Here is a 115,343-nt window from a genome sequence, read left to right on the forward strand (position 1 = left end):
TTAAAGCTCGCCGAAAAAGAATTAGTTTTATCAATAGTAACCAGTAAGAAAATGTTACTGGGTGAAGCTAATTACCTTATTACTATGTGCGCGAAAAATATCGCGCTCATGTAACACGAAAACATTGCTCTTATTATTTTTTAACTCTCTAAATTTATGAGGAAATTTAAATGTCGAACATTAAAGAATCGTTAAATGCATTGATGGAAATTGATGGTGCTTTAGGTACAGCACTTGTAGATTATGAATCAGGAATGGTTTTGGGCACTGAAGGTGGGGGTGTTGACTTAGAGCTGGCTGGCGCCGGAAATACCGAAGTTGTAAAAGCAAAAATGGCAACTATGGATTCTTTAGGCATTGATGGCGGAATTGAAGATATTTTGATTACTTTGGAAAAGCAGTTGCATATCATCAGACCAACTACAAACCCATCCGGATTATTTATTTATCTGGTATTGGATAAAGCAAAAGCTAACCTGGCTCTTGCACGACGTAAAGTACAGGGTATAGAAGCTAGTTTAGAAATTTAAGTTACCGTAATTGTTATAAAAACCGATGGCTAGGATAGCTATCGGTTTTTTTGCTTATGCTATTTGTACCATACTAGTAAAGTTAACTTAGCAGGCGTAACATACTCCAAGCCCGTAGCAAAAGTTTGGGGCAGTTATGGAACGTCTTATAGAGCAAACTCCAAATCAAATCTTCTCGTCTTTACCTGCCGCTTTACAGCGCCGGTTGATGACCAGCATGAAACAGTCCCAGCTCCCGGCTGGGAAAATACTTTTCGAATCTCAGGAAGCCATCAATTATCTTTACTTCCCCATGGGTTGCGTCATTAATTTGATCTTCGAGCTGGATGATGGCGATGAAATACAGGTAGCTTGCCTGGGGGCAGAGGATATTTGTGGTGGTGCGCTTATTTCAGGAAGCAAAAAGTCCCAGCTGAGAGCTGAGGTACTGCATGCAGGCACAGCTCTATTAATGCCGGCCAAAGAAGCCTTGTACTGGTTTCATAACGAGCGAGAGTTTCGGGTGCCCATATTAAAATCATGTTCCAGAATTGAACATCAAATAATGACCAAAGTCGCCTGTAATCGGTTCCATACTATTCAGCAGCAGCTGTGCTTCTGGTTGCTAGAAGTATCAGACAAGATTCAAAACAAAGTCATTGATGTGACCCACGAGCATATTGCTGGGCTTTTAGGCGTCAGGAGGGAGGGAATTTCAGAAGCTGCCCATAAGCTGCAGCTACAGGGATTTATCGATTACAAACGTGGCCACATAAAGATTCTTAATAGAAAACAGCTTGAACAGCTCAGTTGTGAGTGCTATCACAACCTCTATTCCTCAGGTTAACGCTCATAAAATAAAACGCCTCGAACTTTGAATTCGAAGCGTTGAACGTTTGAACTATGCTTTGACGGGATTATTTCTTGCCGCTGCGGCTAGGAGCACCTTTAGCTGCATTTTGTTTTGGTGCAGCTTGTTTTGGGGCGCTTTTGCTAGCTGGAGCTTGCTTCGCTTTATTACTCATAGGATTCTCCTTAAAGGTCATGAGTTACCAGCCCAACACCATGTTGAAACTGATGGGTATAATGTGTTCTCAATTGCATCAATTATCTGTGCGCTAGCGTACACAAGGTGATTAATTTTTAGTGTTAGGGAGTGTACAGAATTCAAGTTCTGGGGAGAGCTGAGCACCGGTCAGTACTCAGCCTTGCTTTCACAATTAGAGGTGGTTAAAAAGCTAGTTTAGTTTAAGGCCATGGGTAGTAGCCGTAGGCTTGTTCAATGTACATGGCTAGTGGTTCAATTGGACCACTTTGGCTATAACCTCCAAAAACATCTTCGTATTTAATGCTAATGGAGTAATCAACAAAACCGTCTGGCATTTGATGAGACTCAAGTTCAATTCCCACCGCGTTAAACATATGGGCATCAGACATTGGGAATGGAGCAGGCAGGTAGATGGTTCTTTGGCCATAGCCGTGCCAGTTGGTAACCAGTTTGAATCCTTCTCCCTCCAACCCTGACTTGGCTCGCTTGAACAGCTGAATCGTCAAATTCTTACCATCGAGAACGATAGTCTCCTGGTCGACTAGAACATCAGGTGTGACATCTTCCAGAAAGCCGTGAGCATCGTAGATTGGTTGCCCATGACTCATATTGACGTCATCCAGCACTCCTTCAAACTCAACAACGTTCAGAGAGACATAAATATCTTCATTAGAAGCTAATGGCTCAGGAGTCATAACTTCAACATACACCTTACGATAAATCCATGCATCTTCAACAATTGCTCTATAGGAGCCGTTGGTATATTTGAAGTTGCTTGCCTTAAAGTTAGTGGCGTTTTCAAAAATAATCTCAAGCTCGTCAATTTTCATCATGGGGTCATAATAAGAATTTGAGGCTTTGATTTTGATTTTCTTGGCGTTGCTTAAATCCAGACCTGGATAGGTTACATTTGAACCCCCTGCAGGATAGGGCGCTTCAAAGTAGTAATCTTCAGCTTGGGTGGTGGTAGAAAATAAAGTTATTACAATAAGAAAAGCAATAATTGCTTTCATGGTTTTCTCCTTCAATTATTTGAATAATTTGTCCTGAATTGTGAAAGCCAGAGAATGCTATCACGATAGGAATAGGAAGAGTAATAAAGAAATGTGTATAAAGTTATCCAAATGAGATAGTCAAAAAATGATAAATAATAGGTAATTTGAATTGAACATGCTTAGAATGCCAGTCCCGTTTATGGGGATTTACATTCAATTGCAGAGTTGCATTGCTTAAATGTCACCCATGTGGTACAAAAAAAGACAGGGATATAAATGGAATGCATATTGGATAACTGCTTTAAGAAAAAGCTTCTAATCTTGTTGGCTTGTTTTCTTCCGACAGCTCAGGGCAGTCAGGGAGCTGAGCTAGTTGACACATCCGTTAACCCTAAACATATAATTTATGTAGGCTCTGAATATTACCCACCACTTGAATCCATATCTGACGGCGAACCACCTAAAGGTTTTATAACTGACTTGCAAAATGCAATGGCTTATTCTGCCGGAGCTACCATTGAAGTCAAACTTATGAATTGGGACAGTGCTTTGCGTTCTGTGCAGGATGGTAGCGCTGATGCTATTGCTCTTATACCCTCAAAAGATCGCAGCCAGTATTTTGATTTTACTGAGCCATTTTATTATGTGGCACATGGACTATTCACTCATAGCGGCAATAATGAGCCGTTAACACTTACCGACATGAGGGGGAAAAAAGTAGCTATCGTTAACGGTGCTTATGCAGAAACAGCATTAGAAAGCTCTGATTATGATCTAGAGCTGGTTGTGACCGATACAGAACTAGAGTGTCTAAAAAGTGTTGCAAATGAGGAGGTTCATGCCTGTATTGAAGTGATAGTCACTTCAAAAAAGCTTGCGGATAATTATGGTCTAGATATTAAGTTGTCCAGCTCACCTTTTTGGCCAAGACCCTACGCGTTTGGGGTTAAGAAGGGTAACACTAAACTTCAGGAAGAGTTGCAGGATCAATTAGCGAAAATAGTTGTTGATGGGACTTACAGCGAGATTTATCAAAAATGGGAGTCTCAACTCGAATGGAAGCCACAAAGCTTTTGGAAAAGTCTTAGCCAACTATCTTGGTTAATGGCAGGCCTTGTCGTAATACTAAGTATAGTTTTCTTTATCAATAACTTGCTGCGAAGAAAAGTTAATCATAAAACTGCACAGTTAGAGAGGGAATTAAAAAGTAGTCGAGAGCTTCATAAAAAGTTTGCTTTTAATGCAACACATGACAGCACCACAAAGCTATTAAACCGTAAGGCACTATTTGACCTTCTAGATGATAAAATAACATACACTTTTATCAATCATACACAGCTTTTTGTTATTGCCATCAGGATTACCAATATCGTTTCAATTATCAGTGTTTTTGGATACCGTAAAGCGATTGATATTGTTGTCAGCGTTGCAAAAAAGCTTGCGAGCTTTGACCAAACTCTTTCTGCACACTTTGGTGATGGCGTTTTTGTTGTATCCACCGATAATCAGCAATGCGTTGATGACATTATTCAAATCTTAAGTGACCATTCTGACCTGGACTCTAATCAAATCTACCCAGTACCAGTAATTGGTGTCTATGATTTTTTAATAAATGCTGATGAAAAGCTTCCCAGATCATCAGAGCTGGTTAGAAAGTCAATTACCGCAATGAATTATGCGGAGCGAAAGAGAATTCAAGTTGCTGATTATAATCCGGATATTGAACCTGATAGTAGAAACTTAAAATTACTCAGTGATTTTTATAAGGTCGGCTGTGACCAGTTTGTTTTGCATTACCAACCACAAATAGATGTAAAGACTGAAACCATTACCCATGTTGAAGCATTAATCAGATGGCAGCATCCAGCACTTGGAATGGTTTCACCCTATCTTTTTATTCCCCTACTTGAAGAGTCAGGCAATATCAAAAAAGTGACAAGATGGGTCATTAAAGAAGTTATCAGCTTCATTAATAGTCACAAGCCACAAACCGATAACGTTAAATTTAGTGTCAATATTACAACTAGAGATTTGGTTGATGATTCATTTGTTGAGTTTGTACGAGACGTTGTCGAAGATTTAGTAACCAATAGCTTAATTTTCGAAGTTACTGAAAGCGAACTATTAGAGGAAAAAGAGAAAGCAAAGTGGGTTATGCTTGAGTTGGAGTCTATGGGGATAAGCTGCGCAGCCGATGACTTTGGTTCTGGCTATTCCTCATTATCTTACTTGAACGACTTATCAGTGGACGAAGTTAAACTGGATAGAAGCTTTATCGCTTCGCTGCATAAAAATGAGCGTACATTTAAGATTGTCAGTTCAACTATTGAATTAGCGCATGCTCTGGGGTTAGTGGTGGTTGCAGAAGGTGTCGAAGACCTTAAAACCTATCAAGTGTTATCAGATTTAAACTGTGATCGTATTCAGGGCTATTTAATTTCAAAACCTGTTTCTGGCAAGGATATTTTGCCTATGTTGCGTTCTACTTCTAATTTTAGAAGCAATGAGCGGAAACTTTCTAACTTATCCTGATACATCATTATTGATGTCACCACTAGACGATGAGATTGAAAATAAAACTTAAATATCTTCAGTATAGGAAATAAATACAAATTAGAGCTTTAAGATTATTATTCTGTAAAAAACCGATGGCTAAACTCTAGGCATCGGTTTTTGTGTTAGCAAGCTACAGTACTATACTGGATTACCGTGAAGCTTTAATTTTGTTTAGCTACATTTCCTCTTGGATTACATCCAACGGTTCTTAGCTCGAGCTCTCGCTCGAAACTAACTTCTGCGATTTCACCATTTAAAATCAACGAGGTGTCTCCACAGCTAGCACCGGTCTCTCGACCAGAAAATTTAACCAACATATCGAAATAGCCGTCTTCATTCACATCGGCTGTGGTAATGACTGAACCTTGCGCATCTCCAAGTTGGAGCGAGTCTATATTAATTGTTGAAACATCGTTTGTTCCCGAACCCAGAAATACTCCAAGCAAAGGTTTGGCGCTTTTCAGGTTAAGTACCCAGGCATTCAGGCTATAAAACTCCAATGGCTCCGCTTCTGGCTCTAATGGAGGAACGACTGAACAGGCCGATAGTTCTGAACTGCCATCAGGTGTGGTGACCGTGCTGGTAATGAAGCGACCTTCGGGAATAATATTTAATCCTGGCGTTGTAAAGAGGTTGCTACCTGAGTTATCACTAATGTCGCTGCCACAAAATAAGTTGAATTCGGCCTGCGAAACGTCTGATGGACAGGCCGTGGATACTGAAAGGCAGTAGGTTAGCTCGGTATTAGCAAATTCTGAATCGTTAAACTCGGCTTTGAACAGTTGAGCTCCATTCAGGTTTTCAACGCTGATGGTCGGAGGGTTGGGTATCCCGTCAGGGCTGACTTGGTTTATGATGCCATCACTCATGACATCAATTGCTAACCCTGCGTTACCGACAAGCATGTTCCTTTCAACGGTACTACCCGGCAATGTTGTAGCAATGCCAGCGTTGCCATTATTCATCAGCTGATTGGAGAGAACCTGTGCGCCCTGGCTGCCTTCAAGGTAGATACCATTTACATTGTGACCATTGCTCGAGTTGCCCGTATACAAGTTGTTTGTGCCGTCTATCGACCAAATGCCGTGGCCTGCAACGCCTGAAATAGAGATGGCACCGTTTCCAGTTGCCCCATCATAGTCACCAATACGGTTGTTAATGATGCTTGAGTCTGAAACTTGTTGAAGATAAAAGCCGGCACGAAAACCATGACTGGTGTTGTCATCAATCAAGACGGTTGCCCTAATTACTGTGATTCCCGTGCTGGAATATCCTGGCGCAGCAGAGCCGGATTTGTCATAACCTATAATATTTTTACGTATAACGGTGCCTGTGTTTTGGATATTGGGATCGAGTGGGGCGTATGGTGCTACACTGATGGCACCGAATGAGTTACTTCGATAGATTCGGTTACCTTCTATAAGGTTTCCATCGCCAACAGATTGGATCCCTGAACCGTCGCGTATCACATTTCCCGTGAAGGACTGATTGTCGGCTTGAAGAATCAGGTTCCTAAACTCTGCAAATTCTATGCCTGAAATCACTGAACCATCGCCATAAAAGCGAAAGTTTTCATTTATTCCGCTGATAATAACATCACCGCCGCCAATGATATGGAGTGGGTGCTGAAAGCTGATGGAGCTGACTTCTATGGTGCCACTAACCCCTGTGAGATCTATGGTGTCGAGAGCGGGAGTTTGCTCTGCTTCCACAACTGCCGCGAGAAAAGTGCATACTCCTGAAAAGGTTAAGCATTCACCATCGCCTATCGTTCCAGAAAATTCACTCTCATTGCTTGTAGAATTGACGACAAAGGTCGCAGCGGTCACCAAGGGCGGGGACAGGAGTATTAGTAGAACCACTATTGAGATAAATACCTTTACAGGTATAAAAAATGACTGATTTAAAAATTGTTTTTGATAACAAAAAGAGTTTGCTATCTGTTGAATACGCTGACTTTCTTGCTTTTGAAACTTCTTAAGCATTACGACCTCCTAAATCCATTTAAGGCAAATCAGTATACATAATGCACAAATGCATCGCAAATTAGCGGTTTGGAGATTCGAGGGTTTGGAGAGTACTAGAAAAAGACGTCAATGAGTCCTAGGAAAAACACTGCTTAGTACCAGGTTCTGTCTGACATGTTTTTATGTAAACATAGTTTGGCATCATATTAGTTCAGAACAAATTTGCTCGATTCCTGATCGTTACTTCAAGGCTCCGTTTATTCAGCATGGTAATAGTGGTTACTTTAAAGTGGAGCTGGAAAATCTTCCAAAGGTGGTTATTTGCAAAACAAGCATTCACTGATTAGTATGACTTGAATAATACGAAGAAATATAGCCTGACAGGCTTTATGGATAATTATTCAGGACACAACATGAAAACTAAATACCTTCTAGCTCTTCTTCTGGCTTTGCCATTCTACGCACACGCGACCTCCGTCATTTATTCTGAGGAATTGCAGTTCGACAGTTGCAGTACACCCAAAGAGGTTCCTATTGTTTACTGTAAAAAAGACGAAGAAACAGCGATCATTCAGATTGATGAAAGAAGTAAACTAATAGGCATTGTCCTTGGTAACATTTCTCCAAAACCATTTTCTGTTAAGCCCTTATCAGAAGATGGCACAACAAAATATTTCAATGTCCTCAGTGAGAAAATCTATGAAGATGTTGACGTTCCTGAATATGAGACGCCCATAACAATATTAAAGAGCCTAGTAGAGCAGACTAATAGTCTCAGCAAGAATATTGTTTCCGCAAAGCAATACCAGCCTGAGATAGTCAGTGAACTGACTGCATTAAAAGAGCTGCTTGTTGATAATGCTCGAAAATTCGGGGGGGAGGTTGCCGGGCCAAGGGAACCTATGTTTTTGCTCTCGAAGGGAAAGGGTTATCAAGAATGCGAAGAACTGACACCCGGCACCTGTCCTTTTATGTCCTGTGGTGACAACCATTATCTTTTATTTGATCGCGATAAAAAGCTCTTCCTGCCTATAAGCTACACTCGAAACAGTAAGGGAGAAGCAAAATTCACTAAAAATGACCCGGAGGCCATGAAGGTTTGGGGTTTGAATACAACTTTTATACGTTATAACGAGGAGTTTAAGCATTCTCGTCTTACTAATGCACGCAAGGTTCCTGAAAATCTACAGAATAATGTCACCGCCTACTTCACTTTTCAGGATCCAGACTTCAGCGAATATCTTAAGGACATCATTCCACAGTGCCCATCAAGCTTCAAAGATGACATCATCTCTCTGGGCGTTCAGACTAATGAAGAGCGCTCAGCAATAGCGTATGTTCACCTGGTTGAGAAAGTAAACGGTAATATCACCAGCCAGTACATAAACAAGGCATTCCTACCGGTCGGCATTCGTCTCAATAGGAATTCATATTTCACCCACGAAGCCTTGAAAGAAATGTCCAAATTTGAACCGGGATCCGTTAAGGCTATATCTGCAAACAAGGCTAAAACGCTTTTCATGAAAGCTAAAGCAATGAAAAATATGGCTTGGTCACAACCTCAAGATGGTGCATTTGCACGTACTGAGCTAATGGTGGATATGTTTGAAAAGGAGGGCGTCATCGCTGATAAGGCTTGGGCTTCCGGTTACCTCAAAAGTAAAATAAATAAAAATCCATGGACTTATCATGTTGCACCTATCGTCTATGTTAAAGGAAACAATGGAAACGTTGATGAAATGATCATTGATCCTCTTATCGCTGATCAGCCAGTAACAATCGCTCAATGGTTGTCATTAATGGGCATTACTAACCCAGATACCGTATATAGTGTCGGATTTCCCGTGTCGTTAGATGCCAAAGATGTAGGAATGATTTCATTTGCTATCACCAATCGTGACGCATTCCACCCGATAGTTGTAAAGAGTATGTCCAAAGAAGAACGAATTAAAGAAGCCCACAGAGTACTGGCTAACCTGGAGAAAGGGTAATCACGCAGTCCATAATAGCTTGCGGGTACCGTCGAACAGTTAAGCGCGTAAGACTAAGGGGTTAGAGTGTCTAATAGCTGGAGTTTATTCATATAGGTTCTCTGGCCCCATAATTCTAAAAGGAGTTTGAAATGCCTTACCAATCGAATGACGAACTACCCGATAGCGTCCGGAATAACCTGCCCAAGCATGCCCAGGAGATTTACCGAAAAGCCTTTAACTCTGCTTGGGAAGAATACAAGAACCCCGAGGATCGCAGGGGGGACGACAGCCGCGAAGAAGTTGCCCACAAAGTCGCCTGGTCAGCCGTGAAGAAAGAGTATCATAAGGAAGATGGGAAATGGGTAAGGGATGAATATTAAAAATTGTATGGTCAGTTATTATTAACGCCGCCAGCAGGGGCAGACAAAACGCTCAGCGGTTTGGCTGTCCCTCTGGCTGGCTTTGTTATGGCTGTTTCTCAAGGATCTGGCAGTATTTAACAGGTTCCTTTAGCTGAATATAGTATGTGTCATCTTCAGATATCGGCTCTACCGTACAAGCTTGAAAGTGTATCCGATATTCCCTTTCTGGCGCATAAAGGCTAGGCTTTTGAGACCACCTCATGCGATCTAATCTGTTTTTATTGGGCTTAGTGGGGTAGTGTTCAAATTTGTCGTAGTTGACCTTTGCTGATTCCAAGCAAGGTGGATTTACCTTTAGCTTCTCGTCGAGTTGTATGGCGATTGCCAAATCCTTTAGTAAAAGGACTGGACAATCTAGCTTTACAATATAGGAGCCAAATTTATACAACTCAGGATCAGGCTTACCATTTTTTGGCAGGGAAAAACAATATATGAAATGGGACTTTTCAAATGTGGCAGCATGAATATTTTCAGTGCCGGGGACTGAAATCAATTGTTTATTTTCTAAATCAACAACTATGGATTCGCCTGGAGCAGCGACCTCACCATACCCTTCTGTTCGATCTATTCTTTCAGAATCTTCAATAGATTTGTAGTACTCAAGAGTCTGGAATCTTATTCTCCCAGAACAGAACTCTTCCGCGTATTCTCTTTTTGAAAATGCTCGATACAAAGGTACAGGGATATTCCCATAGATATAAAGCCGATGCCGATGCTTCCATACATCAAAAAAGCTTTGCCTCATACGTTTTCCCTTCGACCGCTTACTCATTACTAGGTCTTACTCCTCTGGCCATAACGCCCGGCTCACCGGGTAAATTTTTGATGGCGGCCTTAGGCACAAAGGGTGACAGCGGAAATTTATCCGGTGCAGCCGCTTGTTAAGGTTTCTACTGACGGAACAATGGCAGACATAAAATGATCGCGAGCGAACATATTCCAAAAAGGAATGTAAGCGCACCAGCCCATGACAGAGCTTTGGCCTTCCTATACGCATGGCGCTTGCTCAAAAAACTTCCCGCGAATAGCCAAATCCCTGCTCCCATATAGATAGTACTTAGCACTCTTGCCTCTGTGCCATAGAAGGTAACCAATGTTCCAATTGGTGGGTTACCCCTACCAATTAACGTACAACTGGCTTGAATGAGTGCGTACGCTCCATACGCAAACAAAGCGCCCGCCAGAATAAGGCCAAGAAATATCATTTGTACTTTTTCATATCTCGGCCGGAATTCCATATCAATGCTCATTTCTGGGGTCTTCACCTTAACATTATATTACCGGACATCACCGATAACCTATTGATTTAAAATAATTTATTTTTAATGTCCGTTTTTACGGCTAATACCATATAAAACCGGACATTCCTGTTCTGGTATCTCTTTTTATATTAAGTTTACAGACACCATGGTCAACGACCTACAGACCTTATAGTAATTAGCTCTTTTGTAATTGCAATGCTTTTTAGTATGCAGCTAAACCCGACAAACAGGACAAGAAGTTTCTGGTTTAACTTTTTACGGCTTGTTCGAAATTATCTGTGTTCAAATAAGTTCTGCTAACAAACCTAGAAGGGGCGTCTGTATTGTTTAAGTAAAAGGGTTTAGCGGGTACGAAAACAAGTTTTACTGATTCTGGTATTGAGTAAATGTGAGAGAGGGGGTAAAGAATTTTGAGGAAAAATGGTGGGCCTTCCCAGACTTGAACTGGGGACCTACCGATTATGAGTCGGGTGCTCTAACCAACTGAGCTAAAGGCCCATTTTTCCATGTGTAGTGAATCAGGCGGTGCCTAATTGTTCTACAAATTGAGGATGTGTTTCTTGAAAAAGAACGCGCAGGAGTTTACGAGAAATCTCCTGCGCTTGCAATATTTTAGCTCTTATTATTCGTCAAGATAAGTGCGAAGCTTTTCCGAACGGCTTGGGTGGCGTAGTTTACGCAGTGCCTTGGCTTCGATCTGACGAATACGCTCACGGGTTACGTCAAACTGTTTGCCGACTTCTTCCAGAGTGTGGTCTGTGTTCATGTCGATACCGAAACGCATACGCAAGACTTTCGCTTCACGTGCCGTTAGGCCAGCCAGAATCTCATCAGTGACTTCTTTCAAGCTTTCGCCTGTTGCTGCGTCGACTGGTGAGTCAATGGTGGTGTCTTCGATGAAATCACCTAAATGCGAATCTTCGTCATCACCAATTGGTGTTTCCATGGAGATTGGCTCTTTGGCAATCTTCAGCACTTTGCGGATTTTGTCTTCCGGCATTTCCATGCGCTCTGCCAATTCTTCAGGCTGTGGCTCACGGCCCATTTCCTGTAGCATCTGGCGAGAAATACGGTTCAACTTGTTGATGGTTTCAATCATATGAACCGGAATACGGATGGTGCGCGCCTGGTCAGCAATCGAACGTGTGATTGCCTGACGAATCCACCAGGTTGCGTAAGTCGAAAACTTATAACCACGACGGTATTCGAACTTGTCGACCGCTTTCATCAAACCGATGTTACCTTCCTGAATCAGATCCAGGAACTGTAGGCCACGATTGGTGTATTTCTTGGCGATAGAGATAACCAGACGTAAGTTGGCCTCGACCATCTCTTTCTTGGCGCGACGGGCTTTAGCTTCACCAATCGACATTTCGCGGTTGGCTTCTTTAATTTCCATTACGCTCAAGCTACAGCTTTCTTCGATCAATTGAAGTTTACGCTGTGCTTTTAGAATCTCTTCGGCGTGTTCGGCCAAAGGCTCTGAGTATTTGCTTTTCTTTTTAACGTGTTGCTCGATCCAGGTTGGATCGGCTTCTGAACCTGAGAAGGTTGAGATAAAGGTTTTACGCGGCATACGCGCGCCGTTTACAGCAAGCATCATAATGTAACGCTCTTGCTCACGGATACCGTCCATTTTCTCACGCAGGTTGGTTACCAGCAGGTCAAACATTCTTGGCGCCAGACGAAGCTGCATAAACAACTCTTTCATGGCGTCCAGCTGCTTGATCGCTGATTTGTGCGTGCGGCCATATTTCTCAACGGCTTTAACGGTTTTGTCGTATTGCTTTTTCAGTTCTGCAAAACGCGCAGCTGCTTCTTCTGGATCCGGGCCAGTATCGACTTCGGTTTCATCTTCGTCGTCATCATCGTCATCCACGTCATCGTCATTATCCAGCTCTTCGCTGGCGTTGGCGATTTGCGCAGCTTCAGATTCTTCCTGTACGAATTCTGCTTCTTCACCGTCAGTGAAACCCGTTACGATTTCGGTTAGACGAACCTGCTCATCTTCGTACAGAGCGAATTCTTCAAGGAGGATACGGATGGTGTCAGGATAGTTGGCGATTGCGCCTAGAACCTGGCGGATGCCTTCTTCGATGCGTTTTGCGATATCAATCTCGCCTTCGCGAGTCAGTAGCTCGACGCTACCCATTTCGCGCATATACATACGAACCGGGTCGGTAGTACGACCGAATTCGCTGTCTACGCTTGCCAATGCAGCAGCAGCCTCTTCAGCAGCTTCTTCATCGGTTACCGATTCGTCATTCATCAACAGTTCATCAGCATCAGGAGTTGTTTCGTACACCTGAATGCCCATGTCATTGATCATGCGAATAATGTCTTCGATTTGCTCGGGATCAACGATATCCGGTGGTAAGTGGTCATTCACTTCGGCATAAGTGAGGTAACCTTGTTCTTTACCGCGAGCGATAAGTAACTTTAATTGTGACTGTTGCGAATTCTCTGACATCTAGAATAACCTTTGTAGGGCTCGCAAGACATTTTGCGAGTCAAAAACCAAGCGACGGCTTGCGCATAGCGAACCGCTAATTATACAGAATTTGCCCCAGCTACAGCAAGCGCTAGTTATTTGGCGCTATTGCCGTTGGAGCCTTGTTTGGCCAGCAATAGTAATTGCCGGTATTCAGACTTTTCCTGATTGGTTAGACCGTGCTCTGCCGCTTTCTGTTGCAAATAATCGACCCGAATTTTACGGGCATGCAATAACAGGCGATTCACACAGTCCTGTAATTCCTGCTGTTCCTGACCCTGTATGCGCTCTTCGCGCTCGGTCATGGCTAAACTGGCCAGGCGATCATACAACTTTGGATTGTCCCGCCAGTTCTCAAGCAGCAAACTAGTATTGATCTTGGGGGTTTTATGAATAATTTCAAGTAATTGGTGCAAAAGTTTTGAGCCTTTATCCGGCAAAGTCAGCAGCCAGTCGTAATTTTTGAGGCTCAGGGCAAGGCTTGGCTGCTGTAATAGCAGGGTAATCGCCAGTTGCAGGGTTTTATTGGTTTTAGTGCTTTGAGGCTTGCTCTGAGTGGGTTTGCGAGCAGGTTGCGATTGAGTTGGGGCCTCAATAATGGCCGCCAGCTTGCTTTCCGACAGCTTTGCCTTTTCGGCCAGGGCGCTACTGAAAAACTCGTGATAAATAGGATCGGTGATTTTATCGAGATACGGCTTGGCTAGATGAACCAGCTGGCCGCGGCCTGATACTGAGGCTAAATCCACCTGAGATGACAAATGCTCCAGAATAAACTCGAATAACGGCGTTGCTTTACCGATCATTTCCTCAAACTGCTCTTTGCCCACTTTGCGAACCATGGAGTCGGGATCCTCCCCATCAGGCAGGAACATCAGGCGAATCTCACGGCCCTCGCGCATTTGCGGCAAGCCATGCTCGATGGCACGCAGTGCAGCATCGCGCCCGGCGCGGTCGCCATCAAAACACAGTATTAGTTCGCGGGTAGTGCGGAAAAGCTGTTGTAAATGACTGGACGTTGTGGCCGTTCCCAGAGTTGCCACTGCATAATTGATACCGAACTGAGCCAGCGCCACCACATCCATGTAGCCTTCGACAATCAGTAAGCGACTCAGTTTCCGGTTAGCCTGGCGTGCCTGATACAGGCCATAGAGCTCATTACTTTTATGGAAAATTGGCGTTTCCGGAGAGTTCAGGTATTTGGGCTCGCCTTGACCCATAACCCGTCCACCGAATGCGATCACACGTCCGCGCTTATCTTTGATCGGAAACATAATGCGATCACGAAAGCGGTCATACAGCGAACTGTCCTTGCGAATCATGAGTCCGCACTCAACCAGTTGCTGTTGTAATTTTTTATCCTGTTGCAGCTTGGGGAAGATGGCCTCCAGATTGCGCCACTCACCGGGCACATAGCCAATCGCAAACTGTTTGGCGATTTCGCCGCTTAAACCACGGCCTTTAAGATACTCTATGGCGCTTTTATTGGATTTTAGCTGCTGTTGATAGTAGTTAGCGGCTTTTTCCATGATGTCGTATAAAGAGGTGTCCACTTTGGGAGCATTGGATACCGTCTCTTCACGCGGTACTTCCATGCCCATCATGGCAGCCAGTTCTTCAACCGCATCCGGAAACTCCAGGCGGTCGTACTCCATTAAAAAGCCAATCGCATTACCATGAAGGCCACAACCGAAGCAGTGATAAAACTGCTTATCCTGGCTGACTGTAAAAGAAGGCGTTTTCTCACCGTGGAAGGGGCAGCAAGCCTTGTAGTTGGCACCCGCTTTTTTTAATGGCACACGCGAATCAATCAGGTCGACAATATCAACCCGAGCTAATAATTCGTGAATAAAGTGTTGCGGGATAAGGCCCATTGAGTACTTATAATTAGGTAAGGCTTAATTGGGCAATCATAGCAGAGCTACCGGTTTTTACATAGTCTGTGGATTGGATTAGTTCTTTGGTTGAGATGGTGGATTGGCATGGGGTGGTCATTGGCAACACCACCACTTATTGCTGTGGCGAGGTATTATTAATGTTCATGTCCCCTAAAGGGGCTTCCTTCGGTCGTTTGGACGAGCAAAAAACGAACCAAAAAACTCGCCCCAAAAAGTTAGACGCTTCGCGCTCCCCTCACTTCTCAAAATTACTTTACGTGCCGCAAAACGAAACTTCCTTGTTTCGAATTTGCTAAATTGGGCTGTCCTGCCCAATTTACACTATAATTTTGAGCAATGAGGCTAACTTTTAACGGGGTATTGGGTGCCAACTGCAAGTGTTGTCAGTTTAAAGTGGCTTACTTATTTGTCAAAAAGGTACAGGTGCCATGGTATGGCGAAGTTTTATAAGGATTAGCGGGGTTGTAAACTAACCTAGACGGCTTTTAATTTTTCCGCTGACCTGGCCCATATCGGCACGGCCTTGTAATTGAGGCTTTAGAATGCCCATTACTTTGCCCATGTCTTTGATGGATTCTGCGCCAGTGCTGCTGATGGCTTGCTCAATGAGTTCGGCAATTTCGTCATCAGTTAGTGGCTTTGGAAGGAATTCCTGAAGGACTTCGATTTCCGCATATTCAACGTCGGCCAGTTCTTGACGGCCTGCGTCTTCATATTGCTTGATCGATTCGCGACGTTGCTTGACCATTTTATCAAGAATGGCAAGAATCGCGGTATCATCTAACTCGCTTCGAGTATCGACTTCAACTTGTTTGATAGCAGATAGGATTAAACGGATAGTCGACAGGCGGGCCTTATCTTTGGCACGCATGGCATCTTTCATGGCTTCTTTAATTCGATCGTTTAGAGCAGACATGGTCAATCCTTACTAAGCTAATAGAATTTGGGCTCTTCTTTCGATGGTTCTAGAGAAAAGCCCAAACAACTATTAATACAAGCGAGTGCGACGAGCGTTTTCGCGAGCTACTTTTTTCGCTGCACGTTTTACTGCCGCAGCTTTTTCGCGCTTACGAACAGATGTTGGCTTCTCGTAGTATTCACGCTTACGAACTTCAGCCAAAATACCTGCTTTCTCGCACGAACGCTTGAAGCGACGTAATGCAACGTCAAATGGCTCGTTTTCTTTAACTCTTACGCTTGGCATTAAAAATCACCTAACCTTAAAATGTATGTTTATTAAAAAGTAAATAAAATCAGTACGTTACAATTGGTGAAACGAGAGAATCACCAAGAGGGCGCAAATTTTAATCATTTTTTGATCAAAAAGCAAAGATAAACCCATGAAATATTGATTTTAGCCGGTTTTGGCCTGTGATTTGTCGGGAACTCGCTAATTGGCGCAAACTCCATTAAAATTGCCTGCAACTTTTGTCGGCTCATTCTGTTGCTCGATTCTTCGGGCAGCACTATACCAGCCGGACAGCGTAAAAAGGCTTATATTGATGAAAATTCTTGGTATTGAAACTTCCTGCGATGAAACCGGAATTGCTATTTACGATAGCGAGCAGGGCATCATTGCGGATGCATTATTCAGCCAGATTAAGCTGCATGCTGAGTACGGTGGTGTGGTGCCTGAGTTGGCGTCGCGTGATCATGTGCGCAAAACCATTCCATTGATAAAGAAAGTCATGGCAGAGTCTGGCTGCACGCCAGCTGACATTGATGCTATCGCCTACACTAAAGGCCCGGGTTTAATTGGTGCGCTGTTTGTTGGAGTCGGCATTGGTCGCAGTCTGGCTTATGCCTGGGATGTCCCGGCGATTGGCGTGCATCATATGGAAGGGCACTTGTTAGCACCGATGCTGGAGGACGATAAGCCAGAGTTCCCGTTTGTTGCCTTGCTGGTTTCCGGTGGTCACTCAATGCTGGTGGATGTTCAGAGTTTGGGCCATTACACCATTCTGGGCGAATCAATTGATGATGCAGCTGGTGAGGCGTTTGATAAAACCGCCAAGATTATGGGGCTCGGTTATCCGGGTGGACCGGCGCTTGCTAAGTTGGCTGAAAAAGGTCGACCAGGCATATATAAGTTACCGAGACCGATGACCGATCGACCTGGTTTAGACTTTAGTTTCAGTGGTCTGAAAACTGCGGTAGCTAACCTGTATCGTGATTCAGACAAGACAGAACAGGATCTGGCGGATATTGCCTACGCCTTTCAGGAAGCCGTTGTCGACACCATTTATATTAAGTGTCGTCGTGCGCTAGAACAAACTGGTTATCAGTCCTTGGTTGTTGCAGGCGGAGTAAGTGCTAACATTTCATTACGCGAGAAGCTTACCAGTTTGCTGGAGAGTAAAGGTGGTAAAGCCTATTACCCCAGGCTTCAATTCTGTACAGATAATGGTGCCATGATTGCTTATGCAGGCTATTGCCGCTACCAGCAGATCATCAGCCAGCAAGGGCAATTTGAGGAACCTGCTGTTCGTGCGCAGCCGCGCTGGCCAATTGCGGACTTAGGGTAGCTCGAAATATGATGGGTTACGGCTGTCTAACGCTTGTACCGTCTTCAACGTTTCAAACTTAAATCCCGCCCCAGGCTCGTAATTTTCTGGGGTCATGTCTTCTCTGATTATGCGATAACTCTAGAACTTGCTCTGCGCTTAAACCATCCAATGGGTTACTGGTTGGCAGCAGGCTAAATTCTTTCTGGGTTTGGTAAGTGTGTAGTGCCTGCTTAATGGCTTGATCAAACTGCTTTAGGCGAGTGTCATCCACTTGCGCTCTAACCTCTTTCAGGGTTTTATTAAATGCTTGTGGGTCGGTAGTATCCAGACGTGGTTTCTGGCTGTTTTGCTGACAGCCACCAATAATTCCAACACACATCAATATGCTAACCAGTAAAGGCAATACTTTTCCTTTCATCCTTTTTTCTCCATTGCTATATGGTTGAATATCTTGCGTATGTTTTTGATAAACTGTTTTTATCGCAAGTTTGTTACCTTATTCTTTAATAACTATTATTCTTTTCTTAAAAAAACCGACTCAAAAGAGCCGGTGATTCACTGATTTAATATCAGGGGTAGGTTTATGTGTTCTTGAAAACTCTTACCCAATCTCCTTAATTCTGAACCAAAGTATGAGTTTTGCGGCTGTTGATGTCTTGAATGACCCAGCCTAAGCTTTTATCGTTGGCACGCATGTAATCTTCAGCGGTCAATTCAATCGCAACGTCTGGGAAAACTGCATCCGCATCCCTGTCTTCAAAGCGATACATTCTTTTTGAGTAAGTCACAATCAGACCAGAGTTTGGTAGAGTGAACTGCCACATATCCTGATAACCGTTAGGCTTTGAGCCGGTAGGCTGCCCCACCAATGTTGCATTCAATAACTGGGCAAACTGAGAGGCGTTTGACATAGCCGCAGAGTAGGTATTGTTGTCAATCATGACGTAAACACCTGACTTCCAATTAACGCTGTTAGCAAGTACTAACACTTGCGCCAGCTTAAGTCCGATAAAGAAGTCGCCACCTTGATTACCACGTAGGTCAATGATCAGGTTCTCGGTTTTGTAGTGGTTGATGAAGCGAAGCAACTCGGCAGACATCTCGTCCATTTTGGACATTGAGCTGTACTTTTCAAAGTTGATATAAACAGTTTTGCCTTTGTCTGCGGCACCATACCAAAGGTGATCGTCAACGCCACCATAAGGCTTAAAGGGAAGCTTCTGTTTGAAGTTGATGCGCTGAGTAATTTGGTTGCTGGTGCTCGCAGCCATGTGATATTTGAAGCTTTGGTTAAAGTTTTTGAAGGTGAATTCGACAGAATCCAGGCTGTCGATAATACCTAAACCTCTTAATAGCTCAGCAGTCATCATGTATTCGGCAACTCGAACAGGAGTTGAGTAGTCATTTTCAGCAAATGGTACTATTTCAGCAAACATCTCATACACTTGTTTCACGGGCTTGCCATTGATTGCAGTAAGCTCATTGCCAATCAAGTTGGAGTATTCGTTAGAAGACCCGGTAACCAGAACTTCATCGTTGATGACTTTCAACTCTATGGGAAACTTGTGATATTGCTGATCCCACAAAGGAACAGTAGTGTGGCCATCGCCAATCTTGTGAGTTAGGCGCATCAATTCAATGATGATTTGCTCGTGAGTAAGAGTTGGGAGCTGACTTTTAATCGCGCTGATTTCACGCTCAAAGTCTTTATAGGTAAGCTTGTGGTAAAGATCGATATGCTTTTCTTCAAGGATTCTCCAGTAAGCATCAATATCCTGACTCCACTTCTCAGCATCAGCCTGGCTAACTGCAGTTGCGCTGTGCGAAGTGATAGCCGCTAGCAAGGGTAGGGCTAATAGGAATGAAAATGCTTTTTTACTGAATATCTTCATTTGGACCCTCCTGGTCGGTTACCTATATTGAAGAAGTTGCAAAATTTACTATAACTGTCAGGATTTTTTACATCTCTGTGATGTCTATAATATACCTGTCAGAATTTTTTACAACTAATTCCATCCATAAAATGTAAAAAAGTTTGACACTTTTTCCGAAGTGCTTTTTATGCACGTTATAGAGTTGATTGATATTTAACCATATAAGCATCGATTTATTGTGAATATCAAATGAACTTTGCTGATCAAATGTAAAATTTGCTGGTGTAAGCTGAGAATTGGCGGGTTTCAGGAGTGATTATTGCAAAATCAATGAGTTAGCTAAGGCTTAGACGTCGTCTAATTAACTGCACAATCATGACAATAGCAACGGATGCGAACATCAAAATCGCGAAATTGAGCGGGGTTCCATCAAAGAGAAGTGCCAGAATTGGTCCCGCCAAAGCACCACTGCCAAAACGCAGTGTGCCAATTACCGCTGTGGCAGTGCCGGTTTGCTGGGGAAATTGATTGAGAATCAGGCCATCTGAATTGACGGTTATCAGCGCCAAGGACCCAATCAAAGGGAATAAGGCACCAACCGTCCAATACAGCGACCAGCCAAAAACAGTCACCAGTACAAGACTTAAGGCGAAGATATTGGCAATAACGGTACCAATCATCAGCATTCTAGCCGAGCCAGCTCGCTCAACGGTGCGGGTGTTGATGATATTGGTAATCATCAAGGCGACGACATTGGCGCCAAACAAAATACTGAATTTGCCTTCGCTGACCCCAAAATACTCGATATAGACGAAAGAAATGGTGGTGATATAGCAAAAGAAGCCAAAGGAGCCCATCATCGAGCTGATGATATTGAGCCTTGACGCTGGGTGACTGAAGACCAGTTTATAATTACTGGCAAACTCATGCAGCCACTTACGCTCCGATCGTAGCGGCAGGTTTTTCGGCAGCTTCCAGATAACCAGCAGCAGAATAAAGACCGCATAACCGGCCAGACTGAGGAATATGGTGCGCCACACCGATAACTCCAGAATAAAGCTGCCGATGCCGGGGGCGATCATTGGCGCCACCATCATGATCAGGCTGACATAGGACAACCCCTTGGCAGTATGTTCTTTATACAAGTCACGAATGATACCGGGTACAACCACGGTGGCTCCGCTGCCGAACGCAGCCTGCACAAAACGGTAAGCAAGGAATTGATTAATGGACTCCGTAAAAGCCAGTAACAGAGAAGTGATGATAAAGCCTGTTAATCCAACGAGAGCAACTTTGCGGCGACCGATCCGGTCAGCAATTGGACCGAACATCATCATGCCCAATGCATAACCTGCCAAGTAGAGACTCAAAGAGACCTGAATCGCACTCGAGGTAGTGCCAAGCTCCTTTGCGATGATTGGCATCGCAGGTAAATACATATCAATCGCCAGCGGTGTAATGGCCACCATGGAGGCGAGTAGTGGGAGTAGGTGCGCTACATTGATTTTACTGCGAGTCATTACTTCTCTTATCGGTAATTTTACGTTCGGTACCTTGCCACAGGTTTCTTATGTTGCGATGGTGTCTGGCGGTCAGTATCAGGAACATGGCAAATAGGGGGAAGAAATACTTATGATCCAGATAAAAGCCGAAGGCAGCAACAGCAAAACTGGATAGTATGGATGCCAATGACGCATAACGGGTAAAGAATGCGGTAACCAGCCAGGTAACAATGCAATAGGCTAATAACAGAGGCGACAGAGCAACCAGAGCACCAAAATAGGTGGCCATGCCTTTGCCGCCCTTGAAGCGGAAATAAATAGGATAAAGGTGGCCGATAAAAGCCATGAAACCAACCCAACCCAGATTTCGATTATGTAAATCCAACGCATAACCAATCAGGATCGGAATGATGGCTTTCAGCATGTCACCGAGTAGGGTAAATATGGCTGCTTTTTTGCCACCCAGTCTCAATACATTCGTCGCGCCTGGGTTGTGCGAGCCAAATTTACGTGGATCCGGCAGGCCCATAATGCGACAAACGATGACCGCACTCGAAATAGAGCCCGTCAGGTAAGCCAGTAGCCAAAGCCCGGCAAGTTGCCATTCCATTATCAGTTCTTATCCTTTGCGCAGCATTTTGTGTTTACAACAGCCTTCATTAACCTGAATAAACTCCATCTTATTGTTTAGCGCCCATTTATTCATAGAGAACTAACTCAAATCGAGGCACCGCGGATTTTCTATAGGATACTGTTATTTTTTAATCAGGTCATGGGAAAGTCTTTGATTTGTGTAATCAAATGACCTTTTCTTTGCTATCCTATGACCCACATTAACCATAAACATCAAACCAAGAGTCGCCTGTGGACATCGTTTTTATTGAAGACTTAAAAGTAGATACGGTCATTGGTATTTATGACTGGGAACGACAAATCCGTCAAACCATCAGCATTGATCTGGAAATGGCGCATGATATTCAGCCAGCAGCCCAGGAAGATACCATCGACAAGTGTCTTGATTATAAATCTGTGGCTAAACGCATTATTAGTTTTGTTGAGGAATCTGAATTCCAGCTGGTTGAAACTCTGGCAGAGAAAATTGCTGAAATTGTTCGCAATGAATTTAATGTGCCCTGGTTGAAGTTAAAGCTTAGCAAGCCAGGGGCTGTTCGTGGTTCTAAAAACGTTGGAGTGATCATCGAACGCGGCACCAAGTAAGTTATGGCTATTATTTATATCAGTATCGGCAGTAATCAGGATGCGGCACGCCAGATCCGATATGGGGTGCAGCGCCTTGATGAAATGTTCAGCCATTTAAAACTGTCGAAAGTTTATGAAAGTGAAGCGGTGGGATTTGAGGGCGATAATTTTCTCAATCTGGTGGCAAGAGCGGAAACCCAGCTGACGATTGCACAGGTGGAGCAGATATTTAAAGCCATCGAAAAAGAAGCCGGTCGTCGGCGCGATGTTCCGAAATTTAGTGATCGCGCTCTGGATATCGACCTTTTGCTTTATGATGATGTGATTTGCGAGCAACCCATTCACTTGCCGCGCGGAGAAATCCTACATCACGCCTTTGTACTGCAACCTCTGGCAGAAATAGAACCGCAAAGAAAACATCCGGTCATAAACAAAACGTATCAGGAACTGTGGCAGGCTTTTAGTAAAAAAGAACAACAAAAGTTATGGGCCATAGAATTCGATTGGCAACAGCAATAAAAGGTAAGAATTCATGAGTCAGCAGAAAGTAGCGATTGTTACTGGTGGAGCCATTCGAGTGGGGCGAGCGATAGCTCTTGAGCTTGCCAGGCAAGGCTACGCTATCGCATTGCATTATAATCATTCGAGAGATAGCGCCGAGCAAACCGCCAGTGATATTGAAGCACTTGGCGTTCAAGTAAAATTGATAGGTGCGAATCTTTCCGAACCCGATAGCTGTGCTGATGTGGTGGCCGAGGCTGCAGAGCTGGGTGATCTGTCTGTATTAATCAACAGCGCTGCAATCTTTCCTGAAAACGATACGATCAATGATGATCTGTCGCACTGGAATCAGGTGATGAATCTTAACTTGCGAGCGCCACTGTTATTGAGTCAGGCTTTTGCAGCAAGTAAGCCCCAGCAGGCTCATATCATTAATATTCTAGACGCTCGAATTAATCATCCAGCGGGCGACCACCTGGTGTACCGTCTATCGAAGGCTGGTCTTTGGCATTTAACGGAATCTCTCGCGCGTGAGTTGGCTCCGGATATTCAGGTCAACGGTTTGGCATTGGGTGCTATCTTGCCACCGCCAGGAGCAGACGCTGATCATTTTGCGCGTATGGCCGAGCATATCCCGCTTAAGCGAACCGGTAATCCTCAGGCAATTGCCGATGGCGTTGCATTTTTGATTCAGCAGTCATTTATCACCGGCATCATCATCCCGGTTGATGGTGGTGAATTCCTCTAACCATAATACTTATAAGTCATGGTGCATTTTTTAAAGGATTATCCAACCTATTTTGAATGGCTTACAGAACAGTGCCGTTCGCTTAAGGTGCCGCTGGTGAATGGCATTCAGGGCAAAACCAGTTATCGTTTGAGCCAGACCATTGCCGGTGAAATTGAAAAGCTGGGCGCACTACCTTTTAGCCAATTCATGCATCATGCACTGTATGAGCCAGGACTTGGCTACTATAGTGCAGGAAGCCATAAACTGGGAGAAGGTGGTGACTTTGTGACGGCTCCTGAACTGTCACCATTATTTGCTCAGACTCTGGCCAAAAGTTTTATCAAAGTATTTGAACAGAGTGAAGCACAGGTACTTGAGCTTGGTGCAGGTAGCGGTACTTTTGCAGTTGAGCTGATGAAAGAATTGGAAGTTAAGAATAGTCTGCCCCAACACTATTACATTCTTGAGGTATCCGCGGATTTAAAGCAACGGCAAAGACAGGCCATTGAGCAGTCGATACCGCATTTGGCCAGTCGCTTTATATGGCTTGACCATCTGCCCAGACAGTTTTCAGGTGTAATTTTTGCCAATGAAGTGGCTGATGCTCTGCCTGTTGATTTGGTGCGCAAGCAGAAGAACCAATTGCAAAAAGCTCACGTTAAGCTGGATGATTCTGGCTATCGGTTGAGCTGGCAAGAAACAGAATCAATTCAGGAAGTTAATCCATATCTGAAACAGTGGCCGCATGGCTATATGACGGAACATCACCTACAAACCGAGTTCTGGTTGGAGGGGCTGGTCGAGAGCCTGAGCAAAGGCGCAATCATACTGTTCGACTATGGGTACAGTGCTGATGAGTATTATGAATCTCACCGAACGCATGGAACCCTGCAGTGCTATTACCAGCAGCACAAACATCATAGTCCACTGTTATTACCGGGTCTTCAGGATATCACCGCCTCCGTAAATTTTAGTCAGATAGCTTATATAGCGCATAAGTTAGGTGCGGAGATTGTCGGTTACTGTGAACAGGCCCTGTTCCTGATGTCCAGCGGCATTGAACAGCAAGCAGCAAAGCTAGCCGAAAGCCTCGGATCTGATACAATGGCGCAGGTCAAAATCAGCCAGCAGCTCAAAAAATTGCTGATGCCTGATGAGATGGGCGAAAACTGCAAAGTGCTGGTCGCCTCTAAAAACTGCACTGTTCAACTACAAGGTTTTGCATTGAGCAATAAATTACATCGCTTATGAATATGATGACTAAAATACTGACTGCTGTTGCTTTGTTGTTATTACCACAACTGGCTTTTGCAGCCAGCAGCAAAGATAACTGGTATTGGCTAGTAGGTGTTGCTGTTCTAAATTCTGCCGTTATTTCAGCAATACTGGTCTGGAAAAGTAAAAAGCTGGATACCTTCACAACCAAAGCCGTTGGCTTCGGAGCCTGGTTTTGGTTTTTGATTTTTATTCAGGTGATGTGTTATGGGTTTTATGTTGGTCTGACTAAGTAACTAAGATTTGCTGGTTATTTTGCTCTTATACTTTGTTGGAGTAAAAAGTTAAAAAAGTCATTTATTGAAATAAACTCCTTTTTTATCCTTTTCGCTCCGCCGCGTCTAAGAACAAAATCCTTCAGCAAAATGGGCATCCCGATCTTATGTAGGGGCAATTCATGAATTGCCCTTACGTATGAAAAATAGATGCGTAGGTTGTAAAGGAACAAGCATTGGTCGTATTCCAGCAAAAATCGAGAGTGGTTCAAGGGCTTGGATTTTCAAAACATAATTAAGTGTTGGGTGGCGCCGCTTTGCGGTTTATCCAACCTACACTAATATTCCAGGCTTTAGAAAAAAACTAACCGGAAAACAATATGGATTGGCTTCAAGCATTATTTCTAGCATTAATTCAGGGCTTAACTGAGTTTCTTCCGATCTCGAGTTCGGCACATTTGATTCTGACGTCTAAGGTTTTGCAGTGGCAGGATCAGGGGTTGGCGTTTGATGTGGCGGTTCATGTTGGGACTTTAACGGCGGTGGTTGTTTATTTCCGTAAGGAAGTGGCGGAGATGATTGGCGCCTGGTTTAAGGCGGTGTTAGGCGGTCAGCCTACGCCTAATTCTCGTCTTGCCTGGGCGGTGATTTTCGGAACGATTCCGGTAGGTCTGTTTGGTCTTTTTTTAGAAGCTTTTGATATCGTTGATCTGTATCTGCGCGAAACCTATGTGATTGCGATTACCACCATTATTTTTGGCCTTTTGTTGTGGTATGCGGAGCGTCAATACAAGGGGAAACCAGTCGAGCAATTTAAGGATGAGTATCAATTACGCTGGCGCGATATTTTTGCCATTGGTGGTGCTCAGGCTCTGGCTTTAATTCCGGGCACCTCACGTTCTGGCATTACTATGACTGCGGCGGCATTATTAGGGTTTTCTCGTACCGCCGCTGCTCGCTATTCTTTCCTCTTGTCGATTCCTGCGATTGTCTTACCGGGTGGTTTGAAAGGCATTCAGCTTGCTCAGGAAGGGGCTAAATTCGATTGGGACTTTCTGATTTTAGGAATTGTGGTTTCGGCGTTGAGTGCTTTTGCCTGTATTCACCTATTCCTGAAATGGCTTGAGAAGATCGGCTTTATGCCTTTTGTCTGGTATCGCCTGATTCTGGGTGTGGTTTTATTCGCTATCGTATTTATGGGCTAACAAGCCTTTAATTGCTTTTAGTCGGGCTCGGTCAATAGCCTCACCGAGCTTGGCGCCTTCATATCCCTTCTCAATTAACGACTGAACATCAATGGTTTCAGATACCTTGAAGCATTCTCTAAGCAAGTCACCTTGCGGATAAGGCTTCTCTTCATTACCCAGCCTGCCATTAAAGTCTGCTTCACAGGTCAGAATAAAGGCTTCTAAAAAGTCTGGATTACGATAAGCGCTCAATCCCTTAAGCATTTTCAGGACGGTGCTCGGGCGTAGCTCAAACATCTTGTGGCTATGTAGATGATATCGAGACACCTGGGTTGCAAGCTGCTCATAGACCTTAGGAACTTTTAATCGCTTACACAGCTTTTTGATAATCGGAATGCCAGACTCTTCATGCCCACGATGCTGTGGCCATTGCTCCCGTGGCGTGACACCCTTGCCAAGATCATGTACAGCTGCGGCAAAGCGAATACGCAGATCAGGAGTTTTTTTGGCAGCCTGTTCAATTACCATCAAGGTATGAATACCGGTATCGATTTCCGGGTGCCATTTCTCAGGATTGGGGATGCCCCAGAGGCAGTCTATTTCCGGCATCAGAACAGCCAGTGCACCGCATTGATGAAGCACATCAAAATAGACTTGGGGTGATTGAGTGGCTAAGGCTTTTTCAGTTTCGGCCCACACTCGCTCTGATGTCAAGTGCTTGAGCTCATCGCCATATGATAGCTCCTGCATCAGGGCAAAGGTTTCATCAGCTATGATGAAACCTAGATGGGTGAAGCGAGCAGCGAAACGGGCAACACGTAAAACACGCAATGGGTCTTCGGCAAAAGCGGGCGAGACATGTCGCAAGATTTTATCACGCAAATCCTGCTGACCATTAAAGGGGTCGATGAGGTTGCCATCCTTATCCTGAGCCATGGCGTTAATGGTCAGATCGCGACGAATCAGATCCTGCTCGAGTGTAATGTCAGGCGAGAAGTCGACGTTAAAGCCTTTATAACCTTTGCCAGACTTGCGTTCGGTTCTGGCTAGCGCATATTCTTCGCCGGTTTTAGGGTGCAAATAGACAGGAAAGTCTTTGCCGACTTCTTTAAAGCCTTTGGCAATCATTTGCTCGGGTGTAGCACCAACCACCACATGGTCATGATCTACAACCTTGAGTCCGAGTAATCTGTCTCTTACTGCGCCACCAACCAAATAGATTTGCATATCAACCTTATAGAGCTACTTTATACACTGTCTGGCATCTTCATTTTGTGCGATACAGTTTAGCAAAGAGCGGTCTTCAGGTTGAGCATTTCTACAACTATCTGGGTTTACGATTCTTTTAACATCATCGAGTTTAGCGAGCCCCTGGGCAAACTGTTGGTCGTTGATTTCTTTTTTCGCCAGTTTTTCGACTAACTCACCACGATAAAGCGGTTCAGTATTTTTCAGGTTGTCGATGGCTGACTGGCATTGACCAGCGGTCAATGGCGTTTGTCTTTGTGAGCGAGGCATACTGGTCACAGTTAACTTGCTACTATCGACTTTCTGCTCTTCTACTTTTAGGGACTGGTCTTTAGGCGGCTTGTCAGAGAAGTGGAGCTTGCCATCCTTATCTTTCCATTTATAAATTTTACCTTCGTAAGCCTGGCTGCCAGCAGTAAAGCAGAGCATAAGAATCATAGTAAAAGTGAGTAAAAGTCCGTGCATCTTCACACGCTATCCCTTAGATTGAGAGGTGGTTAATAATGAGCCATAATAGGCAAAGCATAATAAGTATACAATATTCAATAGGGAACTTTGGGAAATAGGCCAGATATGTATAACGATTTCTTTGGGTTAAAAGAAACACCATTCACAATCGCGCCCGATCCGCGCTACCTTTTCATGAGCGAGCGGCATCGCGATGCCCTGGCGCATCTGTTGTATGGAATTGGAGCCGGTGGTGGATTTGTATTACTGACCGGCGAAGTAGGAACCGGTAAGACAACCGTCTGCCGATGCCTGCTTGAGCAATTGCCAGCTAATGTCCGCCTTGCCTATATCCTTAATCCCAAGTTGAATGCCATTGAGCTGATGGCGACCATGTGCGATGAGCTGGGTATTGAATATGATCCCAGAGAATCGAGCTTAAAAACCTTTACCGATTTGTTGAGCCGTCGTTTGCTGGACAACCACGAGCAGGGTTTGAATACTGTGCTGATGATTGATGAGGCACAGAATTTAAGTGTCGAAGTCTTAGAACAGATACGCTTATTGACCAACCTCGAAACAAACCAGAAAAAACTGCTACAAATTATTTTAATCGGTCAGCCTGAACTACAGGAGTTACTGGCCAAGAAAGAACTCCGTCAGTTGGCACAACGAATTACCGCCCGCTACCATCTTCGCCCTTTATCGCTGAATGAAACCAAATCGTATCTGGAGCACCGGTTAAGAATTGCCGGTGTTATGCGTCCTGTTTTTAAAGGCAAGGCCATTAAATTGATACATAAGGCTAGCGGTGGAATTCCACGACTGATTAATGTGATCAGTGACAGGGCAATGTTAGGAGCTTTTGCAGAAAATTTACATCATGTAGATGTACGCACAGTCAATAAAGCAGTTTCTGAAGTTTTAGGTGAAAAAACTGATATGGCTGAGAATGGCTCATTAGTTAATCACTGGAAGTGGGCTGTTCCTACGCTATTGGTTGGGCTGACTTTAGGTGTCACCGCCTGGTCATTTGGTTTATTTAATGATGCTGTTGGAACATCGAGCGAACAACAACCCGAGCACATTGCACAGCTTGCTGATAGCTCTCAAGCAGCGTCAATCAATGAGCAGACGACAAAGGTTGGTGAGACGGATGAGTCGTCAATAAAAACTAACGATGTTGCTGGTGAAAATGTCCGCGAGAACATCAGTAAAACGCCGAGCGAGCTAGCTGAAGAATTCTGGGGCGAACAAAGCTGGGATCGGAGTGGAGCCATTGCCAGCCAAAACTTGTTGGCTTTATGGGGTGTCAGTTACCTGCCATTCCAGTCACCAGATGCCTGCAGCTTTGCTGCAAATTATGGTCTAGGGTGTGATCAGGGAATGACTGACTGGAAATTCCTAAGCCAGCTCAATCGTCCTGCAAATTTGAAATTCACAACAGCACAAGGTGGGGACTTCTGGGGAACCTTGATTGAGATTCAGGATCAATCGGTGGTCATGCAGTTTGGTGAAAATCAAGTGATGATAGAACGCAAAAAAATTAATCCGATGTGGACAGGTGAATACAGGTTGTTCTGGAAAAAACCTGCAGGGTTTAGAGACCCAGTTGGCATTGGCAGTCGAGGTGCGGAAATCATCTGGCTAACGAATTTTATCGAAATGTCGGAAGGGATTACCATTGAACCTGATAATGTATTTTCAGAGCAGGTTGCTGACTGGCTTGCATTATTTCAGATGGAGCATGGCCTGATATCAGATGGTATTCTTGGCAAACACTCCATCATGATGATTAACAATTTGGCTGAGCCGAGTATTCCAAAATTATTTGTTGAAAGATTGCAGGTAGAAAAATAATGTCTTACATACTGGATGCCATTAAAAAAACTGAGTCAGGCGAGAAGGACGGTGATGTTCCAAATTTAAACAGTGAACATCAGCATACTGCATTTATTGAAGATGATGAAAGCCGACGTTGGTTAATCCCAATGCTGGTAGTGATAGGTATATTATTATCAGTGGTCATCTGGTTGTTATTACAGCCTGCGAATCTTCAAGATAGCGATCAAGCTATATCCAATCAAAGTTCTCAAGATTATTTACAAGAAAAAGTACAAGAAAAAGTACAAGAAAACTCTCAGACATCACTTAATAATGAACAGCCATTGTCAGCACAAGCTAAATCGCAACTAGATACAGGCTCCGTAATTGAAGCAACAAAGCAATCACCAGACATTGTATCGAGTCAGTCTGGAGTCATCATCAAAAAAGCTCCCTTGGAAATACAACAGCCTGTAGTGCAGGTTCAGTCTCAGAGACAGCCTCAAAAGGTAGTTGAAACGATCAACACCAGGCCGGTAACTGAAGTGGTTCAAGATTCTGGAAGTGTTCAGAAGCCAGTGCAACAATCTATGCAACAACCCGTAAGAACAAATGACGAACCTGTCTTTCTGGCAGCTATCGATCATGATCACTGGCCAACCTTGATCTATACCACGCATATATACGCGACAGAGCCAGCAGATCGCTTTGTGATGTTAAATGGCAAGGCTTACAGTATTGGTGACACTATTACTAAAGGGATGGTAGTTGCCGATATTTTGGAGAATGATTTATTGGTGGAGTACCAGGGACAGAAGGTCATTGTCCCTGGCCTGACTGATGTTAATCCGTAATTGCCTGTTCTGATTTTTGCTCAGCTTTATTAACGATATCAGTCTCATCATCGGGACGCATGATACTGGTAATCAGATAGCTGTCTTTAAAAAGCATATTGGCCGTGTCCTGAATTTGTTTAGCGGTAACCGCATCTAAACGCTCCATATAGTGTGTAAAATAATAGTAGTCTATATTTTCACGTTCATATAAAACGATTTGTCCAAGCCAGAACTGATTGCTTTGCTGGCCTTCGGTGAATACCATTCGTCGCTGTTGTTTAATGTTATCCAGTTTATCTTGCGGCAAAGGTTCATTAAGACTCTTATCAATTACTTGCTGAATAACTTCAATTAAATTATCTTCATGTCCAGGTTCAGCGTTGAAACTGATTAGCAAATTGAACCACTCCGTTGGATAGCGATCGATGCTGGCATTAACACCAATTGAGTACACCTCGCCTAATTCCTCTCTTAGCTTTGCCTGCAATTCCTGCTGAAGTATTTCTTCATACAGTCCTAATCGGAATCGAGTTTCTGAAATGTACTTCTCAATAGGTTTGTGAAATTGCAAATTAACTTTAGTCTTTTCATCTAAAGCTGTATTACGTGAGAAATGGATATTGCGCTCAACCGTCCTGATATTCTCATCACGCCAGGTTTCAGTTTTATCAGTCGCAGGAAGACTTGCAATGTATTTCTCGATTAGTAGCTTAATTTCTTCTTCTTTTATATTGCCGGTAATGACGAAGGTAAAATTATTCGCTTTTGAGAATCGTTGCTTATAAAAATCTAAAGCAACTTTCGGATCTATTTGTTCAGCCTCTTCAACTGACCAGGGTTGTGATTTTGGATGGTTATCAGTGATTAATAGATGTAACTCATCTGCGTAGCGCTGCTCTGGATCATTAAGACGGTTACGCTGATACTGCATAACTGACTCTTTGTAATTTTGAGCAACAATCGGATCAATTTTAGGTTCAGTGAAATAGAGATGGATTAATTGGAACATCAACTCCAGATCTTTGGGCGCACTGCTAGCTGACAGTTGAGAGTAGTAACGACCAATATTTAAATTAAGCTGTACCGTTTTGTCCTGTAGTTTTTTGCCAAGGTCGGTTCGGGTGTAACTGGCAATCCCGGAAGAGGCTACCAGTTTCGCTGACTCCATTGCGGAGCGTTGCTGTTGTTGGTTGGCAAGAGAGTAACCGCCTGGTGCATAAGCAGCCAGCAATACTTCGGTATTGGATAAATCACTGGGACGTATGATTACAGTAGCACCATTACTTAATTGATATTTAGTGGCTTCAACTGCTTCTATTGAAGACTGCTCAACAATGCTGCCTTTTTCGGGTAGGGCGACCATCAGTGGAGCATCTAATTCAGCTTCCTGGTATGGCTGAACCTGCCTGGTTTTTTTAAGCTCAGCATAAAGGTCATTTTTTAAATCGGCTGATGGGGCTTCATTCACTGGAGCATAGACGATGGTTGAGTGTAGAGGATTGGAAATCAACTGGCTAAAGTGTGCCGATATTTCTGAAGTGCTTATGGTCGGTAATACAACTTCTAATAACACGTGTCGCTGAATGGTTGAGAAATAATGCTCACCATAAAGGAAGTGCGACATATACTTGTCAGTTAGATGGCTTGAATGCATGGAATCCATATCTTCAACGGCCAGCATGCTGCTGTTAAGTACTTCCTTACGATAGCGGTCAAGTTCAGTATCTAGAAACCCATGTTGTTCAACGCGCTTTATTTCTTCAATCAGACGCATGTAGCCTTGACTGAAATAACCGTCTTTAGGGGTTACTGAAAAGTTAAACAGCAGTTTATCGTTTCCCAGCTGAGAATAGCCAAGCCCGGCACTTTCAAAAGGCTTTTCTGCACTTTCTGCCAGCTCATACATTCTCTTATTAAAAAGGCTAACAACAATTTGATTCAGTAATCGATATCGAAGTGCATCAAAGTTATTTAGCGTTACGCTATGGGTCTGGTAGCGAATATTTAGAGAGCTACTTAAAATTTCCTGATCGCTGATAATTTCAAAGTCAGGTTCTTGTTTTGCAGGAATTAAGTACTCCTGAGGTTTTGTGCTATTGGAAGGTTTAATCTGGCCGATGGTGTTATTGAAGAATTTAACCGTGTTTTCAGGATCAACATCACCAGTGATGATCAGTGCCATATTATGTGGTTGGTACCACTTCTGATAGAAAGCTCTGAGATCATCGGCGGTCATGGCATTGAGTGTTTCGTCAATACCGATGGGCATTCTTTTGGCATGTCTGGCATCACCAAAATTGATGGGCGTCAGCACCTCAGAGAGCCTCTCACCTAACCCTTTGCGGGCGCGTTTTTCAGAGAGGATGACTTTACGTTCTTTCTCGACTTCTTCTGGTTCAAATTTGATACCTGTAATCCAGTCATCCAGAATCAAAGCGATGGTTGACCAGTTATCCGGATTGTCGGTAGGTATTTCTAAATGGTATCGAGTGTTATCGAAACTGGTAAAGGCGTTAATATCCGAGCCAAAGCTCATGCCAAGACTTTCCAGTGTAGTAACCAGAGCATTTTTATTAAAGTGAGTTGAGCCATTAAAGGCCATGTGTTCGACGAAGTGAGCAGCACCACGCTCATGCTCCTCTTCCTGTAATGAACCAACGTTTAGTAATAATGTGATGTACGCTCTTTCTTCAGGTTTGCCATTGGGGTGAATGTAATATCGGATACCATTTCTCAGCTCACCGGTTGTAACTTCTGGTGATAATGGAAGTCGGTCATTATCTTTTTCAGGTGCAAGAGTCTGACATGAGATCAGAAGACTGATGCAACAAAGTAACAAACCGGCTCTGATTTTGCTGATATTGGAATTCAAATTATTTAACCTCAATTGTTTAAAAGAGTTTCATCGCACTTATATTACTTATTCAATTCTGATTTACTAAAGCTCGGCAAACGGAGTATCGTTGACCAGATATCGGGGCAATGAATTCTTCAATTTGTTGCCCAGATTTTTCGCCAATCCAATGACTACACCCTGATATAGAATTGCAACTTCACCTTTTTTCAGTGAGCCAGATTTGCTAATTGAAATATCCCGCCCCTGATAATACTCGACAGCCTGTTCGCTATTGAGTTCATAAGTTTGCTGAGTAAATTCATGGCCAAAAGCCGTAACTGCCTGGTGTTGAAGCCGAAATCCACTGCGGTGACTTTCTGCCAGTTTAACACCGATTCGGTCCATTCGGAGTTTCCCAATCAGATGCTCGATACCTTCTGGGAAATACCAGACTTCTTTAGAACGTTGCCAAAGGAGGTGTTTGATAGGAGCAAGCTGCCAGCCCAGCGCAGAACAGTGCTCTGCCAGATCCCGGTAGTCTTTTTTGGATAATTGGATGAAAGGAAAGCGCGAGCCTAACTCGCTATCAAGTGCCAACTCTTCTTCAATAGGCGCTTCTTTTTTCCTGAAGCAAGCAACGAAGAATCCTTCGCTATCGAATAGGTGAGGATAAACGTGTAGGTAACCCTCTTTGGTGGCAACGTCCTCAGCTCCGGCAAATAGTTGATCAAGTGGGAATACGCTTATGTCATCGGGGTGTTGATCCAAGAGGTGTTGGCAAACTACTTGGTTTTCTTCTTTAGACAGTGTGCAAGTGGAGTAGACCAGGGTGCCGCCAGGTTTGAGAGCCTTATAGGCACTGATAATCAGTTCTTTTTGCAGATCGGACATGCTCAATACACTGTCCAAAGACCAGTTGCTCAGAGCTTCCGGATCCTTACGAACGGTACCTTCACCGCCACAAGGAGCGTCCAGTAATATCGCATCAAAGGTTTGAGGGGTCATTTCGCCAAACTGGCGTCCATCGTAATGGCACAAAACTCCGTTACTGACCCCGGTTCTTTCGAGGTTGGCATAGAGAGCTTTGATTCGTGACGCTGATAGTTCGTTAGCTACCACCAGTCCCCGGTTTTGCATACGGGCTGCAATCTGAGTGGTTTTGGAGCCGGGAGCGGCAGCCACATCCAATACCATATTTGGCTCAGGGTTAGCGGCAAATAATGCCGAGACCGGTAACATTGAGCTGGCTTCCTGAATATAGAATTGGCCCGCCAGATGCGGCAGGTAGTTACCGAATCCTTCGGGAAGTGGTTTATGGCTTTCATCAATCCAGAAACCATCACCACACCAGGGAATGGACTCCAGTTGATAGCCTGCCTGTCCCCATTCATGAGCGATGGAGTCTTTATCGGCTCGTAATGAATTGATGCGAATACTTTTGCGCAATGGCTTCTGGCTATAGTCGAGCAGTGCCTGCAAGGCATCCGGATCATTAAGCTGCTGCGCAATATGCTGAATAAAATCTTGTGAAATGTTTGTCATAATGCAGTGGCCATAACGCTTAGCCATAGCAGGCTGTAAAGCTGGCAATAAAAAAGGGCATCAAATGGTGATGCCCTTTAGTTTACCTTGAAACTGCTTAATCGCCTAACGACAGCAGGGTAGCGTTACCGCCAATTGCTGCGGTGTTGTTGGTGCGAGTATGCTCGGTAGCAAAGCGGTGCAGATAGAAAGGACCGCCTGCTTTAGGACCTGTGCCTGACAGACCCTGACCACCAAATGGCTGAACACCAACGGTCGCACCAATCATGTTACGGTTGATGTAGACGTTGCCCACACGAGCGCGTTTATCAATGTAAGTGGCAGTGCTCTCGTTGCGTGAGTGAATGCCTAGCGTCAAACCAAAGCCATAGCCGTTGATCTGATCGATGACCTGATCCAGCTCTTTCGATTTATACTTGATGACATGCAGAATCGGGCCGAACCATTCTTGAGTCAAGTCATTGATATGATTGATAAAGAAGGCAGTTGGCGCCAGGAAACAGCCTTTCTCAAGACCGGCTGGCATTGGTGTTTCAGCAATCAAATTGCCGGTAGCACGCAATTGCTCAACATGCCCTGCCAACTCTTCACGCGCAACCGCATCGATAACCGGACCAACGTCAGTTGATAAATCGGTCGGATCGCCCAGTTTAAGTTCCTGCATGGCGCCAGAAAGCACTTCCAGGATACGGTCTGCGACATCTTCCTGTACATACAGCACGCGTAAGGCGGAACAGCGCTGACCGGCACTGGTGAAGGCTGATTGAATGACATCAGCAACCACTTGCTCAGGTAATGCAGAGCTGTCCACGATCATGGCGTTCTGACCACCGGTTTCAGCAATCAGTGGCGACAACATACCATCGCGAGTAGCCAGAGTACGGTTAATGGTTTGTGCTGTTGAGGTAGAACCGGTGAAAGCAACACCTGCAATGCGGATATCCGACAGAACCACTTTGCCGAAAGTTGAACCGCGGCAAGGAACAAATTGAAGCACGCTAGTTGGTACACCAGCCTGATGCATTAATTGCACTGCTCGATAAGCCACCAAAGTCGTTTGGTCGGCTGGCTTAGCGAGAACGGTATTACCGGCAACCAATGCTGCTACGACCTGACCAGTGAAAATGGCTAACGGGAAGTTCCATGGGCTGATACAGGCAAACACGCCGCGTCCCTGAAGATAGAGGTGGTTACTTTCGCCTGTTGGTCCCGGTAGAGTGATTTCCTGACCAAAATCTTTACGCGCGTTATTAGCGTAGTAGCGACAGAAATCCACTGCTTCGCGAACTTCGTCAATACCGTCCTGCATCGTTTTACCGCCGTCACGGCTACACAATGCGATCAGCTCCGCTTCGTTTTCTTCGAAAACATCGGCAATTTTCTCAAGAATTTGAGCGCGCTGTTCAACGGGCGTCATATCCCAGGCAATGAAATTCTTATGAGCAATAGTTAGAGCTTCTAAAGCCAGTTCTTCGCTGACCTTATGGACGGTACCGATCTGGTGAGTGTTGTCATAAGGGCAGAACACGGCTTCTTCGTTAGTGGTAATTTCTTTACCGTCAATAATGGGTTTAGCGTGCCATTGATTGTCTAAATACTGTTGTACGTTTTGCATAAAAGGCTCGATCTGGCTGTTAATGTGGAGATTAGTACCTGCCGAGTTCACACGGTCAGGACCATAAATATGAGGTGGCAATGGAATCCGATCATTGTGTAGCGTCGGGTAACGCTTCAATACAAGACACGGATGTTCAACCAGGCTCATCACCGGAGTGGCTTTATCTACCAGCTGATGAACGAAGGAGGTATTGGCACCATTTTCCAATAGGCGACGTACCAGATAAGGAAGCAAATCTTTATGGTTTCCTACTGGTGCATAAATACGGCATTTCAAACCTGGATAGCGTTCCAGTACTTTGTCATAAAGAATCTCACCCATGCCATGCAGCCGTTGGAATTCAAAATCACGACGGTCGCCTGCCATCTCCATAATGCTGAAAACGGTTTGCGCGTTATGAGTTGCAAACTGAGGGTAGAAGCTATCTTTGGTGCTCATGATAAAGCGAGCACAGGCCAGATAAGACACGTCAGTACCCGCTTTACGGGTAAACACTGGGTAGTTGCTCAAGCCAGCCTGTTGTGACCATTTGATCTCGGAATCCCAATAAGCACCTTTCACCAGGCGAATTGGAATACGACGACCATGCTTACGTGACAATGCATCCAACCAGCCCAGTACCGGCAGTGCACGTTTAGAATAAGCCTGAACCACCATGCCCAGACCAGCCCAGTCCTGGCAGATTTCTGAGGTATAAAGTGCTTCGAAAATATCCAGTGATAATTCCAGGCGATCAGCTTCTTCGGCGTCAATGGTAACTGCAACATCCAGCTCCCGTGCCTGCTTGACCAGCTTAAGCAGGGTATCAACCATTTCGGTCATGACGCGATCTTTTTGACCGACTTCGTAGCGCGGGTGAAGTGCTGACAGCTTGATCGAAATACTCGGTGCTAATTGGCCTTCTTTAACTTTAACCTGACCAATTTCCGAAATCGCTTTGCTGTAAGCTTCGTAATAACGATGCGCATCTTGTGCGGTATAAGCTGCTTCACCCAGCATATCGAAGGAGTGGGTGTAGCCTTTCTCAACACTTTTTGCGCCACGTTTCATGGCTTCTTTGATGCTGCGGCCTAAAACGAATTGGCGACCCATTAGACGCATCGCCTGGTTCATGGCCTGACGAATCACTGGCTCACCAAATTTGGCAATTAGACCCTTTAATAAAGTATCAGGTTTACCATCGCCGTCCTGATCAACGTCGACGATTTTTCCGGTTAACATTAAGCCCCAGGTTGAAGCATTAACCAGAATTGACTCACTTTGACCGGTATGTTTTTTCCACTCGGCAGCACTGAGCTTGTCACGAATCAGTGCATTAGCAACATTGGCATCAGGAATACGCAACAGCGCTTCCGCCAGACACATCAGAATCACACCCTCCTTGGTACTCAGACTGTATTGTTGCAAAAAGGCTTCAACACCTTCTCGCGACTTACTGCTCTGGCGAATTTCTTCAACCAGTTGCGAAGCCTGATGAGTAATGATATTTACGGTTTTGTCGTCTGGAGTAGCGAGCTCTAACAATTCTTGTAAGTAGCCCGATTCATCGACAGAGTAGTTTTGGGTGATAATTTCCTGCCACTCGCTCAGCGAGAGTTGCTGATAGGAATCTGACAGGATTTGACTGGCTTTAAACATTACGGCAATTACCTAATAACAATGTACTGGTTAGGTTTATCTGAACCTAAAGTACAACCTGAAAACGTCAACGCCAACCGGAGCGCTGACGGCGTTTCATGCTAACACGGGATAATACCCAGCTGATTAGCATGCCCACTAGCAGGACTAATGCGCCTGCGTAAAACACATCGCTGTGAAAACGATCTTTAAGCAGCTCGTTTTGTTGGCGAAGTTTATCCGACTCGTTTTGCAGTTCGGAAACCTGTTGTTGCAGCTGATCATTCAGCGCAATGACATTCTCTTTATCAGCAATTTGCTGTTTGGTCTGAGCAAGCTCCTGTTTCAGGGCATCGTGCTCAACCTGCAGTGCTGAATATAGCGCCTGCACCGTTGGCTGATCTGTAATGTATTCGGTCTGGATCCAGCCTTCGTCACCATTAGCTGTACGCACCTGGCTACTTTTATTTTCAACGTCTGAAGCCAAAACTTCGATAGGGGTTCCGGCAACTATTCGACCAATGACACGATAACGATTGGTCGGGCCGCTACGCATAACTACGCCAATATCATCGGACACATAATAATTGCTTTGAGCGGCTGTGTTTTGAGCTGGATCAGCTGCTTGTGCAAACTGGGTTGTGGTCAGCAATAAAAACACTAAAAGTAGACGAAACATAAACTTTCCTAACGGTTAAATTTTGAGCTTAATCGTAAATAAAGGGGCAAGTATATAGCAGGTATTCGGAGGGGGGAAGGGGCAGAATTAAGACTTATTGGCTTATAACTGTAAGCTATTCGCTCATAAATAAAAAAGCGGCCTTAAGTCATTGATTAAGAAGACTTAAAGCCGCTTTAAAAAGTCTGTTAACTGGCTAACAAATCGGCCAGTTAACAGAGATTGTTATCTTATCAGGCTATGAATAACGCCTTAAAGATGAAGAAGAAGATGACTGATAGAATCGCACCTGCAGGTAGTGTTACTACCCATGATACAAAGATGTTACGCACAACACCTAAGTTCAGAGCCGCGATACCACGTGCCATACCAACACCTAATACCGCACCGACCAGAGTCTGTGTGGTTGAAATAGGCAGACCAGCACCACTGGCAATAATCACCGTTGAGGCAGCTGCTAATTCAGCCGCAAAGCCACGGCTTGGTGTCAGGTGAGTAATCTTCTTACCGATGGTAGCCATTACTCGACTACCAAGCACGATTAGACCAATCACGATACCAATTGCGCCGACTAATAATATTCGAGGGTCAACTGATGCTTTGGCACCAATTTCGCCACCGTTTTGAATCACGCTGACAACCGCTGCCAATGGACCAATCGCATTAGCCACGTCATTCGAACCGTGTGCAAAGGCCATGCCACAGGCGGTTACAATCATTAGCACTGCAAACACTTTCTCAACGCTGGCAAAGTGATAGTCCTTGTCAGCTTCTTTTTCCAACTTGATACGACTGATGAAAATAGCACCAATAATGGCAATAATTGCACCAATACCAATTGCAATCAGGTAGGTTTCAGTCAGGCTTAAGGAAATGTCTTTGTCTTTGAAAATATGTTTTAAGCCTTTCATGATGGTTACCAGCGCCATCACAAAGCCAGCCAGGAACATATAGAAAGGTACATAACGCTTAGCCATGTCGAAAGGATTCTGTGTATTGAGAATCAGTTTCTGTACGCTAAGTACAATCAGGAAAGCAATCACACCTGCTATGAAAGGAGTCACAACCCAGCTACCAACGATTGAGCCAACTTTGCCCCAGCTCACTGCGTCAATGCTGACGCCAACCGCAGCGAAACCAACGATAGCACCAATGATTGAGTGAGTTGTTGATACTGGCCAGCCAAACCTCGAAGCTAAAACTAACCAGATACCGGCTGCTAACAGAGATGCCATCATACCAATTATCAGTAACTCAGGTGTGCCCTCGAAATAACTGGAATCAATGATTCCTTTACGAATGGTCTGAGTTACTTCACCGCCTGCCAGATAGGCACCGGCAAATTCAAAAATTGCTGCGACAAAAATGGCCTGCTTAAGTGTCAGTGCCTTAGCGCCTACAGACGTCCCCATAGCGTTGGCAACATCATTGGCGCCAATACCAAACGCCATCAAGAAACCAAACGCGACCGCTATCCAGATAAAGGTATCGGCATTTTGTAATATAAAATCCACAAGTTCCCCCGGTTTATCGAGCTATCATCATTTCAAGGCGTGAACCGACGCTTTGAGCGCTGTCAGCTAAATCACCGATTTGTTGAACTACCTTATACATAAACATGACCTGTACTGGAGGTAGTTCATTTTCCTGTTCAAAAATCTTGAACAGAAGTTCACGTTGCAATTCGTCTGTGTCATTTTCGATCATGTCTAACTGATCAATCATTTCTTCAACCAGACTGGCTTCGCGGCCTCTGAAGCCGGTAGCTAATAATTCGTCAAGCTCATTGATCGCCTTGAACGCCTGAGCTGACGCATCCAGTGAACGCTGTAATAACCCCATCAGGTCATCATTTACATTCGCCGGGAATTGCATCTTACGACCAAAAACAAGCCCTGAAATATCGCGAGCGATATTGGCAATTTTGTCTTGTTTACTGAGAAGAGCGAGTAGGTCGGTACGGGCAACAGGAAGGAATAAGCCTTTTGGAAGGTGCATGCGCAGGTCATGCTTTAAGTCATCCGCTTCATTTTCCAGTTCACGGATGCGGGTTCTTAGCTGGTCAGCCTTGTCCCAGTTGCCTTCAATAGTGGCCTGGAAAAAGTTTTTCAGTTCAGAAGCACATTCATGAACCTTCGCCATATGATCCTGCATAGGACGAATAGGTGATGACGCAAAAAGGTCTAGAATCGAATTAGCCATGTATCCCCCAATGGATTGTCTGGGCCAACAAGTAAAGGTGCACATTATAAGCAAGCGAGCACTTGCATACCAGACTTAACGATTGGCAATTCTTAATTCGCGCTGTAAACTGCGGTGAATGACTCAAACGAAACTGAGTAGAACATAAGGCATGTCGATCGAAATAGAAATAAAACTATCAGCGACGCCCGACAAGATTAGCGATATAAAACAATGGGTTAGCGATAGGTTCTCGGAAGATGGTGAATGGCAGGAAAAGCAGTTGGCCAACACCTATTTCGACACCGAGAATCATAAACTCAGAGAGATGGAAATCGGGCTCAGAATACGTCGGGACGGCGATAAATTCATCCAATCTGTAAAATCTGCTGGCCGAGTGGTCGGTGGTCTGTTCCAGCGCAATGAGTCTGAAGTCGAGCTTCCTGCCAATGAACTTGACCTGCAGGCGGTCGACGAACCTTATCTTATGATTCTGCTGGAAGAGGCGGAAGAAGAAGATGGCGCAGTGAAACCAGCCTTTAACACCGACTTTTTAAGACGTCAGATATTTGTCAAAGAAGGCGAAAGTCAGATAGAGATTGCACTCGATGTTGGCTCTATTCGTTGCAAAGACCACAAGCTTGATATCTGCGAAGTTGAGCTTGAGCTAAAAGAAGGTGAGCCTGCAGCATTATTCAGCCTGTGTCAGGAATTAATCGAAAAGTTTGACCTGGTGCTTGATAGCGCGAGCAAAGCCGAACGTGGATACACTCTGTGTCAAAAGCCTTCTCCTTACTTACGACAGCTCAGAGTGGTGGAATTAACTGCAAAATCCTCAGCCGAAGCGGCCTTTGAAACTATTGCACATACCGGCCTGGGACATTGGCAACATTACATTAAGCAGATCAAACGCGAAGTGACCATTGATCATGTCCTGCAGCTCAATCGTGCCCTGATGTTCATGCAGCATATGTACTCGGTTTTTGCACCCATGATTCCGCGTCATGCCTTAAGCAGCCTGCGTAGTGACTGGCGCGAGATCACCAAGAATTTTTCCAAATTGTTGAAAGTGGCTCAAGAGATCAACTGGCTCAATAACGGCAAGCTGTACGGTTTTACTTATGAAGAACTGTCAGATTTTGAGAAAGGCTTGCGACAGGCATTTAAGCGCGAAGGCAGTCAATTTACTGAATATTTAAAATCCGCATCATACAATCTCAAACTGCTGCACTTTTCACGCTGGCTGTATTTAAAAGAGTGGCGACAAGCCTTCAGTAATGGTGGCGCACAACGACTGAAAAAAGAAATTTTCCCATTCGCCATACGTCAATTGCAGCATCAATTGTTCGATATCAAGCGCCACTTAACCGATAAAGGCGAACTCACCGAAAACGATTACCTTGCCTACCTCCCAAGAATGTATCGAACCCTGGACATCGGTTTGTTCTTCGGTAGCCTGTTTGAAAACAAAAAACGTAAAGCCTACCGCCAAAGATGGGTCGACCTCGTGGCCAGCATTGAACTCTTTAAGCAACTCGAATTCATCCGCCGTGCATTAAAAACCGAAGACCGTGTTGATGAACGTTTAGAACGGACCGAGAAAGATATTCTTGATGCGTTGGTTACCATGCGAACTAAAGCATTGGAAGAGAATCCGTATTGGAATTAGTTGTTTAGGCTTAAGGCTGTATATCAATGAATACAGTCTGTCAAAAATAGTAAGTCAAATTAAACTATAATTCTAATTTGATCTATGGTTTGCTCAATTGCAGATGTTATTTCTTTTAGAATAACTTTACGGCAAAGCCACTTTACATTTTTTGTATTTTCATACTTAGCCTCAAAAATAAAGCATTGCAGAAAAAATTCATTTTTATATGGAATTAAAAAACAACATAAATGATCCGTTGTAGGGCCAAGCTCTAGAATTCTGCACCTTAGATTGATTTCATCCAATTCTTGATCACAGTTAGAGTTTCCCAAGTTATATGCAAGTAATTTACTTGCGCACTCTTCTAGAGTTAAAGAGTTTAAATAGTCAGTAATCTTTCGGTCAAAACTTTCTTCTAATTTCTCTCGTTCTAAATTCAAATAATGCATGAATTGTTTGCCATATGCATTTGTATCATCAGAACTAACATTGAAACCTGCGATCCAAACCTCAACATTTATCATTTCATTAATGCTTTTTAGTTCAAAGGCTAAATTCTTTATATTTCCTATAATCATACGTTATACACACTAGAAATCTAAAGCTCCTAATAAATCGGAAACTTTTTTCTTAAGCTGAATTTCATTTAATTCATAGCCTTGTCGGAAAGGACTTGAGTTATATAAATCTGCTAAACAAAAAATACTAGATAGACATTCACTTAAAAGGTCGTCATCTAGGCTTAATAGTCCTTCCTTTCCTTCAAACTTCCAAAGCTCCATATACGCATTTGAGAATTCATCTGCGTTTAACCTTCCGGCTTGAAATGACTTTGCTAAAGCTAAAATAGTAATGCTCATACATTAGTACTTTAATTTGCTGACATGCTCTGAATATTATTCTTCACCAATTTCTCCTGCGCCTGTTCCAGTATCGGTGGAATAGGGCAGTTTAAACACTCTGCAATCGCTCGCAGTAATTCAATTTCACGAGGATTCACTTTGCCATCATAAGTAACAGCGTCTTCGAGTGCCTGAATTAATGGCTTTTTCAGCATTGGTGTTAATTGGTTAAGGCGTTTCAATGCCTGGTGGAAGGATTCGGCATCAAAGGTCTTATCCAGTAATGGTGACGGTTCTTTGACAAAAGGCTGGATCAGTTTTGAGTAAAGCGCTTTCTTGTCTTCGTCACTTTGACCAGTGCTATGCACTGTCGCTGACAGAATAACCTGTATTTCATGGGAAACAGCGTTGAAGCTTTTAATGCTGTTACTAGGTCCTTGCCCGCTATCACTAAGATTTTTTTGCAGGATTGAATACAGCACATACTCAAATTCCGAAATATGACTATCCAAGTGAATGGCTTGTCGTAACAAGCTGAGAAATCCCTTGCGCTCTGTAGCGCTTAATCGTCGGAGACTCGGTATAGAAATATCTAGTATAGCTAAGCGTAAGTGACGCTGGTCTTTGGTTATGTGCTGGGCTAATTCCAGAACCTGATCAGCGTCTTTTTGACTGGTCTTCTCGGCAATCAGATTCAACACTGGTTCCGAAACCTGATTATCGTCACTCAGCAATAGGGCTAATGCAAGATGCATGGCATGGTTATTGGAGTGGTGACTATGTGCTGCCTGGCGAATGACTTCGGGCAGTGCAAGCAGCAATGCTCCGGCAGCATGTTGGTGCAAAGTAGTTGGCTGGCCAATGGTGTCGATAATGGCGTCAAAACCAAAATCCATGGCAGGTTTATCGTCTTTTCCCAGCTCGATATCTTCGTATTCCTGCTGCTGGGCCATTTCACGCAGGCGCTGTTCTTCTATCTGTTTCGCCAAATTGCGCCAGCCCGGCAAAATCGCAGTCAGCCGCTTTTCAATCGGTGGATGAGAGGCAAGGCCACTAAAGTTCAACTTGATCGGTTCCGAAATACACATGTGGCTGGTTTCTTCTGCATGTGAATTCTTCAACAAGGAGCCTTGTTGTCTGATCTTAATGAAAGCTCCGGCCAGCCCCTCATTATCGCGTGCATATTGCACCGCGGAAGCATCCGCCAGAAATTCACGTTGCCGAGAAATCGCCGCTTTAATTAGACGACCAAAGAAGAGACCAATGTAACCGATAACAAATAGTGACAGACCAATTACGAATACCGCAACAACGGCGTTGCCACTATCCTTATTGCTGCTTCTGATGTTGCCATAACGAATATAGCGCATCACGAAATAGCCCGCCTGACCTATTAATAATATCCCCGCCAGTACCGCAATAAGGCGTACATTGATGCGCATGTCGGAATTAAAAATATGACTGAACTCATGGGCTACAACGCCCTGAAGTTCTTGACGGCTGAGGTTCTCAAGCGCACCACGAGTGACCACCAATACCGTATCGCTGGTTTCCAATCCAGCCACGAAAGCATTGATGGTTTCTTCTTCATCCATCACATAGACAGTAGGCACTGAAGTTCCCGATGCAATGGACATTTCTTCCACCACATTGAGCAGGCGTCGTTCCAGCAGGTCATTGGTGTCCGGCAGAATTTCGCGGGCTTTAACCATAGAGGCGACGGCTTTGCCGCCTGCACTGAGCTGAAACCAGCGGAACAGGGAACCGAATACGATGAGCAACAAAGTCCCGATAGTTACCGCGTAAAACCAGGAATGTTGAAACCAGTCTGTGATTGAGAAAGGGTATTCCGGAGAGGTTTGCGAGCGAACAATCAGGAAACCAATCAGATTGAGAACGGCGATGATCAATACCACAGCCATGAGAAAGTAAAAAACAAGCAGCCGGGTTTTCTTCCTGGCTGCTTCTTGATGCTCAAAAAAGTCCATTCTTGTTATTGCTTATCAGTTGATGAAAAGGAGAGGATTAATCAAAAGAAACTTTAACGGCTTCTCTGGCTTCCTCATTTTCAACTTCGAACAATTCGGCTTCCTGGAAACCAAATGGATTGGCAATAAAGTTATTTGGTACCTGTTCACGGTATGTGTTGTATTGCATGACCGCATCGTTATAGGCCTGACGTGCGAATGCAATTTTGTTTTCGGTGGTGCTTAACTCTTCCATCAACTGGGCCATATTCTGATTGGCTTTCAGATCAGGATAATTCTCTGACAGGGCGAATAGACGACCTAAGGCACCGGTTAACTGACCCTCTGCCTGATTCAGATTTTTGATGGCATTTGGATCTTCAGGGTGATCTGCGGCTGCCTGATTGGCAGAGACCGCCATATTTCGTGCGTTGATTACGGCTTCAAGCGTTTCACGCTCATGCTTCATGTAACCTTTTGCTGTTTCAACTAAATTGGGAATTAAGTCATAACGACGATTAAGCTGTACATCAATTTGTGCGTAAGCGTTTTTGAAACGGTTGCGAAGACTGACCAGCTTGTTGTAAATCCCGACTACAAACAGGATTAACGCAGCGATGATGACTAAAGTGATAATGGTACCCATGTAAGATGCTCCTTATTCATTGTTATCAGCCTATCCTATCAATGTTTATCTAAGTGATAAATTATTAGTTTGCATTAAAATGTAATAAATCTTACAACATCAATAGCTTAAATTCGGGCAAATACGTTAGGATAAGCGAGCTCAAGGCAAAAATAATCACTTATAGTTGACTCATTCATGATCCAGATAGCACCTATTCCAGAAGCACTGAAAACTGAAGCTGAAAAGAGAACATCACAATGGCTAGAGGCATTGGGAACAGCCTATTCTGGTGATATGGAGCAGGTTAGACGCATCCTTTGTGGTAGCGACTATCTTTATCATTGGGCGAAGCGTCAACCGCAATGGTTGGTTGAAGCATTGGCTACTGACTTGAGTAGCCTGTCTGCCCATATCTTGACTATTCAGCAGAATCTGGATACTAGCTGGCCCGAATACGAAGTGAAACAGTTCTTGCGTCATCAGCGCCATTACTGGTCAATGCAGATTGCCGTGGCCGATATTCTTCAGCTACTACCCATCCGTCAGATTTGCTATTTGCAATCAATACTCGCAGAGCAATTAATCAACTGTGCACAGGACTGGAGTTATTATCAGACCTGTCAGCAATATGGTGTGCCGGTTTCCGAAACGGGTGAACAGCAACATTTGCTAGTATTGGCGATGGGTAAACTGGGCGGTGAGGAACTTAACTTTTCTTCTGATGTGGATTTGATATTTGGCTACCCTGAAGATGGAGAAACGCGCATCAGCGAGGGGCAGCGCAAATCAATTGAGAATCAGATGTTCTTTATGCGTCATGGTCAGAAGCTGATTAGCCTGTTGTCCGATAATACCGCCGATGGATTTGTTTATCGCGTGGATATGCGCTTGCGACCCTATGGCCAAAGCGGCGCTCTGGTCGCAAACTTTAATGCATTGCAGGATTACTATCTGGAGCAGGGGCGAGAGTGGGAACGTTTTGCCATGATTAAGGCGCGAATCCTGCAGGCTCATCCTCACTTCCGCGAACAGCTGGTTAACATTATTCGGCCTTTTAGTTTCAGACGTTATATTGATTTCAGTGTGCTGGAATCAATCCGTCAACTGAAACAGAAAATCAGTGCCGAGTTGTTGCGTAAAGATGCGCAAAATAATATCAAGCTGGGTGATGGCGGTATTCGTGAGTTGGAATTTATTGTTCAAAGTTTGCAGTTAATCAGTGGTGGTCGCCACCCGCAATTGCAGGCTAAAAACTGGTGGCAGGCACTCGAAGCTTTGGTGCAGCAGAATCTGATTAAACAAGATGATGCTGACCAATTAAAAGTAGCATACGAATTTTTACGAAAGCTGGAAAACTGTTTGCAAATTCGAGCTGACAAGCAGACCCAGGACTTACCCGATTCCGAAGAAGAAATGCAGACCATTGCATTACTGATGGGGTACCCCGATTGGCATAGTGTTGAACAGAATCTTGGGCAACATCAGCAAGTAGTCGCGAACTTCTTTAAAGGTTTGTTTCATGACCCCAAAGAAGAGCGTAGCCATAATGATGCGATTCCGGTTCTTGAACAACTCTTGCAAGGGCAGTTGGACAACGAGCAACAAAGCAAAACTTTAGAGCAATACAAACTTTCTGAAGAAACCTTGAAGGAACTGCAAAGATTCAGACAGGAATTCTCGGAGCGGAAAATTGGAGCCAGAGGTTTCGCCCGTTTAGAACAGCTGCTACCTCATTTGGTTATTCAAGCAAGCAAGCAGAAAGACACCGACAAAACCTTAATTCGAAGTGTGGAGGTTTTGCAGGGCATCGGCCGACGAACTGCCTATTTTGAAATGTTGGCCGAGAATATTCCGGTTTTGGAATTTCTGGTGCAACTGGTATCGCGTTCCAGCTGGCTTGCGCGTCAGTTAGCGATTTATCCTTCGCTACTGGATGAGCTGCTGTTCCCCAGTAATTTCGGTAAGCAATTAACTAAAGACAATCTGGCCAATCAGTTGCAACAGGCCATGATGCGCATTGAAATGAATCAGACCGAAGAGCAGCTGTTGGCCTTGAGTCGGTTCAAACAATCCAGCCAGTTTAAAATTGCTGCCGGAGATTTAACCCGCCGTTTTGATATCAGTGAGGTTTCGCAACAGTTAACGGACCTGGCTGAAGTGATTATGGAATACCTGCTGCAGCTGGCCTGGAATGAGGTGACTGCCAAGCATGGTCGACCCAAACAAGATGCTGGCGAATTGGTGAAGGATTTTCTGGTGCTGGGTTACGGCAAGCTTGGTGGTGATGAACTGGGCTATGGTTCGGATCTCGATTTGGTATTTTTATACCAGGGTGAACCGGATTCGATGACTCAGCTAATCGGTGAGCAGGGCAAGTCATTGGAGCTGCATCAGTTTTATACTCGATTAGCGCAACGGTTAGTGCACTATCTCGGAACGCGAACTCAACAGGGAATTATGTATGAAGTCGATACTCGTTTACGCCCTTCCGGCAGAGCTGGCATGTTGGTCAGCCATATTGATGCCTTTGAAAAGTATCAGCTTGGCGAAGCCTGGACCTGGGAGCATCAGGCATTGGTCAGAGCGCGACCGGTGGCCGGCGATAGCGGCTTAAAGGATAGTTATCTACAATTACGAAGCAAAGTGTTGAGTTGTGATAAAAGAGACAATCTTTCTAAAGACGTCACTAAAATGCGCAAAAAGATGCGCGATAATCTGGATAAAACCGATGTGCGACTTTGGGATATCAAGCAAGGCCAAGGCGGTCTGGTTGATATAGAGTTTCTGGTTCAATATTGGGCTTTGAAATACTCGAAGCAGTTATTGAAGGACCACTCTGTCAACGAGCTACCTTTCAATAATGTGGACTGGCTACAGTTGCTGGCAGCAAAGAACCTTATCGATAAAAGTACCCGTGACTGTATGATGGAGAATTATCGATTGCTAAGAGATATTGCTAATGCGAGGGCCCTACAAAATCAACCTGCGCTGTTGCCTAAAGATGAGCTGACAGAACAGCGTCAGGCGATTGTCGATTTATGGCAATCGACATTTAAGCACAGCGATGTAGAATGAACAGAGTATAAGGTCAACAAAGGAGCCGATTATGTCCAGTCAGGTGGCTAAGCAGCACGCTGAAAAGCAGGAAGTGATTAAGGTTAAAGACAGTGATTTACCATTGCATTGCCCGATGCCAGAACAGACCTTATGGAATCAGCATCCGCGAGTTTTTATGGCGTTCGATAATGATGGGCGTGCCAGCTGTCCTTACTGTGGTAATCGTTATCAGCTCATCAAATAATCTCTACTTTCTAAATTAATAAAAACGATTCTTTGGATTAATCATGACAAACCAAGCATATTCCTGGGTGGTATTAAAATTTGGCGGCTCCAGTGTATCCAGTCAAAGCGACTGGGATAATATCGCCTCCATTGTCAAAAGAAATATTGAAAGCGGCAAAAAAGTTGCGGTTATACACTCTGCTTTTAAGAACGTAACCAATGAACTGGAAGCTATCGCGCAATTGGCAGTTAGCGATGACAGTGACGAGGCCTTAAATCAACTGTTGAACAAACATAAGGCTATGGCGCATGAATTGGAAGTTGATGCCACCTTGCTGGATCCCTGGTTTGATTCTCTGCAAATCGCTATCGCTGACATTCGTCACAAAGAACAGCTAACCGCCATGGATAGGGCTCAGGTTGTCTCACATGGAGAGTTATTGTCGTCTGTATTAGGTGCAGAATTTTTGCGCAAAGTTTTAGGAGAGGAACATAGGGTTCAGTGGTTAGATGCCCGTCAAATATTAACTTCAGAGTCGAGCCAGCATCAAAATGTTAATGATCGTTTTCTAAATGCAGTGTGCCATCCAAGGCCGAGCCAGGAATTAGCTAATCAATGGGAAAGCGAAGCTGATGTTGTGCTGAGTCAGGGATTTATTGCTGCCAACGAAGACGGTCAGACTGTGCTGTTAGGACGAGAAGGCTCTGATACATCTGCCGCCTACTTTGCTGCTTTGTTGCAAGCTGATAAGCTCGAAATCTGGACTGACGTAGCCGGTATGTTTAGCACTGATCCTAATAAAATCAGCAGTGCTAAAAAGCTTGAAGCTATCAGTTATAACGAAGCATTTGATATGGCTGAGGCTGGTGCAAAAGTATTGCACCCAAGATGTTTGAGTGCCGTTATGGCCTACAACATCCCCATTGAAATCCGCAATACCCATAAACCCGATGAGCCTGGAACCTTAATCACCAGTGACTATGAACCTTCAAAATGGGTTAAAGCAATAGCGCTTAAACAACAGATTCCGATTATAACCCTGCTACTTGGTCGCCGCGGTCAACAGCCAGACACCTTGCAAAAGGTATTTAGCATTATCAATGAGTTTGGCTTGAGCAGCGAGCTTATGGCTTCTACCAAAAACTCATTGGTTATGGCCATAGAAACCAACAACAGTATTTATTCAGACTCTATTTTGCAGAAACTGTCAGAAAAACTGGCCGAAGTTTGCCGCAGCGTTTTTACTTCACACAGCGCCATGCTGACTCTGATTGGCTGTGATGCCAGTCAGGCATTGTGGCATTTGTTGCAGATTGATGCGGATCTTCCAGAACAATGGTTGCTGCTTAGTCACGCCACTGGCGATCATCATTTGTCCTTCTTGGTTAACGATGATGACGCCCTAAAAATTCTGCAATTACTGCATGATAATTTGATTAAGTAATAGTTGGTTTCAGCAAAAGAAAAATCTAGGTTGGGTTAGAGGCCTTGTCTCGTAACCCAACAAAATATTAATACCAATGATGGATCCTCAAAGTGGTAAATTTGTAGTGATTTGCTACATTCCTTAAATTATTTTTTCGCCCCTCGGCGAATTACTTTCTCTTGAGTGGCCAAGAGAAAGTAATCAAAGAGAAGGCCACCCCGTGATTGAGGTTTCGCTAAGCTCAACACCTCTCGTACTCACCAATCCATTTAACGCACCGTAAAATACGTTCCATCCTTGGACCGAATTTTACTATTCAAAACTTCCTGTTTTGAATTGCTATGGTCTGGTTCATACTCGACTCAATCAAAGGGGGTATTGGCGCAAGAGGTATAGGCAGGCAGCAAAGAATGGATTCAGAGTATGCCGTCTATAGTTTTTGTAGGGTACTCTACGATTGGCAGACACAAAAAAGGCGCATAATGCGCCTTTTTTTTTAATAGTGTTTTCTACTGAATTAGTAGTAAGGATTTTCACCCTCTGAGTGTTCGGTGACGTCTTTAACGCCTTTCACTTCGGGAACACGTTCAATCAAGGTTTTCTCAATACCTTCTTTAAGGGTTACGTCGACCATTCCGCAACCTTGGCAACCGCCGCCGAATTGTAGAACGGCGATTCCGCTTTGAGTGAATTCAACCAGTGATACTTGGCCGCCATGGTTGGCAAGTTCTGGGTTGATTTCTGACTCAAGGTAATAACGAATGCGGTCCGAAGCGGGGGCGTCGTCGTCAACTTTACGCGCTTTGGCGTTTGGTGCGCGGAGTGTCAGCTGACCGCCAGTTTGTTCTTTCGAGTAGTCAATTTCGGCTTCTTCCAAATAGGGTGCGCTATCTTCGTCAATAAAGGCTGAAAAGCCATCAAATTTCAATTCTGTGTCGGTATCTTCAATGGCGTCAGGTGGGCAGTATGAAACACCGCACTCGGCATGGCTGGTTCCTGGGTTTACCACAAATACACGAATGCCGGTATCAGGCTCTTCCTGACCGGCTAATAGACGGCGAAAATGCTCTTGAGCAGCTTCTGAAATAGTAATCATAATAACGTTCAATGCCTCAGCATGTTGCTTTGATGGGTTCTATTATAACCTATGATTGGGCTTGCAGCTAAATTTACAACCTATAGAATGGAGAAAACCACGAAAAACTGAGTCATATGAAACAATTACTGCTTGCTGCTTTTTTATCGGTTTCTGCTGGCCTGCCTACGCTGGGCCTAGCTCAAGAAGATACCACCTCATTTGATTATTATTTCAATCAGAATATTCAATTCCAGCCAGATGTTGTGACTCCCAATCAGGTATTGGGGAATCCTGTCGGTGAATGGCATGTCCGTCCCGAACAGTCGGTTTCATTTTTCAAGGCGCTGGCGCAGAGTTCTGAGCGAGTAAATCTAGCTGAGATCGGTCGCACTCATGAAAACCGACCTTTAATCACTGCCTATATCTCGTCACCTGAGAATCTGACTCGTCTTGATGAAATTAAGGAGCAACGAAAGAACTTAACTGAGTATCAAGGGCCTGCCATAGTCTGGCTTGGATATTCGGTGCACGGCAATGAGCCGAGTGGAACCAACGCAGCCTTATTAGTGGCTTATCGACTGGCAGCTTCTGAGGAAGCGTGGATTCAGGAGTTACTGACCAATACTATCGTCATGATTGATCCTATGCTCAATCCTGATGGTATGGGGCGTTTTGCTGGTTGGGTGAATCGTTACAAGGGTAAGCAATTAGTCGCTGATTCAGATTCGATTGAGCATAACGAGGCATGGCCGCGTGGCCGCACCAACCATTATTGGTTTGACTTAAATCGTGACTGGTTGTTGTTGCAACATCCTGAAAGTCAGGCGCGGGTTAAGCATTTTTATGAGTGGCGTCCGCACATCGTTGGTGATTTTCATGAAATGGGCACTAACGCTACTTTCTTCTTCCAACCGGGTGTGCCATCGCGTCAGAACCCTTTAACCTCTGAATTAAACTTTGAGCTGACTGAAAAAATTGGTCGATATCACGCCAAGGCGCTGGATGCGATTGGTTCGCGCTATTACAGTCAGGAAAGCTTTGATGACTTCTACTACGGCAAAGGCTCGACCTTCCCTGATATCAATGGCGGGATCGGTATCCTGTTTGAGCAGGCCAGTTCGCGCGGTCATTTGCAGGAATCGGTTAATGGCGATGTCAGTTTTCCATTTTCCATTCGTAATCAGGCAACAACCTCCTTTTCAACATTGCAGGCGGCACTTGAGCTGGGTGGCGAGTTGCTGGAGTATCAAAGAGATTTCTTCCAGCAGTGGCCAGCAAAAGCCAGTAGTGATCTGGAAAAAGGTGTGATCTTCAGTTCCAATGATGAAGGTCGTATCAAAGAGTTCCTGCGGATTTTGAATAGCCACCAAATTAAAGTTGAGCAATTAGCCGGCCCAAGAAAAATTGCAGGCAAAGAGTGGGCAGCAAAAACATCCTATGTAGTGAATTTTAAGCAACAACAATATGGTCTGATTAAAGCCATGTTCGAAACGCGCACGGAGTTTACGGACAACACCTTTTATGATGTGTCGGCCTGGACTTTCCCGCTGGCATTCAATCTTGACTACCATCATTTGAACAAAGATGAACTGCAACTTTTACCGTTAGAGTCTTCTGAGGTTTCAACATCAAGCTCCTATGTGGGTAGTGATAATCCGGTTGCGCTATTAGTGGAGTGGCAGGATTTCCGTGCGGCTACAGCTTTAACGCGATTACTCGGAGATGATATCGACGTTAAACTGCTGGAAAAAGGTTCTCGCTTGCCGGTTCAAGGTGAGCCTCGTGAATTTATGGCGGGATCATTTACCGTCCCTTTGCCAGCGGAAACCGCTACGCGTAATGCACTCATTGAAAAGGTCAATAGTACCCTTGCTGACTTGGGTTTAACCGTTTATGGCGTGGATTCAGGTTATAGTGGACAAGGTGCTGATTTAGGTAGTCCAAACGTGAGCGATCTTGAGATGCCTAAGCCATTATTACTGATTGGTGAAGGCGTTTACTCCTATGAAGCAGGTGAGGTCTGGCATTTGCTGGATACGCGTCTTGAGTTGCCTGTTTCGATGCAACATGCACAAGATCTTGGCAGGATTGATCTGTCAGACTATACCCACCTGTTGATGGTCAGTGGCCGTTATCCAGCGCTTGATGATAAAGAGCTGGATGCTGTTAAGTCTTGGATTCGAGATGGTGGAACCATTGTCGCTACACGTGGGGCTAACCCATGGTTAGTTCAACAGGGGCTCGTGAACTTTGAGTTGTTGGAACCCGAAACTCCACAAAATCAAAACCGTCCATTCTCGGAACGTGATGACGCCCGCGCCGAGCATATTATCGGTGGCGCTATTTATGAGGCTAATGTTGACTTAAGCCATCCGTTGGCATTTGGTTTGGAGCTGGATAAGTTGGCGTTCACCAAGGCTGGCACCATGGTCTTTAAGCCAGCAACTGAAGACTTTGTGACTGTCGCAACTTATACAGAAAGTCCGTTAGTTGCGGGGTATTCGTCACAAACCAATGTGGAACGTATTAAAAATACGCCCGCAATCTTGGCACAAGGTTATGGTCGTGGCAGTATCATCATGTTTAGTGATAATCCTAACTTCCGAGGTTACTGGTTAGGCTCGATGCGCCCATACATCAATAGTTTATATTTTAATAAGGCGCTGTAAGAATTTAACGTTAATTATCAGGTAGGGAATCAACCCATGTTAAAAGCTGTTCAAGGTCTGATTGGGGGAGTTTGTCTGCTGGCAGTGGTGTTAACTGCTAATGCGGCAAGCTGGTCTGAAATTGAAAACAAAAGCCGTCGTATTAATGGTTTTATGCCTATCTACGTCAGTAGTAACGAGGGTAGGGTATGGCTTGAGGTCAGTAAGTTTGAACAGCCATTTATCATGTACACGGGCTTGCCGTTTGGGATTGGCTCAAATGATATTGGTCTTGATCGGGGACAGCTAGGAGAGTCGAAGCTGGTTCAGTTTGAACGTTATGGTAATAAGATTTTCCTGAAGCACCTGAATACACGTTATCGCGCAGATACCGACAATCAGGCCGAGAAAAACTCGGTTAATGAGGCGTTTGCCAGCTCAGTATTGTATGGCTTTGAAATCGATGCCAGGAACGGCAATCGTTACTTGATCGACTTAACCGCATTCCTGCAGCAGGATCTGCACGGGGTCAGTGACAGGCTTAAGGCTACCAATCAGGGCAGCTACAGCATTGAACGAAGTCGCTCTGCCTTAGTGGCTGATAAAGTTAAAAACTTCCCTCGAAATACTCTATTCGAGAGTGTGCTGACCTTTAATGGTTCCGCAGCAGGCGACTTTGTTAAACAGGTTGTGCCAACACCTGAAGCCATTACGGTTCATCAGCATGTGTCTTTTGTTGCCCTACCTGATGACAACTATGAGCCGCGTGTATTCCATCCGAAAAGTGGTTTCTTTGAACTGACTTACGCTGATTACGCTTCACCCATTGATCAACCGATTGAGAAAAAGTTGATTTACCGTCATCGCATTGAGCGTGACAAAGACGGCAAGATAAAACCAATTATTTATTACCTTGACCCGGGTGCGCCTGAGCCAGTCCGCACTGCTCTGTTAGAAGGTGCTCGCTGGTGGGAGCAGGCCTTCGCAGCAATTGGTTTGGAAGGTGCTTATGAAGTTCGAGACCTGCCTGCAGACGCCGATCCGATGGATGTTCGCTACAACGTGATTCAGTGGGTTCATCGTGCCACACGCGGCTGGTCTTACGGTATGGCAATGGCTGACCCAAGAACCGGTGAGATTATCAAAGGCCACGTCACCTTGGGTTCATTGCGTGTTAGACAGGACTTGCTGATTGCCAATGCATTAACTGGCGTACATGGAAAAGATGGCGATCAGCAGGCAGCGATGGATATGGCTTTAGCCCGTATTCGCCAGTTGTCGGCTCATGAAGTGGGCCATACGTTAGGCATTGCTCATAACTTTGCAGCAAGCCCCACCAATCGTGCTTCTGTGATGGATTATCCGCATCCACTGGTTACGCTTGATGGAAAAAGCATCAATCTGAAAAATGCTTACGCTGAGGGAATTGGCCAATGGGATATTGAAGCCGTTCGTTATGGCTACTCTAAGATTGAAGGAGAGAACGAAGCGGAAGAGCTGCGAAATATTGTGCGAAATGCCAGCGCCAAAGGACTAATGTTCATTTCTGACGCCGATGCTCGTCCCGCCAGCGGAGCACACCCTTCTGCACACCTTTGGGACAATGCCCAAAACCCTGCTGCGGAACTGGCCAGAGTGCTGGATATTAGACAAACCGCTCTCAATAAATTTGGTCATAATAATTTAGCTGATGCTGTTCCTTATTCAGAGCTTGCTGAAACTTTAGTGCCGTTGTATTTATTCCATCGCTATCAGGTTGAAGCTGCGGTGAAACTGGTCGGCGGCGTTAATTACGAATACAGCGTTAAAGGCGATACTTTCCGTCCGGTTCGTGCTGTTGAGGATGGGTTACAGAGACAAGCTATCGGTACACTGTTATCTACTTTATCAGTAGAGCAATTAGCGGTACCTCAATCGGTACTGGAGCTTATTCCTCCCAAGGCGTATGGGTACTATCGGAATCGAGAAAGCTTTAATGGTTATACTGGTTTAACTCTAGATCCGGTATCTATGGCAGAGGCTTCAGCAAAGCACACTCTGCAATTGTTACTAAACCCTGAAAGGCTGGCTCGATTGTTGCAACAGAAGGCACAAACTGCCGAGTTACCGGGACTGGAAGAAGTAGTGACTCAACTGCTTACAACTACTTTGCGTAGCCCTGAGCAGTCTGGATTAAATGGATTGATTCAGCAGCGTGTGGATTATCTTACCGTAATGCAACTATTGAGCGTGGCATCTAACCCACAGGCTTCACCAGAGGTAAGAGCCCATCTGCATAATGAAATTGGTAAGCTGGACGGTTGGTTGACTACTCAATCGAAACGCAACTCGGTACGTTATGCCTGGTTAAAGGATTTGGTAGTGCAATATCTTAATGGTAACTTTGAGCCTCAGGAAGACGTTAAGACATTACCCATTCCACCGGGATCTCCTATTGGTTCCTGATTGAGACTGAAAATAAAAAAGCGAGCATTAAGCTCGCTTTTTTATTGTAGAAAAACTGACCCAGGGCTCAGGAGAGGAAGAATAAACACTAAGGGGTGTGGAGCGCGTTGACCTTTGCGTTTCGTTTTTGCAGCAGTTTGTTTGGGCTTTATACAAGGCATCGTGTGTGAGGTGTAGTCATTCTCCATCCGCGCGCGATAACACAGTAGAAAGCCCAAACAAACGCTGCCCTTCGGGTTCAATCAAAAGCGCCCTGCTCTTTGTTGCTCGTCATTTGCTTACAATGACTAGGCTACATGACGAGCCCTCGACCAGAACGTTTTTGCTTTGAACAAAAATTGAAACGTAAAGGTCAACGCGCTCCCAAGTGTTTAGAATGCCCAGGGTCAGGGGGAAAGTGTTACCAGCCGAGTACGCTACCGAGAATGATGCCTACTGCAAGCGGTTCCCAATAACGGTGGTCACAATAATGAGTATGAATGTGGCCACGTGGATAAGGGTGGTAGTAACCGCCATAGTAATACCAGTCCTGACCTAGGTAATAAACCGTTGTCGGGTAAGTTCTGTATCGTGGGTAATAACGATCATGGTATACACGATAGTAGGTATGCTTCGGTCTTGGATGATAGTTATCGCGGTAGCGATCGTGTGATCCGTAATGACGGTCATGTCCACGCGAATCGCTGTGGCGATGGTTATCTCTACGATCATCACGTCGGTGGTCACGCCATCTGTCATCTCTGCGGTCGTCGCGGCGATGTTCAAAACGGTTGTCGCGGTTGTGACGCTGCTCGAAACGGTTCGCATCATGACGCTTTTCAACCGAGGCATGACTGCGTGCATTATTTGACTGAGGACCTTTATGTTCTTTGGCAAAACCAGCCTGCGAAAGGCCCAGGCCCAATGTCATGATCAGTGCTGTGGTTATCATTTTATTCATGGATAACTCCTTAGGATTCACTATAATACCAACTGAGTGGATATTGGGCGCTCAAGGCTCAATAACATTCATTAGTCACAACTTTACCGCTTGTAAACTGAATTCTTACTGAATACCTAAGAAAAATCGCATAAGGATACTGCTTTGAAAATTAAGATTTTTGAAATCAATGACTTAGAACAGCTTGTGCCTGCCTTTGACAGTTATCGTCAACGCTACAAACAGCCCTCTGAGCCACAGAAAATTGAGCAGTTTTTGCGACTAATGCTGGAGCAGCAGACATCGACCATGTTTTTATCTTATGAGGGCGACGAGCTGACCGGTTTCATACAACTTTACCCTTCTTACTCAAGTATTGGCCTGGCCCCAATCTGGACCCTGAATGACTTCTACGTGTTTGGCGGTACCGGGCGTAAGCAAACAGCCGAGGCTTTGCTGAATGCAGCCAAAGATTTGTGTAAGGAAACGGATGCGATTCGTATTGAGGTGACCACCCGTAAAGAGAACCATCGTTTGCACAAGATTTACCGCGACTATGGTTTTGAAAAGGACTATAAGTACGATTACTACTTCCTGCGTGTGAATGAGCAGGACATCGCCTCTAAGATGCTCAAATAACAAATTGTTATAACGATTATACGTTTAGCCGTTTGGACTTCCATGGCAACTCGGGTATAGTTGCCACCTGCGCTGATTTGTACCGCTTGCGGGCGCACTAAAAATTCCGCTAAAAAGTGACTCTGAAACTTATCGTTTCGGCCGCAAGCTATTTTTTTGAAGGTTTTCTATGTCCAAAAAGCTTGCTACTTCTCCTGGCCTATCATCAGTTGGCACTTCCGAATCAATCACTGAAACACGCCACTCAAAGGTTTCCAGCCATAACCCTGCTCACTGGCTAGCATTATTGCCACTGGTATTATTTTTGGTGCTATTTCTTGGCTCTGGCATTTATTACACGACGCTTGGAGTTGAGTACGCTTTTTACCAGTTACCCGCACCGGTAGCAGTATTGCCAGCGATTGCAGTTGCGCTGTTTCTGGCTAAAGGAACCTTTGAGAGCAGAATCGCGATCCTATTAAAAGGTATTGGTGACAGTAATATTGTCGCCATGTGTTTGATATATCTGCTGGCAGGCGCTTTTGCGGCACTAACTGGTGTTATCGGGGCGATAGATGCGGTGGTCAACTTTGGACTTTACTGGATTCCCCCCGGATTTATTCTGCCAGGTTTATTTGTCATAGCGGCAGTGGTGTCATTTGCTATGGGCACTTCGATGGGAACACTGGCAGCGCTAGCTCCAATTGGATTTGGCCTATCGCAAACTGCGGGGCTTGAGCCTGCGATTGTGGCGGGCATCTTGCTAAGTGGCGCCATGTTTGGCGATAACCTGTCTGTCATTTCAGACACTTCGATTGCTGCAACGCGCACACAAGGCGCGACAGTTGGTGAAAAATTACGACAGAATGCTCGCTGGGCCATTCCCGCTGCTATCATTACTATTAGCTCATTTTCCTTAATTCCAACCGAGCCCTCACAAGCAGAGGTTGCTGATTACCAGCTCTATAAAGTGATTCCTTATTTGGCTATTGTGATTCTGGCATTAACTGGATTGAGTGTTTTCATTATTTTGCCGGCCGGCATCATCGTTAGTATCGGCATAGGGCTTATCAGTGGAAGCTTTACAGTTGACAATTCAGTGGCACAGACCATTTATCAAGGCTTCAGCAATATGCAGGAAATATTTTTGCTGTCACTGCTGATTGGTGGGCTTGGAGCCTTAATTGAAAAGCAGGGTGGCTTGCAATGGCTGGTCAATAAAATCAGCCAGCTGTTTGCCGCGAGCCAGTCTAAACTGAGGGCGCAGCTGGCGGTATTAAGTACCGCTGCAGTTACTAATCTGGCAGTGGCCAATAATACAGTTAGTATCATTCTGACCGGAAAAGTGACTCAATCGTTAGCCAACCAGGGGAATATTGAGCCAATGCGAAGCGCAAGTCTGGTCGATATCGGCGCCTGTTCTACTCAGGGAATATTACCTTATGGGGCACAGTGTCTATTGCTTGGGGCCAGTTTTGGCATATCACCGTTGGAACCGGTGCAATATGTGTGGTATTTGCCGATTTTATTAGCCGTAGTGTTTAGTAGTCTGTTGTTTAGAAAAGGTGCTTAGTCGACCACCGCATCGGCCCAGGTTCGACGCTGCCAAAGCCAGATAAAAGCGCCGGTCTGTAATACACGATAGGCAGCGTAAGCTAGCCAGATGGTCATAAGCCCAAAGCCAAAATAGGGGCCAAGTAGCCAGGCTACCGGCAAGAAAATCAGCCACTGAGAGAGCAGGGAAACGTACATCGGTGGCTTGGTGTAACCGGCACCATTCAATGCATTTAGAAAAACCAGTCCCATCGCATCAATAATGATGATGCCCGCGGACAGCTTGAAGGGCCAATGCGCGATTTGCAAAGCCGTTGGTTCTTTCAGGAATATACCCATGATGGGATCGGTGAAGATAAAGAACAAAGTTGCTAGAGCGGTTGCAAATATGAGTGCCATTTTCGCCACATCCCAACCCCACAGGTAAGCATCATTGGGATCTTGTTTACCCAACGCCTGGCCAACCATGGTTGCTGCGCCTATTCCCAGAGCAATGCAGGGCAGAATGGCAACCAGCATGACATTGGTGATGGCGTTTGCCGCTGCCAATTGATGAGTACCAACCTGACCAATAATCCAGAATAACGCAGTGAAACCACCAGCGAAGAATAGCTGCTGAATTGATGACGGCAACGATATTCTAAAAATCGATTTAATGGTTGCCAGCGCTGCCAGTCGTTCCATATAGCCAAATTGTTTGGTGTGTTTGGTGGCCAGAATATGGTAATAGATCGAACCCATAGCTAAGGAAATACTGGTGCCGATACCTGCGCCTAAAGTACCCAGTTCTGGCATGCCGAAATTACCAAAGATCAGGGTATAATTGAGCAGAATATTTAAAGAGTGCATGACCAGCAAGGTACGCAAGTAATAACCGGTCTGTTTAATGGCACTCCAGTAGCTACGGTAGCTGAAGTTCAAGCCAATCGCCAAAATACCGGCAAAACGTGCCTGCAGGTAGGGAATACCTTCTTCTAATAATTCGGGATCACTGTTCAGTGAACTTAGGATATCGGGCGCCAGGAAAAACAGAATGATGCTGGTGGGTAATGCCATCAGGCCAATGATTAACAGTGCGGCATTCAAGGGATAGGCAGCTTCGCTTTGGCGACCCTCGCCCATACGGCGCGAAACCATAGCCTGTACGCCTGCGGCAAAGCCGATGAAAAAGGCCACTGCCATAAAGTTGATAAAGCCAGCGATACCAATCGCGGCAATTGCAGCACTACCCTGAGTCCCCACCATTGCTGCATCAACCAGATTCAAAACATTCTGAGAAATCATACCGCCGACTATAGGCAGTGAGATTTGCAGAACTTGTTGTGAGCGGTCTTTATTGAGCAAAGCGGGATGTCCGAGCGCAGTGGGATTTTATGATGCGCATTGTATCAGGTATTGCTCAAAGGGCTAGTGTGCTTTGTCCTATGCCGTTTGATTCATCGGTAGAATCGCCTGGATAAAGAGGTGTGCTGAATGGATAAGTGACAGCATCCTTGCTGATACTTATTTTAGGCGGGGCTTTTGCGAAGCCAACGCACGTTACCGACCACCTCGTCAAAAAAGCCTCTCAACGATTCAGCACTCATGCTGTAAGGATCAAAATCAGCATTGGAAGAATACTTAAGAAATAGCTGCTTATTGTCTTCAGTTTTAGCAATTAGACCCATCGACCAGTCACTGAACTGTCTGGCAGTGATCTCCTGATAGTCCAAAATGGCCGGATCTTTATGGCGACTATCCTGCAGAATTTTGTGATAAACACGATTAACGGTATTACGATCACCTTCAAGAATCTGTAGAAATATGCCGTTGGACAGGCATAAGGCTCCAGTGACACCATCGGCCTGATTATTAGTCTGTGAGTGCTGCAGTATATTTTTAATGTCTTCGGACCCCAGCGTTTTACTGACCCGGCTGGCGTAAGTTAATTGCACAAGCATAATCATTATCCTCACTATCGGTTTAGTGGTTTGTTAAATAAGCCATAAAACCTTAGCCCTGTTCAGATGAAAGAGCTGTGAAGACTTAATTTGAATCTTTTCTGACCATGCTTTTCCAGACATGGTCACCGCTAAGCGTATGAACAATCACGGCACCAACGTGCAAAATCAAAAAGAGAGGGATGAGTGCTTCTCCTACTTCATGACCTTCTTCTATTGCTTCGAACAGCGCTGACCCCGTGCTGTTCTGCAGCAGGAAAATGGCTGTGCCTGAAATAGCCATCCATAGAAATAGTAGCAACCCTGAAAACTGTACAATCCCTGCCAGGCCCTGATGTATTTCTCTTTGTGGAAGTTTAAAGCGAATGAGTTGTCCAATATCCTGTGCGGCCAATCGCCACTGTGCCCTATTAAAGTAGGTCCAGCCCTTGAAGCTCAGTTTTCCTTTGGTCAAAAGACCTGTTCCGAAGCGAGTCAGGATAAACACCAACACGGCAAGACCAAGATAAAGATGCAACAGAAAGCCATTGGAGTTAAAGCCATCATCAGCATTTTCGCCGGTAAGCCAGGCGGCAATCCCGAAAAGGGCAAGGCCCCAGTGTAATAACTGAGACCGACGATTAAAGGTTTCTGTGTTCATGGGATTGCTCCTCTGAATGAATGTAACTTCAATCTAGGAACTATGAGTCAATAGCACAATGGACAAGTGCGCAGCGGCTTGATCGAGATCAGGAAGGTTTACAGACAAATGTACGGAGGGTGCATTTGTCTGTCTTTGGATAATGGATATAAAAAATTATGATGTTCTTACGACATTTCCTTTACCGTCAACCTGAATGCGAACGGATTTATGACAATTGCGACAAGTGCCAACGCCCGTACCACTTCTGGAAACGCCGGTTTTGAACGTTGAAACTGAACCACACTTAGGACAAGGGATAGTGAAAGTTGCAGACATTAGAGGCTCCTATTTTATTTTTTTCAATATAGTTTCAAGCAAAAGTGTCAATATTTTTAACACCTGCTTAAATATATATAACTTCTCACAATGCTGCAAATCCTTCATTGTGCTCAGGTCTTGGCCAGGCACCAGACATCAATTCTTTCAACGCCATGCTTTAGGCACTGCTTGGATGCCTCCTGAATGGTTGAGCCAGTGGTGACAACATCGTCCACCAAAGCAATATGCTTAGGCAGTTCCTGCTTAACGGTAAAAGCTCGCTTAAGGTTTTTGCGGCGCTCTACAGCCTTTAGGCCAATTTGGTGGGGAGTATCCTTAATTCTGAGCAGTGCGTGTTCAAGCAGAGGGATGTCTAATTTACGAGTCAGATGTTTGGCAATCAGTTGGGATTGATTAAAGCCGCGCTCTCGTAAGCGGTTAGAATGTAATGGAATGGGAACTATGGCCTGAGGAAGCGGAATGTCCTGATAATAGGCAATCAGCTCATTAAGCAGTAAGTTGCTGAAGCTACGAATATGATGCAGTTGTTTTTCAAACTTCATTTCGCTGATGGCATGATTGACAGGGAACTCATAATGAGTGGCTGAAATTAATGCCTGGTATCGGGGGGGCTTTTTAAGACACTGCCCACAAACAGCACCAATCGGTTGTTTGCCAAGACTATTACCGCATTGCTGGCAGTATTGCCCTTGCCGTTGTACAGCAGAAAGGCAGGGATCACAAAAGCCCGAGTAATCGGTGCCCAAGCCACATAAAGAGCAATTGACGGAGTTTTGAGGATTATTCTTGCGAACAATTGAAAATAGATTGTAAACCATAATTCCCTTTAATTGGTTGACAGTGAGTGATGAAACCGTAAACTTCACGCTATTCTTCCTGAATCTTGCTGTGCGCGAAGCCATAGACTATAAGGGTTTTTAAAATAATGAGCAATCAAAATAACGGTCAAACATTAACCAGTTTAGAAAAATTGAATAGTGGTCAGGTTCGCCATGACTGGACATTAGCAGAGGTCGAAGCTATTTATAATCAGCCTTTCAATGATCTGTTGTTTGCCGCACAGAATATTCATCGCCAGCATTTCAATCCGAATCAGATTCAAACCAGTACCTTGTTGAGCATCAAAACTGGCGCCTGTCCTGAAGATTGCGCCTATTGCCCACAGTCTGGTCATTACAACACTGGCCTGTCCAAGGAACAGTTGATGGCGGTCGAAGAGGTAGTGACCAAGGCCCAGCAGGCTAAGAAAAATGGTGCAACTCGTTTCTGCATGGGGGCGGCTTGGCGCTCGCCACGTGAAAAAGATCTGGATGTGGTTTTAGAAATGGTCCGTCAGGTTAAAGATATGGGTTTGGAAACTTGCGTGACCCTGGGCATGCTGACCGATGAGCAGGCGCAAAAATTGGCCGAAGCAGGTCTGGACTATTACAACCACAACCTTGATACCTCGCCTGAGTATTATCAGCAAATTATTACTACCCGTACCTACAAAAATCGTTTGGATACTCTGCAACACGTTCGTGATGCAGGTATTAATGTTTGCAGTGGCGGTATTATTGGTATGGGTGAAGAAACCAATGATCGTTATGGCCTATTGCAACAGTTGGCCAATATGCCTGAGCATCCGCAAAGTGTACCGATTAATATGTTGGTGGCCGTTGAAGGTACGCCATTGGGTGAGGTAGAGAAACTTGATTCGATTGAGTTTGTACGCATGATTGCCACTGCTCGAATCATGATGCCTCAGTCTTATGTGCGCCTGTCTGCTGGCCGTGAAGACATGAATCAGGAAACCCAGACTTTATGCTATCTGGCTGGTGCAAATTCTATTTTCTATGGCGAGAAACTTTTGACTACGGCTAACCCTGAAGCGGAAGCGGATATGCAGTTGTTCAAACGTCTGGGCATTCAGCCTGAGCGCCGTGAGATGGATCAGGAAGAGCTGATTCAAGAAACGCCTAAAGTTGAAGAGCAGCAACCGGCTAAACCGTTATTCTACGACGCAACCAAAACTCACTAGATAGTTAATCGAGAACTAATTGCCATGTGGCAAAAACTGCAAGCCAGACTTGAGCAGCGCAAAGCTCAGGACCTGTTACGCCAGCGCCTGACCATTGAGGGCGCGCAGGGCGTACGTATTCGGGCTGAAGGTAAAGAGTATCTGAATTTCAGCAGCAATGACTATCTGGGGCTGGCTAATCATCCAAAGCTCAACGAGGCAATGCAAAAAGCTGCCAAACAATATGGCGCTGGCAGTGGCGCATCGCATTTAATTATTGGTCACAGCGACCAACATCATGCGCTGGAACAAGAAATCGCTGACTTTTTAGGTACAGAAAGAGCGCTATTGTTTTCGACAGGTTATATGGCGAACTATGGGGTACTGACCTGTTTGCCTGAAAAGAATGACCTGATTATTCAGGACAAATTAAATCACGCATCCTTAATTGATGGTGGCATGGCAAGCCCAGCCAAAATGCTGCGCTATGCACATGCTGATATGGATTCTTTTGAGCGTCAGATGAAGCAGCCTGCAGACACTCGGTTGGTCGTGACCGATGGCGTTTTCAGCATGGATGGCGATATTGCGCCCTTGCCAGAACTGGTCAGCAGCTGCAACGCGCATAAAGCCTCATTGATGATTGATGATGCGCATGGCTTTGGCGTTCTGGGTGAGCAGGGAAAAGGAAGCCTTGAGCACTTTGGATTAGCGCAGCAGTCAGCAGATATTTATATGGCAACATTGGGCAAGGCTCTCGGTGGATTTGGAGCGGTAGTGGCCGGTAACGAACTGTTGATTGAAAGCCTGATTCAGTTTGGCCGCAGCTATATCTACACCACAGCCATGCCAGCGGCAGTAGCCGCAGCAAATCGTGCGGGGCTTAAGTTAATTCAAGAAGAATCATGGCGTCGCCAGCAGTTGAAAATGAACATTGATTATTTCCGTCGGTTGGCAAACGAATATGACATTCCCTTGATGCCTTCGGAAACGGCCATTCAGCCGGTGTTGATTGGGCGTAATGACAAAACATTGGCCGTTAGTCGCGCCTTAAAAGAGGCAGGTATTTTACTGGTTGCCATCAGGCCGCCAACGGTCCCGGAAAACAGTGCTCGGTTACGCGTGACATTAACCGCTGAACATAGCACTGACGACATAGATTATTTACTTGAACAGCTTTCAGCTGAAATAAACAAAGCAAATCAACAGAAATGATGTTAGAGGTAATGGGTGAGTAAGTTACAACCTTATATAGAGTCTACCGGACAAGGGCCTGATCTGGTTTTACTGCATGGCTGGGGATTACACTCGGGCATCTGGGAAATGCTGGCCGATGATCTGGCTGAACACTTCACCTTACACATGATTGACTTGCCGGGTTTTGGGCGTTCACCCATTCCTGGCGATCCTTACACCTTGAATTTGCTCACCGAGCAAGTGCTAAAGGTTGCACCAGACAATGCACATTATCTTGGCTGGTCACTGGGCGGCCTGGTTGCCACCAACATTGCCATCGAAACGCCTGAGCGAGTCAACAAGTTGATCACGGTGGCCAGTAATCCTCGATTTGTTCAGGAAGACGACTGGCAGCATGCAATGAAAGCGAACATCATGGATAGCTTCTGCCGCTATCTGGAAGAAGACTACCAAGGGACCATTATTCGCTTTCTGGCCATTCAGGCAATCGGCAGCGAAACCCAGAAAGAAGACATTCGTCGATTAAGAGATACGGTATTTATTCATGGTGTGCCTGCTGGTAAGGCGTTACGTGGTGGCCTGGCGTTACTGAACGAGGTTGATTTACGCAGTGAGTTAAGCAGAGTAAAAGCACCAATGCTACGCCTTTATGGCAGACTGGATTCGCTGGTCCCTGCCAAGACTGCCGAGCAGGTTGCCGAACTGGTTCCGCATAGTCAGCACAAGGTTTATCCCAAAGCCAGCCATGCTCCATTCCTGTCTCATAAGCCACTATTTGTGAACGACGTTAAAGAGTTTTTGCATGAGTAAAGCAACGCAGGCAAGAATCAATCAGATTTCAAAAGGTGATATTGCCCGCTCATTTAGCCGAGCAGCAAATACCTATGATGATGCAGCTTTCTTCCAGAGAGTGGCGGGGGAGCGCCTACTGGAGCGTTTGCAGTATTTCAAACTGCAACCGAGCGATATTTTAGATTTGGGTTGTGGCACAGGTCATTTTACCCGCGAACTCAGTCGTCGATATCCAAGTGCCAAAGTAACCGGCGCAGATTTGGCAGAAGGGATGATCGATTTCTGTCGTGCCCAATCGAATCAGGAAGATTATGTGTGTGCCGATGCGCTGAAGCTACCCTTTGAAAGTAACAGTTTTGATTTTGTGTTTTCAAACCTGACCATTCAGTGGGTTGAAGAGTTGCCACAATTATTCCAGGAACTTAATCGCGTGTTGAAGCCCGAAGGTTTACTGCTTTTCACTACTCTCGGCCCCGACACGCTTTATGAGTTAAAGCAAAGCTGGGCTGCTGTAAATGACTACCAGCATGTGAATAACTTTATTGATATGCACCATGTGGGTGATGCCATGTTGAGTGCCCGCTTGTCGGATCCTGTTGTGGATAATGAACCAGTGGTGATTGGTTATAACCGTGCGATAGAGCTGATGAGGGATTTAAAGAATATTGGCGCTCATAATATTGACTCTAGCCGAAACCATGGCTTAACCAGTCCACGTCAGCTGCGCAAGCTGGAGCAGGAATACAGCAAATTTAAAATGGATGATGGTCAGTTGCCCGCAACCTATGAGCTGGTTTATGGGCATGCATTTGGTACCGAAACCAGTTCAGCAGTTGGTTACCATGACTATGCGGTAGAAATTGGGTAGATGTTTAAAGAGGAATGACGTTAATTCTTTTTGTTTTCAAAGTTAACGATTTTTTCTTTTAATTCTTCTTCTTTCTGCTCAAGCGTTTGCTTAACATTTTTCATTTGCGCTTCGTGCAGGAAGTCGCGCAGAGTTTCAAATTCAGTACGATAGAAGTCGCGCTCATCACGTAAGTTATCGATGTTGCGGCTTAAAGTGGCATTGGCCTGAACGAGTCGTTTATGACTCTTTTTAAGGTGTTCAAATTCAGAACCCAGGCTTTCTTTGAAGCGCTCTTTTTCATCGAGAGCGTCCTGGCGGATAGTGCGAACGCGGGCATCGCATTCTTCGCGAAGCTGATCCATTTCTTCATCAAGCTCTCGCTTGGTATCTGCAATGGATTGTAAGGCATTGAGATAATTCTGTTGGGCTTCTTCGTATGACGTTTGTGCCTGCTTATATTTGCCTTTCAGCTCTCGGTGTTCCTGAGTTAGGGCTGTATTGCGCTCAGAAAGGTTTTGCAGAGAATGTTTTAAGTCATCTCGGGTGGATTCCAGCTCTTTGATACGCTGGGCTTTGCCGGCAATATTACGGGTATTTTCTTCGAGGACTTTTTTGAGTTCTTCGTTTTTAGACTCAAGCTGCCTTACCACGGCATGCTTCAGAGCAGCAGTCACTACTGCTACCAAAAGGACTACCAAGGCGATAATCGCCAAAGTGAGTATGATAGTGTTGTCGCCAGCCAAATTAAGTCACCTGAAAAAAGGACTATGATTCTATGCTACGCCAAAATGTAGCAACTTTGTATCAAATTATAGCGTAACCATTGAAGAACGATGTGTGCGAGGGGTAACAAAATGAACAAAACAAGAGAAATATTATTCATTGCAGGCACTGACACAGAGGTTGGGAAAACCTTTATAACTCAGGCGCTTATCAATGCATTATTGCATTGTCAAAAACAGGTTGTGGGGCTAAAACCGGTGGCTTCAGGTGCCGAGCTGGAAGCTGGACAGTGGCGCAATGAAGATGGTCTGAAAATCCATGAGCTATCGAAAAAAAGCCCCGGTTTTGAGCAAATGAGCTACTCCGACATAAATCCCCTGTGCTTCGAGCCGGCCATAGCGCCACATATTGCTGCGCAGGAAGCTGGAGTTGAGTTATCAATTGCCGAGTTCAACAGATTGCTTAAATTTCCTGATAGCGAGTACTTGCTGGTAGAAGGTGCGGGTGGTTGGTTAACGCCGCTCAATGACACAGAAACTTATGCGGACTGGGTTGAGCAGAAAGGAATGGATGTCATTCTGGTGATTGGTATGAAGCTTGGCTGCCTCAATCATGCCATGTTGACAGTCTGCGATATTGAGCGTCGTGGATTGAAGTTAAGGGGCTGGGTAGCCAATTTTGTGTTTGGTGATATGAATCGAAGTGAGCAAAATCTGGACTGGTTGAAAAAGAATATTTCAGCGCCCTGTCTTGGTGTGGTTAGCAAGCAAGAAGGCGCTGATTATGAAAAAGCCAGTGAGTTATTGGACCTTAAGGTTTTGCTCTGAGGCAACACACTGATTGTTAAGGCAGCTAACATGGGGTTTTGGTGTTACCACGCAAATTCCCATGATCTGGTTTTCTTTGAAGTAATCCTGGCGCTCTTTTTTATAAGCTGCCGCCAGTTCCTGTAGTCTGGCTTCGTCAACGTTAGGTTTTGAGTAGGGCTCATAGGTTTCAGGACCGCCACAAGGTTTAGCGCCAACCTCAACCAGGGCACAGTCTGCATCTGAGTTGCAGCTTTTGTCAGCGATGGCTGCCTGTATTTGCTGCTGAAAATCCACAGGGTTTGTGTCGAAGTTATCTGGATTGTCCTGATTGCCAGCTTGTGAGCAGGCAACAAGTGGGGCTAGCGCCAAAGCAATGATATATTTTAAGTGTTTGATTTTCATAATATTGCCAATTTTTGTCAGTTTGCTCAAAAGGCTAGCATACAGTAGTATCAGTGTATAAGCCTAATCTATTAAGTCAGTCACAATGTCACTTATGAAACCCAGTAAAACAGGTATTCCCCGCATTATTGATGCCACAAAGTATTCTTTGCAGGGCCTGAAAGGCGCCTGGCTTAATGAGGCTGCTTTCCGTCAGGAATTGGTTCTGGCTATTATCCTCATTCCTCTGGCTTTTGTCATTGGTAACACCACCGCCGAAATTGCGATTTTGCTACTGACACTGGGGATTGTGCTGATGGCGGAGCTTGCTAATTCAGCGATTGAAGCGGTTGTTGACCGCATTGGTTCCGAAAGACATCCATTGTCTGGACGTGCAAAAGATATCGGTTCAGCGATGGTGTTTGTCGCCTTACTGTTTACAGGCATCGTCTGGGGCACTGTCTGCTACTTCAATTTCTTCTCATAAGCTAACTGACCAGTTGGATGTTTAGAGCTGGTTCAATATAAACTCCTGAGCAAATTTGGCAGCCATCTGCCAGCTTTCTTCCGTACTGACCTCTGATCGCTTTAGGGTTTCCAGGCTATGGTTACCGTCTTCTAGCCATTTAACCTTGATGTTTGCAGATAATTCATAACTCGCCACTTCCTCAGGCTTACCGAAAGGATCGCGCGTACCTTGCAATATCAATGTAGGCGTACTTAGATTCTGCAGATGCTCCGTTCGTAGGTTGTCAGGCTTGCCAGGAGGGTGGAACGGATAACCCATACAGATCAAGCCAGCCACCCGTTCTTCATCAGCAATCATACTTGCAACACGGCCGCCCATCGATTTTCCGCCAATAAATACTTTTCTTCCTTTGGAATGTTCAAGAATCTGGTGCTTGTAGGCTTCAATCAGTTTAGGCATCCGATCTGGTGGAGACTTTTTACCGGTTTGCTGACGTTTCAGCATATAAGGAAAATCAAATAGCACTACTTCGATAGCGCTATGGCTAATTAGCTTTGTCATGCTTTGCATGAATTCAGAGCTGGAGTCGGCGCCTGCACTGTGTGCAAAAATAAAAACGGCTTGTGGAATATTTTGATTGTTCGAATCTTGGTTTAGAGTCATGCCTTTCCTATTGCAGTTCCTGCTTTTGGGTTGAATTTTAACTTTCAATCGTGATCGGTTTTGATACACTAGGCAGCAATTGTAAGAATAAAAACCGATTATGTCTTCACTAAAGCCCACTTCCTATCAAAGACCTTTCCTTAAGTGGGCGGGTGGTAAGTTCCGATTACTACCGAGAATTTTGAAAGTTTTACCAGAAGGCAATAAGCTGATTGAGCCATTCGCGGGCTCGGGAGCACTGTTCCTAAATGCTGATTATGATCGATATTTGTTAGCTGATATTAATCCCGATCTGATCGATGTTTTTAATCAGCTTAAAAAAGGCAAGAGCACCTTTATTGATTATTGCTCGAGTTATTTTACCGATCAGTATAATAACCAGAATACCTTTTACGAATTACGTGAACACTTCAATCAGTTAAAGCCAGGAAAAGAACGAGCAGCATTATTCGTATACTTTAACCGTCATGGCTATAACGGCTTGTGTCGCTATAATCGTTCCGGTGGCTTTAACGTGCCATTTGGACGCTACAAAAAACCTTATTTTCCTGGACGTGAAATGGAGTTCTTTGCTGCAAAGGCAAAGCGTGCGGAATTTCGATGCCAGAGTTTTAGTAAAACCATGACCCATACTCGTCAGGGCAATGTGATTTATTGTGACCCGCCTTATCTTCCCTGGTCATTGACCGCAAACTTCACCAGCTACAGCCAGCAGGAATTTTCACTCGATAATCAGCGTGAGCTGGCCCTCGAAGCACAGAAACTCGCCAAGCGAGGCGTTCCAGTTGTTATTTCCAATCATGACACCGACTTTGCGCGTCTGATTTACGCTAAAGCAAAAGATTTGCAATCCTTTCCGGTTCGACGCTTTATTTCCTGCGATGGTGCAGGGCGCAACAATGCTCAGGAATTGATAGTGGTTTATCGGAAGTAGGGTAGGTGTATGAGTGCTTTTGTACGGGCAATTGATGAACTGCCCGTACGAACTATAGAGAGCTGATTAAACTAATCTACTGCCCAGCGCTTTCCAGTGCTGAGTTAACGAAATAAAGAATAGTGAATATAAAAATAATCACGAAGACTATACCGCCAATAATGAAGTTTAAGGCGCTGCCTTTTTCGAAGTCTTTCTGGCGTTGTTCTTCGGATTGAACACCAAACATGGCGCCAACTACACTTTTCACAGTGGACCAGAAGCCTGTACCTTTATGGTCTGACTGTTGATCGTTGTCGTTTGTGTTGTTTTGGGTATTACTGGAAAGATTTTTTTGCGTAGGAGTGTGTTGCTCGCTCATTCATCACCGCCAAACAGTTCGAGAATATCGATAAAATGCAGACTTGGCATTGTATGAGATTCTGTTAGCCATGAAAACCAGCTAACTGACTGTTCGGATTTTTTTTCGTCTTTTTTAGTGTTTTGCTGAGGAGCTGGCTGAACCAATTCAGGTTCCAGCTGAGTTAGCACGTGAAGCTGGGTGTCATCGGTTGGAGAGTATTGTACATTGGAGCACATTTGAGCATTGGCAAAAGCCTGACCTGACAGGAATGAGCCGGCCACAAAAACTGAAACAGTCATGTACTTTTTTACAGCTTTAGTCATTTTCATCATTGCTCCTCATACTTTCCATCTGGGTCGAACACGCTTTCCATAGGCCTAGTTTACCCATTTGGGCGAACTTATCCGCCTAATATACGTGAACATTTGGTTACAATTCAAGAAGATGATACGTGTTTTGTGTCAATTTTATGTAAATGTTGCTGCTTTTCTTCGAGAGAATCAATTAATTCAAATACTTGAGCCACATTTAGGCGCGGATCGACCAGGCTGGTATAGGCTTTATCCAGTTCCTGCTCTGTGACTCCATAGGTGCCACCAACGCATTCCATGACTGCTTCAGCGGTCATTTCCAGATGCACGCCACCAAGATGGCTGCTATGCGCAGCATGAATTTCAAAAGCTTGTTGCAGTTCACTCTGGATATGCTGGAAATCACGTGTTTTGATGCCCTGTGAACTTACCCGAGTATTGCCATGCATCGGGTCGCAGCTCCAGAGTACCTTGAGTCCAGCTGCCTGCACGGCCTTGATCATTTCCGGTAAGACTTGAGCGATATGCTGATGACCAAATCGTTGAATCAGGGTTAAGCGCCCAGCTTCATTATTGGGATTCAGCACCTGACATAACTGAACCAGGGTTTGTGGCGACAGATCTTTACCAACTTTAATGGCTATTGGATTGGCAATACCGCGAAGATATTCGATATGGGCGCTGTCTTGAATGGTGGTGCGCATACCAACCCAGGGATAGTGAGTCGATAAGTTATACCATTTTCCATTATTGGCTTTGCGGGTCAGCGCTTCTTCATAATGCAGATGCAGTGCTTCATGACTGGTGAAGAACTCAAGCCAGTGACGGCTATTATGCTGCGGACCATTGGCCTGATGGAACAAACGCATGGCTTCTCGGAACTGATCAAGGCTCTTGTGCAATTTGGCGTTAGTTTTTAGTGACAACAGGTTTTGTGATTCCTGCTCCAGTTGGAACAGATCACTGATATCGCCTTCAAGCAGAGAGCGGATGTAATTGATTGTCAACGAAGCATAACTATAGCCCTGAAGCATACGGGCTGGATCCGGCATTCGTGCGGATTCGCTGAAATGAATATGATTGACCAGGTCGCCGCGATAGCTGGGAAGAGTGGTTTGATCCTGAGTTTCCGTCAGTTCGGAACGGGGTTTAGCATATTGACCTGCGATGCGACCGATACGAACCACCGGCTTTTGAGTTTGCTGGCTTACCAGCAGGCTTAAACTCATGAGCAGACGAACTTTTTGTGAAATGGCGTCGGCATTACAATCAGAAAAGGACTCAGCGCAGTCACCACCTTGCAGGATGAAGGCTCTACCTTCCTGAGCATCGGCAATATGACTTTTTAAGCTGTCCACTTCGCTCGCAGAAACCAAAGGCGGTAATTGACGCAACTTATCAATAACCTGCGCCAAGGCTTCGCTATCACCATATTTGATTTGCTGACTGACTGGTTTTAGCTTCCAGCTGTCTGGAGCCCATTGGTCAGCGTGACTGTTACTCATGATAAATTCAGATATCTGCTTCAATAAAGCTATTCTATCTCATAAGATAGGCGCTGGCGAATAGAAGCGTGTTTCGGGTGACAATCTGAAAATAGCAATGATATACGACATTGTTTATCGCAAAGATAAGTGAATATGCTGAGTCAGAAAGTTAAACCAATAAAACAGCAACAACGGTAGAAAAGTTGAGATGACGCTAATCGAGGCAAAACCGGACGAAATAGCGGAGCTGATGTAGCATCATCAGTGAGCATATTGAGGACGGGTGCAACCGGCAAATCAATAAGAAAACGGACTGAGCAATTGTCTGACAAGGCAGAATGGGCGTGTTTGAGGAAGTTTATAAATAATAAATGACCGAAAGCTAAGCACATTCTAACAAAGTCAGACAGACGATCAGACCGTTTGAAAGTAAGGTAATTATGGGAAAAGTAAAAACAATTTATGTTTGCCAAGAATGCGGCAGCGAAACCCCACAATGGGCGGGGCAGTGTGGTGCCTGTAAAGCATGGAACTCGATGGTTGAGCAAGTGGATGCTAAAAAAGTCAGTAGCACTGCTAAGAGCTCACGCTTTACAGGTTACGCAGGACAGGATTCTAAAGTGGTCAAAATGGACAAGGTGGATCTGTCTGAGCTACCGCGCATGTCATCAGGATTGTCTGAACTGGATCGAGTATTAGGCGGTGGTTTAGTGCCGGGCTCAGTCGTTTTAATGGGCGGTGATCCGGGGATCGGTAAATCAACTATCCTGTTACAGAGTCTGTGCAAAATCAGCGAAACTGATTCGGTTTTATACGTGACTGGTGAGGAATCATTACAGCAGGTAACCATGCGTGCTCAGCGGTTAGGCCTGGCTACTGGTGATTTTTCTTTGCTAACTGAAACGCAGGTCGAGCAAATTACCACGCAAGCTTTGATGCAAAAGCCGAAAGTCATGGTGGTTGATTCCATTCAGACTATCTACACAGAAATGTTGCAGTCTGCACCAGGTGGTGTGGCTCAGGTGCGTGAAAGTGCCGCTCAGTTGGTGCGATTTGCGAAACAGACTGGCATTACGTTATTAGTTGTTGGTCATGTCACTAAAGATGGTGCTTTGGCAGGACCGCGGGTGCTAGAGCATATGGTAGATGCAGTTCTGTATTTTGAGGGCGAACGTGATGGTCGACTTCGGCTGTTGCGCGCAGTGAAAAATCGTTTTGGCGCAGTCAATGAGCTGGGGGTCTTTGCCATGACCGACGAAGGCTTGAAGCAGGTCAAAAATCCCTCTGCAATATTTCTCTCCAAATATCAGGACCCGGTAGCGGGCAGTGCGGTGATGGCAACCTGGGAAGGCACGCGCCCTATGCTGGTGGAGATTCAGGCGCTGGTGGATACCTCACACGCTCCTCAACCGCGCCGTATCGCAGTCGGTCTCGATCATCAGCGAATTGCTATGTTACTGGCGGTGCTTAATCGTCACGCCGGAATTGCAACTTATGATCAGGATGTGTTTGCCAATGTGGTGGGTGGTGTCAGAGTCATGGAGACTAGCTCCGATTTGGCGTTAGTGGCCTCGATCATTTCGAGCCTACGAAACCGCCCACTGGAAGAACATACCGTCATCTTTGGTGAGATTGGATTAGCGGGTGAAATTCGTCCGGTGCCCAATGGTCAGGAGCGCCTGAAGGAAGCAGCCAAACATGGCTTCAAACGAGCAATCGTTCCTGAGGGCAATAAGCCTCAGAAGCCATTCGATGGCATGGAGGTTATTGGTGTTAGTCGAATGGCTCAGTTTATTCAACTTATTTAGGTAAGCCTTCAAAATATTTTGATTGAGTGACCATCGCACTATCAAAGCGAGTCACTCAATGGCTACTCGCCGAAATCTTCAGCTAACTTAAGCCAGAACATTCCTCGCAGCTCACCTTCTTTAAAACCTGTGGCCTGGTCTTTCGGGTATTTTTCATTGATGGCCGCTTGCACTTCAGGAGCAATGTTTTGCCCATGACAGGCAAGACATACAGCCTGAGTATAGATAGGCTCAACGTAAAGCCACTCCCCACTGGGAAGTTGAGTAATGTTGCCACCCGGTTTGTTTCCTTTACTCTCCTGTTCAAGATAATAACCAAGAGGGCCGCGCAACAATTCGCTGGGTTCATTAGCTGGGTTACGTACTTTATGGCTAGTACGTCCCACCTCGACACCTGCAGGAACCTTTGCGGTAATTTCTGGCGCCTCAAGATTGCAATAGTTAATCGCTTCAACGACGCCTTGCTGCATACCTGTCATCAGGGTATCTTTAAATTGCATTTTAATGGGTTTAAGCGTTGCCTCGGCTAGCTGCGCTTTTTCTTCCCACAGCTTGTCTCGCGCTGCTTGGTACTCTTGCCATGCGTAATAGCCTGCACCAGCGGCTACCAACAACACAGCGAGAATGATTAATACTTTTTTCATGGTGTTTCCTTTACCGTTTCTGATAACGCTTTATACTACCCTTTCATGCTTTGATGTAAAGAAACAATCGACTTAGTTTAAAAGCTCATGACCTCTGACAACCTTCGTACCTTTAAGCCAGAAAAGTTATTCGCACCACGCGACTTCTCTCAGCTGACCATACGGCAGCCACAATATTTAGAAATTGGTGCTGGGCGAGGTAAGCATGCGCTGATGTTTGCTCAAGATAATCCTGATAAGCATTTGATTGCGATTGAGCGAACTCGAAACAAGTTTAATGACTTTGCCGAAAAAGCCGAGCAGCTGTCTTTGGGCAACTTAATGGCTGTTCATGCTGATGCCATTCCCTGGGTAGTTCATGCGTTAGAACCAAAGAGTCTTGCTGGTGTGTTTTTACTGTATCCCAATCCGGAACCCAAGAATCCCAGTCAGCGCTGGTTGAACATGCCATTTTTTGAGTTTCTACTTTCAAGAATGCAGGACAATGCCAAACTAGTACTAGCTACCAACATCGAGTCATATATTGAAGAGGCTGAACAGTTGGCAAGAGAACAGTGGCAATTGGGTCCTAATGTATTTGAAGTCGATAAAAGCTCTCAGCGCACACATTTTGAAGTGAAATATTTGGCAAGAGGTGAGACCTGTTGGCAGATGGATATCATCAAACCTGAAGGTTATCAGACACGATTTGATGAATGGATTAAAGAATAATTTTAGCTATTAGTCTCGCTGTCTTTTTCTTCAACTTTGATTTCCCAGAGCGCTTTTGACTCTCTATGAATGTCATCTGGATCGTCATTGTGCATACTGATGATAGTTCTAAGCTGCAGCATACTATCAATATCAATCTCTAAAGTTTTGAGACCATATTGCTGATCCTGATGATGAACAATTTCAGCTTTCTGATGTATGGCCGGAGAAAATTCGTCAATGATGATTTGGATGTCGACAGGTTGCGTAACGTCCAGTTTTGATTTTGAGTCTATTAATACACCGTTCAAAGAGAGTTCGATGACAGAGCCCACTGATTTGTGCTCTCCCTGCTCAATTAACACTTTGGCATTGTATTCAATGCGCGAAAAGTTGCGTCGATCCTGTTCTGACACCAATTTTATCCTGAATCATTACGTTATGATATTTCTAAAGTAGCAGATGGCTTTTGGCTTGTCTAAGGGAATTTTAGAAGGCCACGCTGTTGAGTCTTAGTGTTGGGTTACGAGGCCGAAGCCCCTAACCCAACCTATAGATACGAGGATACTTATTTAGAGATTTTACGATACTTTATTCGGTGCGGTTGATCGGCTTCAGTCCCAAGGCGGCGTTTGCGATCTGCTTCATATTCCTGGTAGTTACCTTCAAACCAGACTGTTTCACTGTCACCTTCAAAGGCAAGAATATGGGTAGCCACACGGTCTAGGAACCAGCGGTCGTGCGAGATGACCACTGCACAACCCGGGAAGGCCAGTAATGCATCTTCCAGTGCACGCAAGGTTTCTACGTCGAGGTCGTTGGTTGGCTCATCCAGTAACAGAACGTTGCCGCCACTTTTTAGCAGTTTTGCCAAGTGAACACGGTTACGCTCACCCCCTGATAACTGGCCGATACGTTTCTGCTGATCGGTGCCTTTAAAGTTAAATCGTCCGACATAAGCACGCGATGGGGTGGTGTAGTTGCCGACGGTAATCAAATCCAGACCATCGGAAATTTCTTCCCAAACCGTTTTACTGTCATCCAGTGAGTCACGGCTCTGATCAACGTAAGATAATTCAACCGTTTCACCAACTACCAATTCACCGGAATCAGGCTGTTCCTGGCCAGTGATCAATTTGAACATGGTGGATTTACCAGCACCGTTTGGACCGATTACACCAACAATACCACCTTGCGGTAAGTTGAAGTTGAGATCGTTATAAAGCAACTTGTCGCCAAATGCTTTGGTCAGGCCTTTAGCTGTAATGACCTGAGTGCCGAGGCGTGGGCCTGGTGGAATATACAATTCTTTGGTTTCATTGCGCTGTTGATATTCTTTACTGGACAGTTCCTCAAATCGCGCCATACGCGCTTTAGATTTTGCCTGACGACCTTTAGCGTTAGAGCGAACCCATTCCAATTCTTCTTTCATGGTTTTCTGGCGAGCTTGTTCCTGCTTTTCTTCAATTTCCAGACGAGCAGCTTTCTGCTCCAGCCATGAAGAGTAATTGCCTTCCCATGGAATACCGTAACCGCGGTCAAGCTCAAGAATCCAGCCCGCTGCATTGTCGAGGAAGTAGCGGTCGTGGGTAATGGCCACTACTGTGCCTTTATAATCAACCAGGAAGCGTTCGAGCCATGCCACTGATTCGGCATCCAGGTGGTTAGTTGGCTCATCCAGTAACAACATATCCGGATGTTCAAGCAATAAGCGGCAGATGGCGACACGACGACGCTCACCACCAGACAGGTTTTTTACTTCCGCATCCCATGGCGGTAGGCGTAGAGCCTCTGCGGCACGCTCAAGAGCATTTTCAAGATTGTGACCATCGGCGGCCTGAATAATGGCTTCCAATTCGCCCTGGCGCTTGGCTAAGGCATCAAAGTCAGCATCAGCATCGGCGTAGGCTGCATAAACCTGATCAAGTTCGTTTAAAGCATCCTTGACATGAGTAACCGCTTCTTCAACCGTCTCACGGACTGTTTTGCTGTCATCAAGTTGCGGTTCCTGCGGCAGGTAACCAATTTTGATACCAGGCTGAGGACGCGCTTCACCTTCGATATCGGTGTCGACACCAGCCATGATTCGTAATAAAGTCGATTTACCCGCACCATTAAGACCTAAAACACCAATTTTGGCGCCAGGGAAGAATGATAGGGAAATATCTTTTAGAATAGTTTTATTCGGTGGGACAATTTTGCCCACGCGATTCATCGTATAAATATATTGAGCCATTAAATACAACAGGGTTGATCAAAGTTATGCGCATTTTACATTGCCTCACCAGACTAAGCCACCGTAGCAAGCCTGCAAAACCACTAACACTCGCCTTTTTCACTGTGTTTTTGGTTAGTTGTAGTGCTTTGACTCCTAAATCACCGCCTTGCGTTGAGTCAGCTGTACTGTATCGGTTGGCAGATATGCGTCAAATCAATGAATCTGCTTTCAATAAGGCTTTGACTTGCGACAACCTTAAGACAGTAGATTTCGCGCTCATCAATTTAGGACGAATTGGCGGCGAGCAGGCCAGTGAGCTTATTTTGCCCTCGCTACAACATCCTAAAGCTAGCATTCGAGAAACCGCTGCCTTTGCTCTGGGTATCGGTCTGCATAAGCCAGCAACGGCGAGTCTGATTGAGCAGTTGGCTCAAGAAAAAGATAGCAAGGCTCGAGCCGCCCTGGTGCTGGCCATTGGTAATTTGGGTGGTGAGCAATCGGTTCCAACTTTAGCCAGGTTAATTGAAGAAACTGAGGATCACAGGGTTGCTAACGCCGCGATGCAGGGGTTGGGAATTATGTCAGTGTTCCATCGTCATCTGTTAACGGGCGATACTGAGATTGAAGTTGCTCGCGTTATTGAACGATTACGAAATGATGAAACTGCGTTAATGGCGAGCTTTCTGTTAGCGAGGGTTTCTTTGCTAAGAGATCCGCATGTTCCGGATGTTATTGCCCTGTTGAAAGAAAAGCATGCTTCATTGGATAGCGCTACACAGGCATTTGTGATTCGGGCTCTGTCACGATTGGGCCATAAAGATATCACGCCGTTTCTTTGGGAAAAGGTTCGTAGTGAAAGCTCAGCGGTACAGATTGCTGCAGCGCAGGCGCTAGGTATTAGAACCTTAACCAGCACCGAGCAGATTCAGGCGCTGAATGAATTAGCCTTAGCGGATAATCCAGTATTGCAGGTATCGGTACTACAATCGGGACGCCGCTGGATGACGCCGCAAACACTAAAAACACTTCGCGAGAGTGACAACACCTGGGTACAGTCAGAAGCCTTTTTGGCTACCAACGACAAGGCTCAACCTAATGTGCAGAAATTAGTTAAAGCTTGGCTCGAATCGGATGATCCGAATCATCAACGAGCGGTGATTCAGTATTTTGTCGAGTTGAATATTCCTCCTGTTCTGAAGCAACTTGCAGAGAGTGATAAGGAGATTATTCGTATTGGTGCACAGCGAGCGCTTAACAGTTATCAGGAGCCGAAAACTGAGCCGGTAAAAACTCCCACAGAACTGCCATTCTCGGTGCAAGAGTGGCCAGTTCTAGTAAAAATCGTTACCACCAAAGGTGATATTGTCATCAGGTTATTTGCTGACACACCTTACACGTCTGCAAACTTCATTCGTTTAGTCGAATCAGGCTTTTATAACGACACCTATTTCCATCGTGTCATTCCCAACTTTGTTGCGCAAGGTGGCAGTAAGTATGGTGATGGCTCTGGCAGTGTCGGCTACAGCATTCGCGAAGAGCTGAATCAGCGATCGCATCGTAAAGGAACTATTGGTATGGCAACCGCTGGAAAAGACACGGGTGGCGCACAATTCTTTTTTAATCTGGCACCGAATTTGCACCTTGATAGTAATTACACCGTGTTTGGTGAAGTGGTGGAAGGGATGGACATTGTGATGTCACTTGAGCAGAATGATCAAATTGTTAGGGCAGAACTGTCTGACAAAACTATTAATAAATAAAAGGGCTAATTATGGATTTATTTACCATCGAAAATTTATTAACACTGGGTATGCTAATTGTTTTGCAGGCGGTGCTCGGTTTTGACAATTTACTTTATATTTCACTTGAATCAAAACGTGCCCCATTGGAAAAGCAAAAGCAGGTGCGTCGTCTTGGGATTGGATTAGCCGTTGTTCTTCGGATTGTTTTATTGTTTGTATTGATTGAACTGATTAAATATGTTCAAGGTGAGTTGTTTACCATTCCGTGGACGGGAGTCATTGAGGCTACTTTTACTTTTGAAAGTATCATCGTTCTGTTTGGTGGTATTTTTATTATGTACACAGCGGTCAAAGAAATCTGGCATATGATGGCGCTAGAGATAGGCGAAGCACATGAACGCAAGCCACAGTCAGCAGCAAAAGTTATTGCACTGATCGTTTTGATGAACCTGGTGTTTTCTTTCGACTCGATTTTAAGTGCCATGGCATTAACCGATAATTTCTGGGTGATGGCCATCGCCATTGTCTTCAGTGGTGTTTTGATGATTTGGCTTGCCGATACAGTGTCACAATTCTTGCAGAAGAATCGAATGTTTGAAGTGTTGGGTTTATTTATTCTACTTGTGGTCGGTATCATGTTACTGGCAGACGGTGGCCACAAATCACACCTATTGTTATTCGGTTACCCCATTGAGCCGATGAACAAAGCCACCTTCTATTTCGTTATTGCAGTTATGGTTCTCAGTGATATTGTGCAATCCAAATATCAAAAGAATCTCATGAGAAAAAAAGAGGCTGCTGCTCGAGCAAAGTTAGAGCAGGAAGCGCAGGAAGAAATACTATAATTTCAAATATCATTAATCTAAGCCCGCTAAGCGCGGGCTTTTTTGTGTATAAGTTCAAACCTCTGTTCATCGTCATCGTTCTGTCTCAATAAAGTCATTAACCAGTCAATTAAGTGTCACACCCCGTTTGTAGTCTGGTGTCTTTTCAATAACACCTAAATACAAAGGGGTCATAATGAAACGACAACACACCATATTAGCAGCAATGATAGGAATCGGTTTATCAGCGATAAGTCACGCTGAACTGATGATTTCAGAGTATGTGGAAGGTAGCAGCTACAACAAGGCGGTTGAGTTATATAACTCAGGCGCTCAGAGCATCGATCTCAGTAGCTATGCATTAAACTTTTACTTCAATAGCAATACTGCTCCGGGCAAAAAGATACCGCTTTCTGGCACATTGCTAGCCGGAGAAACTTACGTGGTAGCGCATAGCAACTCAGATCCAGGGTTAGCTAATCTTGCTCAACTATTGAATGGAGGTAGTTGGTTTAATGGAGATGATGCTGTCACACTCGAACACTCAGGCGTTGTGATAGATTCAGTAGGGCAGATTGGCGTGGACCCTGGAAGCTTCTGGGGAACTAATACGCTTAAAACTCAGGATATGTCTTTACGACGTAATAGCGTTTCTTATGATGCTAACGCGTTGGATTCTTTCGATCCGGCGGCAAGTTGGAATGGCACTCTAATCGATGATTTTTCAGATCTGGGAGTGTTTTCAGGCGGCAACACACAACCTGGTGTTGAGATTGGTGCCTGTAATGATAATGCCACCTTGATCCATGCCATTCAGGGAAACGGAACATCCAGTAATATGCTTAATAATCAGGTGGTGATTGAAGCTGTTGTGGTTGGCGACTTTCAAAATTCAGACCAATTAAATGGCTTTTTTGTTCAGGAAGAGGCCACTGACCATGATACGGATAATACTACCTCGGAAGGACTTTTCATTTATGAAGGAGGCTTTGAAACTCCTCTAACCATAGGTGATAAAGTTCGTGTGTTAGCAACTGTCCAAGAGTTTGGTGGAAAAACACAACTAGCAAATATAACTGACGTATTAGTCTGCGATTCAGGTCTGAATATTCAGCCTACAATGTTAAGTTTGCCATTGAGCAATGCTGATGCTTTAGAGTCGTATGAAGGAATGCTGGTAAGTTTCAACCAGGAATTAGTGGTAACGGAAAATTATAATCTGGCGAGATACGGTGAATTGGTCTTATCAGGAACGGATCGCCTGTTTCAACCGACTCAACTGTATCGTCCCGGCTCACAGGCACAGCAACTAGCGGCTGACAATGCCTTAAATAGAATCATTATGGATGATGGTCAGACAGGACAAAATCCTGTTCAGGTTGTATATCCAACGGGTGGCCTGTCTGCTGATAACACCATTCGTTCAGGTGATAAAGTTACTTCTCTGGTAGGAGTTTTGGATGAAGCTTTTGCCGCCTATCGTGTTCAGCCTACCCAGGCTCCATCGTTTACGCATATTAATCAGCGAACAAGTCAGCCTCAAATTTCCAGCTTAGGCAATCTTCGTCTGGCCAGCTTTAATGTGCTGAATTATTTTAATGGCGATGGTCAGGGCGGAGGGTTTCCGACATCGCGTGGGGCCGATACGCTCAATGAGTTTAATCGTCAACGTGCCAAAATTATCAATGCGATATTAGCCATGGATGCGGATATTATCGGCATCATGGAGATGGAAAATGATGGATTTGGTGCAGACAGTGCGATTCAGGACTTAGTTAGCGGGTTGAATGCTAGTTCAGGGGCTGGAGTAAGTTACAGTTTTGTTGACCCTGGGCTGAGTCAAATTGGTACTGACGAAATTACAGTTGGTCTGATTTATCGAAATGAAACCGTTGAAGAAACAGGACAGGCTGTTACCACCAGTACCTACCCATTTGATGCCAAAAATAGACAACCATTGGTTCAGACCTTCAGGCATCTTGCCAGTGGGGAAGAGCTGACCGTATCTGTGAATCACTTTAAATCGAAAGGCAGTTGTCCGACTGATGGTAGCCTTGATGAAGACCAGGGTGATTGGCAGGGTTGCTGGAACGCTCGTCGAACAGCAGCATCAGAGTATATGGCTCAGTGGCTGGCCACTAACCCAACGGGTGTATCTGATGATGACATTGTAATAATGGGTGACTTAAATGCCTATGCAATGGAAGACCCGGTGTATGAACTGGAGCAGGCAGGCTATGTCAATATTGCGCGTCAACTTAAAGGAAACAAAGCCTATTCTTATGTCTTTACTGGATTAGCGGGAAGTCTTGACCATGTGATGGTCAGCTCTTCTTTGGTGAATAAAATAGTTGATGTAACCGACTGGCATATTAATGCTGATGAGCCACGCGCATTAGATTACAACGAAGAGTTTAAAACGCCTGAACAAATTAATAACTTTTATTCTTCAGCAGCCTATCGAGCATCTGATCATGATCCTATCGTAGTAGAAATTGACGCTAGCTCGCAAAACAATCAACCTGGAGAGACAGTCATATATGACGGTCTTTCAGGTGCGCGCAGAAGCTGGACAGATATTCCGGTATCGATTTCATCTGGCGTTAACACATTACAGGTAAGTTTGACTGGTGGAACAGGTGATGCCGATCTGTATGTCATGTTTAATGCATTACCCGATCGGAGTAATTTTGATTGCCGTTCTTACAACAACACTAATGAGGAAATTTGTACCATCACCAACCCTCAGGCTGGCGATTGGTATATTAGTTTGTATGGATTTAAAGATTACTCAAATACAACACTTACGATAAGTATCCAGTAGTTGAGATTAAAAAAAGAAGCCCGCAATTAGCGGGCTTTTTATATAGGCTACTTATTTTATTTTAACATCGGCTTTAGATATTTACCGGTATAAGACTTTTTGATTTTAGCTACATCTTCTGGTGTTCCTGTTGCGATAATCTGTCCACCTTTACTGCCACCTTCTGGACCGAGATCGACTATCCAGTCAGCGGTTTTAATTACGTCGAGGTTGTGTTCAATCACTACAACGGTGTTGCCATGATCGCGCAGTCGATGCAGAACTTTGAGCAGTTGATTAACGTCGTGGAAGTGTAGTCCAGTGGTGGGTTCATCAAGGATGTACAGAGTCTGCCCGGTATCGCGTTTGGATAATTCGCGTGACAGTTTGACACGTTGCGCTTCACCGCCCGAAAGCGTGGTAGCTGCTTGGCCTAAAGTAATATAGGACAAGCCCACATCTATCAACGTCTGTAACTTGCGGGCTACTGCTGGAATGGCATCGAAGAATTCGCGCGCATCTTCAACCGTTAAATCCAGTACTTCATTGATGTTCTTGCCTTTGTACAGGATCTCCAATGTTTCACGGTTGTAGCGTTTGCCTTTACACACATCACAGGCGACATAGACATCGGGTAGGAAGTGCATTTCAACTTTTATGACACCGTCACCCTGACAGGCTTCGCAACGTCCGCCTTTAACATTGAAACTGAAACGACCAGGTTTATAACCGCGAGTTCTCGACTCCTGGGTACCGGCGAATAATTCACGAATTGGTGTGAATATTCCGGTGTAGGTCGCTGGGTTTGAGCGTGGTGTCCGTCCGATGGGGCTTTGATCAATATCGACCACTTTATCAATATTGTCGAGGCCTTGAATCTCTTTATAAGGCTTTGGTTGTAGGCTTGAGCGATTAATATCACGTGCCACAATCGGATACAGGGTATCATTAATTAGAGTCGACTTACCTGAGCCTGAGACACCTGTAATGCAAGTTAATAGTCCCACAGGGATTTCCAGATCCACGTCATTCAAATTGTTACCGGTGGCGCCAAGAACTTTGATGGTTTTCTTGGCATCAACAGGTGTGCGTTTTTCAGGAACTTCAATTTTTAGTTTGCCCGTCAGATACTGAGCAGTCAGAGAACCCTTGGCTTTTTTAATATCAGCCAGCGTTCCTTTGGCAACAATTTCACCGCCGTGAACACCTGCACCAGGACCGATATCGACAATAAAGTCAGCAGCGCGAATCGCGTCTTCATCATGCTCTACCACGATCACAGTGTTACCCAAATCACGTAAATGAGTCAGAGTCTGTAGCAAGCGATCATTATCACGTTGGTGTAGGCCAATGGAGGGTTCATCCAGAATGTACATGACGCCAACAAGTCCTGCGCCAATCTGACTGGCCAGACGAATTCGTTGAGCTTCGCCGCCCGATAACGTATCGGCGCTACGCTCCAGGGTCAGATAATCAAGACCAACATTCACCAGGAAGCTCAGACGTTCCCCAATTTCTTTGAGAACTTTCGAAGCAATTTCCCCACGCTTTCCAGGTAGGTTTAATGTGCTGAAATAATCATGTGCCTGTTCTATTGACCAATGAGTGACTTGCGGCAATGAGGTGCCATCAATGAACACATTACGCGAGTCTTCGTTGAGGCGAGTTCCGCCACAAGCTTTGCAGGATTGAGTAGTCATGTACTTCTGCAATTCTTCGCGTACAGCACCGGATTCGGTTTCGTGATAGCGACGCTGCATGTTCGGAATAATGCCTTCGAAGCGGTGTTTACGCTGGTATTTATCGCCGCGATCGTTGCTGTATTCAAAATCAATCTGCGTCTTGCCACTACCGTACAGCACTACGTCCTGAATCTTTTTCGATAAACTGCTCCAGGGCGCCTCGATATCAAATTTGTAGTGCTTCGCCAATGACTTCAGCATGTGGAAATAATAAACATTACGGCGATCCCAGCCACGAATGGCGCCACCTGCTAATGAAATATCTTCGTTGGTAATAATTTTGTCCGGATCAAAAAATTGATCGATACCCAGGCCATCACAGGTAGGGCAGGCGCCAGCCGGGTTGTTGAAGGAGAAGATGCGTGGCTCAAGTTCGGAAATAGAGTGACCACAGGTTGGGCAGGCATATTTAGCCGAAAAAACCATCTCTTCAAGATCGCTGTCTTCATCCATAGGCGCGACACGTGCGATGCCATCGGATAATTCCAGCGCTGTCTCAAAGGATTCGGCTAGCCGCTGCTGTAAATCTGATTTAACCTTGAAGCGATCAACAATCACTTCAATGGTGTGCTTTTTATGCAGCTCCATGGTCGGTGCCTCAGACAAATCGTAGACTTCACCATTGATCCGCGCACGAACAAAACCTTTGGCCTGCAGTTCCTGCAATAACTGAATGTGCTCACCTTTACGGTTTTTAATAACCGGTGCCAACAACAACAGCTTAGTACCCTCGGGCTGTTCCAGCACATGATCCACCATCTGGCTGATAGTCTGAGCTTCAAGTGGCAAATGGTGGGTGGGGCAATGTGGTGTACCGACTCGGGCGAACAACAGGCGCAGATAATCGTAAATCTCGGTAATGGTACCCACGGTGGAGCGCGGGTTATGCGAAGTGGATTTCTGCTCAATCGAAATTGCCGGTGACAAACCTTCGATGTGCTCGACATCGGGTTTTTCCATTAGCGACAAAAACTGACGTGCATAAGCGGATAATGATTCCACATAACGGCGCTGGCCCTCGGCATAGAGAGTATCGAACGCCAGTGAGGATTTTCCTGAGCCGGACAGGCCGGTAATTACGATCAATTTGTCGCGAGGTAATACCAGGTCAATATTTTTCAGGTTGTGGGTCTTGGCACCGCGGATATCAATGTTGTCCATCAGTTTCCTATATGTCGTTTGTGTGAGCTCATGACGCTAGTGGCCTATTATGCATTGTGGCTGTGAATTTATTGCCAATATCTCTATTGCTATAGGTCGATATGGCATTAGCTAGAAGCTATCAGGCACTGCGTCAAAATAAATTTGGGTTTTGCGGCTTAAAGTGAGAAAATCGCAAACCGTTAACTATAACGTGAATTGCCTTAAACAGAAAAGGTTTGTTGGGGCTGTTGGTCAACCAGAGTGACTAATAATTAAACAGTTAAGCCCTAAGCTATTGGATTGTGTATGAAATCGTCTTCATTGACCACGCTCGAAAAAAAATCCGCTATTTCTTTGGCCAGCATTTTTGCCTTACGCATGTTCGGCCTTTTTATGTTGTTACCCGTCATACGAATTCTTGGCGAAGGTCTGGAAGGAGCAACTCTGCCATTGTTAGGGCTTGCCATTGGTATCTATGGTCTGTCGCAGGCAATTCTTCAGCTTCCTTTGGGATTACTCTCCGATAAGATTGGCCGTAAGCCTGTGATCTATGCCGGCTTATTGGTCTTCATTGTGGGCAGCCTGGTTGCTGCAAACTCAGAAAGTGTTTGGGGTTTGATTGTTGGCCGCGCATTGCAGGGTGCTGGCGCAATTGCCAGTGCTGTAATGGCCTTGGCGGCAGATTTGAGTCGTCCGCATCAGCGCTCCAAAGTCATGGCCATGATTGGCGGCAGTATCGGTCTGGCTTTTGCCCTATCGTTGGTGCTGGGGCCATTGCTTTCTAATTGGCTGAACCTTCAGGGGCTTTTTTATCTGATAGCGATTTTGGCATTTTTAGCGCTATTAGTTGCTGCCTTTGTGGTGCCTGCGGTGCCTGCCATTGATATGCCAAAAATTGATTTAAGCTTCGCTGAACGCTGGCGCTATGTCACGGCCAAGGGGCGTATTTTTGTATTAGCACTCTCAGTATTCGTGATTCACTGGGCGTTGGTTGCTGTATTCCTGATAGTTCCGGATAAGCTAATTGCCAGTGGCTTTGAGCTTTCGCAACATTCCTGGATCTATCTGCTGGTGTTGGCTCTGTCGATTGCCATCATGTTGCCAATGATGATTAACGCCGAGAAAAAAGGCTGGCACCGCCAGGTGATGCAGGCCGCTTTTCTGTTGTTAGCCTTATCTCTTGTGACCTTGCTGACTGACTGGCAGAGTCTATGGTTCTGGCTGTTGGTTCTGACTTTATTCTTTGCGGGCTTCAATTTACTGGAAGCCAAACTACCCTCAACCGTATCCAATCTGTTCGGTGCTCAGTACCGTGGTACGGCTTTAGGGATATTCTCAACCAGCCAGTTTCTCGGCGCTTTTCTCGGCGGTAGCGTGACCGGCTATTTATTACCAACCCTTGGTTTTACAGGGGTGGTATGGTTAAACATTGGCTTGATGATCATTGCAGGCTTAGCCATAGGTTGGTTAGGCAAGCTACCGGAAGTGAAACGCTGGGTGCTTGAGCTGGATGAAGCTGATACGGCAAAAACGGTTCAAGAATCTGCATTGAAGTTGGCAGGAGTCATTGAAGCCATTGCGGATGACCATAAAGGCAAGGTATATTTGCGAGTGGACGACTCGACCATCGAGCGTGAAGAATTAGAAAAATTAGGCCGAATTCAAGCCTAATATATTGATAATTAAAGAATTTAGTAGATTAAAAGACAAAGACAGGAGTAATCAATGGCCAGTCGCGGCATTAACAAAGTCATTTTAGTAGGAAATTTAGGGAAGGATCCGGAAATTCGTTATACACCAGACGGTAGAGCGATTGCCAACATTACGTTAGCGACTTCTGAAACCTGGAAAGATAAAAATACTGGCCAGCAACAGGAAAAAACCGAGTGGCATCGTATTGTCATTTTCGGAAAGTTAGCTGAAATTGCTGGTGAGTACCTCAAAAAAGGCTCGCAAGTTTACTTCGAAGGTAAATTGCAGACCCGTAAATGGACTGATCAATCCGGTCAGGACCGTTACACCACAGAAGTGGTTGTTGATATTAATGGCCAAATGCAGATGTTAGGTGGCCGTAGTGGTGGTGAAGCCTCATTCGGCGGCGGTAACAACAATAACCAATCTCAAAAGCAATCACCTCAGCCAGCTCCGGCCATGGATGATGATTTTGACGATGATATTCCGTTCTAACCGGTGTTTTTATCAAAGAACAATCAAACGAAGAATTAAAGCTTAAACAAAGGAGACATTGATGAGCTATCAACAAACAGAAGAACAAGTCGTCGTTCGTGGTGGATTAGGCGATCGCGCAAAGTTTATTACCAAAACCTATAATCATTTATTGGGTGCAATCTTTGCATTTGTACTGATTAGTGTTGGCTTATACGAGTCCGGCGCCTCTGTTGCAATTTATAACTTTTTTGCTCAGCTGGGTACGTTTGGCATGATTGCCATGATGCTGGCATTTGTTGGTACAGGTTGGTTTGCAGCCCATTTTGCAGATAGAGCTACTTCAAAAGGAGTTCAATATCTGAATCTGGTGATTTTTACTGCTGCATATGCAGTATTCTTCTCTCCATTGTTATTGCTTGCAGCTACAAAAGCACCTGGCGTTATTCAAAGTGCTGCAGTGGTAACTTTGGTTGGTGCTGGTATTCTAACCGCTATCGTTTTTTACACCCGTAAAGACTTCTCTTTCCTTCGCGGAATTGTCATGTGGGGTTTTGGATTAGGTTTATTAGCTATTCTAGGCGGTGCGATTTTTGGTTTCCATTTAGGCACCTGGTTCAGTGTTGCCATGATCGGCATTTCAGGTGCAGCAATTTTATATGACACCTCGAATATCCTTCATCATTATCCTGAAGATCGTTATGTAGGAGCAGCGATATCATTATTTTCTAGTATCGCGATGATGTTCATTTATGTATTGAGACTGTTCTTAGCATCTGAAGAGTAGTGTTAATGAAAAGTCAAAATAAGTTAAAAAAAGCGGCTTCGGCCGCTTTTTTGTTGAGTATATGGTAGCTTGGGAAAGTACTTATTAATCCTCGCCTTTTCCTTCTTTATTTAACTCTGTTTCTTCAATAACCAACTGCTCTTTAAGCTGCTCGATTTTTTCTTTGGTCTTTTGTTGTTTTGTTTTCAGCTTATCTTTTTGATCGCTATCTGATGACTCTTTGATCTGCTTATTGATTTCGTCAACTGTGTCTTCCAGCTTTTCGATTTGCTGACGTGTTTGGTCAACTTGTTCTGCCTTATTGGCTTTATCGAACACCACTGATTCGGGTTCGCCATTGTCTGACTTTTTGGATTTTGTTGTTTTTCCTTTGCTAGCCTTGGGAATGTAGGTTTTCTCATCAACCATGCGTTGGTTTCTGAACGTTGGAGAAACAATTTCAACGCCAGCCTGATGCAGGCTATCCAGCACGCAGGCATTCAGTTTGGAGCGGCTGGAGAGCAAGGTATTAATATCAGTAGCTAAACCATGCACTTTGTAAACAATGGCATGATCCAGTAGCTTTTCAATATATACGAAGGGCTTATCTAATTCTGCTTGCTTCGCTGCCTCAAGCAGCAAGGGTTCTACAAATCGGTGCTCGATATCGTAGCCGAGTGACACTTCAGTTGAAATGATAGTACCATCACTGTGCATCACAGTCACAGGGTTGGTTGCAAGGAACAGGTTGGGCAGGGTGATCAGATCGCGCTCCCGATCTTGCAGTTCGGTATGCAGAAGTCCACGACCGGACACACGGCCAAACATGCCTTTAACCTCAATAAAATCACCGAGTCTGAAGTTTCTGACCGAGCGTAACCAGATCCCCGCCATGATATTGCCCAGGAAGGTTGCTGAGCTCAGGGCAATGGACGCTGAAAGCACGATACCGATTAGGCCAATAATCTGATTTTTTAAACTGTCTTTAATCGGTAACACCAAAACAAAAATAATGATCAGCAACAGCATGAATACAATATTAGTTAGCTGTCTTTGCAATACTACATTGGTATTTTTGTTTTTGCTTAATGAAAAGAACTTCTGTAGGAGTTGATAGGCAAAGAAGCCAATAACGAGTACCGCCACAGGCCAGAACAGGCTGGTCCAATCAAAGCCGAGAAAATCAGACATGGTAATTGCTCCTTGTAATTTCTTCTTATCATAATTGTTTACAGGTGCGATGCAAGGAGTGTGAGAGTTATTCAAAAATTGGAGTAGGGACAAGTCATGACTTGTCCGTACAAATCGTACTAGTGAATAGCGATACAATAAAAAAGGGCGCATTGCGCGCCCTTAATCATGAAACTAAACGTTTCTGGTTTTGCTTAGAATACGTATTGGAAACGTACCGCTAAACCATCGCCGTCTTTGTCGATGCCGCCTTCAGTCATGTCAGCTGAAACATAGTTCAAGCCGATACGAACCGCTGCGTTAGCATAGTAGTTCAAACCTAATGTGAACACTTCAGCTTCGTCAGTACCTGGCTCATAGTTACTGTAGCGACCAAAAACTTCCCAAGCGCCTGCATCACCTTTTGGTTTAACGCGCTTGAATACGCCTTTGCTGTATGGGCGTGATTCGCCAGTTAAGATGTAGCCTGCTTGCGCATAGTAACCTTCGATATCAGTGTCGCTAGTCCAGTTGCCACCATCAACTTCACCATCGAAGTATTCGGCTTGCGCATGGAATGGACCTGAAGCGTATGCAACTTCAAGGTTATAAGCCATGATGCTTTCTCCCAGAATAGAACTAGCACCGACTTTTTCATCTGCTGTATGAAGTTCTAAACGCTGATCGGCTTCGCCGTAAGTGTTGCCAGCCAGGCGGCTTTGCGTATAACCAAAACCTAAGTGTAACACTTCATCTTTAGTGGCAATAGGTGCTGCAGTTACACGCCCCGAGAAACCTGTTGCGATATTGTTACCTTCTTCACCACGATCATAAATACCAAATTTCCATGTGAATTCATTGCTACCGCCACCTAAAGAAACACCATAGTTTTTACCAGGTGATAAAGCGTTAGTAATGGTTGTACGCTCGATAGCCGTGATATCTTTAGATGAAGTGTTTTCTTCAAAACCGAATGGCTCTTTGTGTTTACCAATGAGTAAATCTGCACCATCAATGCCTGAATATTTTATATAAGCATCTTCAATGTTGCTCTCACCTGTTTGATCATTAAAATTAAATTCAATTTTACCCGACCAGTCTTTAGCAATCTTGCCTGAGATACCGATACGACCACGACGTATTTCAGAATCCGAGCCTGATTCATCAGCAGTAGAGAAAGCATCACCATCCCATATATCGACGTCATATTGAACACGACCGAATACTGAGAAGCTGACATCATCAGTTTTAACGGTAAAGCCACTACCAGCTTTACCAGAAGTTTCGGTTTCGGCAAATGCCGGTGCAGAGATTACAGTAGCAACAGCTACAGCGATTAGTTTTAATTTCATTGTCTTCTCCAATAAGGGGTTTAATTAATCGACGCTGGCAATTTTACGGAGATTTTGTGACATTTCCATGACAGAAAAGCGAAGGCTTTGTGAAACCGGTCATTGTCATGAAACTTTTTACAAACTATCAGCTCATCATATTAATGACACTCCACTGTCACATTACCGTCTCTGCCTCCTCGGAACTTTAATATAACTGTAACAATTCAACTTTATACTAACCTGCATCAATAAATGGTTAATTAGTCATGAATACATCAGTTAAAGAGACCACGCGCAAGCTTCTGGACCAACAAACCCAAAGTGGTAAACATAAGCGCAGAAAAATCAATGACTTAATTGCTCGTTACAGCATTGGCCTGGGCGGGCTTTCCGTCATTGGTGCGGTTGGGCTTATCTGTTTCTACCTATTCTGGGTGGTTTTTCCTATTTTTAAGCCAGCTAGCGTCGAATTAGAGCAAGATTATAGCTGGCAACAGACGCAGCCGCAGTATATGGCGGTAGAAGAATATGGCGAAATTGCCTTTTCTATCAGTAAAAGTGGCGATTTAGGCTTTTTCAGCGTTGAAGATGGCAACATTATCAATAAAGCGCGATTTTCACACAATGCCCAGCCGACAGCCTTTGCTGAGTTGGATCTGAAAGGATTAATGGCTGCCGGTTTTGCCGATGGTAGCTTTCAGTTATTTTCTCACAAATACAAAATCAGCTATCCAAATAACGAGCGTCACATTGAGCCACAACTGCAATATCCTTTCGGTGAAGACAGTCTTGAACTGACTGATACTGCAATCACTCGGTTATTCGGTAGCCGCTGGGAAGACGGTATTGTGATTGCATCAGTTGGTGCAGACCAGAAAGTAACGACAGTAACCTATTCAATCGATCAGAGTTTCCTGACTGAAGAGTTGACTCTGGAAGAAGAGTCACGCGATAGCTTTGAGATTCCATTCACGCCTAAGTATGTATTAACCACGCCGGGGCCGGACTGGTTGTACATTATCAGTGAGCAGGGTGACTTAATTGCTTATCGCCACATTGATGATGAGTGGGAGTTTCATGAAAGCCAATCACTACTTGAGAGTGGTAAAACCGTTACAGAGGCGACTTTTCTATTAGGTCAAACCTCGTTACTGATTGGTGACAGCGATGGTGTCGTTAGTCAGTGGTTCCAGGTTCGTGGCGAGCAAGGCTTTAACCTTAAGAAAATTCGTGACTTTAAATTATCCGATAGCCCAATTTCACAAATTATTATTGAGAAGCGCCGTAAAGGTTTTATTGCATCAGATGCCAATGGCAAGATGGGAATTTTTTACACCACCTCAGAGCGTCAGCTTGAAGAATTTGATTTTGGGCAGAAGCTTCAGGCTCTGGCTATTAATTCTCGCAGTAATCGATTAGTTGGTATTGGTGAAAATGGTCAGGCAACCGTTTTCTCGGTAGAGAATGAGCATCCGGAAATTTCATGGTCAGCCCTATGGAATGAAGTCTGGTACGAAAGTTATGAAGAGCCTTCATTTACCTGGCAGTCATCGGCATCTACCAATGACTTTGAGTCTAAGTTTTCTTTAGTGCCACTTAGTTTCGGTACTTTGAAAGCAGCGATTTATGCGATGCTCTTTGCGGTTCCACTAGCTATATTTGGCGCCATTTTTACCGCCTACTTTATGGCCCCTAAAATGCGCTCGATGGTTAAACCAACCGTTGAAATCATGGAAGCATTGCCGACCGTAATTCTTGGCTTCTTGGCGGGTCTTTGGTTAGCACCGCTAATCGAGGAACATCTAGCAGGTGTCATTCTGCTAATTATCTTACTACCGATAGTTACCGTTCTTTTTGGATTTACCTGGACAAAACTTCCTGGCGCAATCAAGCATCGTGTGCCTGATGGCTGGCAGGCTGCGTTGTTATTCCCGATTATCATCTTTGGAACATTCCTTGCTTTCTGGCTAGGCGAGCCTGTTGAATCAGCGATGTTTAATGGCAACATGCCAGCCTGGTTGAACGAGCAGGGCATAACCTATGATCAGCGCAACTCTCTGGTGGTGGGTATTGCCATGGGCTTTGCAGTCATTCCAACCATTTTCTCGATCACTGAAGATGCTATTTTCAGTGTGCCGAAGCACTTATCTAATGGTTCATTGGCACTAGGTGCCAGCCAATGGCAGACCTTAACCCGCGTAGTTATTCCAACGGCCAGCCCCGGTATTTTTTCGGCCTTGATGATTGGTCTTGGACGCGCAGTGGGTGAAACCATGATCGTATTGATGGCGACGGGTAATACGCCAATTATGGACATGAACATTTTTGAAGGCTTCCGTACCTTATCCGCCAATATCGCGGTCGAAATGCCGGAGTCGGAAGTAGGCAGTTCGCATTATCGTGTATTGTTCTTGGCGGCATTTGTACTGTTCCTGTTTACCTTCGTGTTTAACACGATTGCGGAAATTGTACGTCAGCGTTTGCGCAATAAGTACGGTTCACTCTAAACCCAATAAGAATTGATGAGAATATTAAGCGAGTTGAATGATGAGTAAGAAATTCTTTCAAGGCGGACAACATTGGGTTTGGCTCAATGCAGGCGCGATCAGTATTTCAATATTGATGGTGGTCGGGCTATTGCTGCTGATTGCCTATCGAGGTCTGATTCATTTCTGGCCTGCTGATGTGCAGACATTTACCTTTGAAGTGGATGGTAAACAAGAATTAGTGCTGGGTGAAATTCACAGCCATGAAATTGATACTCAGGATGGTGTTGATCGTGAGCAGTATCTACTAAAAGTTGGTAACCGTGATATGTACGGTATCGATTTTCGCTGGGTTGACTTAAAGAACCTGCAATCAACCAGCACCAACGAAGAGGTAACTGTTGTTGAGCGTCATGAATGGGGAAATGTCTACGGCTTTGTCAAAACTGTTAACTATGATGGCAAAGTGTATGAAGGCGATTTTGACGCTCTGGCAAAAGTGGTTGAACGAGCCACAGACTTACACGAACAGATCCGTGATATCGAAAAAGATGATATTGGTAGTATTAACTATGATATCGAACAGCTGCGTTTGGAAGAGCGTCGACTGGAAATTGAAGGTAACTTAACACCTGAAGCCAAGGCGGATATTGAGCAGCGCAGACAGGATCGTAAAAAGGATTTTGCTGAGTTTCAGAAACAGCTGGATGAACTGTACAGCCAGATCAAACGTGACAGTGCAGTGTTCGAACTGGTCGACGGTCGTACCATTAGTGTGGCTGCCAATAATATGGTTCGTGCTTTTCAGCCTAACAAAATGAATGCTCTTGAAAAAACGGGTCATTACTTTTCGAAGCTCGGTGAGTTCATCTTTGACGAACCACGTGAAGCGAATACCGAAGGCGGCGTGTTCCCGGCAATTTTCGGTACTGTGATGATGGTACTGCTGATGTCAGTAGTAGTGACACCTCTCGGTGTAATTGCTGCAGTCTATATGCGCGAATATGCCAAGCAGGGGCCTTTAACACGAACCATCAGGATCGCGGTTAATAATTTGGCCGGTGTTCCTTCGATTGTTTACGGTGTATTCGGTCTTGGCTTCTTTGTTTACTTCCTCGGTGGCTCGATTGACGACTTGTTTTATCCAGAAGTTAAACCAGCACCAATGTTTGGTACACCAGGTTTGATCTGGGCCTCATTAACGCTAGCACTGTTGACCTTGCCAGTAGTAATCGTGTCAACCGAAGAGGGTTTGTCGCGAATCCCAAAATCGATTCGTGAAGGTAGTCTGGCGCTAGGGGCAACTAAGTTTGAAACTTTATGGAAAACAGTTTTGCCGATGGCGAGCCCAGCCATGATGACCGGTTTAATTCTTGCGGTTGCCCGAGCGGCCGGAGAAGTGGCGCCATTGATGTTGGTAGGTGTAGTTAAGCTGGCTCCAACTTTACCACTGGACGGCAATGCTCCGTTCCTGCATTTAGAACGTAAGTTCATGCACCTCGGCTTCCATATTTATGACGTCGGCTTCCAAAGCCCTAACGTTGAGGCGGCACGCCCGTTGGTTTATGCCACAGCGCTATTGTTGGTGTTAATCATTATTCTATTGAACGTGGCAGCAATTAAGATCCGTAACAATTTACGCGAAAAGTATAAGGCGCTTGAGCAGTAATGTTACTGCCAAGCGATAATACTTTGAGCAACTGAAAGGTGACAGAGATGACACAAGAGCTAAACTTGAATCAAGAGTCGAATACAAAAGCAGCGCAAGCTGGGCAGAACACTCAGCAATCGGCACACAACCCAGTGGCTGATGAAACCATTGCTATTGAAGTTGAAAAACTGAATCTTTTCTACGGGGAAAAGCAGGCATTGTTTGATATTGATCTGCAAATTCCTGAAAAGAAAGTAACTGCTTTTATTGGTCCTTCAGGCTGTGGTAAATCTACCTTGTTGAGATGTTTTAATCGTATGAATGACCTGGTTGATATTGCACGCACCGAAGGTCAGATTCGTCTTGATAATGAAAACATTTATGGCAAAGGTGTTGATGTTGCCGAACTTCGCCGTAAGGTTGGAATGGTATTCCAGAAACCAAATCCGTTCCCGAAATCGATTTATGAAAATGTGGCTTACGGGTTACGCTTACAAGGTATTAACAAACGTCGTGTATTAGATGAAGTGGTAGAGTGGGCACTTAAGGGTGCAGCACTGTGGGACGAGGTAAAAGATCGTTTGCATGAAAATGCACTGGGCATGTCTGGTGGTCAGCAGCAACGTCTGTGTATCGCACGAGCGATTGCGGTACAGCCTGAAGTCTTGCTGCTGGATGAGCCAGCTTCAGCTCTGGATCCGATTTCAACCTTAAAAATTGAAGAGTTGATTAACGAACTGAAGAATGACTACACCATTGTCATTGTTACGCACAACATGCAACAGGCGGCACGTGTTTCGGACTATACTGCTTTTATGTATATGGGCGACATGGTGGAGTTTGATAACACCGATAAAATTTTCACCAACCCAGAGAAGAAAAAGACCGAAGACTATATTACCGGTCGTTATGGTTAGTGGTGATGTGGACTGGGCTATTATCGAGATAGGTGAACGAGGTTTATTATGATGGATACAGAACATTTAGGAACGCACATCTCCAAGCAGTTTAATGCTGACCTTGAGAATTTGCGTGAAGAAGTGCTGGCGATGGGTGGTATTGTTGAAGAGCAGATCACTTTAGCTCTGGACGCATTTACCAATAATGACAGCGATATTGCAGATAAGGTTATTGCCAATGAAAAAACGGTCAATGCCAAAGAAATGAAAATTGACGAGGCTTGTACTAAAGTTTTAGCCAAACGCCAGCCTGCTGCCGGCGACTTGCGTCTTATCGTGACCATTTTGAAAACCATTACCGATCTGGAGCGGATGGGTGATGAGGCTGAAAAAGTGGCTCGTATGGCCAAAGCCATTGCCAATAAGGAAATGGCTGTCGCTAACGTTAAGTTGCATTATGGTGCTTTGTTGCACTTAGGCAATCACGTTAAGAAGATGTTGCATGATGCTTTAGATGCCTTTGCCCGAATGGATGTGGAGTCTGCGGTGAATGTGGCCAAGTTGGATAATCAGGCAGATGAAGAATACAATGCGATTTCACGTCAGCTGATAACATATATGATGGAAGAACCGCGCCGTATCTCAGAGGTGCTTGACTTTATGTGGTCGGCAAGAGCTCTTGAGCGTATCGGTGACCATGCTAACAATATCTGTGAGTATGTGGTGTATCTGGTGCAAGGTGAAGATGTTCGTCATAAAAGCTGGGATGAAATGCAACGCTTAGCTAAAGATGAATAAATGGTCTTAGGATTCTCGAAGAAATAGCTGAAGAAAAGGAAATACAATGAGTGCAAAAGTTTTAATCTTAGAAGACGAACGCGATATCCGCGAAATGCTCGCCTTTTGCATGCAACAAGCTGGATATCAGGTAGAGCAGGCGGCAACTGCTGAGCGCGTATTCAGCTTGTTTAAAGAAGGATTTAAGCCTGACATCATGCTGGTTGACTGGATGTTACCAGGCGCATCCGGTGTCGAGCTGACTAAAAAACTGAAGAAAGATCAGAACTATCAGGATATACCGGTGATTATGCTAACGGCCCGTGGCGAAGAAGATGACCGCGTACAGGGGCTGGAAGCGGGTGCGGATGATTATGTCGTCAAACCTTTTTCGCCACGTGAGTTGCTGGCAAGAGTGCAGGCGGTATTAAGACGCAGTGGTAAAGGTAACAATCCCAGCGAGCAACTTGCGCATGGTGATATTCAGCTGGATACCGCCGGACACCGCGTTTTGATCAATGGTGAAGAAATTCATTTGGGACCAACCGAATATAAAATACTGCATTTCTTCATGAGTCATCCCGAACGCGTTTATTCCCGTGGACAGTTGTTAGATTCTGTATGGGGACAACAGGTAGTGGTTGAAGAGCGAACGGTTGATGTTCATATCCGTCGCTTAAGAAAAGCACTGCAAGATTATAATGTAGAAAACTATGTGCAAACTGTGCGAGGATCCGGTTACCGTTTCTCGGCAAAATAATTAGACATAAGGCGCTTAGAAGATGTGGACGAATCGTTACTGGCAAACAGAGGTATGGACACTAGCCTTTATTATCCTGGTCGTTGGTTTGATTGGTTCGCTATTCGATCGCGCCGCTGCTTCTGTCGCCGTAGTCATTTTTGCCTACCTTTTCTGGAATCTCGTCCAGCTTTCTCGCCTTTACAGATGGTTAGTTAAATCCAGGGCACTTTACCCACCTTCAGCACCCGGAATATGGGGCGAGATTTTTAATCATCTTTATGTTTTGCAGCGTAAGCATCGAAAAGAACTTAAAAAACTCAAAGGGATTATTTCAGAATTCAGAGCTTCTACCTCAGCGTTAAAAGATGGCGCACTGATCATCAGTAACCAGGGCGAAATTCGTTGGTTCAATAGAGCCGCAGAGCGTTTGCTTGGGCTAAAATCCAGTACCGATATCGGTCAACGATTGTTTAATTTGCTGCGTCATCCCAGCTTCATCGAATACGAGCAAACTCGTGATTATAACAAACCCCTGATTATTAACTCTCCCGCAGATGAGCGGATAATTCTGAATATCCGTATCACGCCTTACAATGACGATCAACGACTGGTCATTATTCGTGACATTACCGAAAAGCAACATCTTGAAAGAGTCCGTCAGGATTTCGTTGCCAATGTATCGCATGAGCTGAGAACTCCGCTAACGGTAATAACCGGCTATCTGGAAATGCTGGATCCTGAAACCAATCCGCAATTGGAGTCAGTGGCCAAGCCATTACAGATGATGCGACAACAAGCCTTGAATATGGGGCATCTGGTGGATGATTTATTGTTGTTGTCAAAACTTGATGCCAAAGCAGAAGAAAATGGCAAGCAGGAAGTTGATATCAATTTAATGCTGGATAGTATTTGTGCCGAAGCACGCTCGCTCAGCGGCGAAAAAGAGCACCAGATCCTATTCCATTCACATACCAATACCAACCTCTATGGCAGCGAAAAACAACTGCGCAGTGCCTTCTCCAATCTCATCTTTAATGCGGTTCGTTATACTCAAGCCAAAGGTAGAATTGATATTTTCTGGAAAGAAGATGATAGCAATCTGATTCTTCAAGTGCAGGATAATGGTCCTGGTATTGCTGAAGAACATATCCCAAGACTCACCGAGCGTTTCTACCGCGTGGACAGTGGACGCAACCGCTCACAGGGTGGAACGGGGCTTGGTCTCGCCATCGTCAAACACGTCCTAGAAGGCCATAACGGCAAGCTCAAAATCCAAAGCGAACTTGGCAAAGGCAGTACCTTCAGCTGCGTTTTCGTAAAAGTTAAGTAAGGCTATCGGCCGCTATTCAATTTTTTGTCATCCTGAAACTTGTTCAGGTGCTTGAGCAACTGGTAATTCCGACAGATTACGACGCACCTTTCTGCTATTGTTTATATTCATTTTTAGTAGTTGAACACTTCGGAAGATGATGATGAATAAGTTTGAGAAATCAAAAAACATTGTGCACTTACCGGTAGATAATAAGCGGGTTGATGAAGTCGTTGTGATAGATGGCTGGTGGCGTCGAATGTTAAATAAAATAGTAAGATGGTTCAAACGTTCTTCAAAAGAAGTTGTGCCAGTTGATGAACTACAGCAGCTCAGACAAAGGAATAAAGACAAAAGGACGGTGTTGCGATGCGCCACGATACTTTTGAATCAGCCCGAGCCAGGTTCCGCTGCTGAGTCGAAAGAAGGAAATGTCATAGATTTTAGAACAATGGCAGAGGTGACGATTAAGGATGATTGATATTTAATAGCTGGAGTTTTGGGGCATAAAAAAGGGCGGCCATCGGCCACCCTTTTTTTGTTTTAGCTCTATAACTAAGTTTACTGATCGTATTTTTCAAAGACCAGACAAGCGTTAGTACCGCCAAAGCCGAAGCTATTGCTGAGGATACGTTTGAGTTCCACACCATCTTCACGCTTCTGTACGATTGGCATACCTGCAGCGCCTTCATCAAGTTCACTAATATTGGCAGAAGCAGCGATGAAGTTATCACGCATCATGATTAGACTATAAATGGCCTCGTGAACGCCTGTGGCGCCAAGCGAGTGACCAGCTAATGATTTGGTCGAGCTGATCTTCGGCAGCTTGTCACCAAAAACTTCTTTAATCGCTTTTAGTTCAGCGGTGTCGCCAACAGGAGTACTGGTGCCATGGGTGTTAACGTAATCGATATCACCTTTGACGGTTGCCAGTGCCTGTTGCATACAACGAACTGCGCCTTCACCTGATGGTGCAACCATGTCGTAGCCATCAGAGGTTGCGCCATAGCCAGTGAGTTCAGCATAAATTTTGGCACCACGTGCTTTGGCGTGTTCGTACTCTTCCATGACCAGAATGCCGCCACCAGATGAAATCACGAAACCATCGCGAGTTGCATCGTATGGACGTGAAGCTGTTTCTGGAGAGTCATTGTATTTAGTTGATAGCGCACCCATTGCGTCAAACAACAGGGTTAAACGCCAATCTTCTTCTTCACCGCCACCGGCGAATACGATGTCCTGCTTGCCCATGGCGATTTGCTCATAAGCGTTGCCGATACAGTGAGCACTGGTAGCACAGGCTGAAGTGATACTGTAATTCACGCCTTTAATTTTAAAAGGAGTCGCCAGGCAGGCAGAGGTGGTGCTACCCATTGTTTTCGGTACTGCGTATGGGCCAACTCGCTTGACGCCGCGCTCCAGTGCGATATCCACCGATTCAACTTGCGTGCCTTGTGAGCCACCGCCTGAGCCAGTGATGATTCCGGTACGAATGTTTGAAACCTGCTCTTCAGTCAAGCCTGCATCTTCGATAGCCTGTTGCATCGAGATATAGGCATAACCTGCTGCATCACCCATAAAGCGAACAATTTTACGATCGATATGATCTTTGATGTCCATATCGGGTTTACCGGCAACCTGGCTGCGTAACCCTTTCTCTTTATAGATTTCTTTGAATTTAATACCGGACTTGCCTTGTTTCAAAGACTCGGCAACTTCCTCAACATTGTTTCCTAGGCATGAAACGATACCCATGCCTGTAATAACGACTCTTTTCATAATGACGATACTATACTTAGATTCTGTATTGTTTGGTTTAGAAGGATTCGACGCTGTCGAAAATTCCGACCTTCAGGTCTTCCGCAGTGTATATCTTCTTGCCATCCACGGAAACCGAACCGTCAGCAATTATCATTTTTAGTTTGCGTCGGATCACTCGTTTGATGTCGATACGATACATGACTTTTTTAGCTGCGGGTAGAACCTGGCCAAAGAATTTGATTTCACCTGACCCTAGCGCACGGCCTTTACCAAGTTCGCCTAGCCAGGAAAGGAAAAAGCCAGTGAGCTGCCACATAGCATCAAGGCCCAGACAGCCAGGCATTACTGGGTCGCCTTTGAAGTGGCAGTCGAAAAACCAGGATTTCGGCGTAATATCGAGTTCTGCTTCGATGAAGCCCTTGCCAAATTCGCCACCTTCATTGGTGATAGTAGTGATACGGTCCATCATCAGCATATTAGGTAAAGGTAAAGGCGATAATTGATTGCCTTGTGGTCCTACCAACTGGCCATTGCCGCAGGCGATGAGCTCATCGTAGGAATAGTGATTTGTTTGTTGCATGAAACACCTTATGTGATGTGAATTAACTGGTTGGCCCGAAAGTTAATCAGATAATGGGCCAATGGGTAGGCATTATGCCTGTTTATGAGGGTGGTACTGGTTTGACCTTGCTAAATAAGGGATTATTGATTGTTGTAATCTTGATTGAGGTCATAAAATTGGAGGGTAGGGCGGTGTAATTCATCAAGCAAGAGCAGATCCTGAATCGAGTTCAGGATGACATACCTTTGGGATTTACACCATCTTTAAGGTTTGTCATTCCAAACTGTGACCAACGGAAATACCTTTAGGTAATTTGGAATCTGCTCTTTATTCTTTGATAAATTGCTTTACTTGTAGCATTTGTAGGTTGGATATCCCCGATGGGAAGATTCGCGCCCATAGAAAGCAAAAGGGCGGGCACATTGGCCCGCCCTTACCAGTCACTTAAGAAGTTATCTTGCTAAAAGTTCCAAACAAGGCTAGCTGCCACGCTGCGACCGGGCTCTGCCAGCAAAGGCAGGGTTGGGTCATTGGCCGGATAATTAGCCACATTGCTATTTCGCCAGTAGGTTTTGTCAGTCAGATTAAAAATACCTAGGCTCAATTGCAGATCATCGGCTGGAAACCAGCGAGTAATCCAGTCATAACTGGTGTAACCGGGCGCTGAGAAAAGTTCAGTATCACGAGCGTCAAACAACGCTTTCTGTGATCTGCTGGCGGTTGCCACCAGGCGTGTCTCCCAGCTCATTGAAGTCGGCGTATAGCTCAATTCAAAAACTGCCATCGGAGGGCGAACCTCCGCGATGGGTTCGCCGGTATTTTTATCTTCGCCACGAATATATTCGAGTTTCACATCGGTCGAAATCGTATCGCTAAAATAGTGCTTGAGTCGGAACTCGCTACCTTCGATGATGACCTTATCGCGATTAATAGACTGGAAAATCATGGTACCAGCATCGAAACCGACGAAGGCACGACTCTGGATAAAGTCACTGTAACGGTTGTGGAATAAAGCAAATTCAGCCTGAGTATCTGAGCCACGATAGCGCAATCCTGTTTCAAAAGTGTAACCTCGTTCTGATTTCAGATCGGGGTTAGAGATAGCACGAATATTAAACATGGGGATATCAAGGCCAATATTCACGTCTGCAAATGGCGGTGCGCGATGCCCTCTGGCATATTGGCTAAACCATTCCATGTTCTCACCAATGGGCATCAACAGACCAAGTTTGGGTAGCCAGGCATCGCTGGTCAGGTTGGTTTTGTTTGCATCGGGGAACTGACTGTCGAATAAGGGGTCATTATTCGCTTTCAGCTCATAATTTTCATAGCGAAGTCCGGGGCTGATAACTAGGCCATTTCGCCACAGTTCAATCTCGTCATGAATATAGATGCCTAGCTCACGAACGGTACTCTTTGGAAAATCGCGTAATGGAAAGACTTCACCAAGTACAATATTAGTGGTTTCATCTGTATCAAGATTGGTTTGCGATGCATTACGCAGTTCGGTTAACTCTGTTTCGCTGAATTCAAAACCATAGCCCAGACGCTGAGTCAATTCACCACTTTCGATACGAGTTTCCAGATCGGCACCGATTCCTGAAGTCTTATGGTCATAGTTGAACTCTCTGACCAGGCTGACTGGTGTTGGGGCCAATAGCCTTTCTTCAAAGGTATCCTGTTCGGTTTCGCTCTTCTGATGCCAAAGTCGCCAGGTGCCCTGATCAACAAATCCCAGATTGGTGAAATGGTGATCAAGTAAAATACGGGTTTGGTCACGACTATCATCGCCAATCATTGAAGTGGTGTTGGCCAGTCGTCCAGTTCCAAGTACTGCATTGATATCGGTTAGACGCTCATCTTCAAGACCATCAAGAGACAAACGAAAACGACCATAGTCGGTATCCAGTGCCGCACGGATTAAGCCTGCATATTGCGTTCTGTTTTGTTCATCAGCTGTCGTACCAGATGGCAAATTAGCCACATCTGCTTCATGACCGTATTGTTTTGCACCAGCAATCAGGAGTGAAAAATCATCCTGTTGGAAAGCACTTGCCAGCGCCAGATTATAGCGGTCGCTGTCAGTATTGTAGCCAGCCTTGAGCCAGTTACCTTGACTGTCGCCCTGCAAGATATCCGAAGCGTCTAACAAGTTCATGGCAACTACGCCACCAAGCGCTTTACTGCCATAGAGCGTTGATGCCGGGCCGCGCAGTACTTCAACACGACTGACTAATCCCAGTTCAAATAAACCTCGGCCAGAGTTGGCAAAGTTACCCACACTGTAGTTATCGGCAATTGGCACATTATCGACCACGGTTACGGTGCGATTACCGCCAATTCCGCGGATTCGAAAGCCGCCATAACCAAAGCGGGTGCTACTGTCGTCCACCTCAATGCCAGGCTCGTAGCGCACCAGATCGTCAATATTGAGCGCAATGTTACGCTCAATATAATCCTGATCCATGATAGTCACTGTGCCCGCCACCTGCGAAATATTGCGCGGCTGGCGATGAGCAACAATGGTTATCACTTCTGCATCTTCTTGCTCAGAAACCTGCTCAGAAGTGTCTGTTGAATTGGATTGCGCGGCTAATAATACAGTTGGATGTAAAGCAAAGGTACTGGCTAGTAATGTGGCTAGATAGAGCTTAGAACCAGCTCTTTTGAACGGTCTTTTAGTCATAACTTCTCGCTTACCCTGATGCGCGGGAGTTTTAGGGTCTGTTGAACATTGTCAGTCATAAAAAAGCTAGCTGATAAAACCTTGTTGAGTTGGAGGTTTCAAGCAGCTAGCTTAATGGTTACACCTAGTAGATTTCGTTACGTGTATTGTAGTTATTAAACTTGCCTGTTGGAGTCACAATTTTTGGACCTTTGATGACATGCTTTAGCTTACGGGTCTTGTCATCGACAATCACAATCGCAGACTCTTCTTTCATGCCACTCCATACCGAGAACCAGACTTCGTCGCCAGCCTTGTTGTATTCAGGTTGTACGATACGTTTTGGACCAGGTCCTAAGTCTGCCCATTCGGCAATAGGAAGGGTCTCAAAGCCTGCATCAAGGTTATTGATATCAAACACTGCCACTGATTGACTGACATTGGTATCAGGGTTCAATGGAGTATCCACCCAAAGGTTTTTAGATTTTGGATGAGTCTTGATGAACAATGAGCCACCGCCTTGACCTTCAAGAATACGCACAACTTTAAAGGCATTGTCTTTATGCTTTTCAGGGTCGGTACCAATCAGGGTAATGTTGGCATTACCTAAGGCACTGGTTGCCCATACTGGACCATTTTCGGGATCAATGAAGTTAGCGCCACGGCCTGGATGAGGAATTCGATCTACAGGAACCAGAGCTTCCAGTTCACGATCTTGTGCATCAACTACTGCAATGGTGTCATTTTCATTGGCTGCAGTCAGGAAGTAGCGTTGTGTGCTATCCCAGCCGCCATCATGCAGGAATGGAGCCGCATCAATGGTAGTCACCTGCAGGTTATCGATGTCAGAGTAGTTGACCAGTTTGATTTGGCCAGTTTCTTTAACGTTAACGATAAACTCAGGATGTTTGTGCGAACCTACAATTGCTGCTACGCGTGGCTCAGGGTGGTATTCCTGAGTGTCCACTGTCATGCCGCGAGTGGAAACAATTTTCTTAGGCTCAAGAGTTTCGCCATCCATCAAAACATAGTGCGGAGGCCAGTAAGCACCTGCAATGGCAATCTTATCTTCGTAGCCTTTGTAGCGTGAGTTTTCGACAGAGCGGGCTTCAAGACCAATTTTAATGGTTGCTACCACGTCCGGCTTTTTCATATAGAGGTCAATCAGGTCAATCTTGCCATCACGACCAATCGTAGTGAAATAACGACCTGAGCTTGAAGCGCGAGAAATATGTACCGCGTAACCGGTTTTCACATAGTTCAGCACTTTCTTGCTTTTACCATCAATAATGGCAACCTCACCAGCATCGCGCAGAGTCACTGCAAACATATCGTCTACATCGTAATTATGCTGTGGTTTTTTAGGACGGTCTTCAGGCTTCACAACGACTTTCCAGCTGCCTTTCATTTCAGGCATGCCCCATTCTGGTGGCACTGGAGGTTCGTGTTGAATGAAGCGGGCCATCAGGTCGATTTCCTTTTCGCTTAACTCACCGGATGTACCCCAGTTCGGCATGCCGCGTGGCGAACCGAAGTTAATCAAGGCCTTCAGGTAGTCAGTACCTTTTTTCTGCGTAATATCAGTGGTTAATGGCAAACCCGTAGCACCTTTACGCAATACACCGTGACAGCCGGCACAGCGTTGGAAATATATCTTTTGCGCGGTTTCGAATTCGTTCTCCGTAATTGGAGGAGCGCCAGGCGTAACCACCATTTTGCTACCATCAACGGTTGAAGGCGCGCCTTTATAGGCTACTTCGGCAGCTGTTGCTTCAGCATGAGGTTTGCCGGCTGAGCGATCGCCTAGACCTGCGCCTGAGCGAACTTTTTTAACGTCTTCTTCGCTGACTTTGCCAAGATCATTGCCCCAGGAGTTGAGAACATAATTGGCTATTTCAGTGATATCTTTATCGGATAAGTGCTGCATAGGAGGCATCACGGCATTGTATTTCTGCCCTTTGACCTCTAATGGGCCTGACTTACCTTTTAGGATGGTTTCGACCACATAGTCAGGTGTTAAATTGGGGTTATCGGCGAGTGGAGGAAAAGCGCCAGCTAGACCCTGTCCCGTAGGTTGGTGACAGGCCTGACAATTTGCCTCATAAGCTTTTTTACCATCATCAGATGCTTGCGCAGTATTGCTTGCAAAAAGCATAAGCGCTAGCGCTGAACTGATAAGTGACAGCTTGACTGAGAGTGATTGGTTCATTGTGCCCTCCTTAGGACATTTTTCTTCCTGATCCCATTGATTATTCTAGAGAGTGTCGATGGAGTGTTTCTGATCTAAATCAAACAAGCGTTAACAATTTTAGTGTATTGATTAACCTGGGTACTTGACTTAGATAGACATTCAACGCCTAGAAATTATTATTTCCTGCTCCCTAGACTGCCATATCTCAACTGTCTGTTCAAAATATATACATCGTTATGAGAAATCAATCACTTATGGTGATTGTTGTTTGAATAGTGTACATGTCATCAAACTGACACATATCAGCATTAAGATAGCTCCAAATAGCTGGCGAGGCTGTTTTTGAACGGGGTATGACTTGGTTTCATATTTACTGGCTCATAAGCAAATAGATGTCATAAAAGCGTCATATTTAAGTCATATCCTTTTAATAAAGCCTCAGCATAATGACATCGTCTGTTAATCATAATCGGTATCAAGAGACCCCTTAGCGATTGATACCAACTAAAGATAAGTTGGAGAAATGATATGAATTTATTTAAGAAAGTTGCTTTAGTAGCGGCAGTTTCAGCATTTTCTGCTGGTGTAACGCACGCTAAAGTTGATGAAAAGCTTCCTGTATATGAGAAAACCAGTGGTGTTTCTGGCAACCTTTCAAGCGTTGGTTCAGATACCTTGGCAAACTTGATGACATTGTGGGCTGAAGAGTTCAAACGTCAGTACCCTAACGTCAACATTCAGATTCAGGCGGCCGGTTCTTCTACAGCACCGCCAGCGTTGACTGAAGGTACTTCAAACATCGGTCCTATGAGCCGTTTGATGAAAGACAAAGAGCTGGAAGCTTTTGAAAAGAAACACGGTTATAAGCCAACAGCTATCGCTGTAGCGATTGATGCTTTGGCCGTTTATGTTCACAAAGACAACCCAATTGAAGGCATGACTATTGCTCAAGTTGACGGTATCTTCTCTTCAACGCGTAAGTGTGGCGGTGAAGACATTTCTAACTGGGCAGACTTAGGCCTGGCTGATTTAGGCGACATGCAGATTTATGGTCGTAACTCAGTATCGGGTACCTACGGTTACTTCAAGAAGCATGCTTTGTGTAAAGGCGACTTCAAAAACAGTGTAAACGAGCAACCTGGTTCTGCTTCTGTAGTTCAGTCTGTAGGCTTGTCTAAAAACGCTATCGGTTATTCAGGCTATGGTTACCGTACTTCAAGCGTAAAAGCAGTACCATTAGCAAAGAAGGATGGTGGTGAGTTTTACGAAGCTAACGCTGAAAATGCCATTTCAGGTAAATACCCATTAGGTCGTCAGTTGGTTGTATATGTGAATAAGCATCCTAACAAGCCACTTTCACCAATTGAGTTAGAGTTTATGAAAATGGTTCTTTCTAAAGTCGGTCAGGAAGTTGTGGTAAAAGATGGCTACATTCCATTACCAGCCAGCATTGCGGAAAGAGAACTTCAAAAGTTGATGAAGTAATAAAATTAAACCCTGTAGTAATAAGTTTAGCCGGCTCAATTGAGCCGGTTTTTTTGCTTTTAATTTTGTTAGAGGAGAGCGGGTAGTTTTCAAAAAGCAGGCGATACTTTTCTTAACAAAGGATATTTAGTAATCTAAGCGCGGCTAAAATGTGCACAATAATTTCAATAAGGAATAATTCATGAAAAAAATATTAGTGATATTAAGTTGCTTGCTGTTACTTGCCGCCTGTAAAACAACGCCTGTTTACAATGTCAGTAATGAACCGGTCAACAGTGTTTCAGGGCAACCTGCTCTAACTGCTGAACAGGTTGAGAATGTGATTATCGGTGCAGCAATAAAGAGGGGGTGGAAGCCGAGAGTTGTTAATAGAGGTTTGATAGAGGCAAGGCTTGATTTGCGTCAGCATACGGCTGTTATCAATATTGCCTATTCACCAACCAGTTATAGTATTCAGTATGTTGATAGTCAGAACTTGCACTATAACAATGGTGAGATCCATCGAAACTACAATAATTGGATCACTCACCTATCAAGGGATATTCAATTAGGGTTGTGGCAAGAAGCTAACCGTTAGTTCAGAGTTAATGATTAGTAAAGAGCGCCTTGATGGCGCTTTTTTTTTGGCTTAAAAGTTACATAAAGTGTTTCAGAGTTAGACAGTGAAACTTGCGCACCGAAAATTAAAATAATTGCGTGTTATAGTAATGACAAATTCAACAGGGATATTGATGTGTTAAAAATAAATAGCTCTCATTGCCAGAAAGTTCAGATGCCATTTTTAACTCAGAGTAATATCGAGCTGGATATCAAGCGCGATGATCTGATTCACCCCGTAGTCTCGGGCAACAAGTGGCGAAAATTAAAATATCTTTTACTGGATGCCCAGGAGAAATGTTGTAAGAACTTGGTTTCCATGGGGGGAAATTGGTCTAATCATCTGCACGCTTTGGCTTTTGCAGGGAAAGAGCTTGGCTTCAAGACTACCGCTTTTGTACGAGCTCATGAGAATCAACGTTTGACACCTACTCTCGAAGATTGCCGGAGTTGGGGCATGGATCTGATATTTACCAGTCGAGTGGACTATGCCCAGTTGCGACAGAGCTTCCAATGGAATTATTTTTCTGAGCAGTTTCCCAATAGTTACTGGATAAGTGAAGGTGGTTTTAGTGAGCTGGCGATTATGGGGATTGAAGAAATTGGTCGGGAGCTAGATAGGCATTATGATCATATTTTTTTAGGAACTGGTTCTGGAGCAACTTTAGTGGGGGTTGCCAAAGCATGTCCGCAAAGCAAAGTTACTGGCGTTGCGGCGTTTTCTGGTGCTGACTACCTACCTGGACAGTTAGAGCCTTACCTGAAACCACAGTCTAATTGGCACATTGATACCGAACATCATTGTGGCGGTTTTGCCAAATCCAATTCTGAACTTGAATCATTGATTGATGAATTCCATCAACTAAATCAGATTGAACTTGATGCCGTTTACAACGGCAAGTGCCTCTTAGCTATTAAAGATGCCGTTGAGCATGGAAAAGTGAAGCAGGGGGATAAAGTATTAATGATTCATACCGGTGGTTTGCAGGGTATGCGATGACATCTTGAATCTCACTCAATTTTGTATGGGCGATTCATGAACCGCCCATACGTAAATGTTCCTTTACTAAATAATTTTATACCCGATCTTGTTTCAGTAAATCACGAATTTCTGTCAGTAGTTCCTGCTCAGCTGATGGCTTTGGTGGTGCTGCAGGCTTTTTCTCTTCTTTTTTCGACAGTCGATTCATGGCCTTAATCATCATAAAAATAGCAAAGGCAATAATGATGAAGTCCACCGCGGTTTGAATAAAACTACCGTAGTTCAGGGTTACTGCAGCTTGTTCACCGCTGGCTTCCTTAATGGTAAAAGCAAGGTCTTTGAAATCCATGCCGCCTAATAAGATGCCCAATGGTGGCATTAAAACGTCATTGACAAATGAACTGACGATTTTGCCAAACGCACCACCAATGATGATACCGACTGCCATATCGACTACATTGCCTTTCATGGCAAACTTTTTAAATTCACTGACCATTCCCATAATATATTCCCCTTAAATTGTGATTGTTGTTAAATCAGTAGGGCGGCTTTCAGGGGCCGCCTTGAATTTAATAGCATGGATCTTGAATCTTAGGAATTAGAATTTGCGGTAAGCTTGCGCTAATCGCCTATTTTCTGTGCTATCATCGGGCAGATTCGTGAGTCAATATATGGGGTAGGCTATGCGTAGCGGACAAGAGTGGATTGCTGAATACAGTGAAAGTCACCGCAATCCAACCAACAAATTATTGCATTGGATTTGTGTTCCAACCATTATGTGGACAGTACTGGCATTCTTATGGGTCATTCCTGTTCCAGAGGTAATGCAGCTACATCCACTAGTGAACTGGGTCGTTATTTTTATTGCTGTTGCGCAGCTCTTCTATATCAGCTTTGGTTGGAAAATATTCAGCGGTATGCTTCTGGTATCTATTCTAATGTTGTGGTTCACCTATTGGCTGGACAGCGTGGTGTCGATACCCTTGTGGCAAATTGCCTTGGTTGTCTTTATCATAGCCTGGATTGGTCAGTTTATCGGGCACCATATTGAAGGTAAAAAACCTTCATTTTTTAAAGACTTACTATTTCTTTTAGTTGGCCCTGCCTGGGAAATGAATTACTTCCTACGCCAAATCGGCTGGCTACGTTAATTTAACATTGATCGAATTTTAACCAATTTAAGTTTTGGGGATATTTTAATGGCAGTAACAGAAACTACTGAGAAAGTAGCTCTTATTCAGTCTGACGCAGTGACGTTTGGCTTGATAATGGCTGTACTAGGTTTAATTTTTTATACCGCAAGTCGCGGCGATGGTTTTTGGCACAAGTTTTATAAACACATACCAGCATTATTGCTGTGTTACTTTATTCCTGGCGCATTGAATACGCTTGGCTTCTTTGAAAAATCCAGCGCTGACAATATTTATCATATTGCTTCACGCTATTTGCTACCCGCTAGTTTGTTTCTTCTGACATTAAGCATCGACTTTAAAAAGATTTTTGGCCTTGGCTGGCGTGCTGTAGCCATGTTCTTTGCTGGCACGGTTGGCGTCATTATTGGTGGTCCTTTAGCCGTATTACTGTTTGCCTTTGTTGCTCCGGAATGGGTCGGTATCACCGATCAGGCAGTGCCAAAAGGTGAGGAAATCTGGGCTGGGCTGGCAACCGTAGCAGGTAGCTGGATTGGTGGCGGCGCAAACCAGGCCTCAATGCAGGTGTTATATGAAGTAAGCGATACACTGTTTGGCACCATGGCGGTGATGGATGTACTGGTCGCTGAAATCTGGATGGTTGCGCTGTTATTTATGATCAAAAAATCAGATTCCATCGATAAGTGGATGAAAGCAGATAACTCCAGTATTGAGGAGTTAAAAGTTACGGTTGAAAAATATACGCGCGAGAATGAACGTATTGCCAGCTTTGAAGATTATAAAATGATCCTTGGTCTGGCTTTTGCTGTAGTTGGTGTTGCTCATTTGGCTGGTATTTATTTCCCTGAGTGGATTCTAGGATCTGTAGAAAAGGGAAGTACGGCTTATAAAGTATTTGATAATATTGGATTCGGAAGCGCTTTCTTCTGGATCATTATTGCCAGTACTGTGTTAGCGCTTATCATGTCGCAGACTAAGCTTCGTCAAATTGAACATGCTGGTTCAACCAAAATTGGCACCGTATTCATCTACATTCTGGTTGCCAGTATTGGTATGAAAATGGACCTGACCAAAATATTTGACCACTATCAGGTATTCTTTATCGGCCTGGTATGGATGATGATTCATGTGATCATACTGTTTGTAGTTGCCAAGTTGATCAAAGCGCCTTACTTCTTTATTGCAGTTGGCAGTAAAGCCAATATTGGTGGTGCAGCATCGGCCCCTGTTGTTGCCGCAGCTTTCCACCCATCATTAGCACCAGTTGGTGTCCTGCTGGCAATTTTAGGTTACGCCGTAGGTTCCGTCGGTGCGATTGCCACGGCGATTATGATGCGAGCAGTAGTTGGCGGTTAATCATTGTTTGCAGAGTTAAAAAAGCCCTCTATAGAGGGCTTTTTTTTGTGCACTTTGTTGAGTTGGTTTTAAGTTAAGACTTAGTCAAAAAATTCTCAGCAAGCATACAACGGGCGCTACCACCACCAACGCTTTCGATGGTAGGTATGGAGCATGGTAGTAACTTGCCGTGCTTTTCGAGTTTAGCTTTTTGCTGCTTGGTAAAGCCCTGATAGGCGTTGTCAGACATGACGATGATTTTGTCGCCTTTACTATTATTCAGCTGCAGGATATTGCCGCAGAAGTATTTTTCGGTCTGTTCTAAGCTGATATCAATCACTTCTTTTTTGGTCTTTGCAAAGGTATCTAGTAGCAACTGTTTTTGCTTTTCATCTTTGATAGAGTCCAGGCAAATCACCACAAAATGCTCACCGATACTCATCATTACATTGGTGTGGTAAAAAGGTTTGCCGTTGCTACTGACGCTATTGAAGCTGACAGGGGTGTAATCTCTTTGTTGACAAAAATTATCGAATAATGATTTGTCACAACGCTCTGAAATAGCTGCATAGGCGATCTGATTTTTATGGTCGAAAACAATGCAGCCAGTGCCTTCCAGTATCTGTTGATGATTTTTGTCGACGTGTTCCGTTTTGTGAACTTGATAACCGTTACGATTAAGAAGTTGGGTTAGCTCCTCGGGGCGAACTTCGGCGCGTCGATTAGGCGTCTTCATGGGGTAGAGCGTTAGAGTGCCGTCGCTGGAGGTTGAGAACCAGTTATTGGGGAATACCGCATCCGGCAATTCAGGTAACTCCTGATGGCTCTGAGCATGTTTGTTTAGTAACAAAACTTCAATATGCTCGTCACGTAAACGATTTACCATTTCATTGAATTCGCACAGTGCATCTTCGCGTATATGTTCTTGTGCCTGGTTGGGCTTATTTTGAAACTCATTATCGGCACCGGTTTGCTCGTTATAGGCAAAATCGGTGGGAGGCACCATGATGACAGAGTGAGTGGTATGGTTTTGATTGTTAGTCATGATTGGCTTTTGGCCGGATTGCTTGGAAAGTTGCAAGATAAAAAAAAGGCTTGCAAGGTGCAAGCCATTTATTAGCAATTCGCGGAACATAAGGACCAAATGGGGGTAGGTATATAATTAATGCCCGCTCGCTAAACAAAGGAGTCAGTCAATGAAACTAAAACCAAATTACCAACTTACAGGAGTTCCTCTCCTGTGGACTTAAACAATGCTAAGTCAAAAAACTGTCTTCATAAAATATTTACAATATGCATTAAAAAAATTTTATAAAGTGTTTGCCTTGAGCTACTAAGGTTTGTCAAAATAGCTTCATTCGATGCATATTTGACTTTGCAGAAACCTTTAAAAATAAAGGCTTTCTGAGTAAGCTCCTTGAGACAGGTCAAATATTAACCACTTGTTAGACCAGGTTCAAACGATATATTTTTATGTGTTATATAAAAAAAACTAATGCAAGGAGAGGCGATGTCTAGACGTTTACCACCGCTCAACAGTTTAAGAGCTTTTGAAGCGGCCGCGAGACACCTGAGTTTTACTAAAGCTGCTGAGGAGTTGTTTGTAACTCAGGCGGCAATCAGCCACCAAATCAAGGCCTTAGAGGACTTTTTGGGTGTGCAGTTATTTATTCGCCGTAATAGAAAGCTGCTCCTGACAGATGAAGGCCAACTGTATTGGCCAAAGATTCGCGATATCTTTGAAAAGCTGGTCAATGCAACCGAGCAGGTAAAAGCACAGGGCGCGACCGGCTCATTAACCGTTTGTGTTATCCCAACTTTTGCTACTTTGTGGCTCATTCCTCG

99 protein-coding genes, 1 tRNA gene and 1 riboswitch (2 of these 101 only partly in view) are annotated in these 115,343 nt (G+C 44.7%); of the genes, 51 read left to right on the top strand and 49 right to left on the bottom strand.

Annotation, left to right across the window (positions count from 1 at the left end):
* The 3 genes from B158_RS0104045 to B158_RS0104055 form a co-directional block, all read left to right on the top strand.
* Positions 1 to 114: the 3' portion of a roadblock/LC7 domain-containing protein gene (locus B158_RS0104045; RefSeq protein ID WP_018624075.1), read on the top strand. The gene continues 261 nt to the left of window position 1, outside the view; 114 of the gene's 375 nt are visible here — the last part of the coding sequence; its start codon lies beyond the left edge, outside the window; the stop codon is at positions 112 to 114.
* Between the two features lie 56 nt (positions 115 to 170).
* A complete protein-coding gene (locus tag B158_RS0104050; protein ID WP_018624076.1) occupies positions 171 to 530 on the top strand; it encodes a hypothetical protein in 360 nt (119 codons plus the stop codon).
* Between the two features lie 136 nt (positions 531 to 666).
* The gene (locus tag B158_RS0104055; protein WP_018624077.1) at positions 667 to 1,356 is read left to right on the top strand and encodes a Crp/Fnr family transcriptional regulator; all 690 of its coding nucleotides are present in this window, start codon (positions 667 to 669) and stop codon (positions 1,354 to 1,356) included.
* A 401-nt stretch (positions 1,357 to 1,757) separates the two neighbouring features.
* On the opposite strand, the gene B158_RS0104065 is transcribed toward B158_RS0104055, so the two are convergent.
* Positions 1,758 to 2,570 (bottom strand): hypothetical protein, encoded by an 813-nt coding sequence (locus B158_RS0104065; RefSeq protein WP_018624079.1) that lies wholly within the window; start codon positions 2,568 to 2,570, stop codon positions 1,758 to 1,760.
* Between the two features lie 258 nt (positions 2,571 to 2,828).
* Between B158_RS0104065 and B158_RS0104070 the strand changes: the two genes are divergently transcribed.
* The gene (locus B158_RS0104070) at positions 2,829 to 5,084 is read left to right on the top strand and encodes an EAL domain-containing protein (protein ID WP_018624080.1); all 2,256 of its coding nucleotides are present in this window, start codon (positions 2,829 to 2,831) and stop codon (positions 5,082 to 5,084) included.
* Between the two features lie 185 nt (positions 5,085 to 5,269).
* On the opposite strand, the gene B158_RS0104075 is transcribed toward B158_RS0104070, so the two are convergent.
* Positions 5,270 to 7,093 carry a right-handed parallel beta-helix repeat-containing protein gene (locus B158_RS0104075; protein ID WP_018624081.1) on the bottom strand — a complete coding sequence of 608 codons (1,824 nt, stop codon included), beginning with the start codon at positions 7,091 to 7,093 and terminating at the stop codon, positions 5,270 to 5,272.
* Between the two features lie 395 nt (positions 7,094 to 7,488).
* On the opposite strand from B158_RS0104075, the gene B158_RS0104080 reads away from it, so the two are divergent.
* Positions 7,489 to 9,066, top strand: coding sequence for a protein-glutamine glutaminase family protein (locus B158_RS0104080; protein ID WP_018624082.1), 1,578 nt, complete (start codon positions 7,489 to 7,491; stop codon positions 9,064 to 9,066).
* Between the two features lie 131 nt (positions 9,067 to 9,197).
* Complete coding sequence (locus tag B158_RS0104085) at positions 9,198 to 9,428, top strand: ChaB family protein (protein WP_018624083.1); 231 nt, start codon at positions 9,198 to 9,200, stop codon at positions 9,426 to 9,428.
* Positions 9,429 to 9,513: 85 nt separating this feature from the next.
* Here the strand turns inward: B158_RS0104085 and B158_RS0104090 are convergent, their stop codons facing one another.
* From B158_RS0104090 to rpsU, 6 genes are all read right to left on the bottom strand, one after another.
* Entirely contained in the window at positions 9,514 to 10,215 is a 702-nt protein-coding gene (locus B158_RS0104090; RefSeq protein WP_018624084.1) for a hypothetical protein, read from the bottom strand.
* A 938-nt stretch (positions 10,216 to 11,153) separates the two neighbouring features.
* Positions 11,154 to 11,230: transfer RNA gene (locus B158_RS0104100), tRNA-Ile, on the bottom strand.
* Between the two features lie 124 nt (positions 11,231 to 11,354).
* Positions 11,355 to 13,202, bottom strand: coding sequence for an RNA polymerase sigma factor RpoD (rpoD, locus tag B158_RS0104105; protein ID WP_018624086.1), 1,848 nt, complete (start codon positions 13,200 to 13,202; stop codon positions 11,355 to 11,357).
* Between the two features lie 116 nt (positions 13,203 to 13,318).
* The gene (gene dnaG, locus B158_RS0104110; RefSeq protein ID WP_018624087.1) at positions 13,319 to 15,094 is read right to left on the bottom strand and encodes a DNA primase; all 1,776 of its coding nucleotides are present in this window, start codon (positions 15,092 to 15,094) and stop codon (positions 13,319 to 13,321) included.
* 493 nt (positions 15,095 to 15,587) lie between these two features.
* The gene (locus tag B158_RS0104115) at positions 15,588 to 16,034 is read right to left on the bottom strand and encodes a GatB/YqeY domain-containing protein (RefSeq protein ID WP_018624088.1); all 447 of its coding nucleotides are present in this window, start codon (positions 16,032 to 16,034) and stop codon (positions 15,588 to 15,590) included.
* 72 nt (positions 16,035 to 16,106) lie between these two features.
* Complete coding sequence (gene rpsU, locus B158_RS0104120; RefSeq protein ID WP_018624089.1) at positions 16,107 to 16,322, bottom strand: 30S ribosomal protein S21; 216 nt, start codon at positions 16,320 to 16,322, stop codon at positions 16,107 to 16,109.
* Positions 16,323 to 16,620: 298 nt separating this feature from the next.
* Between rpsU and tsaD the strand changes: the two genes are divergently transcribed.
* The gene (gene tsaD / locus B158_RS0104125) at positions 16,621 to 17,643 is read left to right on the top strand and encodes a tRNA (adenosine(37)-N6)-threonylcarbamoyltransferase complex transferase subunit TsaD (RefSeq protein ID WP_018624090.1); all 1,023 of its coding nucleotides are present in this window, start codon (positions 16,621 to 16,623) and stop codon (positions 17,641 to 17,643) included.
* A 58-nt stretch (positions 17,644 to 17,701) separates the two neighbouring features.
* On the opposite strand, the gene B158_RS0104130 is transcribed toward tsaD, so the two are convergent.
* The 4 genes from B158_RS0104130 to plsY form a co-directional block, all read right to left on the bottom strand.
* Positions 17,702 to 18,043: a hypothetical protein gene (locus tag B158_RS0104130; RefSeq protein WP_018624091.1), complete on the bottom strand. Its 342-nt coding sequence runs from the start codon at positions 18,041 to 18,043 to the stop codon at positions 17,702 to 17,704.
* Positions 18,044 to 18,239: 196 nt separating this feature from the next.
* Complete coding sequence (locus B158_RS0104135; RefSeq protein ID WP_018624092.1) at positions 18,240 to 19,517, bottom strand: S41 family peptidase; 1,278 nt, start codon at positions 19,515 to 19,517, stop codon at positions 18,240 to 18,242.
* Between the two features lie 317 nt (positions 19,518 to 19,834).
* Positions 19,835 to 21,019 carry a multidrug effflux MFS transporter gene (locus tag B158_RS0104145; protein ID WP_018624094.1) on the bottom strand — a complete coding sequence of 395 codons (1,185 nt, stop codon included), beginning with the start codon at positions 21,017 to 21,019 and terminating at the stop codon, positions 19,835 to 19,837.
* Positions 21,006 to 21,611: a glycerol-3-phosphate 1-O-acyltransferase PlsY gene (plsY, locus tag B158_RS0104150; protein ID WP_018624095.1), complete on the bottom strand. Its 606-nt coding sequence runs from the start codon at positions 21,609 to 21,611 to the stop codon at positions 21,006 to 21,008. The genes B158_RS0104145 and plsY overlap by 14 nt, the downstream gene beginning before the upstream one ends.
* Before the next feature lie 254 nt (positions 21,612 to 21,865).
* On the opposite strand from plsY, the gene folB reads away from it, so the two are divergent.
* The 6 genes from folB to B158_RS0104180 all read left to right on the top strand — a co-directional run bounded on the left by folB (position 21,866) and on the right by B158_RS0104180 (position 26,127).
* Positions 21,866 to 22,219 carry a dihydroneopterin aldolase gene (gene folB / locus B158_RS0104155; RefSeq protein ID WP_018624096.1) on the top strand — a complete coding sequence of 118 codons (354 nt, stop codon included), beginning with the start codon at positions 21,866 to 21,868 and terminating at the stop codon, positions 22,217 to 22,219.
* Positions 22,220 to 22,222: 3 nt separating this feature from the next.
* The gene (gene folK / locus B158_RS0104160) at positions 22,223 to 22,720 is read left to right on the top strand and encodes a 2-amino-4-hydroxy-6-hydroxymethyldihydropteridine diphosphokinase (protein WP_018624097.1); all 498 of its coding nucleotides are present in this window, start codon (positions 22,223 to 22,225) and stop codon (positions 22,718 to 22,720) included.
* Positions 22,721 to 22,733: 13 nt separating this feature from the next.
* Positions 22,734 to 23,450 (top strand): SDR family oxidoreductase, encoded by a 717-nt coding sequence (locus tag B158_RS0104165; RefSeq protein ID WP_018624098.1) that lies wholly within the window; start codon positions 22,734 to 22,736, stop codon positions 23,448 to 23,450.
* An 18-nt stretch (positions 23,451 to 23,468) separates the two neighbouring features.
* Complete coding sequence (locus B158_RS0104170; protein ID WP_018624099.1) at positions 23,469 to 24,683, top strand: class I SAM-dependent methyltransferase; 1,215 nt, start codon at positions 23,469 to 23,471, stop codon at positions 24,681 to 24,683.
* 2 nt (positions 24,684 to 24,685) lie between these two features.
* Positions 24,686 to 24,943 carry a hypothetical protein gene (locus tag B158_RS0104175; RefSeq protein WP_228127060.1) on the top strand — a complete coding sequence of 86 codons (258 nt, stop codon included), beginning with the start codon at positions 24,686 to 24,688 and terminating at the stop codon, positions 24,941 to 24,943.
* A gap of 359 nt (positions 24,944 to 25,302) precedes the next feature.
* Positions 25,303 to 26,127, top strand: a complete 825-nt coding sequence (locus B158_RS0104180; RefSeq protein ID WP_018624101.1) for an undecaprenyl-diphosphate phosphatase — start codon at positions 25,303 to 25,305, stop codon at positions 26,125 to 26,127.
* Here B158_RS0104180 and B158_RS0104185 read toward each other — a convergent pair.
* Entirely contained in the window at positions 26,101 to 27,336 is a 1,236-nt protein-coding gene (locus B158_RS0104185) for a multifunctional CCA addition/repair protein (protein WP_018624102.1), read from the bottom strand. The genes B158_RS0104180 and B158_RS0104185 overlap by 27 nt on opposite strands.
* 15 nt (positions 27,337 to 27,351) lie before the next feature.
* Positions 27,352 to 27,822 carry a DUF4124 domain-containing protein gene (locus tag B158_RS0104190; RefSeq protein WP_018624103.1) on the bottom strand — a complete coding sequence of 157 codons (471 nt, stop codon included), beginning with the start codon at positions 27,820 to 27,822 and terminating at the stop codon, positions 27,352 to 27,354.
* A gap of 108 nt (positions 27,823 to 27,930) precedes the next feature.
* On the opposite strand from B158_RS0104190, the gene B158_RS0104195 reads away from it, so the two are divergent.
* Both B158_RS0104195 and B158_RS0104200 read left to right on the top strand, forming a co-directional pair.
* Complete coding sequence (locus B158_RS0104195) at positions 27,931 to 29,664, top strand: ExeA family protein (protein WP_018624104.1); 1,734 nt, start codon at positions 27,931 to 27,933, stop codon at positions 29,662 to 29,664.
* The gene (locus B158_RS0104200; protein ID WP_018624105.1) at positions 29,664 to 30,482 is read left to right on the top strand and encodes a general secretion pathway protein GspB; all 819 of its coding nucleotides are present in this window, start codon (positions 29,664 to 29,666) and stop codon (positions 30,480 to 30,482) included. Before B158_RS0104195 ends, B158_RS0104200 begins: the two co-directional genes overlap by 1 nt.
* Here the strand turns inward: B158_RS0104200 and B158_RS0104205 are convergent.
* From B158_RS0104205 to B158_RS0104230, 6 genes are all read right to left on the bottom strand, one after another.
* Positions 30,472 to 33,336: a M16 family metallopeptidase gene (locus tag B158_RS0104205; RefSeq protein WP_018624106.1), complete on the bottom strand. Its 2,865-nt coding sequence runs from the start codon at positions 33,334 to 33,336 to the stop codon at positions 30,472 to 30,474. The genes B158_RS0104200 and B158_RS0104205 overlap by 11 nt on opposite strands.
* 66 nt (positions 33,337 to 33,402) lie before the next feature.
* On the bottom strand, positions 33,403 to 34,842 hold the full coding sequence (rsmF, locus tag B158_RS0104210) for a 16S rRNA (cytosine(1407)-C(5))-methyltransferase RsmF (RefSeq protein ID WP_071989663.1): 1,440 nt from the start codon (positions 34,840 to 34,842) through the stop codon (positions 33,403 to 33,405).
* Between the two features lie 97 nt (positions 34,843 to 34,939).
* The gene (gene putA, locus B158_RS0104215) at positions 34,940 to 38,098 is read right to left on the bottom strand and encodes a bifunctional proline dehydrogenase/L-glutamate gamma-semialdehyde dehydrogenase PutA (RefSeq protein WP_018624108.1); all 3,159 of its coding nucleotides are present in this window, start codon (positions 38,096 to 38,098) and stop codon (positions 34,940 to 34,942) included.
* A gap of 67 nt (positions 38,099 to 38,165) precedes the next feature.
* Positions 38,166 to 38,756 (bottom strand): TIGR04211 family SH3 domain-containing protein, encoded by a 591-nt coding sequence (locus tag B158_RS0104220; RefSeq protein WP_018624109.1) that lies wholly within the window; start codon positions 38,754 to 38,756, stop codon positions 38,166 to 38,168.
* A 233-nt stretch (positions 38,757 to 38,989) separates the two neighbouring features.
* Positions 38,990 to 40,270: an inorganic phosphate transporter gene (locus B158_RS0104225; RefSeq protein WP_018624110.1), complete on the bottom strand. Its 1,281-nt coding sequence runs from the start codon at positions 40,268 to 40,270 to the stop codon at positions 38,990 to 38,992.
* A gap of 13 nt (positions 40,271 to 40,283) precedes the next feature.
* Positions 40,284 to 40,958, bottom strand: coding sequence for a TIGR00153 family protein (locus B158_RS0104230; RefSeq protein WP_018624111.1), 675 nt, complete (start codon positions 40,956 to 40,958; stop codon positions 40,284 to 40,286).
* A gap of 151 nt (positions 40,959 to 41,109) precedes the next feature.
* On the opposite strand from B158_RS0104230, the gene B158_RS0104235 reads away from it, so the two are divergent.
* Positions 41,110 to 42,606 carry a CYTH and CHAD domain-containing protein gene (locus tag B158_RS0104235; protein WP_018624112.1) on the top strand — a complete coding sequence of 499 codons (1,497 nt, stop codon included), beginning with the start codon at positions 41,110 to 41,112 and terminating at the stop codon, positions 42,604 to 42,606.
* A gap of 59 nt (positions 42,607 to 42,665) precedes the next feature.
* Here the strand turns inward: B158_RS0104235 and B158_RS0104240 are convergent, their stop codons facing one another.
* From B158_RS0104240 to B158_RS0104255, 4 genes are read right to left on the bottom strand one after another with little or no spacing between them, the layout of a single operon-like run.
* A complete protein-coding gene (locus tag B158_RS0104240; protein WP_018624113.1) occupies positions 42,666 to 43,166 on the bottom strand; it encodes a hypothetical protein in 501 nt (166 codons plus the stop codon).
* A gap of 12 nt (positions 43,167 to 43,178) precedes the next feature.
* The gene (locus B158_RS0104245; protein ID WP_018624115.1) at positions 43,179 to 43,448 is read right to left on the bottom strand and encodes a colicin immunity domain-containing protein; all 270 of its coding nucleotides are present in this window, start codon (positions 43,446 to 43,448) and stop codon (positions 43,179 to 43,181) included.
* Positions 43,449 to 43,459: 11 nt separating this feature from the next.
* A complete protein-coding gene (locus B158_RS0104250) occupies positions 43,460 to 45,418 on the bottom strand; it encodes a M48 family metallopeptidase (protein ID WP_018624116.1) in 1,959 nt (652 codons plus the stop codon).
* A 37-nt stretch (positions 45,419 to 45,455) separates the two neighbouring features.
* Entirely contained in the window at positions 45,456 to 46,043 is a 588-nt protein-coding gene (locus B158_RS0104255; RefSeq protein ID WP_018624118.1) for a LemA family protein, read from the bottom strand.
* A 177-nt stretch (positions 46,044 to 46,220) separates the two neighbouring features.
* On the opposite strand from B158_RS0104255, the gene glnE reads away from it, so the two are divergent.
* Genes glnE through B158_RS0104270 form a run of 3 tightly spaced genes read left to right on the top strand, consistent with a single transcriptional unit; the run spans position 46,221 to position 50,752 of the window.
* Positions 46,221 to 49,100 (top strand): bifunctional [glutamate--ammonia ligase]-adenylyl-L-tyrosine phosphorylase/[glutamate--ammonia-ligase] adenylyltransferase, encoded by a 2,880-nt coding sequence (gene glnE / locus B158_RS0104260; RefSeq protein ID WP_018624119.1) that lies wholly within the window; start codon positions 46,221 to 46,223, stop codon positions 49,098 to 49,100.
* 31 nt (positions 49,101 to 49,131) lie between these two features.
* On the top strand, positions 49,132 to 49,326 hold the full coding sequence (locus B158_RS0104265) for a zinc-finger domain-containing protein (protein ID WP_018624120.1): 195 nt from the start codon (positions 49,132 to 49,134) through the stop codon (positions 49,324 to 49,326).
* 43 nt (positions 49,327 to 49,369) lie between these two features.
* The gene (locus tag B158_RS0104270; RefSeq protein WP_018624121.1) at positions 49,370 to 50,752 is read left to right on the top strand and encodes an aspartate kinase; all 1,383 of its coding nucleotides are present in this window, start codon (positions 49,370 to 49,372) and stop codon (positions 50,750 to 50,752) included.
* 499 nt (positions 50,753 to 51,251) lie between these two features.
* Here B158_RS0104270 and nfuA read toward each other — a convergent pair whose 3' ends face one another.
* Positions 51,252 to 51,830 (bottom strand): Fe-S biogenesis protein NfuA, encoded by a 579-nt coding sequence (gene nfuA / locus B158_RS0104275; protein WP_018624122.1) that lies wholly within the window; start codon positions 51,828 to 51,830, stop codon positions 51,252 to 51,254.
* Positions 51,831 to 51,946: 116 nt separating this feature from the next.
* Here nfuA and B158_RS0104280 point away from each other — a divergent pair, with 116 nt between their 5' ends.
* Both B158_RS0104280 and B158_RS0104285 read left to right on the top strand, forming a co-directional pair.
* A complete protein-coding gene (locus tag B158_RS0104280; protein WP_018624123.1) occupies positions 51,947 to 54,481 on the top strand; it encodes a M14 metallopeptidase family protein in 2,535 nt (844 codons plus the stop codon).
* Between the two features lie 36 nt (positions 54,482 to 54,517).
* Positions 54,518 to 56,905, top strand: coding sequence for a zinc-dependent metalloprotease (locus tag B158_RS0104285; RefSeq protein ID WP_018624124.1), 2,388 nt, complete (start codon positions 54,518 to 54,520; stop codon positions 56,903 to 56,905).
* A gap of 400 nt (positions 56,906 to 57,305) precedes the next feature.
* Here the strand turns inward: B158_RS0104285 and B158_RS0104290 are convergent, their stop codons facing one another.
* Positions 57,306 to 57,845: a hypothetical protein gene (locus B158_RS0104290; protein ID WP_018624125.1), complete on the bottom strand. Its 540-nt coding sequence runs from the start codon at positions 57,843 to 57,845 to the stop codon at positions 57,306 to 57,308.
* Positions 57,846 to 57,989: 144 nt separating this feature from the next.
* On the opposite strand from B158_RS0104290, the gene B158_RS0104295 reads away from it, so the two are divergent.
* Both B158_RS0104295 and B158_RS0104300 read left to right on the top strand, forming a co-directional pair.
* On the top strand, positions 57,990 to 58,463 hold the full coding sequence (locus B158_RS0104295) for a GNAT family N-acetyltransferase (RefSeq protein WP_018624126.1): 474 nt from the start codon (positions 57,990 to 57,992) through the stop codon (positions 58,461 to 58,463).
* A gap of 59 nt (positions 58,464 to 58,522) precedes the next feature.
* Positions 58,523 to 58,598: riboswitch (SAM riboswitch) on the top strand.
* A 34-nt stretch (positions 58,599 to 58,632) separates the two neighbouring features.
* Positions 58,633 to 60,015: a Na+/H+ antiporter NhaC family protein gene (locus B158_RS0104300; RefSeq protein ID WP_018624127.1), complete on the top strand. Its 1,383-nt coding sequence runs from the start codon at positions 58,633 to 58,635 to the stop codon at positions 60,013 to 60,015.
* On the opposite strand, the gene B158_RS0104305 is transcribed toward B158_RS0104300, so the two are convergent.
* The 5 genes from B158_RS0104305 to B158_RS0104320 form a co-directional block, all read right to left on the bottom strand.
* Positions 60,012 to 61,340, bottom strand: coding sequence for an MATE family efflux transporter (locus B158_RS0104305; protein ID WP_018624128.1), 1,329 nt, complete (start codon positions 61,338 to 61,340; stop codon positions 60,012 to 60,014). The two genes, B158_RS0104300 and B158_RS0104305, sit on opposite strands and share 4 nt — an antisense overlap.
* Before the next feature lie 164 nt (positions 61,341 to 61,504).
* Positions 61,505 to 61,936 (bottom strand): BLUF domain-containing protein, encoded by a 432-nt coding sequence (locus B158_RS0104310; protein WP_018624129.1) that lies wholly within the window; start codon positions 61,934 to 61,936, stop codon positions 61,505 to 61,507.
* An 85-nt stretch (positions 61,937 to 62,021) separates the two neighbouring features.
* Complete coding sequence (locus B158_RS0104315; RefSeq protein ID WP_018624130.1) at positions 62,022 to 62,576, bottom strand: cytochrome b/b6 domain-containing protein; 555 nt, start codon at positions 62,574 to 62,576, stop codon at positions 62,022 to 62,024.
* A gap of 156 nt (positions 62,577 to 62,732) precedes the next feature.
* Entirely contained in the window at positions 62,733 to 62,894 is a 162-nt protein-coding gene (locus B158_RS13380; protein ID WP_156823042.1) for a hypothetical protein, read from the bottom strand.
* Positions 62,895 to 63,007: 113 nt separating this feature from the next.
* The gene (locus B158_RS0104320; protein WP_018624131.1) at positions 63,008 to 63,715 is read right to left on the bottom strand and encodes a ComF family protein; all 708 of its coding nucleotides are present in this window, start codon (positions 63,713 to 63,715) and stop codon (positions 63,008 to 63,010) included.
* A gap of 107 nt (positions 63,716 to 63,822) precedes the next feature.
* Between B158_RS0104320 and bioB the strand changes: the two genes are divergently transcribed.
* From bioB to bioC, 4 genes are read left to right on the top strand one after another with little or no spacing between them, the layout of a single operon-like run.
* The gene (bioB, locus tag B158_RS0104325) at positions 63,823 to 64,917 is read left to right on the top strand and encodes a biotin synthase BioB (RefSeq protein ID WP_018624132.1); all 1,095 of its coding nucleotides are present in this window, start codon (positions 63,823 to 63,825) and stop codon (positions 64,915 to 64,917) included.
* A gap of 24 nt (positions 64,918 to 64,941) precedes the next feature.
* The gene (bioF, locus tag B158_RS0104330) at positions 64,942 to 66,111 is read left to right on the top strand and encodes an 8-amino-7-oxononanoate synthase (protein WP_018624133.1); all 1,170 of its coding nucleotides are present in this window, start codon (positions 64,942 to 64,944) and stop codon (positions 66,109 to 66,111) included.
* A gap of 15 nt (positions 66,112 to 66,126) precedes the next feature.
* On the top strand, positions 66,127 to 66,903 hold the full coding sequence (gene bioH, locus B158_RS0104335) for a pimeloyl-ACP methyl ester esterase BioH (RefSeq protein WP_018624134.1): 777 nt from the start codon (positions 66,127 to 66,129) through the stop codon (positions 66,901 to 66,903).
* Complete coding sequence (gene bioC / locus B158_RS0104340; protein ID WP_018624135.1) at positions 66,896 to 67,753, top strand: malonyl-ACP O-methyltransferase BioC; 858 nt, start codon at positions 66,896 to 66,898, stop codon at positions 67,751 to 67,753. Before bioH ends, bioC begins: the two co-directional genes overlap by 8 nt.
* A 20-nt stretch (positions 67,754 to 67,773) precedes the next feature.
* Here the strand turns inward: bioC and B158_RS0104345 are convergent, their stop codons facing one another.
* Positions 67,774 to 68,478 carry a hypothetical protein gene (locus B158_RS0104345; protein ID WP_018624136.1) on the bottom strand — a complete coding sequence of 235 codons (705 nt, stop codon included), beginning with the start codon at positions 68,476 to 68,478 and terminating at the stop codon, positions 67,774 to 67,776.
* Between the two features lie 111 nt (positions 68,479 to 68,589).
* Here B158_RS0104345 and bioD point away from each other — a divergent pair, with 111 nt between their 5' ends.
* On the top strand, positions 68,590 to 69,285 hold the full coding sequence (bioD, locus tag B158_RS0104350) for a dethiobiotin synthase (protein ID WP_018624137.1): 696 nt from the start codon (positions 68,590 to 68,592) through the stop codon (positions 69,283 to 69,285).
* Here the strand turns inward: bioD and B158_RS12865 are convergent.
* The gene (locus B158_RS12865) at positions 69,259 to 69,669 is read right to left on the bottom strand and encodes a hypothetical protein (protein ID WP_018624138.1); all 411 of its coding nucleotides are present in this window, start codon (positions 69,667 to 69,669) and stop codon (positions 69,259 to 69,261) included. The two genes, bioD and B158_RS12865, sit on opposite strands and share 27 nt — an antisense overlap.
* Before the next feature lie 85 nt (positions 69,670 to 69,754).
* Between B158_RS12865 and B158_RS0104360 the strand changes: the two genes are divergently transcribed.
* Complete coding sequence (locus tag B158_RS0104360; protein ID WP_018624139.1) at positions 69,755 to 70,135, top strand: diacylglycerol kinase; 381 nt, start codon at positions 69,755 to 69,757, stop codon at positions 70,133 to 70,135.
* A 21-nt stretch (positions 70,136 to 70,156) separates the two neighbouring features.
* Here B158_RS0104360 and B158_RS0104365 read toward each other — a convergent pair whose 3' ends face one another.
* A complete protein-coding gene (locus B158_RS0104365; RefSeq protein ID WP_018624140.1) occupies positions 70,157 to 70,780 on the bottom strand; it encodes an alpha/beta fold hydrolase in 624 nt (207 codons plus the stop codon).
* 100 nt (positions 70,781 to 70,880) lie between these two features.
* On the opposite strand from B158_RS0104365, the gene B158_RS0104370 reads away from it, so the two are divergent.
* Positions 70,881 to 71,714, top strand: coding sequence for a Dam family site-specific DNA-(adenine-N6)-methyltransferase (locus B158_RS0104370; RefSeq protein WP_018624141.1), 834 nt, complete (start codon positions 70,881 to 70,883; stop codon positions 71,712 to 71,714).
* Between the two features lie 76 nt (positions 71,715 to 71,790).
* On the opposite strand, the gene B158_RS0104375 is transcribed toward B158_RS0104370, so the two are convergent.
* From B158_RS0104375 to B158_RS0104385, 3 genes are all read right to left on the bottom strand, one after another.
* The gene (locus tag B158_RS0104375) at positions 71,791 to 72,075 is read right to left on the bottom strand and encodes a DUF2970 domain-containing protein (RefSeq protein WP_018624142.1); all 285 of its coding nucleotides are present in this window, start codon (positions 72,073 to 72,075) and stop codon (positions 71,791 to 71,793) included.
* On the bottom strand, positions 72,072 to 72,380 hold the full coding sequence (locus B158_RS0104380; protein ID WP_228127061.1) for a hypothetical protein: 309 nt from the start codon (positions 72,378 to 72,380) through the stop codon (positions 72,072 to 72,074). The genes B158_RS0104375 and B158_RS0104380 overlap by 4 nt, the downstream gene beginning before the upstream one ends.
* Before the next feature lie 113 nt (positions 72,381 to 72,493).
* Positions 72,494 to 73,873 (bottom strand): 3-deoxy-7-phosphoheptulonate synthase, encoded by a 1,380-nt coding sequence (locus B158_RS0104385; RefSeq protein ID WP_018624144.1) that lies wholly within the window; start codon positions 73,871 to 73,873, stop codon positions 72,494 to 72,496.
* Positions 73,874 to 74,295: 422 nt separating this feature from the next.
* Between B158_RS0104385 and radA the strand changes: the two genes are divergently transcribed.
* Entirely contained in the window at positions 74,296 to 75,663 is a 1,368-nt protein-coding gene (gene radA / locus B158_RS0104390) for a DNA repair protein RadA (RefSeq protein WP_018624145.1), read from the top strand.
* 62 nt (positions 75,664 to 75,725) lie between these two features.
* On the opposite strand, the gene B158_RS0104395 is transcribed toward radA, so the two are convergent.
* A complete protein-coding gene (locus B158_RS0104395; protein WP_018624146.1) occupies positions 75,726 to 76,307 on the bottom strand; it encodes a Tll0287-like domain-containing protein in 582 nt (193 codons plus the stop codon).
* A gap of 87 nt (positions 76,308 to 76,394) precedes the next feature.
* Here B158_RS0104395 and B158_RS0104400 point away from each other — a divergent pair, with 87 nt between their 5' ends.
* Positions 76,395 to 77,018, top strand: coding sequence for a class I SAM-dependent methyltransferase (locus B158_RS0104400; RefSeq protein ID WP_018624147.1), 624 nt, complete (start codon positions 76,395 to 76,397; stop codon positions 77,016 to 77,018).
* Between the two features lie 2 nt (positions 77,019 to 77,020).
* Here B158_RS0104400 and B158_RS0104405 read toward each other — a convergent pair whose 3' ends face one another.
* Both B158_RS0104405 and ettA read right to left on the bottom strand, forming a co-directional pair.
* On the bottom strand, positions 77,021 to 77,413 hold the full coding sequence (locus B158_RS0104405; protein WP_018624148.1) for a PilZ domain-containing protein: 393 nt from the start codon (positions 77,411 to 77,413) through the stop codon (positions 77,021 to 77,023).
* 152 nt (positions 77,414 to 77,565) lie between these two features.
* Positions 77,566 to 79,233, bottom strand: a complete 1,668-nt coding sequence (ettA, locus tag B158_RS0104410) for an energy-dependent translational throttle protein EttA (RefSeq protein WP_018624149.1) — start codon at positions 79,231 to 79,233, stop codon at positions 77,566 to 77,568.
* A 185-nt stretch (positions 79,234 to 79,418) separates the two neighbouring features.
* Here ettA and B158_RS13220 point away from each other — a divergent pair, with 185 nt between their 5' ends.
* The 3 genes from B158_RS13220 (at position 79,419) to B158_RS0104425 (ending at position 84,605) form a co-directional block, all read left to right on the top strand.
* Positions 79,419 to 80,975 carry a peptidylprolyl isomerase gene (locus tag B158_RS13220; protein WP_018624150.1) on the top strand — a complete coding sequence of 519 codons (1,557 nt, stop codon included), beginning with the start codon at positions 79,419 to 79,421 and terminating at the stop codon, positions 80,973 to 80,975.
* A gap of 11 nt (positions 80,976 to 80,986) precedes the next feature.
* On the top strand, positions 80,987 to 81,802 hold the full coding sequence (locus tag B158_RS0104420; RefSeq protein ID WP_018624151.1) for a TerC family protein: 816 nt from the start codon (positions 80,987 to 80,989) through the stop codon (positions 81,800 to 81,802).
* A 175-nt stretch (positions 81,803 to 81,977) separates the two neighbouring features.
* Positions 81,978 to 84,605: an ExeM/NucH family extracellular endonuclease gene (locus B158_RS0104425; protein ID WP_018624152.1), complete on the top strand. Its 2,628-nt coding sequence runs from the start codon at positions 81,978 to 81,980 to the stop codon at positions 84,603 to 84,605.
* Positions 84,606 to 84,661: 56 nt separating this feature from the next.
* Here the strand turns inward: B158_RS0104425 and uvrA are convergent, their stop codons facing one another.
* A complete protein-coding gene (uvrA, locus tag B158_RS0104430; RefSeq protein ID WP_018624153.1) occupies positions 84,662 to 87,487 on the bottom strand; it encodes an excinuclease ABC subunit UvrA in 2,826 nt (941 codons plus the stop codon).
* A gap of 288 nt (positions 87,488 to 87,775) precedes the next feature.
* On the opposite strand from uvrA, the gene B158_RS0104435 reads away from it, so the two are divergent.
* From B158_RS0104435 to B158_RS0104445, 3 genes are all read left to right on the top strand, one after another.
* Entirely contained in the window at positions 87,776 to 89,140 is a 1,365-nt protein-coding gene (locus B158_RS0104435; protein ID WP_018624154.1) for an MFS transporter, read from the top strand.
* 54 nt (positions 89,141 to 89,194) lie between these two features.
* Positions 89,195 to 89,656: a single-stranded DNA-binding protein gene (gene ssb / locus B158_RS0104440; protein ID WP_018624155.1), complete on the top strand. Its 462-nt coding sequence runs from the start codon at positions 89,195 to 89,197 to the stop codon at positions 89,654 to 89,656.
* A 61-nt stretch (positions 89,657 to 89,717) separates the two neighbouring features.
* Positions 89,718 to 90,422 (top strand): Bax inhibitor-1/YccA family protein, encoded by a 705-nt coding sequence (locus tag B158_RS0104445; protein ID WP_018624156.1) that lies wholly within the window; start codon positions 89,718 to 89,720, stop codon positions 90,420 to 90,422.
* An 84-nt stretch (positions 90,423 to 90,506) separates the two neighbouring features.
* On the opposite strand, the gene B158_RS0104450 is transcribed toward B158_RS0104445, so the two are convergent.
* Complete coding sequence (locus B158_RS0104450) at positions 90,507 to 91,592, bottom strand: mechanosensitive ion channel family protein (RefSeq protein WP_018624157.1); 1,086 nt, start codon at positions 91,590 to 91,592, stop codon at positions 90,507 to 90,509.
* A 194-nt stretch (positions 91,593 to 91,786) separates the two neighbouring features.
* The gene (locus B158_RS0104455; protein ID WP_018624158.1) at positions 91,787 to 92,923 is read right to left on the bottom strand and encodes an OprO/OprP family phosphate-selective porin; all 1,137 of its coding nucleotides are present in this window, start codon (positions 92,921 to 92,923) and stop codon (positions 91,787 to 91,789) included.
* A 248-nt stretch (positions 92,924 to 93,171) separates the two neighbouring features.
* On the opposite strand from B158_RS0104455, the gene B158_RS0104460 reads away from it, so the two are divergent.
* From B158_RS0104460 to B158_RS0104490, 7 genes are all read left to right on the top strand, one after another.
* Entirely contained in the window at positions 93,172 to 95,412 is a 2,241-nt protein-coding gene (locus tag B158_RS0104460; protein ID WP_018624159.1) for an ABC transporter permease subunit, read from the top strand.
* Positions 95,413 to 95,452: 40 nt separating this feature from the next.
* Positions 95,453 to 97,060 (top strand): phosphate ABC transporter permease PstA, encoded by a 1,608-nt coding sequence (gene pstA / locus B158_RS0104465; protein ID WP_156823078.1) that lies wholly within the window; start codon positions 95,453 to 95,455, stop codon positions 97,058 to 97,060.
* 65 nt (positions 97,061 to 97,125) lie between these two features.
* Complete coding sequence (gene pstB, locus B158_RS0104470; protein WP_407635757.1) at positions 97,126 to 97,959, top strand: phosphate ABC transporter ATP-binding protein PstB; 834 nt, start codon at positions 97,126 to 97,128, stop codon at positions 97,957 to 97,959.
* A gap of 48 nt (positions 97,960 to 98,007) precedes the next feature.
* Positions 98,008 to 98,739 carry a phosphate signaling complex protein PhoU gene (gene phoU, locus B158_RS0104475; protein WP_018624162.1) on the top strand — a complete coding sequence of 244 codons (732 nt, stop codon included), beginning with the start codon at positions 98,008 to 98,010 and terminating at the stop codon, positions 98,737 to 98,739.
* A 46-nt stretch (positions 98,740 to 98,785) separates the two neighbouring features.
* Entirely contained in the window at positions 98,786 to 99,478 is a 693-nt protein-coding gene (gene phoB, locus B158_RS0104480) for a phosphate regulon transcriptional regulator PhoB (protein ID WP_018624163.1), read from the top strand.
* A 22-nt stretch (positions 99,479 to 99,500) separates the two neighbouring features.
* A complete protein-coding gene (gene phoR / locus B158_RS0104485; RefSeq protein ID WP_018624164.1) occupies positions 99,501 to 100,790 on the top strand; it encodes a phosphate regulon sensor histidine kinase PhoR in 1,290 nt (429 codons plus the stop codon).
* A 136-nt stretch (positions 100,791 to 100,926) separates the two neighbouring features.
* The gene (locus B158_RS0104490) at positions 100,927 to 101,250 is read left to right on the top strand and encodes a hypothetical protein (protein ID WP_156823044.1); all 324 of its coding nucleotides are present in this window, start codon (positions 100,927 to 100,929) and stop codon (positions 101,248 to 101,250) included.
* Positions 101,251 to 101,330: 80 nt separating this feature from the next.
* Here the strand turns inward: B158_RS0104490 and fabB are convergent, their stop codons facing one another.
* The 4 genes from fabB to B158_RS0104515 all read right to left on the bottom strand — a co-directional run bounded on the left by fabB (position 101,331) and on the right by B158_RS0104515 (position 107,966).
* The gene (gene fabB, locus B158_RS0104495; protein ID WP_026309235.1) at positions 101,331 to 102,548 is read right to left on the bottom strand and encodes a beta-ketoacyl-ACP synthase I; all 1,218 of its coding nucleotides are present in this window, start codon (positions 102,546 to 102,548) and stop codon (positions 101,331 to 101,333) included.
* Positions 102,549 to 102,585: 37 nt separating this feature from the next.
* Positions 102,586 to 103,110 carry a bifunctional 3-hydroxydecanoyl-ACP dehydratase/trans-2-decenoyl-ACP isomerase gene (gene fabA / locus B158_RS0104500; protein ID WP_018624167.1) on the bottom strand — a complete coding sequence of 175 codons (525 nt, stop codon included), beginning with the start codon at positions 103,108 to 103,110 and terminating at the stop codon, positions 102,586 to 102,588.
* A 442-nt stretch (positions 103,111 to 103,552) separates the two neighbouring features.
* Entirely contained in the window at positions 103,553 to 105,778 is a 2,226-nt protein-coding gene (locus B158_RS0104510) for a TonB-dependent receptor domain-containing protein (RefSeq protein WP_018624169.1), read from the bottom strand.
* Positions 105,779 to 105,902: 124 nt separating this feature from the next.
* Positions 105,903 to 107,966 (bottom strand): cytochrome D1 domain-containing protein, encoded by a 2,064-nt coding sequence (locus tag B158_RS0104515; RefSeq protein WP_018624170.1) that lies wholly within the window; start codon positions 107,964 to 107,966, stop codon positions 105,903 to 105,905.
* A gap of 510 nt (positions 107,967 to 108,476) precedes the next feature.
* On the opposite strand from B158_RS0104515, the gene B158_RS0104520 reads away from it, so the two are divergent.
* The 3 genes from B158_RS0104520 (at position 108,477) to B158_RS0104530 (ending at position 111,030) form a co-directional block, all read left to right on the top strand.
* Positions 108,477 to 109,433 carry a PstS family phosphate ABC transporter substrate-binding protein gene (locus tag B158_RS0104520; RefSeq protein WP_018624171.1) on the top strand — a complete coding sequence of 319 codons (957 nt, stop codon included), beginning with the start codon at positions 108,477 to 108,479 and terminating at the stop codon, positions 109,431 to 109,433.
* 181 nt (positions 109,434 to 109,614) lie between these two features.
* Positions 109,615 to 110,010: a hypothetical protein gene (locus B158_RS0104525; protein ID WP_018624172.1), complete on the top strand. Its 396-nt coding sequence runs from the start codon at positions 109,615 to 109,617 to the stop codon at positions 110,008 to 110,010.
* 156 nt (positions 110,011 to 110,166) lie between these two features.
* Positions 110,167 to 111,030 carry a 1-aminocyclopropane-1-carboxylate deaminase/D-cysteine desulfhydrase gene (locus B158_RS0104530; protein WP_033413837.1) on the top strand — a complete coding sequence of 288 codons (864 nt, stop codon included), beginning with the start codon at positions 110,167 to 110,169 and terminating at the stop codon, positions 111,028 to 111,030.
* Between the two features lie 76 nt (positions 111,031 to 111,106).
* On the opposite strand, the gene mscL is transcribed toward B158_RS0104530, so the two are convergent.
* Positions 111,107 to 111,514 carry a large-conductance mechanosensitive channel protein MscL gene (gene mscL / locus B158_RS0104535; protein WP_018624174.1) on the bottom strand — a complete coding sequence of 136 codons (408 nt, stop codon included), beginning with the start codon at positions 111,512 to 111,514 and terminating at the stop codon, positions 111,107 to 111,109.
* Positions 111,515 to 111,695: 181 nt separating this feature from the next.
* Between mscL and B158_RS0104540 the strand changes: the two genes are divergently transcribed.
* Positions 111,696 to 112,163, top strand: coding sequence for an Mpo1 family 2-hydroxy fatty acid dioxygenase (locus B158_RS0104540; RefSeq protein ID WP_018624175.1), 468 nt, complete (start codon positions 111,696 to 111,698; stop codon positions 112,161 to 112,163).
* Between the two features lie 48 nt (positions 112,164 to 112,211).
* On the top strand, positions 112,212 to 113,519 hold the full coding sequence (locus B158_RS0104545; RefSeq protein WP_018624176.1) for a DUF819 family protein: 1,308 nt from the start codon (positions 112,212 to 112,214) through the stop codon (positions 113,517 to 113,519).
* A 73-nt stretch (positions 113,520 to 113,592) separates the two neighbouring features.
* Here the strand turns inward: B158_RS0104545 and ctlX are convergent, their stop codons facing one another.
* The gene (ctlX, locus tag B158_RS0104550; protein ID WP_033413977.1) at positions 113,593 to 114,543 is read right to left on the bottom strand and encodes a citrulline utilization hydrolase CtlX; all 951 of its coding nucleotides are present in this window, start codon (positions 114,541 to 114,543) and stop codon (positions 113,593 to 113,595) included.
* A gap of 465 nt (positions 114,544 to 115,008) precedes the next feature.
* Here ctlX and B158_RS0104555 point away from each other — a divergent pair, with 465 nt between their 5' ends.
* Positions 115,009 to 115,343, top strand: partial view of a transcriptional regulator GcvA gene (locus B158_RS0104555; protein WP_018624178.1) — the beginning only. It continues 571 nt past the right edge of the window; only the first 335 of its 906 coding nucleotides appear in the window; it begins with the start codon at positions 115,009 to 115,011; its stop codon lies off the right edge, out of view.

Origin of the sequence: Kangiella aquimarina DSM 16071 (assembly GCF_000374105.1) — a bacterium.
In the GTDB taxonomy this organism is placed as follows: domain Bacteria; phylum Pseudomonadota; class Gammaproteobacteria; order Enterobacterales; family Kangiellaceae; genus Kangiella; species Kangiella aquimarina.

Coding starts and splice junctions, on each gene's coding strand:
- bioC (WP_018624135.1), top strand. CDS start 66,896: ATGAGTAAAGCAACGCAGGCAAGAATCAATCAGATTTCAAAAGGTGAT.
- B158_RS0104425 (WP_018624152.1), top strand. CDS start 81,978: ATGAAACGACAACACACCATATTAGCAGCAATGATAGGAATCGGTTTA.
- glnE (WP_018624119.1), top strand. CDS start 46,221: ATGATCCAGATAGCACCTATTCCAGAAGCACTGAAAACTGAAGCTGAA.
- rpsU (WP_018624089.1), bottom strand. CDS start 16,322: ATGCCAAGCGTAAGAGTTAAAGAAAACGAGCCATTTGACGTTGCATTA.
- phoB (WP_018624163.1), top strand. CDS start 98,786: ATGAGTGCAAAAGTTTTAATCTTAGAAGACGAACGCGATATCCGCGAA.
- B158_RS0104135 (WP_018624092.1), bottom strand. CDS start 19,517: ATGAAGATATTCAGTAAAAAAGCATTTTCATTCCTATTAGCCCTACCC.
- B158_RS0104360 (WP_018624139.1), top strand. CDS start 69,755: ATGTCACTTATGAAACCCAGTAAAACAGGTATTCCCCGCATTATTGAT.
- B158_RS0104195 (WP_018624104.1), top strand. CDS start 27,931: ATGTATAACGATTTCTTTGGGTTAAAAGAAACACCATTCACAATCGCG.
- B158_RS0104170 (WP_018624099.1), top strand. CDS start 23,469: ATGGTGCATTTTTTAAAGGATTATCCAACCTATTTTGAATGGCTTACA.
- B158_RS13220 (WP_018624150.1), top strand. CDS start 79,419: ATGCGTCAAATCAATGAATCTGCTTTCAATAAGGCTTTGACTTGCGAC.
- B158_RS0104300 (WP_018624127.1), top strand. CDS start 58,633: ATGTCCAAAAAGCTTGCTACTTCTCCTGGCCTATCATCAGTTGGCACT.
- B158_RS0104525 (WP_018624172.1), top strand. CDS start 109,615: ATGAAAAAAATATTAGTGATATTAAGTTGCTTGCTGTTACTTGCCGCC.
- B158_RS0104385 (WP_018624144.1), bottom strand. CDS start 73,873: ATGAGTAACAGTCACGCTGACCAATGGGCTCCAGACAGCTGGAAGCTA.
- B158_RS0104130 (WP_018624091.1), bottom strand. CDS start 18,043: ATGAAAGGAAAAGTATTGCCTTTACTGGTTAGCATATTGATGTGTGTT.
- B158_RS12865 (WP_018624138.1), bottom strand. CDS start 69,669: ATGAAAATCAAACACTTAAAATATATCATTGCTTTGGCGCTAGCCCCA.
- B158_RS0104540 (WP_018624175.1), top strand. CDS start 111,696: ATGCGTAGCGGACAAGAGTGGATTGCTGAATACAGTGAAAGTCACCGC.
- bioF (WP_018624133.1), top strand. CDS start 64,942: ATGTGGCAAAAACTGCAAGCCAGACTTGAGCAGCGCAAAGCTCAGGAC.
- B158_RS0104270 (WP_018624121.1), top strand. CDS start 49,370: ATGACAAACCAAGCATATTCCTGGGTGGTATTAAAATTTGGCGGCTCC.
- bioD (WP_018624137.1), top strand. CDS start 68,590: ATGAACAAAACAAGAGAAATATTATTCATTGCAGGCACTGACACAGAG.
- B158_RS0104055 (WP_018624077.1), top strand. CDS start 667: ATGGAACGTCTTATAGAGCAAACTCCAAATCAAATCTTCTCGTCTTTA.
- B158_RS0104255 (WP_018624118.1), bottom strand. CDS start 46,043: ATGGGTACCATTATCACTTTAGTCATCATCGCTGCGTTAATCCTGTTT.
- ssb (WP_018624155.1), top strand. CDS start 89,195: ATGGCCAGTCGCGGCATTAACAAAGTCATTTTAGTAGGAAATTTAGGG.
- B158_RS0104380 (WP_228127061.1), bottom strand. CDS start 72,380: ATGACTAAAGCTGTAAAAAAGTACATGACTGTTTCAGTTTTTGTGGCC.
- nfuA (WP_018624122.1), bottom strand. CDS start 51,830: ATGATTACTATTTCAGAAGCTGCTCAAGAGCATTTTCGCCGTCTATTA.
- B158_RS0104075 (WP_018624081.1), bottom strand. CDS start 7,093: ATGCTTAAGAAGTTTCAAAAGCAAGAAAGTCAGCGTATTCAACAGATA.
- mscL (WP_018624174.1), bottom strand. CDS start 111,514: ATGGGAATGGTCAGTGAATTTAAAAAGTTTGCCATGAAAGGCAATGTA.
- B158_RS0104310 (WP_018624129.1), bottom strand. CDS start 61,936: ATGCTTGTGCAATTAACTTACGCCAGCCGGGTCAGTAAAACGCTGGGG.
- ctlX (WP_033413977.1), bottom strand. CDS start 114,543: ATGACTAACAATCAAAACCATACCACTCACTCTGTCATCATGGTGCCT.
- B158_RS0104510 (WP_018624169.1), bottom strand. CDS start 105,778: ATGACTAAAAGACCGTTCAAAAGAGCTGGTTCTAAGCTCTATCTAGCC.
- bioB (WP_018624132.1), top strand. CDS start 63,823: ATGAGCAATCAAAATAACGGTCAAACATTAACCAGTTTAGAAAAATTG.
- B158_RS0104190 (WP_018624103.1), bottom strand. CDS start 27,822: ATGCACGGACTTTTACTCACTTTTACTATGATTCTTATGCTCTGCTTT.
- pstA (WP_156823078.1), top strand. CDS start 95,453: ATGAGTAAGAAATTCTTTCAAGGCGGACAACATTGGGTTTGGCTCAAT.
- B158_RS0104280 (WP_018624123.1), top strand. CDS start 51,947: ATGAAACAATTACTGCTTGCTGCTTTTTTATCGGTTTCTGCTGGCCTG.
- B158_RS13380 (WP_156823042.1), bottom strand. CDS start 62,894: ATGTCTGCAACTTTCACTATCCCTTGTCCTAAGTGTGGTTCAGTTTCA.
- B158_RS0104090 (WP_018624084.1), bottom strand. CDS start 10,215: ATGAGGCAAAGCTTTTTTGATGTATGGAAGCATCGGCATCGGCTTTAT.
- B158_RS0104520 (WP_018624171.1), top strand. CDS start 108,477: ATGAATTTATTTAAGAAAGTTGCTTTAGTAGCGGCAGTTTCAGCATTT.
- B158_RS0104320 (WP_018624131.1), bottom strand. CDS start 63,715: ATGGTTTACAATCTATTTTCAATTGTTCGCAAGAATAATCCTCAAAAC.
- B158_RS0104365 (WP_018624140.1), bottom strand. CDS start 70,780: ATGACTCTAAACCAAGATTCGAACAATCAAAATATTCCACAAGCCGTT.
- B158_RS0104250 (WP_018624116.1), bottom strand. CDS start 45,418: ATGGACTTTTTTGAGCATCAAGAAGCAGCCAGGAAGAAAACCCGGCTG.
- B158_RS0104315 (WP_018624130.1), bottom strand. CDS start 62,576: ATGAACACAGAAACCTTTAATCGTCGGTCTCAGTTATTACACTGGGGC.
- B158_RS0104285 (WP_018624124.1), top strand. CDS start 54,518: ATGTTAAAAGCTGTTCAAGGTCTGATTGGGGGAGTTTGTCTGCTGGCA.
- B158_RS0104220 (WP_018624109.1), bottom strand. CDS start 38,756: ATGTTTCGTCTACTTTTAGTGTTTTTATTGCTGACCACAACCCAGTTT.
- radA (WP_018624145.1), top strand. CDS start 74,296: ATGGGAAAAGTAAAAACAATTTATGTTTGCCAAGAATGCGGCAGCGAA.
- plsY (WP_018624095.1), bottom strand. CDS start 21,611: ATGGAATGGCAACTTGCCGGGCTTTGGCTACTGGCTTACCTGACGGGC.
- B158_RS0104455 (WP_018624158.1), bottom strand. CDS start 92,923: ATGAAATTAAAACTAATCGCTGTAGCTGTTGCTACTGTAATCTCTGCA.
- B158_RS0104070 (WP_018624080.1), top strand. CDS start 2,829: ATGGAATGCATATTGGATAACTGCTTTAAGAAAAAGCTTCTAATCTTG.
- B158_RS0104165 (WP_018624098.1), top strand. CDS start 22,734: ATGAGTCAGCAGAAAGTAGCGATTGTTACTGGTGGAGCCATTCGAGTG.
- B158_RS0104180 (WP_018624101.1), top strand. CDS start 25,303: ATGGATTGGCTTCAAGCATTATTTCTAGCATTAATTCAGGGCTTAACT.
- B158_RS0104490 (WP_156823044.1), top strand. CDS start 100,927: ATGATGATGAATAAGTTTGAGAAATCAAAAAACATTGTGCACTTACCG.
- B158_RS0104545 (WP_018624176.1), top strand. CDS start 112,212: ATGGCAGTAACAGAAACTACTGAGAAAGTAGCTCTTATTCAGTCTGAC.
- B158_RS0104080 (WP_018624082.1), top strand. CDS start 7,489: ATGAAAACTAAATACCTTCTAGCTCTTCTTCTGGCTTTGCCATTCTAC.
- rsmF (WP_071989663.1), bottom strand. CDS start 34,842: ATGACAAACATTTCACAAGATTTTATTCAGCATATTGCGCAGCAGCTT.
- B158_RS0104450 (WP_018624157.1), bottom strand. CDS start 91,592: ATGTCTGATTTTCTCGGCTTTGATTGGACCAGCCTGTTCTGGCCTGTG.
- B158_RS0104445 (WP_018624156.1), top strand. CDS start 89,718: ATGAGCTATCAACAAACAGAAGAACAAGTCGTCGTTCGTGGTGGATTA.
- phoR (WP_018624164.1), top strand. CDS start 99,501: ATGTGGACGAATCGTTACTGGCAAACAGAGGTATGGACACTAGCCTTT.
- B158_RS0104085 (WP_018624083.1), top strand. CDS start 9,198: ATGCCTTACCAATCGAATGACGAACTACCCGATAGCGTCCGGAATAAC.
- B158_RS0104515 (WP_018624170.1), bottom strand. CDS start 107,966: ATGAACCAATCACTCTCAGTCAAGCTGTCACTTATCAGTTCAGCGCTA.
- B158_RS0104420 (WP_018624151.1), top strand. CDS start 80,987: ATGGATTTATTTACCATCGAAAATTTATTAACACTGGGTATGCTAATT.
- B158_RS0104115 (WP_018624088.1), bottom strand. CDS start 16,034: ATGTCTGCTCTAAACGATCGAATTAAAGAAGCCATGAAAGATGCCATG.
- uvrA (WP_018624153.1), bottom strand. CDS start 87,487: ATGGACAACATTGATATCCGCGGTGCCAAGACCCACAACCTGAAAAAT.
- putA (WP_018624108.1), bottom strand. CDS start 38,098: ATGTTTAAAGCCAGTCAAATCCTGTCAGATTCCTATCAGCAACTCTCG.
- phoU (WP_018624162.1), top strand. CDS start 98,008: ATGATGGATACAGAACATTTAGGAACGCACATCTCCAAGCAGTTTAAT.
- B158_RS0104185 (WP_018624102.1), bottom strand. CDS start 27,336: ATGCAAATCTATTTGGTTGGTGGCGCAGTAAGAGACAGATTACTCGGA.
- B158_RS0104265 (WP_018624120.1), top strand. CDS start 49,132: ATGTCCAGTCAGGTGGCTAAGCAGCACGCTGAAAAGCAGGAAGTGATT.
- B158_RS0104050 (WP_018624076.1), top strand. CDS start 171: ATGTCGAACATTAAAGAATCGTTAAATGCATTGATGGAAATTGATGGT.
- B158_RS0104235 (WP_018624112.1), top strand. CDS start 41,110: ATGTCGATCGAAATAGAAATAAAACTATCAGCGACGCCCGACAAGATT.
- tsaD (WP_018624090.1), top strand. CDS start 16,621: ATGAAAATTCTTGGTATTGAAACTTCCTGCGATGAAACCGGAATTGCT.
- B158_RS0104230 (WP_018624111.1), bottom strand. CDS start 40,958: ATGGCTAATTCGATTCTAGACCTTTTTGCGTCATCACCTATTCGTCCT.
- B158_RS0104240 (WP_018624113.1), bottom strand. CDS start 43,166: ATGATTATAGGAAATATAAAGAATTTAGCCTTTGAACTAAAAAGCATT.
- folK (WP_018624097.1), top strand. CDS start 22,223: ATGGCTATTATTTATATCAGTATCGGCAGTAATCAGGATGCGGCACGC.
- fabB (WP_026309235.1), bottom strand. CDS start 102,548: ATGAAAAGAGTCGTTATTACAGGCATGGGTATCGTTTCATGCCTAGGA.
- B158_RS0104245 (WP_018624115.1), bottom strand. CDS start 43,448: ATGAGCATTACTATTTTAGCTTTAGCAAAGTCATTTCAAGCCGGAAGG.
- rpoD (WP_018624086.1), bottom strand. CDS start 13,202: ATGTCAGAGAATTCGCAACAGTCACAATTAAAGTTACTTATCGCTCGC.
- fabA (WP_018624167.1), bottom strand. CDS start 103,110: ATGCAACAAACAAATCACTATTCCTACGATGAGCTCATCGCCTGCGGC.
- B158_RS0104370 (WP_018624141.1), top strand. CDS start 70,881: ATGTCTTCACTAAAGCCCACTTCCTATCAAAGACCTTTCCTTAAGTGG.
- B158_RS0104200 (WP_018624105.1), top strand. CDS start 29,664: ATGTCTTACATACTGGATGCCATTAAAAAAACTGAGTCAGGCGAGAAG.
- B158_RS0104375 (WP_018624142.1), bottom strand. CDS start 72,075: ATGAGCGAGCAACACACTCCTACGCAAAAAAATCTTTCCAGTAATACC.
- B158_RS0104400 (WP_018624147.1), top strand. CDS start 76,395: ATGACCTCTGACAACCTTCGTACCTTTAAGCCAGAAAAGTTATTCGCA.
- dnaG (WP_018624087.1), bottom strand. CDS start 15,094: ATGGGCCTTATCCCGCAACACTTTATTCACGAATTATTAGCTCGGGTT.
- B158_RS0104145 (WP_018624094.1), bottom strand. CDS start 21,019: ATGACTCGCAGTAAAATCAATGTAGCGCACCTACTCCCACTACTCGCC.
- B158_RS0104435 (WP_018624154.1), top strand. CDS start 87,776: ATGAAATCGTCTTCATTGACCACGCTCGAAAAAAAATCCGCTATTTCT.
- B158_RS0104460 (WP_018624159.1), top strand. CDS start 93,172: ATGAATACATCAGTTAAAGAGACCACGCGCAAGCTTCTGGACCAACAA.
- B158_RS0104065 (WP_018624079.1), bottom strand. CDS start 2,570: ATGAAAGCAATTATTGCTTTTCTTATTGTAATAACTTTATTTTCTACC.
- B158_RS0104395 (WP_018624146.1), bottom strand. CDS start 76,307: ATGAAAAAAGTATTAATCATTCTCGCTGTGTTGTTGGTAGCCGCTGGT.
- ettA (WP_018624149.1), bottom strand. CDS start 79,233: ATGGCTCAATATATTTATACGATGAATCGCGTGGGCAAAATTGTCCCA.
- B158_RS0104290 (WP_018624125.1), bottom strand. CDS start 57,845: ATGAATAAAATGATAACCACAGCACTGATCATGACATTGGGCCTGGGC.
- B158_RS0104175 (WP_228127060.1), top strand. CDS start 24,686: ATGATGACTAAAATACTGACTGCTGTTGCTTTGTTGTTATTACCACAA.